This window comes from Rhizobium sp. KNZ14-9A (assembly GCF_056755015.1).
The window spans coordinates 1,062,831-1,171,702 of sequence record NZ_JBPGXB010000002.1 but is presented as its reverse complement, the minus strand read 5'-3'; the positions used below and the strand labels follow the sequence as shown (position 1 = coordinate 1,171,702).

The window sequence follows — 108,872 nt, the reverse complement described above, 5'->3', positions numbered from 1 at the left end:
GGCCAACGATAGCGCCACCAGCAGGCCAATGTGACGGAGGATGCGGCTCAGGTGAAAACCTCCGCCTTTGGTTCCGCAATCAGCGAATCCGGCCCGTATTTGTTCGGACCTTCCGTGCCCGGAAGCAAGCAGATCACGTTCACAGCAGGGCCGGCGAGGATCGCGAAACCTGGAATGACACAGAGAAGAGCCAGCGTGCCATATCGGGAGCTGGAAATACCGCAATCCTGGAAACGCCGCGCGTGAAGGGCCGTTTGCGGCGACAAGGTCACCAATACGAACAGGATCAGGATGGTCATCATGACGTCTGCGATCTGCGAAAGTCCGTCAGCCCCACCCGTCGCTTCGCTGACCGTAACAAGCAGCGGGACATACGCTGCCAGCAGCGCCCAGTAGAGCAGTTGGAACCACCAATATTCCGAGCGGGAGGCGCGACCGGAGAAGGTCGCGTACTTCTTCCACAGAACCGTTCGGACAGATTCATGAAACCCCATTTGAAATGTCCCCCCCCAGAACTCCACCTGCCTAGGCGAAAACCTGGGCTCTGACCTCTGGACGAAGCGGATCCGGCCCGAACTTGTTCGGACCTTCCGTGCCCTTGAGCACGGTAATAACGAGGCCCGCGAGGCCCGCAACAACATTGAGGTAGGGAATGAAGTTTGCGATAAAAATCACGAGATACCACCAGCCCGAGATGTTGCGGTCATGGAAACGGCGAACCGTAAGGGACATCTGCGGCAGCAGCATTGCGAGCGCAAACAGTCCGGCGATGACCCCGATGGCAATGAGCAGTGACGAAGGTCCATCCTGACCATCGGAACCGGCGGCCAAAGCAGCCAAAATTCCAAGTCCGATCAGCACCAGCCAATAGAACAGCTGAAACCACCAGCATTCCGAGCGGGAGGCCCGACCGGAGAAGGTTGCATATTTTTGCGTGAGAACCGTCCGAACAGATTCGGTAAACCCCATAAAATGCCCCATTTCTGCTTGTTGCAAGCGTGGTGACCCCTCACCATCGCCTCGGAATGACAGTTGTTTCGAATGAGAAACAGCTACGATTCAAACGCAGAAATTGCAATAAATCAGTCGTATCCGTCACTATTCAAAAATGATAACGCTTTTGCGTTCAATTTCTTCATCACATAGCTGGAATTAGGCGTTCGATTCCATCGGAAGCGGGCCGCCGCGCTGTCCGCCCTGTCCCGCCCCTGCACAAGGCAAAACAGGGTCAAGATGGCAATAGCGCAGCCAGCAAATCGACATTCCCGATGGCGATGCCTTAGGCAAAAACCTCGGCTCTCACTTCCGGACGCAACGGATCCGGGCCGAACTTGTTCGGGCCGACAGTGCCCGGAAGCACGCTGATCACGAAAATGGCGATGCTCGCAATCAAACCGACATAGGGAACCAGCCCCAGGATCACCAACGCGAGATACCACCAGCCGGAAATGTTGCGATCATGGAAGCGGCGAACCTGAACGGCCAATGCCGGCAGAATAGTTGCAAGCACAAACAGTCCAGCGATGACCATGACACCAATGGCGAGCGACGAAAATCCGTTCTCACCACCGGCAGCGGCCGCAATCCCGACGGCCACGATCCCAAAGGCGAACAGCACCAGGCAATAAAACAGATAATACCACCAATATTCCGACCGGGAGGCCCGGCCGGAAAAGGTTGCATATTTCTGCTTCAGGACGGTCCGAACAGCTTCACTAAACCCCATTGAAATGCCCCCATTTCAGCTTGCCACGAGCGCGGTGACGACTCACCATCGCCTTGGAACGACAGTCGTTACGAATGGGAAAGTGCTACAATTCAAACGCAGAAATTGCAATAAGTCAGGTGCGTCGGGCGCACGATTTGAAAAAGTAACGATTGCACGTTGAGTTTTCTCATCAGCGCGCCCCGCGTCAGGCATTCAATCCCTTAGCCGCCGAGGGCGACCGCGATTGCGACCAGAAACAGTCCAAGGCAGGTCATCGCCATACCTGCATAAAACGGCCGGCCACCTGAAAAACCTGCCCATGCATAACCCGTCACGAAGAGCAGAACGACCAGAAACAGGTTGCTTGCCCTGAGAGCCCGGTCAGCATTGTCGATCAGAAAGAAAGGGATGACGGCGGGAAGCGCGGTGGCCGAGACCAGCAGGAAGATTGCGACCGCAGCGCGCAGATCGGCCTTCGTCAGGGATAGTTTTACCGGCTCGGCACGACGCGTGAGCGCAAGCATCGAGCGATAAAGCGCGTCCGCATCGGCAGCCTCTGCAGAGAGCGGCGATCCTTCGACCGGAAACTCTTTTGCGATGACGGTGAGCGCGGTGGCTTCGTCCCTGGCCGCCCTGATCTGCCGAAACAGCCGAAGACGCCTGCTCCTGTAAAATGTCGTCCCCAGGATGAACAGGACGGCGTCTATGATGCCCCAGGCGACGTTGCATCCGATGGTCGCAACGACGAGGTCGCGGACATCCAATCCTTCCTCGCCAAGCACAAGCCTCGAACCGACCGTCCACGTCAGCGCCATGATCAGCCCGAAAAGCACCTCGCCGAGCGCATCGCCGGGATCGAGATCTGCGAAGATGGAACCCGGAGACATATTCATCGTCTGTGCCCTTGTCTCGTTCGCGGTTATTTCACTGCTCGCGAGCCCGCACGGCCCGAAACGTCCGATCCCTCACGACAGCGCGAAAATCCTCACTTCCCGCCCGATGCCCTGAAGTTCCTCCATGCGGGAAACCTGGCTGATGCCGCTGTCGCGCAACATCTCCGAAACCTGCTCATTGCCGACGACCGCCTCCGTCGTCAGGATCACCTGCGGTTCGGCAAGGCCCTGCACGCGGGAGGCGATGTTGACGGTCTGGCCGAAATAATCCTGACGGTCGTTCATGCTGACGGCAAGGCAGGGGCCCTCGTGGATGCCGATCTTCAGGAGAAGATCCTCGCTGCCGCGTTCGGCATTCAGCCGCAGCATCGCTTCGCGCATCCTGAGTGCTGCCGCCACCGCGCGGTCCGGGCTCGGGAAGGTCGCCATCACGGCATCGCCGATGGTCTTGACGACTGCGCCGGCCTCGGTAGCGACGATCTCGTGCAGAACACGGAAATGCGTGCGCACCAGATCGAAAGCGGCGAGATCGCCGACGCGCTCGTAAAGCGCGGTCGAGCCGCGCAAGTCGGTGAAGAGGAATGTCAGGCTGGTGATCTTCAAGCGCTGGTCGACATCGAGCGTGTCGGTGCGGTAGATGTCGCGAAAACTCTGATTGGTCAGCAGACGCTTGGCCGTCAGGAAGGGCCGCCTGTGGCCCAGTATGTCGTGCAGCTCATCGCCTGCGATGCAGACATTCGGCAGTACGCGGCGATCGGTGTGGTTCTCCAGCGTCAGCCGCAGCAGGCCGGGGCGCAGCGTCAGCGTTTCGTTCGGCGCATGCCCCTGGCTGATGACCATCGAGAGGGCCTGGCGTTCGCCGGTCGGATCGCCTTGCACGTCGATGAACTGCGCCGAATGCGTCACCGCATCGAAGATGATGATGAATTGCGCCGGCAGCTGCAGCGAGACGAAGGCCCGCTCGCCGGGGTCCAGTTCGACCATTTCCAGCAGGATGCGCGCAAACCTTTCTTCGAGGTCATCGGGCAGGTCGACCCCGGACGAGAAGAAGATCTGCCGGTAATATTCGAGCGGCGGCAACCGGTCGGGATCGTGGGCGGCTATCCTGCGCACGCGCGGACTGACCGTGAAGGTAACCTCGACCATCTCGTCGAGCGTCGGCTCGTAGCCGGCTGCACACAGCGCGCAATGATAGGCATCCCGGTCGACGGCTTTCAGGGTGGCACCCGTATCGAGCACGCCGCCGCATCCCGGGCAGAGCACATTCCAGGTCATCTCGAAGGCGCCGATGCGAGCTGCATGCAGAAACGCTGCGATCACCTTCTCTTCATCGAGATTGTGTGCTTTGGCGAAGGCCAGCGCATTGATGCGGTTGAGCTCGCGATCCGAGCCGTGCCTGACGACATGCTCGATGCACTCGACCGTCCGCGGGTCGGCCGCCTGTCGCAAAGCGGTAAAAAGAACGTCCACTTCGCTCATGGGACAGGTCTCCGTGCACGCAACGCCACGGCTGATAGTGCCGTCGGCAGAATAGAATTATATCACGGAATTGCCTGATAGAAATCCGAATGCCCCGGATGCCGCACAGCGCTGGATCGGCCGCCGATTTTTTTTGAAATGCAATTGATATTGGTTGCTCGCCGTACAATTGATACGGGAATAATCCGAGGCACTTTATTGGTTTACTTATTGGTCGGCCGGCGCCCGATCAGGGAGGGACAATGCGAAAATTCAAGCTTCCCCAAAATGTAAGCCTTGTGGTCTGGCTGGTCCTTGTTCCAGCTATGCTGTTTGGCCTCGGACTATGGCAGGCCGAGCGGGCTCGCGAGATCTTCGCACAATCGCAAGCGCAGTCAGAAGACCTCAAGGCAACGCTCGCTCAGGTCAGGAAAATCGCGGAAACAGAACCGGGAGCCATGCTGACGTTTCAGTCAGACGCGGGGCCGAGGTCGCTCTCTGCAATGGTCGCCGTACCGCAGATCGAGGCGGCACTGGACCAGGCAGAACAGGATCTCGAGATTTCATCGATCCGCCGGCCGCTCCCCTGGGGCACGATCGGTGGCGCGATCCTGGCATTCGTCAGCGGCATCCTCGGGCTTGCCACGGCGACCATCAGCGGCTTGAGAGCACGGCGATCTCAGGAGCAGTTGGTCAGGAGTTTCGGACGCTTACGCATCATTCTGCCTTTCGTCCTTGCGGCCCTAGTCATCGGATTTTGCATCGGTATCGTCGGTGCAGCCGTATTCGAAGCGATCAGCATGGGCCTATGGGCGGACTTCTCGTCCGGCAGCGCCAAGCTTTTCGTCCTGGCCCTTGGCCTGGCCGGGCTTGCCGCCTACAGCGCCTTCCTTGCATTGCGCGGTCTCAGGAACGTCTTTGCGCTGTTCGCTCCCCAGCCAATGGATGTTTCCGGGCGCAGGGTGGAAGAAGCCGATGCACCGGGGCTTTTCCGCTTCGTCCGCGATCTCGCCGACCGGCAGAAAGCCGTGCGGCCGGACACCGTTGTCGTCGGTCTCACCAACGGTTTCTTCGTCACCGAAAGCGAACTGCGGCTTTGGCCGGAAGATAAAGTCATCGGCGGGCGAACACTCTACCTGCCCGCTCCCTATCTCGACCTGCTCGACGAGCCGGAGGTCGCGGCGATCATCGGTCACGAATTGGCGCATTTTTCCGGCAAGGACACGCTGTACAGCCAAAGGTTCACGCCGATCTACGCCGGCCTCTGGCGATCGCTTTCAGCTCTGCAGCGTGGCGACGGCGGCAGCTTCGTCCTGTATCCGGCAGCCATGCTGGGCTTTCATGCCCTCCAGCAGTTCGACCATGCGGTAAACCATTGGAGCCGCATTCGCGAGTTCGATGCGGACCGAAGCGGCGCGCGATCCAGCTCCGTCGTCGGCGCGGCCTCTGCCCTCATCAGGACCGGGCTGATCCCTCCCGCCCTCGATCACGTCTTCAGCCTCGTCGCCAATCGAGTGCTGGCTGCGGAAAATTCGGAGCCTGAGCCTGACCTGGTTGCCAAGACCTCGGATCTCGTTCGTCTCCATGGCTGGTCCGATCCGGTCTCCCTGCTCGAAGATCGGCAGCCGCATCCGACCGATACGCATCCACCGACCGTCCAGCGCATTCAGGCAATGGGGCTCACGGTCGACAAACGGCTGCTTGACCTCGCCACGCGCGCTCCAAAACCAGCCGGCCTCACATTCGCCTTCGAGCTCTTTTCGGATTGGAAAGCGCTTTGCAGCCAGCTGAGCGGCGATTACCTGGACCAGGTGCGCGACCTGCGCACGGCTCGCCAGCAGGCGCTCGAAGAACTCGCCGCCGCGGCGCCGGGCGAAACGATCCTCTACGATAACGTCAAGCCGATGATCTGGACGATGGCGATCGTCGCAGCCATCTTTGCAGGGTTCGGAGTGATGGTTACGGTCTTTGCGGCGGAGCTCGGCTTTGCGCAGGATTATTTCGCCAGGACACTGCTATCCGGTATCGCCGCAGCCGGCGTCATCGGCTGCGGCCTTTACGCGCTCTATCTTCACAAATCGGCAGCTCAACCCCTCATGGTCCTGACGCCGGCGGAGTTGCGGGCCTCGATGCTCGACGGGCCGGTTGCCTGGACCGATGTCGCCGCCCATCAGGTATTTGCCTCGAGCCGGTTTGCGCTGCGCCTTTGGCTGGCCCCGTCTGCCTCGCTTCCCGCAAAGAAGTGGCGAGCGCTTTACAGCAAGATCGACCGCAAACAACGCGTCGTTACCATCGGGGCAATGGGCATTCGCGGTATGAAGGCCACGGAATTCAGCGCGCTCGTCGAACGTTACCATAACGCAGCTCACGCGCTGAAGGAGCTTTCCGAGTTCTCGTGAAGTCAGCAAAGTGCGCAGCGGTTTCGCGTGCGGAATTGTGTGAAAACAAGGAGATAGAGCATTTCCGTGATTTGAGGAAAAACGGAAATGCTCTAGACGTTGGACTGGGTCACTCCGGATCAGAGAAAAGAGATAACAAAGTTGCAGCAGCGAAACTCACTTAAGGTCGTAGCCACCCTGGCGGTCGTCGCATCTCTATGGTGCACTCTGCCTCTGCAAGCGCAGGAACCAGCCGGCGGCCTGACGTGGTCCAAGGATCCGGCCAGCCATTGCGAATTCGTGTCTCCTGTATCCCTGACGACGGGCCCAACATACTGGACCGGCGCATGCCTGGGAAATAAGGCTTCCGGATCGGGAATGCTGCGTCGCCGCGATGGCGATCGCGCCGGCCCCGCTTTCTACGGGGAAATGCAAGCCGGAGTGCCCGTCATCGGCGTGATCGACAATGAAGGCTATCGTGTCGGCGGCTTCAAGGACGGCGATATCGGCGGCGATGCGGAACTGGAACCTCAGGTCAGGCTGGACGCGTTCCGCGCAGCAGCAAAGGCCGCGCGGGAAGTTGCCGGGCTATACGCCAAACAGGGGAATGCAGCCTCGTCCCGCCACTACGAAACCATCGCGCAGCAGCTGGATATGCAGATCGAATGATGGTCCGACACGGCGGTTCTGCGGATTGCGATCCGCTTCGCGCCGCTTTCTCACATGTCTTCCGTAAACGTCTCCACCGTGATCCCGAACACGGTGATCTGGTGCCACTCGCTGCGGCTGTTAACCATGGTTTCCTCCGAGACCATGGAGATCAAAAAGTCACGGCCCATTGCATCACGGAACTGGCTGGCGGGAGAATCCCATAGGCAGCAGGAGCGTTTGAGGCGGTTCAAACCCACAGTCTTGATGAGATAGGCTTCGGTGGCAGCCGCATCCCGGCCGGATACGCGATATGTCGCCTCAAGCGGTTTGCCCTGCCGATCCGGGGCGTAGCTGCACCCGGCAAATTCCGCATGATCGGGCTTCTTCTGCATCTGCGCCAGAAAATCGCCGCAACCCTGCGCCGTCACCAGGATGGGAGCGGACGCTGCCATCAGCGGCGGCGCAAAGGCGTTGCACAACGACCATATGGCAAAAAGACAAGCGGCGAACTTCATATCCAACCTCGACTGCGCCGCCCGGACGCCCTTATGCGCAGCATGGATGCTTTATAGCGGATAATCAATTTCAGGACAGATGCCCCTGTCAGGGTGCGTATCGGCTGAACACGAAGTCGCGATCCTTGACGATCGAGTGGCAGGAAAAGCATGCTTCGGGCATTGCGGTGCTCGAGGGTTTACCGTCGTCAAATTCGACATATCCCCAGCCGCCGGTCGAAGCATACTTTTTTGCGTCCTTGATCATGAACTGCACACCGTTCTTGGGCGACCCCGAGACGAATGACTGGGGTGCGCCAAAGGCTTCCTTGCTTTCTTCAAGCGGGTGATAGTCCCAAGCCAGGCGGGCAATGATGGTGCCGTCAGGATAGGTAGCGGCCCCTTCCCGGAAGGCTTTGATCGCAATATCGTTGCCCAGGATGGCTCTGAGATCGTTGAGCTTACCCTCTTCGTGCGCCACGGCGATGAGCGGCCAGTCGCGGTAGCCGCCAGGCATTTCAGTCAGGACCGGGGTGCGCCCCTTATCGGTCTCTCCGGACGCACTGGCATTGTAACCGATCAAGCCGGTAACCAAACCAACCGTCAACGACATCACGATAATCTTCTTCATCGAAATACTCTCCGCCATCAGGTTCACGCGGCGATCCTGGCAGATATTCCGACGGGAGAAACCATACTTTGATATGGTAGAAACGGTTCCGCGACAGGCCGCCTACAGGCCCTGCCCCATTCTGTGTTGTTCTCGATACGTGTGCCCCACCCGACGGCCCTTGCCATCAAGAAATCGAAGTCGACCGGCTCCGTAAAATGTGCTCCGGCGTCTGCCCAGAGGCCTGACAGCATGGCTGAAAGACCGCGACACGGTTTAAAGGTTGGCTCTATGTCTCCGAATTGAAAGCTTGTAGGCAACAGCCTGTGCCTCGCCCCATTTTCCACGGGTCGCGTCAAATCTTGTCCTGAAAAGTATCCGCCGGGCGTCGAACCGGTAAGTCGCCATCATCAGCGGCGCTTGTTGCGATGAATGACATCCTCAGCCGACACCGCGACAAATTCGCTATCATCGGCGCGCATGGCTGGGCCAAGCTCTTTCTGCAGGCTTTCCCATGCATCCTTGCAGCTTTGCAGATCACGCCGGATCAGCGCGCGGATATATTCGCTCGCGTCTTCATAAAGTCCATCCTCGCCGATCTGCTGCTGAACGTGGTCTTGGAGTTGCCCGCTGACCTTCACGTGAATGCTGCCTGATGCCATGGCGTACCCTTTCGTTCCTCTTATATTGCGCATTGCGTAGCGGCTTTCGCAATTGGGAGAAAATAGACAGGCCATTTCCCGGGACGACCGGATGCACCAACACAGAAAGGCCGGGGCTGAAAGCAGTTCTCAGACCCGGGCCTCCCCTTGGGTTCTGACGCTTATTGCTGGATATCGGGCTCGACCAGACGGGCGAGATTGCGCAGCGATTCCTGCCAGCCGAGGTAGCAGGCCTCCGCCGGGATGAGATCCGGGATGCCAGCCTGCACCACATGGAGTTCGGTGCCGACCGAGACCTTCGTCAGGGTCACGGTCACGTCCATTTCGCCGGGCAGGTTGGCGTCGTCGAACGTGTCAGTATAGCGAAGCCTCTGGCCGGGAACGAGTTCCAGATATTCGCCGCCGAAGGAATGGCTGTGGCCGGTCGTGAAGTTGCGGAAAGACATCCTGTGCGTTCCGCCGACAATAGGCTCCAGATGATGGACCGTGCAGGTAAAGCCGTTTGGTGGAAGCCACTTGGCCACGGCGTCCGCTTCCAGGAAGGCGCGATAGACCTTGTCCGGGGTGGTCGCCAGGACGCGGTGAAGTTTGATTGTGCTCGGCATGTTGATCCTCCTTTGGATTGAACTTTGGCAATGCCTCGAGGACGGGCCTGATCTCGCCGATCCGACATTGCGATCGGAAATTCTCGCTTCCGCCCGGTGTCGGTCATTCCCCGCTCCCCGAAGCGGACCCAATACCGCCTGGTGCCCGACGCAGGATATAGCGGTCATTGCCCTGTCTCCAACCCGTCCTATCTCTTGCGCGGGATTATCAGCGAGAGAGGACGCGCATGCCGATAGACAATGCGAGATTGGCGCCGATGCAGCCGGGTGTATCTATGGAGGAGCTGAAGGCGGCTTTGGGGGCGAACTGGAAGGAGCCGGGCATCCAGGCGGAAGGCCGTCTGCATATCGAGGAATTCGGCACGCGCATCACCGCCGATGGCAGGCTCGGCGAGGTTTATTTCCGCGCCCCCTTCGATCTTCCGGGGCCAATCCATGGCGTCAGGATGGGAATGCCGGCGGGCGAACTGCATCGGCTCTATCCCGGCGCCGAGCGCATCTCCGACGAGAGAGAGAATATGGCTGGACCATTCTGAAGATGAACCTCTCGGATACGCTGGAGCTCGGCGTCGCCATCAAGGAGGATGTCGTCAGGATGATCAGCCTCACGGACCCGACGGCGATCTATCCGGAACGACCCTATAAATATGCCGATCCAGATCTCACCGAGGCCTACGACCTGACGCTCGCCGACCCCGTCAATCTCGCGAGGCGACCCGAGAACGGCTGGTGCTATGGCCGCCCGCCCGGCATCGATGCCGGGAGGTGGCCGATCAGCGCCACCAACGGTATGCCGCTTCGCCACGCCTTCACGGTAAGATTGCCGCCGCAATATCGCACGCTCGGCAATGACTATGTAGCGATCTCGCTCTTCGTCGACGAGCAATGGGAAACGCCGCCGGCAAGCAGGAATGCCGGAGCGGGCGCGCGGCGGGTCGATCCGCGCCGCTTCGACATGGAATTCATGGACAACAGCTACACTCTCTTCTGGCTGACGGATGAGGAATTTGCGGCCCCTCTCGGCGCCCCGCCTGCAATCGAGGGCGCCCCTGTTCCCGGCTGGCTCTCGAAATCGCCGCTCGATTATTTCGGCGAATTCAACCTGCCGAGGACGGTAGCCGAGCAGCAGGCAAAGAACGTCTTTTCGCCCGGCGGACTTGCCGTCAACGAGCTTCTGGCGGCAGCCCGGCCCCCGAGGGGCTGGAAGAACTTGCCGGGAACAGAAGCGCTCGATTACGGCTGGCCGATCGAGATCACCTTGCGCGAGGACGATCCGAATGTCGGCAAGCCGGCGCGCGAATTCAGGCACGAAAATGAGTTCAGCGGCTATATCGCCGCCTATTCGGAGGAAGGCCAGGAATTGGGGCTGGAGCGCTTTCAGGACTGGCACGCCCATCTCGGCGGCACGATGTTTCCCATGCAGGGCTATCCCGATTTCTCGCCCTTCTACATCGAGATCTCGGAGATTTTCGGCGGCTTCAATTTCGGCGACGGCATCGCCCAGATCGACCTCAAGGAGATGAAGCTCGAATGGGCCTGCTGATGCTGGAGAAATTTGGCGACGGCTGCCAGTTGCCGGGCGCAAGCCCGGCCGATATCGCCGCCTGCGAGGCGAAACTGAAGATTATCCTGCCGGCGGAGATCAAGGCCTTCCTCGCCTCCTCCAACGGCTTCAACGGCGAGGTCGGCCAGGGCTATCTGATCCTGTGGAGTGCGGCGGAACTCTCCGGGGCTGACGGCTACGAGATCTTCGAGTTTCGCGACGACCAGCTGCTGATCGGCTCGAATGGTGGGCCGACGGCCTATGGCTTCGTCAAGGGCGATTATGTCTCCATTCCCTTCGTCTTTGCCGGAGACTGGCGGAACGAAGTGCGCGTTCTCGGCCGTTCTTTCGAGGAATTCATCGAGGCAATCGAGCGCGGCGACGGCTGGTAATGGCCGGTTGCCTGCCGGTCCGGCTTGCGGCTAATCTTGCCTGATGGCGCGAAAGAGAAACCAAGACGTCACCTCCTGGTATGAGGCACCGAGGCCTGATATCTGCCCGCTCTGCGGCCGGGTCGTTCCGAAAGAACAGCGGGACGAGCACCATCTCGTACCCAAGAGCCGCGGCGGACGGGAGACGCAGGTTCTGCACCGCAAGCGTCTGATGACGGTGCCAGGAGTCGGGCCGGTTGTCTCGCCCGCTTATGTCTCGACCATCGACATTCCCAGCCGGTTTCGTCATTCACGAGCGGTGGGAGTTGTATTGGGGCTCACGCCGGTGCTCAACCAGTCCGGCGAAAGCAAGCGGATCGGTCATGTCTCCCTATGCGGCGATGCCATGATGCGCAGGCTTCTGTATGAGGCGGCGCAGACCATGCTGACGCGTGTGGTGAAATGGTGCTGGCTCAAGGCATGGGCCATGAACATCGCGAAACGGCATGGCAACCCCACGGTGGGAGGGCTGAGTGCCGATCCCGGAGAGAAGCGCGGGCCGCGAAAGACGTTGAACGCAGTACAAGTGAAAGGGAGGCGATGTCGGCTGGAATGCGCCACAAGCGGCCTCGGGGAAGACCGCTTTGGCAACAGTTCCGTGATTTGTTTTCCTATGCCGTCGGCGTCATCGGCGGCTGCTTCCACGTACCGTCGAGTGCCTCTTGCTTCGGCCAGTAGAGGCGCATCGCAATGAAGAAGGGTCCTTTGGGCGCAGGCAGCCAGTTGGCTTCCTTGTCCTTGCCGGGGGATTCGTTCTGGACGTAGAATGTCAACCCGCCATCGGCATCCTTGACAAACTGCGGCAGCATTGGCGAATTGAGCAGGTAACGGTTGATCGGGTTGGCGACGAGCAGGCTCTGCGGCAGGTTATACATGGTCAGCGACCAGAAGGCGTTGACCGGCGGCAGCATCTCAGGCGCGAAGTGCACGGTGTACTTGTTTGCCCCGTCAAGTTTCTTCCCATCGGAATCGACGGCATATATCGGATACATCGCCTCCTGCTTGGAGTTGCCGTAGATACCAAGCACAGCAGCCGCCATGCGGTAGAGGTAGTTGTTCTTCAGGTACTCGCGTGTGCCAAACATATCGCCGGAGGTCACTTCGCCAGCGTCAACGCGTTTGCGCAAAGCAGCGAGATCGGCCCAGGCGTCGGCCATTCCCTGCTCGATGGCGTTTTTCATTTCGGGTGAAAGCGTGTTCGCATCGAAGGTCTTGCCTGCGCCGACCCCGATCTTGGCAAAACGCGCCATCAGCTCGGTCTCGGACGGATCGGTCGGGCAGAACTGCAGGATGAAGTTCAGGATGTTGAAAAACTCGGGTGAGGTCTTCTCTTCGTCCGGTGTCAGCGGCTTGATGAAATCGATCACGGGAGCGGCTTCTGGCGCGGGCTGGCCGAGGAATTTGGAAAGCGGCTCAGCCTTGTATTCGGCCTGGATTTTCTTGACGTTGTCGAGATCCTCCGGGTTGAAAAGCTGCGTACGATAGGCTGCGATGATAAGCTCGGTTTCCGAGGTGAAGACCTTCTTGATGCCCTGTGGCGTCTCGCCCTTCCAGCCGGGTCCGGCGATGAGGAAGCTCCCGCCATCGTTGCCAGTCGCACGGCTGCCGATGTAGTCGAAGTTGAAGGTGTACGCGTCGATCAACTGAATGCTGAAATAGCGGTTTTTCTCGATTGGCGGCACCGTCAGCACCATCGGCTCGGCACGCAAGTCCATGCCGATCATCGAGTAGGGCGTATCCGAGTTGGGTGTCTGGATCGCCGTGTCGGCTGGCGTATAGACACGCGGGATATTGACGAGCTGGTTCCAGGGTCCCTTGTATTCGGGGTTCTTGGCGTCAACGAAATAAGCGTGCTGGACGCGGTAGTTGTCGACCATCGGGAAGCCGTAAATATAGGCCTCCTTGGCGATGGCACGCGCTTCAGCCTCAATGGCGTCCGCAGCTTGACTCGTCGCGGAGCCGAACCCCGCAAACCCCGCAGCCAGAATCATGCCCTTCGTGAAATCGCGTTTTGTTATGTTCATGGTATTTCCTCCCTCTCAATACTAATCGTGAGGGAGGATGGTGCGCCTGAATCGCGAATGCGCAAGTACGTTACAGTAATAAACAATGCCGAATTCGCTTATGACTTGTCGTCCTAGCGCCGGAGGGCGCATTTCCGGCCGACAACGAGACGATGGTTGGCCGCCGGATCAATGGGCGACGATTGGCCGCTATGGGTCGATTGCGGGCGACGAGCCATTTTTCGATTTCACTCCCCCGCCGGAACCGGCCCGCGAAGCTCGAAAAGAGCTTGACCTCGACACGCCGATTAGAGAAGGCGCCGCCCTGCGATTGCTTCCGGTGGCTGATATCCAGTTCACATCAAGGTGCACCGCCGGATAGCTCCTCAAGACCTCTGCGCGAGACGTAAACGGTGATGGTCGCCTCGGCAGATGGCGCGAGCTCTATGACTGCGGCGACCTTAAAGGTCGCCGTTCTTGGCGCAACACCAAACGCAGTCCGCGTGCCTTGAGGATCAATCAGAAGGAACTGATCACCGACCTTGACGGCAAGCGCATCGGCCACCTGCCGGCCGATAACAGCATGACGACCTGCGGCAAAATCGGCCGACGCCACACCAGTCCAAAGGTTAAGGCTGCGAAGATCATCGGCTTCGATGCCTCGAACCATGACTCCGGTACTCCGATCATTGGCAGTCGCCAAGGCATTGGAGGACTGAACGGCGATCTGCCCAAGGCCAGCGTTCGTGAAAACAAAAACAACTGTGATCGCGACTACAAAACTAAAAACATTCCTCCTGAGCGCCATCTGTTCAGTGTACTCCAAGCGAAACTTCCTCATCATGATGCGGTGAGCCCCTACCGCCATAGGTCGGTCACGGGATATTCATCCTTCTCCTCCCTTGCGCGCCCGACGGGCTTGAACTCTGCAAATGCTCCGCCAAATTTACCCGCGCCACGGGAAAAAATATCCATGAAATATGCCAGTCTTTTGCTTGCCGCTCTGTTCACCAGCGCGATCGTGGCGAAAGCTTCGGCGGCATCCGATCAAACGCAACCGGAGGCGCGCGATTTGCAGGCTCTGACGACCATGTCCACCGAATTCGTCATCGAGACGACCTTCCTGCCGCAAATCATGCGGGTGAAATATGATGACGACAAGGGGCCGATACTGGCCGATATCGGCAGGCTGGAGCCTGACGTGCGTAACCTCTTCTGGCTCTCATACCTGCATTATGTGGTGCCGGGCGGCGAGTTGCATCGCTTCTTCACCACGATTGCCGAGGCGCGCAAGATCCAGGAGGAGGCCAAAAAACTGCTGGTCGCCCAGGGCCAGTCCGTCAGCGACGACACGCTGCACGAGATGACCGAGATGAGCAAAAAATCAGACCCGGCACGCAACGCGGATGCGGTGCTGCAGGCGCTGACAGCGGCCGGCCTGACGCGGCAGGCGCAGGCCTTTGCCGCAGTGCGCGACCTCGCAGCCAAAAGTGAGGACGCCGATTTTGCCGCGCTCGATGCCGCCTTCGGCGAGATGACTGAGCTTCCGGGCGCCATCGGCAGTTATGTCGAGCGTACACCTGATCTCGTCGAATGGTCCGCCAAGGCGCGCGCTGAGATCGGTGACGAAGACCGGCTCAGCTACCTGACGGGAAAACTCAATGCGATGGAGGACGCCGAGATCGATCGCCTTCCAAAAGCGCTGAAGCAGATCTACGTCGTCGATTATTTCAACGCCGAGATGCTGAATGGCGGCGTCCATCAATTCTTCTTCAATTCGTCCGGCGGTTATGCCCCCGATGTCGCAGTCGCCTTGCGCGAACTCGGCTTGACCACACATGCCGATGTTATCGAGCGCGGCATCGACATGTTCAGCAAGCCCTATCCAACCGACATGCAGAAGCGGCGGGTGCTGAATTTTGGCGGCGAATGGGGCGCATGGGACGAGGCACTTTCTGCCCTCACCTATGAGGTCGACGACGGAGAGATAACGCCTGCCCTGATCGCGCTCGCCAAGCGTGAAAATCTGCTGCCGCGATAGAGCAGAACCACCCCACCCCTAAAGCAGCCGAACCATCAATGATCATCGGGCTGCCGGTCATGAAGCTCGATTGGTCCGACAGCAGGAAGAGCGCCGCATGCGCAATTTCTTGCGCCGCAGCCATCCGCTTCATCGGATACAGGCTCGAAATATAGTCGAGGAATTCAGGATTATTCTCGCCGCCGGCGGTTAGGGCCCTATCGCTTCAAATGAATCCATTTTGCGGTTGGGGTCACACAGGGCAACTCAGGCAAATACGGTAATACAGACGGCCATCCAGATTAACGCCGTTCCCAGTGCCATCGCTCGCCTGGCGACGACGACTTTGTCTGCCTCATCCTCCGCGACAGGTGTGGTCACAATCCAGGGCACGCAGCCAAGTGCCGCAAATCCGATGACAGCAACAATCATCACAAGATAATCGATTGCACGCCAAGTCCCCTGTTCATAGACCCCCCAGTAACCCAGAAAGGCCATCCCGACTGCAAACATGGTGGCGGACGCAGAGCAAAGCCCTGTAACGGACCCGGTAGGTGCGCGCATGGTGCTTTTTTCACGTGTCTGCGAGTTCATGACGCAATATCCACGACGGTTGGCTGTCTCCCTGCAAATATGTCAGGAATCGAGTGCGGCGTGAAGCGCCGGTGACCCTCTGGGACGTGACCCTCCGGGACGGCCGCGAAATTCCGCGCCTCGGGCGGCGCAACATCGCCCGAGGCCACTTCTGCTAAAGCAGCCGAACCGACATGCCGCCATCGACGATCATCGGGCTGCCGGTCATGAAGCTCGATTGGTCCGACAGCAGGAAGAGTGCCGCCTGCGCAATTTCCTGCGCCGCGGCCATCCGCTTCATCGGATGCAGGCTCGAGATATAGTCGAGGAATTCAGGGTTATTCTCGCCGCCCGCCGGCGTGATGGTTCCACCCGGCAACAGGCTGTTGATCCTGATGCCATCGGCCGCGTAATCGGCGGCGACCGATTTCACGAGGCCGATCAGGCCCGCCTTGGAGGCCGCATAAGCCCCCATGCCGGGCAGGCCGCCATTGCTGTATCCGACGAAGGATGAGGTGAAGACGATCGAGCCGCTGCGCTGCGCTTTCATCACGGGCAGCTGCGCCTTCAGCGCAAAGAACGCGCTCGTCAGGTTGGTGGAAATCACAGCCTCCCAATTGGCCACACTCATCTCGGCAAACGCGCCCATCTCGCCGACGATGCCGGCATTGTTGAAAGCGCCGTCCAGCCGGCCATAGGCATCGAGCGCCCGATCGACGAGCGCCTGCGCGTAAGCTCCTTCGCACACATCACCGGCCAGAGACACGGCCGTGCCGCCGCTTTCACTGATCTCGGAAACCAGCGCGTCGAGGTTTTGCGCCCGCCGCGCGCCGAGCACGAGCTTCGCGCCCCTGGCCGCAAACAGCCGGGCGGCGGCCGCTCCGATGCCGCTGCTTGCGCCGGAGATGACGATCACCTTGTCTTCCAGTTCCATGTCCAAACCTCCTGTTTCGTGGTCATGGAGGGGTAGGAAATATGAGAAGCGGCGGCCACCCGATTCCGGATCGGCAACCTGCCGGCCGGCCGGGAGGCCTGTTAACCATCTCCCGCTCTCTAGGACCATAGTCCGGCGGATGCCGGACCTCGGTCCGATGCACGCTCCGCATTTCGCACCTAACATCGTGATCGTGATGGCCGCCTTCCCGAGTTGGCTATCCCATGACTTTCGATGAAATATCCTGGGAGGGAGAGACGGATGCGTTTCGCAACTTTTGCGTCCATAGCTGCGCTTTCAATGATCATGGCTTCCAGCCCGCTGGCGATCACCAGCTTCGATAGTGCCGCCATGGCAAAGGGCGGAGGAAACGGTGGTGGCAACGGCGGCGGTAATGGCGGAGGCAATGGCGGCGGTAGCGGCAGCAGCAATGGTGGCGGTAATGGCGGCGGACAAAGCAGCAGTCACGAAAATCGCGGCCACCAGACCGGCAGTTCCCAGACCGGCAAATCATCGCGCGACGGTTCGAAATCCGGGAGCGGAGCGAAGGGCAAATCCGGTGAGGCGAAGGTGAAGTCACTATCCGCGAAAAACGCCGCAGCCGATATCAAGCAAAAGAACCTGGCCTCCGAGCTCAAGGGCCTGAACTCTCTCAACCGCAGCTACAAGGCCTATCTGCACACGTCCGATCCGAAGATGACCGCGATCGCTGCCTACGCGGTTGCCTATGCCCAGTTTGAACTCGACAACGGCATCGAGCCTTCCGTCGACGATCCGGTCCTCGGCGATGCGGCACTGGAGGATGCGCTGGCTTCCGCAACGCGCAGCGGCGAAGTGAGCCCGGAAGTCCTCGGCGAGGCCAAGACCATCCTCGGCGTCGGTGACGCCGACGGCAAAATCGACCAGATCCGTGAATCCCTGTCTTACTCCGCCCCGACCTCGACAGGGAATTAACGGCCGCTCGATCCGCCGGGCGGCATACCCGGCGGATCGATTGCACCTGTCATGGGTTTTCCCATGGGCAGAATAATCTCTTTCCCCCTGCATTGCGCCATTCGCCGCACCGACGCTCCAACTCTTTAAATCGACGCATCAGGCTTCCAAAGATCGATTCCGATTTTCGGGCCGATGCTGTGGCCCGGTTCCGAGCGACTTCTCAGCCGCCTGCAATAAGCATCAAGCCGAAACCGAAAAAACCGCGAAAAACCTCTTGAGCCGGACCCAGCGTCATAGCTTAGAAGGGTTCCGAGACATCGCGGGAGGCTTGATGGACGCCGAAACAGGAAAACAGAGCTGGCTGACGGCAGCGCAATGTGCCGAGCGGATCGGCATGACGGTGCGTGCGCTGAGGCTCTATGAAGAGGCCGGCCTCATCCGGCCGCCGCGCACGGGAAAGAACTGGCGGCTCTATGGCACCAGGGAAATTGCGCGGCTCACCGAGATCCTGGCTCTGAAGCGGCTGGGGCTCAGCCTGCAGGACATCGCCCGGCTGCTCGCCGGCCACGCGACCGATCTCGACCGCATGCTCGCCATGCAGAACCTCGCATTGCAGGACCAGCTGACCCGCACGCAACGCAGCCTCGCCGTCATCGACGCGCTGCGGGCGAAGATGGCCGCAGGCGACATTCTTTCGATCGATGAACTGCTGAAGCTCGCAAAGGACACGAACATGACCGACACCTCAGCCGATGCCATCGCCTGGCGCCGCTATGAGCAGGCACGGCCGCGCACCGAACAGAAGATCGACCCTGCCTTCTATGCCGATTATGCCGGCCACTATCATCTGGGCACGTCGGCCTATGTGGTGGGCCTGCGCGACGGGCGGCTCTTCACGCGGCTGACCGGCCAGCCGGAGCTCGAAATCTTCGCCGAAGATATCGACCGCTTCTTCTACAAGGCGGTTCAGGCGCAGATCACCTTTACCCGCGACGAAAGCGGCGCTGTCACCGGCCTCGTGCTGCACCAGAACGGCTATGAACTGGAAGCATCCCGCATGGACGAACGCGCCGCGACCGATCTGGAAGAGGCGCTTGCCGCGCGCATCCGCGACAAGCGACCGGTGGAAAACAGCAGGGCACTGCTGGAGCGGGTCATCGAAGAGCACCAACGCGGCGAACCCGACTATGAGCGGATGAGCCCGCCGCTCGCCGCCGCAGCTCGCGAACAATCCGCCATGATCAAGGCCGACCTCGATCGAATGGGGCCGCTCAGGGACATATCCTTCAAGGGCGTGACGGCGGAAGGCTGGGATGTCTACGACGTGACCTTCGACAACGGACACCTCGAATGGAGTTTCGCGCTGGCTGCAGACGGAAGATTCGGCGGGATGTTTATTCGGCCGGTGCTGTGACGGAGGTGTTTCGTGACGACCCCTCCCTGCAAGGGAGGACTAGCGGCACCGCCCTGCTCCTCCACCTCCCTCATCTCTGTGCCCTCGTGTCAGCACGAGGAAACAGGAATGAGGGAGGTTAGGGTTGGCGTCGATACCCAAAGCTACGCCAGCATTTTGGCGTTGCCGAGCGCAAGAAATCTCGCGTGCGGCAGCTACCCGATTTCAGATTCGCGCCATGGAGCGCATTTCGCCTTGCGCAGACGTCGGCTTTGCTGCAGCCATGTCAGGAAATTTGCTTTGTAAGGAGCGGAGTGGCTCTGTCCACATCGACGAGGAGCCATCCGAGCTTTTTGTAGAAGGCCACGGCATCCGGTGCGGCATGAACCTCCAGCCGCGTAAGGCCTTTCTCGGCGGCAAGTCGTTCAAGCGCGTGCATCATGGCCCTACCAATTCCTTGCCGCTGATACTGCGGAACGATCGCGACGAGCCGTACGGTTCCGGGGTCGGCGTGCACAGGCCCGATATCCAGCCGGACGGTGCCAACGGGGACATCGTCGCAGATGAACAGCAGGGGAAAGTGATTTTCTCGATGCTCGTCCGGATGCATCTCATCATAGTCAGACTGGCCGCGCAGTTCGAAGAGAACGTGACGCCTGATCGCGTGATAGTCCTGCCACTGGTTTCTGTCCTGCACCTGTAGGAGCTGCATCTCCATCGCCCGCTCGCCTCGTGTCTTGTTGCTGCAAGGTGTGTTTACCCTGGAGTACTTATCCTCGCAGCCCCGGCGATAAACTTTTTGGAGTCTTTGGTCCGCAGACGATCCCACCTCAAGCCTGCTCCTCGATCGCCGTCTGCGCCACCTGCGGAACCCCGCCATTGATCCGCGTCGCGATCAGATGCCCGAGTGCCACCGCCCCGATGCAGAGCACGACGGAAGCCGCGACATTGATGCAGGCCCTGACCGCCGCGCCCGAGCGCAGCAGGTCGAGTGTCTGCAGGCTGAAGGAGGAGAAGGTCGTGTAGCCGCCGCAGAGGCCGATCATCACGAAGAGGCGCATATTGTCCGACACCGGAAAGCGGCCATTGGCGAGCGTCAGCGTGCTGAACAGGCCGATGATCAGCGAGCCCGTGACATTGATGATAACAGTGCCCCAGGGCAGATCCCGGCTGATCGGCATGGCGATGATCGATACGGCATAGCGGGCGAAGGTGCCGAGCGCACCGCCGGCCATGACGATAAGGCAGGTATTGAAGGACATGCTCGCTCCAAAACTCTCGGACGGGCAATAAAAAACCCGCCTTGCGGCGGGCTCCGGACAGATTCCCACCGCGGTTAAACACGGTAGGAGTCATCAGCCTTTTGGCGGTTTCGGGGGCACTCCATCCCCATCGGCGGGATGTATAGCGTGGGCTGCGGCGGGCTGGCAAGGGTGAGTGTCAGCCTCTCCATCGTCGAGGGAGACACACCCGCACCTGAAAATTCATCCCCCTGAAGCCTCCGCCGCCAAATCCCCAACGACGATATCCCTCAGCCTCTGACGCAGCACCGCAATATTCGCAGCCCCGTTCAGCTCCTCAAATTCACGTTGCGCCGCTTCCCAGAGCGGCTCTGCCTTCTTGTGCAGCAGCCGGCCTTCGTCGGTGATTTCGACGATCCGCACCCGGCCGTCGGCGGGCGACTGGCTGATCGCGACAAAGCCGTCGCGTTCAAGGAAGCCCAGCATCTTGCCCATGGCCGTCCGTTCGATATCCAGCCGTTCGGCAAGCGTGTTCACGGTGGCACCGCCGGCTTCCTCCAGGGCAGCCAACATCAGGAACTGGGTAATGCGCAGGCCGACGGGTTCGAGGTGGCTGTCGTAAAGCCTGGTGATCTGGCGGCTTGCCTTTCTCATGGCAGAACAGGTGCACTGATCGATCCCAAGCGGCTGGTCGGCCAACAACATCGCATATTCCTTTCGATTCCCGCCTCATAGGTGCCATGGGCGCGGCCCTCAGAAAAGCTCCGCGCCGATAATGGTTCAATGGCATCGTCGCGATAGCCGGCGTCAGATGACGCCTTCAGGCGGTGTGATATAGCCAGGCACCTCGGCCGAAAGCGTGCTCTTCAGCACGGTCGTGCCGCGATCGGCCATGACTTCGCTCCTGCCGGCGGCAAGCGCGTCATAGGTCTGGCGCACCACATCCTGCGGACTTGCCTTCGGCACGTTGATACCATCGGTCAGATCCGTATCGACGAAGCCGACATGCAGGCCGAGCACCTGGATGCCTTTCTCGCGCAGGTGAAAGCGAAGCTGGTTCGTGTAGCTCCAGGCAGCAGCCTTCGATGCTGCGTAAGGGGTAAGGATAGGGCGCGGAAGCCAGACGATATCGGAGAGGACATTGATGATGGCCGCCTGTGGCTGCGCCGAAAGGATCGGCTCGAAGGCCCGGGTGACACGCACGACGCCATGATAGTTGACGTCGAAGAGACGCTGCGACTGTTCTTCGACATCACCAGACAGGGGGCCGTCGATCAGCTCTGCGATGCCGGCATTGTTGATCAGCAGCGTCGTATCGGCGGCGAGTCCGGCAGCGGCGGCGATCGATGCCTTGTCCGTGACGTCGATCCTGATCGGGATGATATCGGGCTCATTGAAGCCAGCGGTGTTGCGCATGCCAGCATAGATTTTGGCTGCCCCGCGGCGGCGGGCCTCACGTGCGAAGGCAAGGCCGAGGCCGCGATTGGCGCCGGTGATGAAGACTGTGCTGTTAGCGATATCCATGGCTCATATCCTTTGAAAAGGCGGGATCAGGCGGCATTCTGCACGCCCGGTCCGGCGGGTGACTGCGATTCAGAGAAATAAATGCTCCGGCAGTTTTGCCGAGAGCGCCTCTCGCAGGCCGGCGGCAAGCGACAGGACGGAGCCGAGCGGGCTCATGCGTACGCTGACGTGCGGCACGGATCCGTCCGGGTTGCGATCGACGATGACAGCCGCGGTCAATTTTTCACCGCTCACCAGAACGGCTTCATATTCGAGGAAGAGCCGAGAGCCGACGACCTCGAAGAAGGTCGGCGTCTGCAAGGCATAGAAGGTGCCGACGGTATTGACGGCGAGCGTGATCTCGTCGCGGCCGACAACGGGTCCGCGCAGCACGGAGCTGACGAGCTCGGCGTCGGCGGTCAGGTCGTCCAGAAAGGGATGACGGTCATGTTTATCGTGTGACATGGTTTCCTGCTTTTACGTGCTGATGCGGTTTTGCGGTCAAATAAGAGCATATGCTCCTATTAAGGTAAACGTAGGAGCATATGCTCTTTTCGTCAAGATTGAACGCTGACCTCTGAGATGATGGGGGATCGATGGAAGGAAAGAGGTAGAGAAAGGATTCGAAGATGTGTACGGCCTTCGGCTCACCTGACCGTTGTCGAGCCACGGGTCTCGATCCGTCCTTCAAACTCCCGCCGGGAGAAGGAGATCCAACACGACCTCGGCATTCTCAGGGATGTCCCCCTCGCCCCTGCAAGGACGCCCGAGATCAAAACAACAAAACACACGACGCAATAAAAACTGTCAGGTATCGTCCGGGTCCAAAGCGTCGACCATCAGCCCGGTCGTTCAAATAATTCTCCCGTCCCCCCATTCCCTCCCCAGCCTTACCCGAGGAGGGAACGAGGTGAGCGCCGGCCGCCGCCCCTCGCGTTGCGGCCGGCGTGGTAACTCATGCGCGGGCGGTCTGCCGAGCCGTCTGGGGTCCAAATTCCGAGGCGATCTCGCTCACCAGGTCTGCCGGGAAGCCGCCTTCCCGGGCGTGGCGGTAGACGGTTTCGGCGCTGTCGGCCTCATGCACGCAGTAGATCTTGTCGCCGGCGACATAGCTGGTGATCCATGTATAGGGCCGGTCGAGGCCGGCCACGACCTGGTTCGACTTTGCGGAAATGTTGCACAGGTCTTCCGAGGTGAGCTTGCTTGCACCGGGAATGTTGCGTTCGATAAGATATCTGGGCATGGCGACCTCCTGTTCGCATCCTTGTTGACGAGACCGACGCTAGGCCGATGCCGGGGTCGGCGCATCGGGATATCTCCCCATTTTCTGGCGCTCGCCGCCCTATTTTGGCACGTTCCTATTCCCAGCCGGCAACGATGCTGGCAATAATCCGCCATGCGACTAATCGAGCGCGCCCCCAATCTCGATCATCTTCAGTCGTTGTTGCGCGAGGCCGCCAACGGCAATGGCAGGGTCGTACTTCTCGAAGGGGAAGCAGGTGCGGGGAAATCCTCCCTCGCCGCAGCCTTCGCCGGCGCCGTGCCTGAAGGTACCCGCGTTCTCTCCGGCGCCTGCGAGAATTTCGGTACGGCCGAGCCGCTCGGGCCCTGGCGCGATATTGCCCGGCAAGCCCGCTGGACGCTGACAAGGGCTTCCAGCGGCAACTGGATCACCCTCTTCTCCGAAGTGCTCGATCTCCTGACCGAGGCGCTCCAGCCGACATTGCTCGTCATCGAGGATATTCACTGGGCCGACGACGCCACGCTGAACCTCATCCGCTATATCGGCCGCCGCATCCGCCACACATGCCTGCTGCTGGTCGCAACCGCGCGGAATGACGATACGCCGGGCCAGACGCGGCTCAGGCGGCTGCTCGCCGATATTCCCCCCGCCCACTGGCTGCGCATCACTGTCCCGCCGCTGTCGAAAGCCGCCGTGCTGGAGCTTGCGGACCGGAAGGGGCTCGATGGCGAGGCGATCTTCAGCGCCACCGGCGGCAATGCCTATTTCGTCAGCGAGCTCGTGGATTGCGCCGGCAGCGATTGCCTGCCGCCACTCAGCCGCGACCATCTGCCGACAACCATCCGCGATGCCGTGCTGGCGCGGGCCGATATCCTTGACGAGGCTGACAGGGAGGCGCTCTGGGCCGCCTCCACCTCGCCCGATGCCTTTGCGTCTGAATTGATCGAGGCGATCTGCGGCAGCGATGCCCGCGCCTCGCTTGAAGCCTGCACGGCCTGCGGACTTCTGATGCCCGCAAGTAATGGCCCGGGGGGCAATCTCTTCATGTTCCGCCATGAGATCGCCAGGCAGGCTGTCGAGCAATCGCTGCCGCCTTTGCGCCGTCGGGCGCTGCATGAAAAGGCGCTTGCCTATTTCCGCAACCGTGCCGAGGCCTCGGTCGCGCGCATGGTCCACCATGCCAATGAGGCGCAGGACATGAGCGCGATCTCGGAGCTCGCCCCGAAGGCCGCAGCCGAGGCCGGCAGGCTCGGCGCCCACCGGCAGGCGATGCGCCATTACGAGCTGGCGCTCGTCCATGCCGGCGAGTTAAGCGATGCGAAGCGCGCCTGCCTCTACGAGGGCTATGCCTTCGAATGCCACCTGACCGGCCAGATGGAACGGGCCATCGCCGCCCAGACCAGCGCGCTTGCGCTCTATCGGGCGCTCGGCGATATCAGGCATGTCGGCGACAACCTGCGCTGGCTGTCGCGGCTGAGCTATCTCGCCGGAGACCGCAAGGGCGCCGATGCCTTCGGCCGCGAGGCTGTTGAGGTGCTGGAGCAGGCAGCAAGCCCGGCCGAGCTCGCCATGGGCTATTCCAACCTCTCGCAGCTCGGCATGCTGGCGGGCGATGCCGAGACCGCAACCCTCTACGGCGAGCGCGCCATCGCGCTCATGACATCGGACGATATCGCCAGGCCCGAGGTCCTCTGTCATGCGCTGAACAATGTCGGCACCGCCATCTGCTGGCGGGAGCCGGAGCGCGCCCGGCAAACGCTCGATCAGGCGCTTGCAATCGCCCTCGACCATGGCTTCCAGGAGCATGCGGCCCGCGCCTTCACCAACCGCGCGTGGGTGGAAATCCAGCTCCACGCGGTCGATGCCGCCGAAAATGTGCTGGCGCGCGGCATTGCCTATTGCATCGAGCATGACCTCGATACCTGGCGCGACTATATGCGCGGCGAGCTCGCGGAACTACTGACCTTCCTCGGCCGCTGGGAGGAGGCAGCCGCAGCAGCGCAGGCCGTGGTCGACAACCAGAATGCCCCCGCGCTCTCCCGATACCCCTCGCTCGTGGCACTGGCGACGCTCAGAACGCGCCGAGGCGAGACATCAGGCGAACTGCTGCAGGAAATGGCGAAATTCCTCGAAAACACCTTCGAATTCCAACGCCTGTCCGCCCATGCCGCGCTGGTGGCCGAACGCGCCTGGCTCGGCCTCTGCGACCGGGAGGAAGCGCTCGCCGGCCTGCGGCAGGCCGCTTCCCTCTGCAGCGACGACGCCGCCGGCTCGATGATCGGCTTCTGGGCGCATATTCTGGGTGAAACCGGCCTTGCGCCTGAGGACTCCAGCGGCGACGCCGCCGTCATCGCCATGCTCAACGGCCGTTGGCAGGAGGCCGCCGATATCTGGACCGACCGCCGCGCGCCCTATCTCGCCGCCCTTGCCCTGCTCGACGGCGATAATGACGCGCTCTACCGCGCCCTGACGACGCTGGAAGCCCTCGGCGCCACTGCCGTTATCACCCACGTGAAGGACCTGATCCGCAGGCGCAGCGGCCGGCTTGCGACGCGCGGCCCACGGGCCAGCACCCAGGCCAACGCCGCCGGCCTCACGACACGGGAAATGGACGTGCTGCGCCTGATCGACGAGGGTCGCTCGAATGCCGAGATCGGCGCGCGCCTCTTCGTATCGGCCAAGACGGTGGATCATCATATTTCCTCGATCCTTGCCAAGCTGAGCGCAAAATCGAGGGGACAGGCCGCTGCCGAGGGGCGGAGGCTGGGGCTGCTGGGATAAGGTGAGTCACAGCGCGCGGGACACCCCCTCTGCTCTGCCGGGCATCTCCCCCACAAGGAGGGAGATTGGCTAGGAGCGCAGGTTTCCTCAAATTATCAGCGTTGCGGCCGGCGAAACGGTAGAGAGGGGCGAAGGTCAGGCCGCTTGTCGATCTCCACCCTTGTGGGGGAGATGTCCGGCAGGACAGAGGGGGTGTCACTCGGCACAGCTTCAGTTTTCAGCCCTGACCCGTTGCTGCCGGGACCCGAAAGAACAGGTGAAATCCATTAGAGAATAAAAGTATCGGATCCGCACATTCATAGACCATCAAAGCTGACTGACCGAAACATTCTGCAAAACAAATCCATGAAGATGAATTTTATTCCTGAAAAATAGACTACTATAAATTTATATAACCACGCAAAATGGACTACATATGATTTATTACTAAAATTATCTTGACGCGCACCTTCTGCAATAGTTTACTTGCATATTGCCACCTCACCGGGAGGTTGCGCATCGAGACGGGCGCTTGTCGCATGAGCAATAGCAGCCGCGTGATCCTCTTGGCCGTGTTCTCCTCACTCGTTGGTCCGCTGACAGCCAATGCCGCGCACCACGCGTACCGAGGCATTTGCGAGGCCTCGGCCGCAGCCTTGGTCGATAAGTCTCATGTGGCCGTCGCAAGCGACGATTTCTCCGCGATCATGATCTATCAGCGGGGAAAGCCGAAACCGGTGACAAAATTCGCTGTCGATGATGTAACTGACATCGAAGGCAGCGCCCGTGTCGGCGACACGATTTTCTGGCTCACATCCCATTCGCTCAACAGCAGTGGGGAAGACAAGAAAAAGCGCAAGGAACTGTTGGCAACCGCCGTATCCGCCGACGGGACATTGTCCAATTCCGGCGAAGTCTATCGCAATCTTCGTGCGGACATGGCCGCAGCACTCGGCAGCAGCGAAGACAGTTTGAAGACCCATCTCAACATCGAAGGTCTGGCAGCGACACCCGAAGGGCATCTCCTGATCGGCCTGCGGGGACCGTTATCCGATAATCGCGCCATTGTGCTCGAACTCGCCAATCCGATGCAACTGGTCAAACTGGGTACCGGCGACGTGGGATCTGCGCAAATTACCCCTCCCGTCATGATGGACCTCTCCGATGGACCGGGAACGACCGGCCGCGGCGTGCGTGACATCGCGCTGGTCGGCAACCGATATCTCGTCCTTGCAGGCTCCGAGCCAGATGGCGGCAACCCGCCACCAAAGCTTTTCTGGTGGGATGGAAATAAGGAAGGCCGGGTAACGCCCGGTCCGGAAGTTGATTTCAAGGGGATGACGCCGGAAGCAATCGTGGTCTGGAACGATCAGGAGGGCGAAATCCTCAGCGATAGCGGCGGCGCGCTGATCAAGGGCGTGGAATGCGCCGACAAGGATCCGCCGAAGGACGCCTTCTTTCCCACCGTCGACCTGAAATTCTGAGTTTCGGCAACGTTTGATCCGGCAAGGCAAATGCGTGCCGAGCGTGATCAACGCCGCCTTGGGCTAAGAACAGGTCCCCGTCGCCCGGTGAGGGTCTGGGACCGTAAACGCCATCACACCCGCCCCTCGACACCCGCGCCGGCTGCCACCTCGAACAACTGCGGCACAGCCGGGTTCTTCGCCGTGCGCGAGGCGCAGAGCACGACATCGAATTCCGGCGCATTGTCGAGCCGCCGGTACACCACGCCCTCCGCCAGATCGCTGCAAAGCGATTGCGGGATCAGCGCCACGCCCAGCCCCTCCTGCACCAGCCGGATGATCGTGTGCTGCAGGCGCGGCTCGAAGGCAAAATGCGGGATGACGCCGCCGGCAGCGCAATAGAGGCTGATCGCCGAGCGCAGTGTTGGCGCCACGGTTGCGGGCGCGGCGATCAGTTTTTCGCCCGCAAGCGACTCCGGCCCGATGGTTTCGGCCTCGGCCAGTGGGTGGCCTGACGGCACGATCAGGCACAGCCGGTCACGGGCAAGCAGCAGCGTGCGCAGATGCGGTGCGGGACCGCCGCCGAAGGTGACGGCGGCATCGAGTTTGCCTTCGGTGAGCATCTCCTCGATATCGGTGGGTATGCGCTCCTCCAGGATCAGCCGCACATCCGGACGCGCCTGCGAATAAAGCCGCACCAACGCCGGGATGACGCTATGGGCGGCATGCATCATGAAACCGAGCTTCAACTCACCCTTCATGCCGCTGGCGACCAGTTGCACATCGCGGCAGGCAGCATCGAAGCGTTCAAGCACGGTGCGGCAATCGGCCAGGAAATGCCGGCCGGCCGGCGTCAGCGCCACATTGCGCGAATTGCGTTCGACGAGCCGCACGCCGAGCGTATTTTCGATCCCTGATATCTGCCGGCTGAAGGGCGGCTGGCTCATGTTCATGCGCGCAGCCGCATGGCCGAAATGCAGCGTTTCGGCCAGCGCCACGAAATAGCGCATATGGCGTGTGTCCATTCGATACCCCAGAAGTATCAATCAGCATTGCAGATGACATTGGATTATCTCGATCTCAGGCGCTAGGCAATCATCGCCCTCAAGTGAGACTTGCCCATGCTGACGAACCTTTCGATTGTCCTGCCGATCTTCGCCCTCATCCTTGCCGGCTGGATCGCCCGCAAGACCGGGGCGCTCAGCGAAAATGCCACGCGCGAGGTCAACCGGCTGGTCGTCTATCTCGCTTTGCCCGCGCTCCTCTTCGATATTATGGCCAATGCCAAACCCGCCGAGATCTGGCAGCCGGGCTTCATCCTGGCGTTTACCGCCGGCTGCGCCGTCATCTTCGGGGCCACGCTCTTCTGGCGCGTCGCCAGGGGCCGGCATCTGGCGGATGCCGCGATAGACGGGCTGAATGCGAGCTATGCCAACACCGGTTTCATCGGCTTTCCGCTCGTCCTGTCACTGATCGGCGACACCGGCATGGCACCGACGCTGATCTCGACCATCCTCACCGTCTGCGTACTCTTCGCCGTCGCCATCATCCTGATCGAAGGCGGGCTGCAATCCGAAACCCGGCGGCGAGATATCGCGCTCAAGACGGCGCGTTCGCTGGCGAAAAATCCGCTGTTGGTCGCCCCCGTGCTCGGCGCGCTGGTCATGCTCTCGGGTGTGGCGCTCCCAGCCCCCATCCATGCCTTCCTGAAGCTCTTGGGCGGGGCAGCCTCCCCCTGCGCGCTAATCGCGCTCGGCCTGTTTCTGGCCGGCACCAAGGCTGGCGAAGCGGGCGCCCGGGCGACCACAGCCAGCATTCTCGTCGGCCTGAAGCTGATCGCCCAGCCCGCCGTCACCTGGCTGATCGCCGCACCGCTCCTCAACCTGCCGCCGGCTGCGACCCATACCGCCGTGCTGCTCGCAGCGCTGCCGACAGGCACAGGCCCCTTCATGCTGGCGGAATTCTACGGCCGCGAGGCAAGCCTCACGGGCCGCGTCGTGCTTACCTCGACAGTGCTTTCCGTGCTGACGATTTCGACCTATCTGGCGCTGGCGGGGCGGGTATAGGAACTGGCGGCACCATCCATCTCAGAGCCCAAGAAATCGGCGCAGCAGTTTATCCATATCCCGCCTCTTGAACCGGCGCGGCGTTGCAGCATGTCCCTGACTAATCACTTTTCGTTAGTCGCCATTTCAGAGCGTGGCGGTATCTTTGGTCAGGGAGGATGCAGCCATGGAACGCGTAGAGCCTGCAGATGTCGATCATGATGCCCTGACCAAGGTCTGGTCCGTTACTGAGTTCTGCACCCGACACCGGATCGACGGCAAGGAGGAGAAGCGGCTGCTGCAGCTCTTCGGCGCTTTCGCCACCGCCAGTGAACTTCTGCACAACGCCCGCCGCGAACCGCGTTTCCGGTAATCGCCCGGCAACATCAGGCATTCGGGAGCAGGCCTGACACTCCATTCAGCGCGCGCAGATTTCACCTGGCTAATGTGCGGTAGCCCACCTTTTTTCATCCACCGGCTGCACTAGCTTCTGTCGCGGAGATCCGATCCCTGGTGCATGAGGCGGCATGATCCGAAGACGCAATCTGCTGGTCGGCGCAACGGCCGCAACCATGCTTGGCACGGCGAAAACGACCCGCGCCGCCTTTTATCCCGAACCTTCGGGAGAGCCGGGCGCGCCCTTCGGCGATCCCAATCTCAAGCTCGTCGTCATGTCCGTGATGATGGACAAGGGCATTCTCAATCTCGGCACACGTGAGGAACTGGCAGGCCATGTGCTCGGCCGCGCCGTCGATCTCGACACTGAGGGCCATCATCCGCTCCTGCCGGTGCGCACCTATCTGGAGCGCTATCCGCTGACGCGGGAGATGCTGGACCAGGTGGACACGCTCTATTTCGACGGCGGCAACACCATCTATTCCTACATCTGGAAATTCTGGAGCGGCGAAGATGACAGCTTCGATGTCGCCAGCATGGCTGGTATCGCCAACTGCCCCAATATCACCGCGCTCGATCTCAACTCGATGGTCCGCTTCGTCGATCTCGAAACGCTGAAACCACCGCTGAAGCTGCAATATCTCACCCTCGGTGTCGATCTCGCCAACCTGCCCGCGCTGCTCGACATGCCCGCTCTGCGCGGCGTGAAGATCTATGATGACGATATCTATCGCGATGTGATGACGCCGGGCAGTCCGGCCCGGCATGTGATGGAGAGGCTGAAGGCACGCGGCGTGTCGGTCTGGGTTCACTGGATATCAAGCGATCAGGGAGAGCCGCCGGCCTATCAATGAGCTGGTTAGAACAGGCCGATCAGCCGGGCGGAGCTGATCGCAAGGCCGGCGATCGCCACCAAGATGAAGGCGCACATGATGACGAGAAAGATCGGGTTCTTCACTGTTTCTCCTTCGAGGCCGGGCGATGGTTGGAGGGTGACCTAGCAGCTGCCGACAATAGCGACAACCATTCCGCCGACGACTTGTTTGTCACAGACCCGTCTGCGGGCGGGCCGCATCATCGACACCGGCCAATTCGACACCTCAAAAGCCGGATATCGTAATTGCCCGCCACGCCGCAAAGATGCAGGATCAGCTGCCGTATTCATTCCAGCCGGCATTGAGGGAAGCAGGGCCGATCATGTCATCGATCACCACAGGCAATGAGCAACAATATAGCGACAGCAAAAAACTTGCCGCGCGCGGGCGCCTGAACCGGGAATATACAATTGCCGAAACCGGCTGGTTTCCCTGGGTGGCGCGGCAGCTTCCCCTCAAACCGGGCGATCGCGTGCTGGACATTGGCTGTGGTCCCGCCTGGTTCTGGGCTTCCGTGGCAAACGAACTGCCCGACGATCTCGACCTCACGCTTGCCGATCTCTCCCCCGGCATGCTGCAGGAAGCGCTCGAGCGCTGCCACCCGCTCTCCTTTGCCCGCGTCACCGGCCAGCAGGCCGACGCAACCGCCCTGCCCTTCGAGGACGGCTCCTTCGACACCGTCATCGCCATGCACATGCTCTACCATGTGGCCGATCAGGCGCAGGCGCTTGCCGAAATGCACCGCGTGCTGAAGCCGGGCGGTCACCTCGCGGTGACGACCAATGGCGCCGGCAACATGCGCGGCATGTATGCGCTGACCACAGTGTTCGGCAGCCCGCCATACGACCCTGCGGGTGCGGCCTTCGGCTACGAGACGGCGGAGCGGCTGATGCAGGCGCAGTTTGGCAATGTCATCATGAGCGAGCATCCGGCGCACATGCGAATAACCGAGCCGGAAGACGTGTTCCTGGCGCTGACCTCCTATCCGCCGGGCGATCGGGCTGATGAGGCGGAGCTTGCGGCGTTTCGGGCGGCGATATCAGAGGCTTTCCGTGCGGGCGGCGGCGTGCTTGAGGTGGGCAAGGAGACGGGCTTATTTATCGGCCGCAAGGTGGGGTAAAAGGCTGCACTGTCGAAGGCCCCCTTGTGGGGTTTGGGGCGGGGTCTTTTGTCCGCGTTCATCACGGCCAAACCGATGAAGGTATCGCCCCACTTCACCCTAACAACCATCCCCACGTTAGCCCTACCCCAACTGAAGAGGTTGGTTCATGGCTACCGTCGTCTCTATCTGCAATCTCGCCCTTTCCAATATCGGCAAGGACAATATCAACGATCTCACCGAAAAGAGCGCCGAGGCGCGCGCCTGCAATCAGTTCTATGCGCAGACCCGCGATGTACTGCTGCAATCCTTCCCTTGGGCTGTGGCGGGCAAGACCGTGGCGCTGGGCGCGTTCGACAATGACAAGCCGAGTGTGTGGCGCCACTCCTATGCACGGCCGGCCGATTGCCTGCAGATCCGCTGGATCAGGCCCCGTTATTCCGCCGATGCCGCCATACCGCCCGAAACACTGAAGCCCGATCTCGATGAGGCCGGGCGCGAGATGCAATATGCTTATGCGCTGGAGGGCGACCGGCTCTATTGCGATCTCTCGCCGGCGCTGCTGCGCTATACCTGCCGGCTCACCGACCCGACGAAATATTCGCCGCTCTTCATCGAGGCGCTCGCTTGGCATCTGGCCGTGCGCCTTGCCATGCCGCTGACGCGCGATCCGAAGATCCGCGCCGATGCGATGGCGCTAGCGCAGAGCAGCCAGCGGGCGGCCGAGCAGGCCGAGGCCAATCAGGTGAGGCACACGAGCGAGAGTTTCGTGAGCGAACTGATCGCGGTGCGCGCCCATGGCTGATTTCCGCGCCTACCAGCCTTCCTTCACCGCAGGCGAACTTTCGCCTGCGCTCGGCGCCCGCGTCGATCTCACGAAATATCAGAGCGGCTTGCGCACGGCGCTGAACGTCTTCGTGCATCCGCATGGCGGCGTGTCGAACCGGGCCGGGCTGCAATTCGTCCACGAGATCAAGGACAGCTCGAAGCAGGCCCGGCTGATCCGCTTCCAGTTCAATACCGAGCAGACCTATATCCTCGAATTCGGCGACAAATACATCCGCATCTTCCGCGATGGCGGGCTGGAGCTGACGGGCGCCGCCCCCTACGAGGTTGCGACCGCCTATACGGCAGCAGACGTGCAGGACCTCGTGTTCGTGCAGGAAGCCGACGTGCTCTACCTCTGCCACGTCAATCACCCTGTGCGCAAACTCGGGCGCCTGGCCGACAACAACTGGACGCTGACGACGGTCCAGTTCAAGCCGTTGATCAACCCGCCGGCGGGCACGCCCTCCATCACCAAGCCCGGCGATACATCAGGCAAGCCGGGTTATGTGGCAACCACATACCGCTACTGCGTTTCCGCTGTTGCAGACAGCGGCGAGGAAAGCCTGCCGTCCAATGCCGGCGCCACCGTCAACGACCTCGCCATCCAGGGCGGCATCAACCGTGTCACCTGGGCGGCGGTATCAGGTGCGGCACGCTACATCGTCTACCGCGACGACAACGGCATTTTCGGCTATGTCGGCGGCACGACGGGCCTGACCTTCGATGACGAGAACATCACGCCCGATCTCTCCGACACGCCGCAGGCCGGCCGCAACCCTTTCAATGCGGCGGGCAATTATCCGCGCTGCGTGACATTCATCGAGCAGCGGCTTGCCTTCGCCTCGACACAGAACGACCCGCAGGCCGTCTGGCTCAGCCAATCCGCCAATTACGAGAATTTCGGAGTCTCCTCACCCGCCAAGGCAAGTGACGCCGTGACCTTCCGCATCCGCGCCCGGCAGGTGAACGAGATCCGCTCGATGATCTCGGTACGCGGCCTGCTGCTCTTGACCTCCGGTTCCGAATGGATCGTCACCGGCGGCTCGACCTCGGATGCGATTTCCCCCTCCGCCATCAAGCTCGATAACCAGGGCTATCGCGGAGCCGCCAAGGTGCAGCCGATCGTCGTCGGCAATACGGTGCTTTTTGCCCAGCGCCTTGGCGGCGTGGTGCGCGATTTCTCCTATGACTATACGCAGGATAGTTATGTCGGGAAGGATCTGACCATCCTTGCCCGCCACCTCTTCAAGGGCCGCGAGATATCAGCCTGGGATTATGCCCAGGCGCCCGACTCCGTCGTCTGGGTGGTGCTCGATGACGGCGCTCTGGTCTCGCTCACCTACATGAAGGAGCAGGATGTCTGGGCCTGGACCCGCCATGAAAGCGGCCCCGGCAACGACGCCTTCTTCGAGGATGTGACCGTGATCGAGGAAGACGGCGAGGACGTGCCCTATTTCATCGTCCGTCGCACGATCAATGGCACACAGAAGCGCTATATCGAGCGGCTGCACAGCCGCGCCTTCGAGGATGTGCAGGACGCCTTCTTCGTCGATTGCGGGCTGACCTATTCCGGCCCGCCGGCGACGGTGCTGAACGGGCTAAACCATCTCGAAGGCCAGACGCTCGTGGCGCTCGCAGACGGCAATGTCGTGCGCAATCTCACCGTCACAGGCGGCAGCGTGCGGCTGCAGAACGCCGCCTCGAAAATCCATATCGGCCTGCCGGTGACGGCAGCGATCGAAACGCTCGATCTCGATATCGGCCAGGTGCAGGGCCTCGGCACCGTGCAGGGCCGCACAAAATCCGTCTCCGAAGTGACCCTCCGGGTGGAAAACACCCGCGGGATATTCACCGGACCTGAAGACGGCGAGCGCGATGGTGGCACGTTGGTGGAATACAAGCAGCGCCGCAACGAAAACTGGAACGAGGCGATCAGCCTCTATACCGGCGATCTTACCATCACCCCCTATTGGGACTGGAGCACCAGCGGCGCCATGTGGGTGAAGCAGTTCGACCCGCTGCCGATGACCATTCTCTCCATCATGCCGGATGTCACCCTTGGCCGCTGAGATCGCCATTATCGAGGCGCGGCCGAGCCATGTCAGGCAGATTGCCGCGCGCATGCGGGCAGCCGACCGCGACGAGGTTTTCGCCGCCTCCGGCCGCTCGCCGCTTTCGGCGCTCTCCTTTTCCTACCGCCACTCCTCTCAGGCGTGGACCGCCCTCTTCGATGGCCGGCCGGAGGTGATGTGGGGTGTCGGCGATATCAACATCCTGACCGGTATCGGTGCGCCCTGGCTGCTAGGCACGGACGCGGTGGAGAAGAATTTCCGCGGCTTTCTCAAGACCTCACGCAATTGGCCGGCTCAACTGTTAAGCCGCTACGGCTTGCTTCGAAACTTCGTGGATGCGCGCAATACGATCTCCCTACGCTGGCTCGAATGGCTGGGCTTCCAGCTGTTCGAACCCGTCGAGATCAACGGGCATCCATTCCGGCTATTCGAAATGGGAGAAGCGGATGTGTGATCTTGGTCTTGCGCTGACACTGGGGTCGACGCTTCTCGGCGCCGCCGGCCAGGTGCAGCAGGCAAAGGCGACGGCGGAGGCGAACAAATACAACGCCCAGGTCGCCGAAATGAATGCGCACATCGCCGACAAACAAGCGAAGGACGCGATCGAGCGCGGCAAGCAGGAAGAGCAGCAGAAGCGCCTGCAGACCTCCCAGCTCGAAGGCCGCCAGCGCGCCGCCATGGCCGCAAACGGCGTCGATCTCTCCTTCGGCTCGCCGCTGGATACGATCGTCGACACCGCCAAGATGGGCGAGATCGATGCGCTAAACGTGCGCACCAATGCCTATCGCGAGGCCTATGGCTACAAGGTGCAGGGCACCAATCAGCTCGCAAGCGCCAAGCTCGACCGCATGCGCGCTGAGGCGGCCGTCAAGGGCGGTTATCTCGATGCCGTCGGCACCATCCTCGGCGGCGCGGGCAAGGTTTATACCCAGGCCCATGGCTTGGGTAAGTAGAGCAATTCCAGCAAACTGTGCCGCGGTTTTGCGTCCGGAATTGCGGGAAACAAAAATTGAGGTTCTGAATGCCGACCGTTCCCACCTATCAGGACACCCAGCAGCATGTTGCGCTTCGCCCCGAATATACCGAGGGTTTGACGGCCAGTGCTGACGCCGATGCCTTCGGCACCGCGATCGGCCGTGGCATGCAGAATGCCGCAACCGGCCTCGGCACGCTGGCCGATGCCGTAGTGAAAGTCGAGCAGCCAACGCCGCCAAGGATCGCCAGACGAAATTCGGCGACTGGTCGCGCGAGGCGCTTCATGGCAAGGGCGGCTTCCTGACGCTGACGGACCGCGCCGCCGTCGAAGCCGCGCCGCCTTCGAAAAGCTTGCCGAGCAGAAACGCGCCGAATTCGGCAAGGGGCTGAGACCGGGTGCTGCGCGCGCCAATGACGAGGCCACCCGCACCAGCATGAACATCCTGCTGGACAGCACGATCAGCCACACATTCGACCAGCGCAAGGTCTGGTTTGCCGAGACCTCCTAAAAGAGCATCAAATCCTCGGCCGAGGATGCCGTCGCCGTCTATAACGATCCGGCCAAGGTTGCTGCCGCCATTCAGAACGGCGTCACCGAGATCGAGCATCAGGGCCGCATGCAGGGCTGGAGCAAGAGCGCACAATATGTCTCCGTCGACGACGCGAGCTACGATATTACCGTGCAGTATGAGGATATCCCGCGGGATCTCAGGATGGCGATCGAGGCGGATTTGACGAAGCAGGGAAAGCCGAAGCCAACGCGAAAACAGATTGAAGATGAATATGAATTATTTATCCTCGATCGCTGAATTGATGCATTAAGAAAAAAATGGCCAGTTCCGCGTCGTAAAAGACCTCGGTCAGCTCACTCCCTTCTGCAACGAACCACCACCAAAATGCATCTTCAGCCGCGCGGGTCCGCCACTGCGGCGCCGGCATCGATATAGTGCTGGGGCACACAGACATGGCGTAGCCCATCGGCGATGGTGGTGGCGATTGTCGCGTCGAAACCGAGCTGCAAGGCCGTGACGATCGGATACCGGCGGAAAAACGCAGCGATCGAGGCGCCTGCTGTCACGGCCGCGAACCGGGCCATCTGCCCGATGACGAAGCAAGACCGTCTCATCGCTCGAAGTGGTTTGGCTAGGTCAGGCCGACAACCTTCCTGAGCCTATGGTTCGGGAAACCAGAGGTACAATCACATGACCATTTCGAGCGAGATAAATCGATCCGGCCCCTATAATGGGGACGGCGTCGCCACGGCTTTCGAATACAAGTTCAAGATCCTGGAGCCCCGTCATCTGCAGGTGATCCGGACGGATGCATCGGGCACGGATTCAATCCTGGTGCTCGACGCCGATTACACTGTGACCGGCACTGGCAATGATGGAGGCGGAAGCGCGGTCATCGTCCCCGCCCCGGCGGCCGGCACCAAGATAACTTTGCTGCTGGACGTGCCCTTTACCCAGGAAACCGACCTGGAAAACCAGGGCGCCTATTATGCGGAGACCGTCGAGCAGGCGCTCGACCTCGTTGTGATGAGGCTCCAGCAGCTCAAGGAAAGAGCGGCCCGCGCAGTCACCATTCCGCCGTCATTCGATTCAGCAACGATCGACAAGCTGATTGCAGACGTTCTGACGCTCAGCAACAAAGGCGATGCGTTGGAGGCAGTTGCCGCCGTCTCGCAGTATCTGGAGACTGTGGCAGGTATTGCTGATGACATCCCTGATGTTGCCGGCCTCACACAGACCGCCCAGCAGAAAGCCGCGGAAGCCGCTCAGTCGGCAACGAACGCAAATGCCAGCGCCGGCCTCGCGACCGCCTACGCAACGAATCCGGAAGATGTCGCGATCCCCGGTTCGGGCGGGCTGTTTTCCGCCTTTCATTGGTATCGGAAGACTGTGGCGATCTACAATGACGTCGCCAATACCCTGGCCGGCTGGCTTCACGGCGCGGCGACAAAGACCGACATCGCGGATGGCGACGAGTTCGCCATCGCCGACAGCACGACAGGTTGGGGCCTGAGAAAGGTTCTGGCGGGCAGTATCGTCAAATATGTGGCGTCAGCGCTCGGGCTGGACTTCATGGTCGGCTTTGTGCCCGCCTACTCCACCGCTACAACCTTTACCGTAGGGGCCGGCTTCGGGTTCTTCGGAGGCGGGAAGCATGCCACGGCCGCGGATGCCACCTGTAGTCTCGCAGCTACCTTCGGGACGGGCCTGGGTTGCCTGGATACCGGCACGGTGCAGGCCGGTAAGACCTACTTCGTGTACGCCGTCAGAAGCCTGGATGGGAACACCAGGTTCGTCGCCTCGTTGTCGGCCATCGAAGGTGGTGTCGCGGTACCCTTGGGGTGGGAGCTGCTCTCTGGTAGCCGAATAGGCATCATCCTGACGAACAGTTCCGGAAACATCGTCATGTTCCAGCAGTCTGGCAACCGGGTACTTGTTGCGAATGCCTTGCTCTACTCCAACACAGCGGGCAATGCGACATGGACCCCCCTCACCCTTCCCAGTTGTCCGGTAGGTATCTCGGTGGATGCCTTGGTGTTTATCGACATAAGCACAGGGACGAACGGTGACGCCATCTCCGCTATGGGCCCGGTATCCTCTCTCTTCACTGGCCTGATGATTGCTCGCAGCCGCGCCACAGGTAACTCCGGAGGTGGTGGAACTGAATTTGGGGCTCTTACCCCAGTCAGGACGAATGCCTCGGCTCAGGTAATGCGCGAGGTGGACATAAGCGGTACAGCAAGTGTGGCAGCATACTTGACAGGTTGGGATGATTGGCAATGCAAGAGGTTTTGGGCATGACCACGGTTTATGTAAGGCAGGACAGTGAGGGAAAAATCCTCGAAATTCTGGGGGCTCCGCAACCAGGGATGCCGGATGCCACTGCTCACGATGACCAGGAGCCCCTGATCGCCAAATTCCTCCGCGACCCCCTCGGCCTCGAAGAGGCCTTCCCTTCCCTCAAGAAATGGCAGCTTTGGCTCGCCGCGCTCGAACTCGAACCGCCGGTTTTCAAGGCCGATGTCCTCTCCCTCGTCAACGGCATGGCTGACATGTCGGTGAAGGACAAGGAAACTGTGCGCATCATGATCGAGGACGCACAGGAATATTCCCGCAACGATCCCCGCATCGATCTGCTCGCGGTGGCCATGAGCATTCCGCCGAACCAGATGGATGATCTCTGGAAGTGGGCGGCCCAGATCGAGCCTGTATGATGTGAGCTGTCGTAAAATGGTCAGCGGGCCCAGCCATCCGGCCCGCCCTGCTCGCCAATCAACTCACAGCGGCAGCGGCTTGCCCGTCTGCTCGGCCATCATGTATTCCGCATACCAGTCCGGCCAGTTTTCGTCATGCTTGCCGCCATTGCGCTTCTCATGCTCGCCATGGGCTTCGGCTGCCCGGCGCAGCCCTGCAGCAAGGTCTTTCGCCGTGCCGAAGGCGGCAAGGTCAGCGGTGATGCGACCCGGCAGCCGGGCGGTGATTTCCTGGAAGAGCCAGCCGTTGCCGTCAGGGTCGTTGAAGGAAGCGAAGGAACGATAACTGCTGCGATCGGGATCGGGGCCGTTGACCCGGCGCCGGCCGAAGAGATAGGGCACGTCAGGCCCGCTATAGACCTCGCCTTCAGGATGAAAGGCCCCGCTGACCTCCACACCGCGCTCCCGCAATTCCTTGCGGGTCGCCTCGATATCGGAGACGACGAGATAGAGCCCCTGCGCGGAGCCTGGTGCCGCCGGTGTCACGTTTTTCCCGAAAATGACGGAGGCGTTCGAGCCCGGCGGGGTGAACTGGATCACCCGGTAATTGTCACCAGAGGAATAATCGGCATCGAGGCGCCAGCCGAGCCCGCCGTAAAATGCCTTGGCCCGGTCGACATCCGAAACGGGCACGACAATGATCTCCAGCTTCATCTCGCTCGTGCCGTTGCCGGTCATATTGCTTGCGCTGCTCATGATCTCCCCCTCCATCGTCACTACGATGGTGTTGTTGATGATGGCGATGCGGCGAATGCATCGCCCGCACCCACTCTACCACGTTGCGGGCCGATGATCTCTTCTCACGCCTCCCGCGGCATCGCCTTGACGAAATCGATGAAGGCGCGCAACGGCGCCGGCGCCAGCCGCCGTCCGGGATAATAAAGGAAAGGGCCGGAAAAGCTCTCCCACCAGGGCTCCAGCACCGGCTCCAGCGCGCCGCTTGCAAAATAGGGTTTCAGCCAATCCTCGAAGGTGAAGACGACGCCGGTTCCGGCAACGGCCGCATCGACGGCGAGATCCGTGCCGCCGCCATTCTGGACGATCAGTGGGCTCGGCGGATCGACCCTGATGATCTCACCATTGCGCTCGAACTCCCAGACCGGGATGGCGCGGCCGGCAAAACGCCCGCGGATGCAGGCATGTCGAAGCAGATCCCGCGGATGCTCCGGCCGCCCGTGTTCTGCGAGATAGGCGGATGAAGCACCGCCGGCATAACGCTGGACGCGCGGGCCGATCGGCACCGCGATCATGTCCTGTTCCAGCCGCTCGTCATAGCGGATGCCGGCATCGCAGCCTGCGGCAATGATATCGACGAAATTCTCCTCGGTGACGATTTCGAGGCGGATATCCGGATAAGCTCTCAGAAACGCGGGCACGATGCGCGGCAGCAGCAGTCGCGCCGCGCTGACGGGCACATTGAGCTTCAGCGTGCCGGCCGGCCGATCGCGAAAATCTTTGACGAAATCGAGCGCCGCATTGATCTCGCTGAAGGCGGGGCCGAGCCGCTCCATCAGCCCGCGGCCGGCCTCCGTCGGCACCACGCTGCGTGTCGTGCGATTGAGCAGCCGAACGCCAAGTTCCGCCTCCAGCCGCCGTACCGCATCGCTGAGCGCCGATGAGCTCATATGCCCTGCCCGCTCCGCCTCGCGGAAACCACCGGCCCTTGCCACAGCGAGAAAAGCGCTGACATCACTGATTTCTGGCGAACCTTGCTTCATAATCCTGATCTCACCGATTGTCCTCCATACAGGACAGCCCGTCCGGATTATAGCCAATTGTCACAGCAATGATACGGACCTATCTCCCTCGTGCCTTCAATCGGGGCCTGCCTTCAATCGGAGAAGAGATTTCATGTCCACTGTCGAAAAATCCGGAACCTTCAAGCTCGGTGACCGCACGGTAAAGCGGCTCGGCTATGGTGCCATGCAGCTCGCCGGCAAGGGTGTCTTCGGCCCGCCGCGGGATCGAAACGAGGCGATCGCCGTGCTGCGCGAAGCAGTCGAAAGCGGCATCGACCACATCGACACCAGCGATTTCTACGGCCCCTTCGTCACCAATGAGATCATTAGGGAAGCGCTGCAACCCTATAGAGACGATCTCGTCATCGTCACCAAGGTCGGCGCGCTGCGCGGCGCCGACGCCTCCTGGAATCCGGCCTTCTCGAAGGAAGAGCTGACCGAAGCAATCCACAGCAACCTGAAAAACCTCGGCCTCGACGTGATCGAGGTGGTGAACCTGCGCGCCATGTTCGATGTGCACGGCCCGGCCGAAGGCTCGCTCGAGGCACCGCTGACGGCTCTCGCCGAGCTGCAGCGGCAGGGCCTGATCAAGCATATCGGCCTGTCGAATGTCACCGCAAAGCAGGTGGATGACGGCCGCAAGATCACCGACATCGTCTGTGTCCAGAACCAGTATAACCTCGCCAACCGTGAGGATGACGCGCTGATTGACAAGCTCGCAGACGAAGGCACGGCTTACGTGCCCTTCTTTCCGCTCGGCGGCTTCTCGCCCCTGCAGTCCTCGACGCTCTCGGATGTCGCCACCCGCCTCAGCGCCACGCCGCTGCAGGTGGCGCTCGCCTGGCTCCTCAAGCGCGCGCCGAACATTCTGCTCATCCCGGGCACATCCTCGCGTGGTCACCTCAGGGAAAACCTCGCAGTTGCCGATATCGAGCTGCGTGATGATGTAATGGCCGAGCTCAACGGCATTGCTGCCGCGTAAGGCGCCTGACTCAACGCAAGGCAACAGATGGCGGCGGATCATCCGCCGCCATCCAGGAAGTCGCGTCACAGCACCTCCCCAGATTGACGAATCGCGCCGGCATCGACATCTTCTGGGTCAGGCGTGGCCTGCGCCCAACCTCCAACGATCCTCCCCGGCAGGGTCTTTCAAACGGAGGCAAAGGGACTTCCGTCTCGGGTTCGAAAACCTTGGTCCGATCGCTCGGGCGTGGTTGCCGGGGAACATGCGTCCGTGACGGAAAGGCCTGACAATGACCCGAAACGGAAACTTCAAACGCAGGATACGCGCCCGCGCCGCAAAGACCGGCGAATCCTATACTTCAGCCCTCAGCCACATCCGCGCACCGCAAACAACATCCCGAACAGAACCGCAAACGGATGAGCCCGCCGGCAAATCCCTGCGGCTGGCCGTCGCGCAGACGACGGTCCGCCTGGACCCCCGCGATGCCGACGCCTTCCGCGCCAACGGCGCCGAAATGCGCCGCCTCATGCGCCAGGCGCACGATGCCGGCGCCCGGCTTCTCCACTTCCCGGAGGGAGCGATCTGCTTTCCCCACAAGCGCATCCTCTCCGAGATCGGTCCCACCGAGATCGGCGCTGCCGACTGGAGCCGGTTTCAATGGGAGGTTCTGCGCGAGGAACTGGAGGAGACGAGAAAGTTTGCGGCCAAACTGAAACTCTGGACGGTCTTCGGCGCCGCCCACCAGCTGACCCCGCCGCACCGGCCGCATAACAGCCTCTACGTCATCTCCGACCGGGGCGAACTGGTGACGCGTTATGACGAGCGCCTGCTCTCCCGCACCAAGATTTCCTTCATGTATTCGCCGGGCAATATCCCCGTCACCTTCGAGGTGGACGGCATCCGCTTCGGCTGCGCCGCCGGCATGGAGGCGCATTATCCCGAGATCTTCATCGAATATGAAAGGCTCGATGTGGACTGCGTGCTCTTCTCGACATCGGGAGAAACACCCTCCGCAGCGCCGCCCTTTGCCGCCGAAGTGTTGGGCCTTGCCGCCAGCAACACCTATTGGGTCAGCTACGCCTCCCACGCCCCGCAGAGCGTGATCGCGCCTTCGGGCATCGCCGCCCCCAATGGCCAATGGGCAGCCCTCTGCCCAGCGGACGGCACGCCCGGCATCGCCTTTGCCGACATCACCACCAATCCGGAGAACCCCGCGCGGCCCTGGCGGCGCACCGCCCGCGGCGATCTCTACCGGCTGCACCAGATCGATGGGGATCCGAGAAGCGACAGCCGCGAGGCGTTCTGAAGTCCATCGAAACTGGCGGACCATCAGTCCGCCAGTTTTAAATTGCCTGAACTATTGGACTTGCACGCCTTTCCGCCATTGATCAGCGAGAGTCAGACCTGGTACCGGCACACCCTTTCCCCAGTGATTGTCGGAACAGATTGGCCCACGGCGGGCTCCAGATAGAGCGGTCCGCGGCAGCGGAGCGTCATCTTCCTCAGCGCCGGCCGAGCAGCGCGTCGAGGAGCCGGCGCCAGTGCGGTAGGCTTGCGAAGGCTGTCGGCAGGCGAGCGCCGGCTGCGAGGCCGGGCACGCCCGATTTCTCGAGCGCATTGTTGAGCGTGAAGCCAACGGTGAAGAGGCCGGAGCGGTTGAGGCCTTCGGTTGCCCAGATAGTGGGGTCTTCGGGCAAGGCTTGGCCGGCTTCCAGCGCGCTCAGCGCGTGCAGGAAGGCGCCGATCGTCGTCATGCCGGTGATGGCGCCGAGGAGGCGGGTCTGGTCTTCGGGCAAGCCGCGGAGCAGCACGCGCTGGTTGGAGGCGATGGCGAGCGATCGGAACCGCTGGAGGGTGCGGCCGAGGGGTGTTGCGGCGAAGAGCGGCGTGTCATCGTCGCCGCTTGCGGAGGTGAGGGAGCGGGTCTCCTTGTCGATTGCGGCGCGCAGCGCGCGGCTGATGGTGGCGGCAGCGGTGTCGTCGCCCCGGCTTTCCGCGTTGGCGAGCCTGATGCCGTCGAGGGTCTGGCCGTGGCTGGCGAAGAAACGGCCGAGGTCTTCGGCGCGCTCATTGCCGAAGCCGATTGCGTCCATGTAGGCGCGCTCGCCTGGCGGCAGGGAGGCGAAACCGTCTTGGGTGGCCTTTTCGGCATTGGCCAGGATGCGGTCCTCGATGAGGCGCGTGGCAAGCGTCTTCTGGAAATCGTCCCAATGCATGAGGCCTGTCAACAGCGGGCGGCCCTCGGCCATATTGGCGAGGAAGCGGCCGAAGACGGGGCCATCGGCATAGGGGTCGGTGATCTGGGCAAGCGCAGCCATGCGCGACGCCAGGATCTTTTGCCCGATGGCGCCGGCACGCCCCGCCTCCTCCATGCCGAGGCCGGCGGCGGTGACGCCGCGCAGCATCGGGTCGATCGCATCCTTCATAAAGCCGGTGAAGCCCTGCACCATCAGCGGGCGCACGGCATCGGCAAGCGCGCCGATCGATGCGCCGCCCATCGTCCTGATATAATCGAAGACGCCGGCGTCGGCCCGGATACGCGCCCAGCTCGTATCCTGAGCTTCGGGCCGGGCATTGCCGCGCAGCATGTCGCGCACGGCCTGCAGGTCTGCGATATCGGCGCGCTCGCGTTCATCGAGGCGCTGCAGCGCGGCCGGATCGCCGCCTGTCAGATTATCACCCGCCAGATTATTACCGGCCGGATTATTGCCGGTTTGCGCGCGCAGGTCGGCATAGTCATGCCGCACCCGCTCGAAGGCCTCCTCCATGCCGGGCGAGCCGAAGCGTTCGGCAAGCTCGATATCGGCGGCCATGGTGCGGGCGTAGCGGCGGCCGATGCGACCGGCGTCGTCATCCAGGAATTTTTCGACGAGCGCGTCGGGAATGTCGAAGCTGCGGCCCTTCAACGGGCCTTGGGCGGCAAGGGTGATGTCAGGCGGGAAGCCCCCCGTCGCCCGGCCCGTCAACCTGTCGTAGACGTCATCGACGATGCCATTCACATAATCGGCGCGGGCGGCAGGATCATGGAGTTCGGGCGCGGTGCGGGCGGCATGATCGTTTATCCGGCTTTCGAAATTGCTGCGCACGCGGGGGCCAGTCTTCGCAGGGCCAGTCTGCTCAGGGCCGGTCTGCTCAGGACCAGCCTTTTCGGGGCCAGCCTTTTCGGGACCGATCTCCCCAGGGCCAGTCCCGTCACCGCCACCGGCATCATCCGGCTCGATGCCGACGAGGCCGATGGCAAATTTATAGAGGCCCGTCTCGAGTTGCTCGGCCGCGAAATGGGGCAGATGCTTGAGAAAGTGGCCGGCACGATGGGAGAGGCCGGACTTGCCTCCGGCCGCAGCGCCGCTCTCGGCCGTTGCGGCTTGCGGATCGGCTTTGGCGCCCTCGGGGCCTGAAAGCGTCTTTTGCTTTTCAGCTGCCTCGCGCGCTGTTGCAGCCGAAGCCTGCCCGTCGAAATAGCCGTGCAGGATGCCCTTGAATTCCTGTTCGTTGGCTTCGATCGCCTCCCGGTTCCACAGGCGCGAGAAATAGGCGCTGGCGCCGGCGGCATCGACGTCTTTCGGCAGCAGCCCCGTTTCGATCGCCCTCTTGGTCAGGGGCTCGACGACATGAGAGCGCCAGGCGCCGGCGGCGCGCGCAACAGCTGGAATATCACTCTGGCCGCCGCGGCGCATGGCACGGCCGACGTCTTCGTGGAATTCCCGCTCCGTCATCGCCAGCCCGGCCTTGCGGGCATCGATATAGGCGGCGCGGTGGGCCTCGACGGCCTTGTCCAGGGCGCGGCGGGCAAATTCGGGAAGTGTCTCGGCGGCGGCAGCGCCTGCACCGGCGGCATTCCCGGCCAGTGTCTCCTTGAAGAGTGGCGTCTTCGACAGGTAGACGGGGTTTTCCATCATCTGCGCGCCGATATCACGCAGGGCGGCGGAAGGGCTGTTCTGCATGCGCAGCAGCGGGTTGAGCTCGGCCGTCGTCATTGCGCTAGTCGGGGCGGCCGTCGGGGCCGCTGGCGCGGCCTTGGCAGTATCCGGTACCGCATTGCCGGCAATGGAGGGATCGGCGGATGACACCGGCCGCAGATCGGCGTCACCGGCAGGCCGGGGAGCGGAAAAGCCCGTCATTTCAGCATGAAGCGCGTTGGTGGCCGCGTCGAAATCCGATGCCTTGGCGGCATCGAAGGCGCGCGCGGCGGCGGCGTGTTCCAGCTGCGTCAAGCGAGCGGCATGGCGCGTACCGAGCAGGCCCGCCGCAATAACCGAACCGCCAATGCCCACCAGCAACTCATCGACCGTGCGCAATTGCTGGCTGAAGTGCAGGCCTGCCTCCTGCACGCTGTTGGAGACGACAGCAGCGCGCCCCATGCTCAACGCCGACCGGGCGACGGAAAAGCCGCCTCTGCCGGCCCTCACCAGCCCGCCGCCGGGAATAAAGGTGGGCAGATCGGCCGTGCTCGCCACGATATTCATCACCGCGCCGATCATTCCGGCTCGATCCAGAATCTCGCGGTCCCTCCTCTCCTGATCGATATCCGCCTTCACCGCATCCATCGCGCGTTTGTTGAAGACATGGACGAAATGATCGAGATACTCCTCGTAGCCTTTCAGGTTCTCGCGATCGAAGGTGTTAAAATCAGGATCGATGTCGAAATAGTGTCCCGTCGCCATCTCATAGAGCTTGTGAGACGAGGCCACCGAGACGACGAGATTATTCTGCCGGAAGGCGGCGCCGGTCGTGGTGAGGATATCAGGTCTTGGGGCGGGAAGCTTCCTGCCGATCCTCTGCGACATGAGATAATCGGTTTCCAGCGGTGTTCCCGGGCTCGCCCGGCTTTCATCGAATGGCATGGATCACTTCTTTCTTACGAGATTCGGCGACGGGCGAGCGCGGCTTTCAAGCGGCGGCGCGGCTTTGGCGGGGGATCAAGGCGCGGGTTTGGGAAGCAGCCACGTCAGCGGATCCGTTATCGTGTGCATCAGGATGCGCGAGAACAGCTTATCTTGCAGCCGTTCCTGCTCCTCCTTCCGGTTCTCCGCCTCACCTTCAGCGATCTTTTTGTCCAACGCCGCATCCCCGGCGGCTTTGATTTCGTCCGCGGTCGGCGGGTTGGCGAAGAACGGCTTGCGGTAGTGCTCCAGCTCGCCCTTTTCATTGACGAACTGGACCTGATAGTGGGGCCGCTTGCCGGCAGCGATGTCGATCTCGGTGTCGCGGTCAGCGTAGAGGAAGATCTTGCCGTGCTTGATGCCATCGCGAGCAAACTCTTCGTTCAACTGCTTCCAGATATAGTCATGGGAACCAGTCCCATCGTCGGGGTAGAATTTTTCCGGGGGCAGATGCATCAGCACATCTTTCCCATCCGCGGAGAATTCCGACACGCCGTAAAGGCGCTGGAGGCGTTCATTGGCAAGCGTCAGGCCTGGCCCCACATCGCCGGCATCAAAGATGCTTTCCGTCAGAATCTGCTTGTAATCGCTGATGATCGCGGCTGCCTGTTTCTCATTGCCCAAGCTCGTCCAGGAGACGATACCCTTGCGGTAAAGCGGCTTGATCAATTCCTCCGTCGCCAGATAGTCGATCGTGCCCTTCATCCACGGGGTGTCCATCATCGCCTTGCGCTGGCGCACCTTTTCGGGATCCTTGAGGTCGATGATGCGCTGTACCGCCAGTCCCGGCTCCATGTCGATGTCGCTTCGGTAATACTCGTAGAGGACGGCAGCGTCGGCAAGTTCTGTCCCGCCCGGCATGCGCGCCAGCGCGCCGTGATCGGCGGACGAAATCCAGTTTGCGCGTTCGAGCGCTTTTTGCACGCTGGCCGGATCACCCCTTGTCAGATTGCGGCGCAGATCGGCAAAGACCGGCGTCGGCACCGCACCCGTCTGGCTGATCAGTTTCAGAAGCTCCTGATCCTGCTTCTCCGGCTCGACGACAGCCGCAACGATGGCGCTCCACACATTGTCGTTGGCCTTGCGGCCCTCTTCGCTATAGGCGTCGATGACGAGCTTTTCGGCCGCAAAGGCCTGCAGACGGAGGTTCGTCGCCAGCGCCTCCCGGCGCTTCTCGTCCAGCATGGCGAGCAAGTCGGGCTTTTCGGCGTGATCGATCACGGTATCAGCATGGATATCGCGTGCAGTCAGCGTCGTGTCGCCATTGGCGATGCGCAGGCGGGTGGCTTCGGCCTGCGCCGTCTGAGCGGCTCTGTCGCGCACCGTCTGCGCGGCTGCAGCGGTGCGGGCGGCATCCGCAGCACTCTCGCGGATCTCGTCGGCGTAGGCCGGCGGCAGGCTTTTCAACACGCTTTCCACGGCCGGCGAGAAGCGCGGCCCGGCAGGCTGCGGCGGCACTGCTTCGCTGCCGGGTGTCGCGGCGGGAGCCGCCGTCGCGACAGGCGATCCGGAAGGTAATCCAGACGCAGCCCCCGCCGCGGCAGAAACAGCCAGCGGCGCCGACCGCGCCGCCCCCATGCGCCTGGCGAACTCTTCGTCGGAAATCTTCTTCAGGCCTTCGCAGGTCGTCTCCAGCTCATGACGGATTTCGGTGTAATTGCCGTCCTGGATATCGCGCATCAGGTCGCGGCCGGTTTTGGTGCGGTAACTGGCCTGGGCCACCCACGCTGCGGCGCGATCCTGCGAGGCCGGCGAAAAATCCGTCAGGCCGAGCGCCTTGGCCGCCATATCCCAGGTGCCCTTGACCATCTGGTAGCGGCCGGTCGCCGTCGTCGTGCCGTCGGCGCCGATAAAGCCGGGATGGGCGGCATAGTCCGTGATGCGCTGGCCGCCGTTCATCAGGTCGTAGGAAGGCGATTCCGTGTCCGAGATGACGGAGAGCAGCGCATATTGATCATGGCTCAAGCCCGTCGCCGCAAACTGCCCCGGCGCGGGATTGGAGGCGTTGAAATGCGCAGCGTCGGCGCTCGCCGCCTTCTTGAGATCGGGCTTCAGCCTGTCGAGCAGGATCATGTGATCCTGTGGCGTGATGTCGGCAACGTGATCGGTGGCGTATTTCGCGGCCCTGATCGGGTCGTTCTCGGCGATGCGCAAGGCAGACTGCAGGCGAACGTTGCTGATATAGGTCGCGCTCAAGCTGCGTGCGCTGCTCGCCCCAGCCTTCCTTTGCGCCGCGCGCATCAAGCTCCTGCAGGCCGCGGCCGACGAAGCCATTCCAGCGCGTTTCATCATCGGGCGTCTGGATCGCCTGTCGCGAGTAGTTTTCGGCCGCCGCCGTGTGTTCCTGCAGCAGCCACTTCTTCGTCTCGTCGGCTTTCTTGATCATGCCGGAGCGCAGCGCGTCGGTTTCGTAGGCGGCAACCTGCTTGTTGAAGAGGCCCGTTTGCGCCGGCGACATCTTCGCGACGATATCGCGCTTCAGGCCCTGGACGCTCTTCTGGTAGGCGTCGAACCCTTCGACCGCCTGCCGTCCCTGCGTGTTCGCATAACCAGTATCGGGATCGTAAAGCAGCTTGTCTTTTGCCTGCAGCCACTGATTGGCGCCATCGCTGACGACGGCCTCATCCCGCATCTGCTGCACACGCTGCACCGCTTCGGCCGCGACATCCATGCCGCTCGCAACCGACTGCAGCCCTTTGCCGATCGCCGAGCCGAAGGCATCGGCCGTCGCGCCGCCGACAAGCGTTTCGGTATATTCGGGCCGCAGCGCAACGCGGTCCTGATTTTCTTGATAGAGGGGAACCTTGACCAAATCCGCGGCCTTTCTTCGTCGTATTGCTGATCACAGCGAACATCGGCAGGAAAGGTTGAGTCCGAGACAGACGACCGGAGAAAGCCAGGTCTCATCGAAGCCCGAGAACTCCTGGGCTGCATAGACTGAAGAATAGGCAGGAGGACTTCTCCACTCCTTCCGGAAAAGGTCAGATCTTCTGGATGTCAGGTAATTGCCCGCTGGTTGAATGCCGGCCCCGACCAATTCGGCCAGCACGCGCCGTCAACCGCGATTTTTTTTCGCTGTCAACCGTTCGCACCCTATCCATGACGCCAAACGAGGAATGGCATCATGGATGAGACCACCCGCAACGAGCTTGATAAACTCCACGGCAGGATCAACGATTTGAAGGAGCGCGTCGTCTCGCTGGAAGCGCAGCAGCCGCATATCAACGCTGCCCTGCTGCGCATCGAAGGCAGCGTCGAAAAGCTCGCAAACCGCATCGGCAAGGCGCTCTGGGCAGTCGTCGCCATCGTGCTGACACCGCTCGCAGGCCTGCTGATCAAGGCGATCGCCTCCGGCGCGCTCGCCCGCTTTCTCTAGAGCAATTCCAACAAAAGTGCCTAGTGGTTTTGTGTCCGGAATTGCGGAAAATAAAGAGAGCAATTCCAGCAAAAGTGCGCAGCGGTTTTGCGTCCGGAATTGCGGGAAAACAAAGAGATAGAGAATTTTCCTGATTCAAATTCTCTGAATTCAGCCTGACAACTCTTCCCAGGCCATCCTGCCGCCATTCATCACCATCAGGGCAGCAGACATGACCCTCGTCTTCATCCGCATTCTCCTGCGTTACCTCGCCGCCGTCCTCGTCACCCGCGGGCTGATCGCACCCGATCTCGGCGAGATGATCTCGCGCGATCCCGATATCGCAATGGCCCTTCAGGTCACCTCGGGCGCGCTCATCGCCGCGCTCGCGGAAGGCTGGTATTACCTCGCCCACAAGTTCGGATGGGCGAAATGAAGTGGCTGGCCGACCTGCTGCTCGGCGGCATCATCGAGAAATTCACCGGCCCGCTGCTCGCTGCCTATCAGGCGAAACTCTCGGCTGAGACCAATCAGCAGAAGCTTGCCGCCGATGAAGCGATCAAGGGCATCGAGGCAGCCCGCGACATCGCCGTTGCAGAAGCCGCCGACCGCTGGAGCGCCACCCGCCTCGGCCGCCTGCTCATCGTCATCCCCTTCGGGCTCTGGTGGGCGGCGATCTACATGGTGCAGATCCTCAATCCCTGGTTCGGCCTCCATCTCGTCGTCGTCGACGTGCCGCCGCGCATCAATGACATGGCGCTGGTGCTGATCCCGGCCATCGTCATCGGCGATGCCGGCGCGCTGCTCGCGCGGCGGCTCAAGAGATAGAACAATTCCAGCAAAAGTGTGCATCGGTTTTGCGTCCGGAATTGCGTGAAAAGAAAGGAGCAATTCCGTGTTTCGAAGAAAACGAAATTGCTCCGGCAGGACACCACCTCAACCATTCCCTGCGATCATCGCCCCATCAAGAGAGCGACGGGTTGGGGGCCGAATTCCTCCGGTGAGCTTGCGAAACGCGTTCGGCCGGCGCCAGGCGCTCTCTTGATACCCCCTTTCGGGAAAAGCTCGTAATCACGTGGCAAGTGCCGACAATGGCCGCCTTCGGCCCGAAGCGTTTGAAATTTCACGATGAACCTGAAAGGATACGGATAGCGCGGTCGAATATCTTCTGATCGACATGTCCTGCGCCAGGAATGATTTCCATTCTCCACGCAAGTTGTCCCCCGGATGAGGTCGCAAGTCCCTGGCAAAGCTTAAAATGCCACATGCCGCGTGCAAGGCGATGTGGGCCTTGCGCCATGGCTTTTTCGTCGCGTGGAAGATCAGAAGCTGTTCCATCGCAGTCGCACTCCCCAAGTAAGATGGTCAAGCGTGTGCCGAAATATCGGTTGAGTGCGACGGCATCCAGATCAAGACCACCCATTCCGCTCGGATACGCGACTTCCAGATCGGGCAGCATATAGATTCCACTGTTCGATGCGACCGCCTGGTCGACAAGGACGGCTCCGTTGAGTGCCAGATAACGGAGAACAAACTGGGAGCCTGCTGAGTTGCCGAATAACCCAAAGGTTTCTCGGCGCGATCCCAAGCTGTCTCTGACGTGTTTGAACAGCCTGTCTATAATGCCGAAGGTCCAATGTTCCCGCGGAAGGACCGCAGCGTCAGGGCCATCGGGCCTCACATTTCCATAGTTGTAGGCATATACATCTGGAAACGCCTCCATATCGAATTCAGGAACGAGAACGATCATTTGGTGGAGGTCTGCGGGTTGCGCGAGTACATCTCGAAAATCGGATGCTTTACGGTCAAGTCCGTGCATTCCAACAGCGATACGGGTGTCGGCGGTGATTTTGTCCGGTAGGAAATAGAAAACGCGCAGAGACTGCCGCTTCCCTGCTGCGTGGTCTTTGAACAAAAAAGAGCCAAAGCGATCGCTCGCAGAAAATGTGTCCAACATAACCATCGATCCGTCGTTTAGAACTTTGCTGAAATCACATGAAATTACGGATCAATTACCCTGTTTGCAACGTTCACTTGCGGCGCGAATCTGCCCTTGTGCCTTACCGGCATCTCCCGGCGAATTTCGCAAAAGCCTTCGTTCACCTATGCTTATTCTAGGCCCGCTTCGGTATCAGGAGAGAAGACGTCCACCATGCCTGCCAACCTGTACGAAACCGACAGCACGCTGACCCTGGTCTCTGCCGAGGAACGGCCGGATCTCATCCCCTCCTTCGCCGAGCTGGGTGCGGCCGTCTGGCCGAAATTCATCGGCGGCGACGCGGTCGTCGAAAGAGACTGGGACAACCTGTTTTCGGAGCGCCTGCGCCGTCACCAGTTTCTTATCCTCGACCGGGACGAGCAAGGAAACGAAAAGGTTCTGGCGATATCGAACAGCATTCCCTTTGTCTGGCCCGAGCCCGATGACGACACCTCCCTGCCCGACGAGGGATGGGATGCGGTTCTCACCAGTGGCGTTGAAGCCGCCAGATCCGGACAAAGAACCAACGCCCTCTCCGCGCTCGCCATTGTCGTGGCGCCCGACATGCGCGGCTCGGATCTCGCCGAACGCCTGATTGCCAACATGAAGACGAGCGCTAGGCAAAACGGCCTCGAAGCGCTCGTCGCACCCGTGCGGCCGACGAAGAAACCGGCCTATCCGCTGACTTCCTTCGCCGATTACATGGGATGGACGACAGCCAACGGCGCGCCCTTCGATCCCTGGCTGCGCAAACATTGGCAGCTCGGCGCCCGGATCGTGAAAATCGCGCCGTGCTCGATGCGGGTTGAGGCGCCGCTGGCGCAATGGACGGAATGGAGCGGGCTGCGCTTTCCGGTGTCAGGGCCGTATCATGTGGAAGGCGGGCTGGCGCCGTTGATGGCAGATTGCGGTGACGGCATCGGGCTGTACGAGGAGCCGAATGTCTGGATGCGGCATGGGCTGGAGGATTCCGGGCGGTGATGCGGGCCTGACTGTCAGGCATGTCTCCGAACACCTGTCAGGGCCTGAAGTAGAGCCGTTTTGCCGTGTGGCCCCCTCACCCTAACCCTCTCCCGTTGGGTAGAGGGGACGAAGCTCACGACGCCTTCGAGGAGGCGGAAACGGTGCGGCACATCCCTTCTCCCCATCGGGGGTCCGAAGGACGGGTCGAGACCCGTGGCTCGACCCCGGTCAGGTGGCCCGAAGGGTCGGATGAGGGGGCCGCGCGGCACAGCCTGTCCTCATCTCATCAGCGAATATCACCTGATACTCCTATATCATTTCAGGCATCGACGGAAAGGCATACCGAGTCCTCGCCACCATCCCATTCCCACCCTCACCCCAAAAACTTTCCACGATCGTCCCGCATAGCAGAAAGCTATTTCGCTAAAGCGCCATCGAAGCAAATGTCTTCCGGTTCAAACTTCATAAAGTTTATAGATTATATCGTTTTAACCCATCAGGAGGATTTCCATGCCCAAGACAGCGTCCAATCCCATCGAGCTCGGCACCCGCGCCGCGGACTTCATTCTGCCGGATGCCAAGGGCGTGTTGCACAAGCTCTCCGATTTCGATGGCACGCCGGCCTTGCTCGTGGCCTTCATTTCCAACCGTTGTCCCTTCGTGCAGCTGATCCGTAATGATCTCGCCGCCTTCGTCAGGGAATATGAGGCAAAGGGCCTGCGCGTCATCGCCATCAACAGCAATGATGCCGAGGCCCATCCGGAAGAAAGCCTTGCCGCCGTCGGCCAGGAAGCCGAGGCGATCGGCTACACCTTCCCCTATCTGAAGGACGAGGCGCAGGCTGTCGCGAAAGCCTACGGCGCGGCCTGCACGCCTGACCTTTTCCTCTTCGATGGCGCCCGCAAGCTCGCCTATCATGGCCAGTTCGACGATGCCCGCCCCGGCAATGGCAAGCCGGTCACCGGCAAGGATCTGCGCGCTGCGGCTGATGCCGTGCTCGCCGGCGCCAAGCCTGCACTCGAGCAGACCCCGTCGATCGGCTGCAATATCAAGTGGACCGCAGGCAATGAGCCCTCCTGGTTCTCCAACGCTGCCTGATGCGGTCCAGCGCGGCAGCCCTGCAGCTGCCGCGCTCTTTTATCGTGACTCTTGGGCGGCAGTCCCTCCGGCTGCCGCGCGCCTTTATCATCACCTAGAGATTTTCCAATGTCGTTGAAGCGTAAGGACCTGGCGGGCAACGGTCCGTTGCATCTGCAGACGGACGTGCTTGTCCTCGGCGGCGGGCCGGCTGGCGCCTGGGCTGCCCTTTCGGCTGCGCAGAATGGCGCCCGCGTCGTCCTCGCCGACAAGGGCTATCTCGGCACCAGCGGCGCAACCGCACCGTCCAACACCGGCACATGGCTGGTCCCGCCGGGTGAAAACCGCGCCCAGGTCGTCGAGCGCCGCTGGCAGCGCACCGGAAATATCGCCGACCAGCGCTGGATGCTGCGCACCGTCGACCAGGCCTATGAAAACCTCTTGAGGCTTGCCGAATGGGGCTACCCCTTCCCCGACGATGAAGACGGTAAGCTCTATATCGCCAATCTGCGCGGCCCCGATTACATGGCCTTCATGCGTCGTCGGGTGCTGAAAGCAGGCATCACCGTCCTCAATCACCACCCTGCCCTCGAACTCTATTTCGATGGCGAAGCCGTCACGGGTGCAGCCGGCATTGACCGCCAGCGCGATCGGGAATGGCACGTCGATGCCGGCGCCGTGGTGCTGGCAACCGGCGGCTGCGCCTTCCATGAGCGCATCCTCGGTGCCGCCGCTCTGACCGGCGACGGTCACCTGATGGCGGCGGAAGCCGGCGCCAGCCTGTCGGGCATGGAATTCACCGGCAAATATACGCTCGCCCCCTATGGCTCATCGCTCAACAAGGGCCTGCCCTTCCGCTGGGCCTCCTTCTTCCGCGAGGATGGCACGCCGATCCTCGATAGCGACGGCAACCACCTGCAGAACGGCATCGGCGAGCGCGAAAAGGAAATCGCGAAAGCCATGATCGAAGCGCCCGTCTATGCTGTGCTCGATCAGGCCGAACCTGCCCTGCAGGACTGGCTGCGCCGCGGCCAGCCCAACTGTTTCGTGCCTTATGACCGCACGCCGGTCGATCCTTTCGCTCAGATGTTCCGCGTCACCTTCCGCGCCGAAGGCACGGTACGCGGCACCGGCGGCATTCGCATTGCCACATCCGATTGCGGCACCGATGTGCAGGGCCTCTATGTCGCCGGCGATGCCGCAAGCCGCGAGCCACTCGCGGGCGCCACGTCAGGCGGCGGCGGCCCCAATTCCTCCTGGGCGATCGCCAGCGGCTGGTGGTCCGGCCAGGGTGCTGCCGGCCACGCCAAGCGCCGCGGTGACAAGGCCTTCCGCAGCAATTCCAGCCCGCTCGGCCAGGCGGGTCTCCGCCCTGGCGGCACTGTGAAGGACACGCTGACGCCAAAGGATGTCATCGACAGCGTGCGGGCCGAGGTCACACCCCTGGAGAAGAACTATTTCCGCGAGGGCAGCCGCCTGCAGGCCAGCCAGAACAAGCTCGACAACCTCTGGGTCGATGTCAGAAACCATCTCTCCGGCGCCGGCCTCGACAGGCTGAAGGCGCGCGAGGCAGCAGCGATTGCCGCCCACGGCCGCTGGTCGCTCGCCTCCGCACTCGCCCGCAAGGAAAGCCGCGGCATGCACCGCCGCTCGGATTTTAGGGGTAACGACCCGGCATTCGCCCATTCCATCACCGTGCGCGGCGTCGATGACATCGTGGTCTCTTCCGCACCCGAAGCCCGCCAGGAGATCGCATCATGATCGAAGTCGTCTCCGAAAGCCGCTGCGTGGAATGCGATATCTGCGTGAAGGTCTGCCCGGCCAATGTCTTCGACGCGACCGATGGCGTTCCGGTCATCGCCCGCCAGGATGACTGCCAGACCTGCTTCCTCTGCGAAATCTACTGTCCGACCGACGCGCTCTATGTCGCCGAGCGCGCCGACGGTCCCCTCGCCATCACCGAAGAGGAAGTGGAGGAGCGCAATCTCTTCGGCAGCTATTCCCGCGCGCTCGGCTGGAAGCGCGGCAAACCGGGCGGATCACAATTCGATCCCACCCATCGCATCCGCGTCGCGCAAGTATGAATTGGAGAAGCTCATGGACCGCATCACCGTCACCGATGTCCGCAAGACCTTCCAGCTGAAGCCCGGCCAGTCGGTGCTGATCGACGGTCGCCCCTCAGACCGCGTCACGGTCTTGAACGGCATCGATCTCACGATCCGTAAGGGCGAGTTCATCACGCTGGTCGGCCCGAGCGGCAGCGGTAAGTCCGTCCTGCTCGATATTATCGGCGGCCTCACCGAAGCCTCCGATGGCATCGTCCGGATCGATGGCAAGCACATCGTCAAGCCGGACCCGAAGACCGGCTATGTCTTCCAGCAATATGCGCTGTTTCCCTGGCGCACCGCTCTCGCCAATATCGAATATGCGCTCGAGGTCCACGGCGTTCCCAAGCGCGAGCGCACCGAAAAGGCCCGCTACTTCCTCTCCCTCTTCGGCCTCTCCGGCTTCGAGGATCGTTTTCCGAACCAGCTCTCGGGCGGCATGCAGCAGCGCGTGGCGATCGCCCGCGCGCTTGCGACCGATCCCGAAGTCCTGCTGATGGACGAGCCCTTCGCGGCCCTCGACGCTCAGACCCGCGAGATCCTGCAGACCGAGCTCCTGCGCATCTGGGAAAAGATCAACACGACCGTCGTCTTCGTCACCCATTCGATCGACGAGGCGATCTACCTCGCCGACCGTATCGTCGTCATGACGGCGCGACCCGGCACGGTGAAGGAAATCATCGATATCGACCTGCCGCGCCCGCGCGATGGCGATATCCGCGCCAGCGCCGAGTTCAACGCCCATCGCGGCCGCGTCTGGGAAGCCCTTAGGGACGAAGTGAACAAGGCGCAGAAAGACTGGGCGCTTTCGCCGGCTTACGCCCACTGAAACCGGGAGAACTCTTATGGCCTATGTAACCGACAAGACCGTCCTCGGCGCCGAGCTTTCTCCCGCCCGGTCGAAGCGCACCACCCCGCGCGCCAGGCGCCGCATCGAATTCGGCGCCGCCACCTATGGCCTGCCGCTGATGGTGGTCTTCTTCGGCCTCTGGGAAATCGCGCCGCGCCTCGGCTGGCTGAACCGCATTTTCTTCCCGCCGCTCAGCGAAGTGCTGGAAGCCTGGTACGCGATGCTGCTCGACGGCACGCTCTCTGCCAATATCGGCATCAGCCTGCAGCGCGCCGCCATCGGTTTCCTGCTCGCCGTCGTCGTCGCCGTGCCGCTTGGCTTCCTCATGGGGCGCTATACGCTGTTCGAAAAGGTCTCCGACCTGCTCGTCCAGACGCTGCGCAACACCTCGCAATTCGCCCTTCTGCCGGTCTTCATCCTGCTGCTTGGTATCGGCGAGGCCTCGAAGATCGCCATCTGCTTCTATTCGTCGGTCTTCTTCCTGCTGATCAACACGATCTCGGGTGTCAAATCCGTCGATCCGCTGCTCTTGAAAGCCGCCCGCTCCATGGGCACGTCCGATCTCGACATGTTCCGCAAGGTCATACTGCCGGCGAGCATTCCCTCGATCGTCTCGGGCATGCGTCTTGCCGTCAAATCCTCGATCTTCGCCGTCATCGGCGCCGAAATGCTCGCCGCCAAATCCGGCCTCGGATTCCTGATCCAGCAATCGCAGCTGATGATGGAAACGGCCGACATGTATGCCGGCATCATCACCATGACTGCTATCGGCCTGCTCGTGAACTACCTGCTCGTCTGGTTCGAGCGCTGGGCCACTGCCTGGAAGGGCAGCTCCGAAATCTCTCACAACTGAATTCAACGTTTCTCAAGGGACATCACATGACACGCTTCAACCCATCCATCCTGCGCCGCACGCTGCTATCAGGCCTTGCGGCCCTCGCGCTCGGCAGCGCCGCGCCCACCGGTCCGGCATCCGCGGAAGACAAGCCCGAAATCATCCGTATCGGCAGCACGGCCCCCGGCCACCTGAAATTCATCCTCGAGCGCCATAGCGGCTCGCTCGCCAAGGAATTCGAAAAGGATGGCATCAAGGTCGAGTTCATCGCCTTCACCAATGGCGGCTCGGAAGCCACCACCGCGCTTGCCACGGGTGCCGTCGAGTTCATCTATACCGGCAACAACCCGGCGCTGCGCGTCGCCGCTGCGGGCGCGGATGTGAAGGCAATCGGCCTGTCTAGCTATGTGAAGGCCAACGGCTCGGCGATCATCGTCAAGACGGATTCCCCGATCAAGTCACTCGCCGATCTCAAGGGCAAGAAGGTTGCCTATCTCGCCGGCACGGTGCGCCACTCCACCTTCGCCAAGGCCCTGAAGTCCGTTAGCCTGTCGTTGACCGATGTCGAATCCCTCAACCTCGCCTTCGATGCGTCCGGCCCGGCGCTGGTGCGCGGTGATGTCGATGCCGTCGTCGAAAGCGGCGATGTCGCCGCCAAGCTGGTCGAAACCGGCCAAGCCCGCGTCATCCTCGATGCCTCCTCGCATCCGGAATGGTCGGCCCCCTTCGTCATCTCCGCCAATGGCGATTTCGTCCGCAAATATCCTGACCTCGTCAAGCGCCTGCTCAAGGTCGACATCGAAACCGCCCGCTGGGCCGATGCCCATCCGGAAGACACGATCAAGATCTTCGTCGACGAAACCAAGTCCTCGGAAAAGTCGGTCCGCGAAACCTACAAGGACAACGTCTTCTACCAGGACCCGAAGATCACCCCGGAAGCACTCGCCTCGCTGAAGAGCGAGGAGCAGTTCATGGCCGACGCCAAGCTCTTGAAGGGCTCCGTCGACTACGACAAGTGGATCGACACCAGCTTCCTCGACGCCGCCTACAAGGAAGTCGACGCCAAGAAGTCGAACTGATCGGTAAGGCAGCTCGCCCCCTCACCCTCCGTCATGCCCGGGTCTGGCCCTGATATCTGCAACGGCAGACATCAGGGACAACCGCGAATTTTACTTCACACCAAAAAGATGCGGCTGAAAGCATACCTGGATGCAAGAACCTGAAATCAAGCGAATAAGTGAGATGACATATTTAAGCCGTTGCGGATCTCAGCGGATTGGCGTCTCTGGCGTCGCCTGCAACTGATCTGGCATGATGCGCCGGCTACCTTACGTTCTATGCAACGAGCAAAAAGGTGCATCATGAACAGCAAATCCCAACCCACGGCTTTAGTCACTGGCGCGTCATCCGGCATGGGAAAAACCATCGCCGGACGCGCAATCCTCGCTGCCCGATCAGGTGAAGATCCTGATCAAGCGCCGCATCGCCAGCGGCAAGCCCGATATTGCCTATGTGGCCCGCGAAATGGGGATGAGCGAACGGACCCTGCAGCAACGGATCACCGAACAGGGCACAAGCTATCGCGGCCTGCTGGACGATGCGCGGCGGGAGCCCAGTCGCCATTTGCTGTCCGACGGGCAGAACGGCATCGAGGAGATCGCATTTCTGCTGGGCTTTCAGGATACCAGTTCGTTCTATCGGGCCTTCCGCGCATGGGAGGGGCTTACCCCGGCAGAGTGGAGAGATCTTCCCTGAAATTGTTTATCCAGCGCCACTCCACGATCGCGATTCAGCATGGCGAAAACCCGGTTCTCATCTGCCGAATACCGATAGAGGTCGTCTCCGCTTCCTTATCCTTGTCACACTCCGCCTGCAGCCCCGAATTTACGTCCCCTAGTTACTGTTACGTACTTTCGTGTTGCGCACAAACAGCCTAGACTTCAGGCCATACTAAAATGCCGTCCGGGGGGAACATTGGCATGAGGAATCAAAGCAAGACGACAAGGCCGCAGAGCCGCCACTGGACCGCCATCGGCCTGACCGTTGCGGCAGCAGCAACTCTGGCCGCGCAATCCGCATCAGCAGCCGATGACGCCGCGACCCAAGCCTATCACACCGCCCTCACCAACCACGTTCCCGGCTTCATCACCGCGCCCGGCCAGACCGACTATCTCTTCGTCCTCGTCATCGTGCTGATCCTGGTGATGATCCTTGCCATCGGCAATTTCTACTTCCAGCTCCATGCCGTTCCCGAGCGCATAGCGCACCGGGCCAACAAGGCGCAGCTGGAGATCGTCGCCGTGCTGGCGCTTATCTCGCTCTTCACCCACAATCACCTTTACTGGATCATCGGCCTGCTCTTGGCGATGATCCGCATTCCCGATTTTTCGACGCCGCTCTATTCGATCGCCCGATCGATCGCGAGGCTCGCCAGCCGGGATCCCGAAGCCGCCATCACCGCTGCAGCTCCCAATCACGCGGCTACGAGTCATGCAAGCTCCACTGCAGCCGCCCCGCCTCCCGTGGCCAATCCTCCAGCCACCCACGCCCCTGTCGCCGGCGCACCGATCGCGCCGGTCCCGGCCGCCGCCCATCCGCAGCCCGTTCAGCCGGCCGTCAAGCCCGGCGCACAGGAAGAGGGTATCTGACCATGCTGGAACTCATGCTCTGCTCGATGCTGACCATCTTCCCGGACTATCTCTACCGCCGCTATGTGCAGGGCAAGCGCATTGGCCGCGAGATCACGCTCTATAGCATGTGGTACGAGCTGCGCTGGGGGATCTCGGCCTGCCTCATGCTGACCATCTCGCTGATCACCATGATCTTCTATTTCCACCCCTCGACGAAAACCGTTACCGCCGTCTTCCGCACCGTCACCATCCTGCCGGAGGCCTCCGGCCGCGTCGATGAAGTCTTTGTCGGCGTCAACCAGAAGGTCGCCGCCGGCGCACCGCTCTTCAAGCTGGACGATTCCGCCCAGAAGGCGGCACTCGACGTGGCGCAGAAGCAGATCGCCGAAGTGGAAGCCGAAACCCAGGTGGCGCAGTCAGAGCTTGCCAGCGCCGACGGCCAGATCAAGCAGGCCGAAGGCGCCCTGCAGGTCTCGATCGACGAATTGCAGATGAAAACGCAACTCCTGAAGAACGATGCGGTCGCCCGCCGCGAGGTGGACCGGCTCACCAATACGGTCGAAAGCCAGCGCGGCATGGTGAGTGCCACCTATGCCAACAAGGAGACGCTGCAGACCAAGCTCGCCATTCTCCTGCCGGCACAGAAGGCCAGTGCCGAGGCCGCGCTTGCCGCAGCACAGGTCGAGCTCGACAAGACGCTGGTCAAGGCCGGGGTCTCCGGCACCGTGCAGCAGTTCACGCTGCGCCGCGGCGATGTGCTGAACACCATGCTGCGCCCGGCCGGCATCCTGGTGCCTGAGGAGGCCGGCCGCGGCACGCTGATTGCCGGCTTCGGCCAGATCGAGGCGCAGGTCATCAAGCCCGGCATGGTGGCCGAAGCCACCTGCATCGGCAAACCCTTCTCCATCATCCCCCTCGTCGTCACCGAGGTGCAGGATGTCATCGCCGCCGGCCAGTTGCGCCCGACCGACCAGCTGATCGACGTCCAGCAGCTGGCAAGACCGGGCACGCTTACCGTCTTCCTGCAGCCGCTCTTCCCCGGCGGCCTCGATGACGTGCCGCCCGGCAGCAATTGCATCGCCAATGCCTATACGAACAACCACGATGCGCTGGCCGACCCCAATATCGGCACGCTGAAATGGATAGGCTTGCATGTCATCGATACGGTCGGCGTGGTGCACGCCATGATCCTGCGCATGCAGGCCCTGCTGCTGCCTGTTCAGACGCTGGTGCTGACGGGGCATTGAGGAAATCGTTGGAGTTTGCTCCGCCAACGCCTCTTCCGTCATGCTCGGGCCCCGATATCTGCCGTGCGCAATATCAAGCACAAGGCCGGACGCCCCGGCCTTGCTAACTACCGCCCGTCCAGCCACCTATGGGGCGAACTCGCGCCTCATCCGAGACACTCATGCACCCTGCAGCCCTCGACTTCACCCACGCGCTTGCACTTATTCCCGAGGGCTACAGCGAAGGCAGCTTCGAGGCTGGCCGCTGGGGCGCCACCGTCAAGCGCTCGCCGGATGGCAAGCGCATCTGGCTCTATGCCGAGGATCTTGCTGGAACCGATATCGTCAGCTTCAACCTCTATCTCTTGGAGGCAAGCGGCAGCACGCTGAAGCCCTGCGAAATGTCGTCCGAGAAGGTGATCGCCTTCGTGCTCGGCTACCAGCCCGACAAGCAGGATCAACCCAAGCTGCCGGCGAAACGCTCTGCAAGCCGCTGACGCTGAAAACCCTCGATGACGAAATCGATGAACACCCGCGTCTTGAGCGGCAGTAGCGTCCTGTTGGCGTAATAGATCGAGATCGACCCGATATCGACATACCAGGAAGGCACGAGCCGGATCAATTCGCCGCTGTCGAGATGGGCAAGCGCATCGGGCTTGGAAAGCAGCGTCACCCCGAGCCCGAGAAGGGCCGCACTGCGCATGGCGGCAGGGTCGTTGACGACGATCTTTGGCGTGAGATCGACAGGCTGCTCCTCTCCCGCAGCGTTACGCATCTGCCGTTGCGGAATGCGCCCGGTATTGATGGATTTCATGACAATGCCGTCGAGCCCCGCAAGCCCGGCCGGATCGACAGGCGGCACGCGGCCCTGCATATAGGCGGGTGACGCCACCGCCACGAGATGGGCGGGCGCCAGCGGCCGCGCCACCACGCCCGAGGCAAGCTCGAAGCCGCCGCCGATTGCCGCATCGTAACCCTCCCCGATCAGATCCACCTGCCGGTTCTCGAACATCCATTCCGGCCGCACCAGCGGATAGCGTTTCATGAATTCAGGCAGCATGGGCAGCACGTAATCGATGCCGAAGGCCGGGCTGAGGCTGACTTTCAGGATGCCGGCCGGCTCCGCCTGCTCGTTGGAAATCTCGGCAATCGCCCCCTGCAAGCCCTCGAGCGGATCGCGCACCGACAGCAGGAAACGCTCGCCCGCCTCCGTCAGCGTCAGGCTGCGGGTGCTGCGGTGAAAAAGCCGGAGTTTCAGATTGGCCTCGAGCGCTGCGACATTGCGGCTCACCGCCGCCGGCGTTAGCCCGAGGCGTCGTGCAGCCCCCGAAAAGCTGCCGAGCTCGGCGCTACGCACGAAGGATTCCAGGCTAGCCAGACTTTCCATTGCTCATCACCTTCAAGGAACACTTGAAACTGATAGCGCACATTACCGGCTAATCAAAGGGGAATGGCAGTGCGATATTGGCTCCATCGAAACGAAATCGAAGGACCACCGAAATGACAGTCAACACGCTGAAAGAAAAGACCGCCCTCGTCACCGGCGGCTCCCGCTCCATCGGCGCGGCCATCGCCAGGCGGCTTGCCGCAGACGGCGCATCCGTGGCGCTGACCTACAGCGCCTCGCCGGAAAAGGCCGCCGCCGTGGTGCGCGAGATCGAGGCATCAGGCGGTCGCGCCATCGCCATCCAGGCCGACGCCGGCAATCCCGAAGCCGTGCGCGCCGCCGTCGCCAGGACGCAAGAGGCCTTCGGCTCGCTCGATATCCTCGTCAACAATGCCGGCATCGCCATCAACGGCCCGATCGAGGACATCAAGTTCGAGGATTACGAGCGCATGATCGCCGTCAATGTAACAGGCGTCTTCGTCGCCACTCAGGAGGCCGCCCGCCGCATGAAATCCGGCGGCCGCATCATCCATATCGGCTCATCCATGGTGCAATACGCCGCCTTCCCGACCGCCTCGCTGTATACGCTGACAAAGGGCGCCATCTCCGGTTTCAACCGCAGCCTCGCCCGCGATCTCGGGCCGAAGGGCATCACCGTCAACACCGTCCATCCCGGCCCCACCGATACCGACATGAACCCGGATGGCGGCCCGATCTCCGAGATCGTCGGTCCCGGTATCGCGGTTGGCCGCTACGGCAAGGACTACGAGATCGCCGGCCTCGTAGCCTATCTCGCCAGCCCCGAGGCAGCCTTCGTCACCGGCGCAGACATCCTCGCCGACGGCGGCTTCACAGCCTGATTTCAACACCAAACGAAAGGATCACTGTCATGTCCATCGGTATCATCGGCGCAGGCAATATCGGCGCCGCCTTCGCCCGGGCGCTGGCCCGCAACGGCATCTCCGCCACCATCGCCAACAGCCGCGGCCCGCAGACGCTGAGCGAACTCACCGCCGAGCTTGCCCCGCACATCACCGCCGGAACGATCGAACAGGCCGCCAAGGCCGATATCGTCCTGATCGCCGTACCCTGGTCGAAGCTACCGGCAGCGCTATCAGGCCTGCCGGATTGGGCCGGCCGCATCGTCATCGACGCCAATAACCCGATCGAGGCGCCGCTCTTCAAGCCGGCCGAACTGAATGGAAGGCTGTCGAGCCAGATCGTCGCCGATCTCGTGCCGGGTGCGCGCCTCGTCAAGGCTTTCAACCACCTCTATGCAAACCTCGTCTCCGGCGATCCCAAGGCCGAAGGCGGCAGCCGCGTGCTCTTCTATTCGGGAGACGATGCGCAGGCCAAGGCAGAGGTGGCTGACATCATCACCCGCCTCGGCTTTGCCGGCGTCGATCTCGGCCCGCTCAAGGTGGGCGGCGCCCTGACGCAATTCCCCGGCGGCCCGCTGCCGGCGCTGAACCTCGTCAAGTTCGGCTGAAGGAGGCCCGCCATGTCACCTCTCGAAACCGCGCAAACCTTCTTCGCCCACTGGAGCGCCAACCGCATCGACGAAGCCGTCGCCATGCTGAGCGATGATGTGCTCTACGACAACGTGCCTCTGCCCGATATCGTGGGTCGCGAAAACGTCCGGAAGTTCCAGGCCGATTTCGGCATCGGCACCGTCTTCAAGGTGGATTGGCAGGTCACCGAAATCGCCGTCTCCGGCAATGTCGTGCTGAACGAGCGCATCGATGTCTTCACCCACGAAAGCGGCGGCCACATTACTTTGCCGGTCATGGGAACGCTGACGGTGGAGGATGGCAAGATCACCGTCTGGCGCGACTATTTCGATCTTACGAGCTTCGAGCGGCAGTTGGCCGCAATCAAGCGGTAGCAACTCTAACCCCAGCTATGTCAGTGGCTGGGGCACCGCTCACTGTTGCTGAAACGCCAGCCGCACGCCAAGCGCCATATAGATCGAGCCGATGACCTTACCCTGCCAGCGGCCGATCGTCCGGTTCCTATTGAGCCAGCCGCGCACCAAGCCGGCGCCGATCGCGAGCGCCGAGGTTACACAAATGCTGAATGCCACGAAGATGATGCCGAGCAGCGCGAATTGCCCGATCACCGAACCGCTTTCGGGATGGATGAACTGCGGCAGGAAGGCAAGGAAGAACAGCGCCGTCTTCGGGTTCAGGATTTCCGTGAATATCCCCTGCCGGAAAGCCTTGCCGGGGCTGATCTCTGGGGCCGCCGCCATATCGAGATTGCCGGACTTTTCGATAAAGGCGCGGTATCCGAGGTAGATGAGATAGGCTACGCCGATATATTTGACCACCTCGAAGGCGAGCGCCGAAGTCGCAAGCAGGGCCGAAAGACCAAAGGTCGCCATGGTGGAATGGATGAGATCGCCGGCAGCAATGCCAAGCCCCGTTGCGATGCCGGCCCGCCGACCGCCGCTCACCGATCGAGCGAGAACCAGCAGTGTCGCCGGCCCGGGAATCACCATCAGCCCGAGCACGACAAGAACGTAAGTCGTCAAAACAGCGATACTCATCTTCGATTTCCGTTGATTGAAATACCCGCGTTCAAATTAACGGCTTCGGCCGCCGGTGCAATATTCGAAAAGTTTACGCCGCGACAGCTGCCGGGATCCCTATCCCGCGAAAAACGCCTTGCGCCGCGCAGCGAATAAGCGCAGGATTCCAATTGCTGGCAGCCACTTCAAGGGCGCTGCCGGTTCGGGCGTTAGCCCTGGCCCCAACGAAAGGAGGACACGATGTCTTCCGACTTTTATCCGTCAAGCCTGTCGCGCAATCTCATCCGAACGGGCGCGTTCGCCTACCGCGAGAATGTGGCGCTCGGCATTCTTAATCGTGCCGAAGATGCCGCCGGCGAACAGCAGGACGATCGCTTCGAATCCGCCAGCAGTTTCGTGGCTTTTCCCGATTTCAGCCGTGGGCCGCAGGCCGGCCGGGGGATGAATGCGCTGCGCATTCATTCATCTCGGCATTCCCCAAGGCAACCCCAAGGGCAATCGCGTCTTTCCACATCGGCAGCCTCTGACGAGCGTCCCGGCATCGGGCCCCTGCCCCTTTGATGCTGCAGCGACCGCGCCGCCAGCCGGCGGCTGGCCGCAATACCTGATCTGTCCCGCATCACCACACAAGGAGGAAACCATGGCGAAAGGCCAAGTCCGCAGCAACCGCGAAGTCCGAAAACCGAAGAAAGACCGCTCTGCCACGCCTGCACCTGCTGCCGCACCCGGCACGCAGGTCAAGATGGCAAGCAGCACCACGGGCAGCGACAAGAAGAAATAACGCCCGCTCCGGCGCGACGGCCGCTCGGCTGTCCCGCCCATCGTCAAGGATAGCAATATGACCACCGACAAACGCGCAGCGGAAAATCTCTTCCGTCCGCCGCAACCCGAAAAAGCCTCCGACGCCGGAAAGCTCCAGGATGTACGCAAGCGACTGCAGCAGAGACAGCGCGAACAACGGCAGGATGAACGCCGCCAACGCGCGATAACGCGGTCGACCCTACCCGCCGTTTCATCCTGAAATCGTCGACCCAGGAAGACTCTGATACCCGGATGGCTCGGCCATATCAGGAACGAGCAAGGACCATGAAGTGGCAGAATTCGACTATATGATCGAAGCCGGGCTTTACACCGGCAAGACATTGCGCAGCTCCCGCGGCCCCCGCTATAAGCGCTTCGAAACGGCCGCGGAAGCGGTGCGTTTTGCCATGGAAGACCTGCCCGGTCCGCAATTGCGCGGCTGTGTGCTGGAAGTGAATGAAGCCCGCTTCGACGAAAAGCAGATCCGCATGCTTTACGATGCGCCCGCCTATCCGCTTTCGCGCAGAGAGAAGTGACGGGCGCCCGCGGATATTTTCACCGCGGTCATGTTTCCCCATGGTCAGTGCCGCGTCATGAAAATAGGGAGGCAGGATGACGATTTTCTCCGTCCGCCACATCACGTCCTACCACTACAAAAGGCCGGTGCATTTCGGACAGCACCGGCTGATGTTCCGCCCCCGCGACAGCTTCGACCAAACGCTTCTGAGCTGCAGCCTCGATGTCTCTCCGGGGCCGGCATCCGTGCGCTGGATCCACGATGTCTTCGGCAATTGCATCGCACTCGTCGATATCACAGCCGCCTCCGCCGAACTGCGCTTCGAAACCGTCATCCGTCTCGAGCATACGGCGCAGGTTCCGCTCGATCTGGAGATCGACCGCAAGGCGTTGAGCTTTCCCTTCGCCTATGACGAGGACGAGGCGATCGATCTCGAACGCACCATCGTCAGGCACTATCCCGATCCCGATGACGAAGTCGGCAGATGGGCGCGGCAATTCGTGCCCTTGAGCCATCAGGCGCGCACCGGCCACATCCTGATGACGCTCTGCTACGCGATCCATGAGAGCTTCACCTATGTCAGGCGCTTCGAGCACGGCACGCAGGCGCCGCGCGACACGCTTCGGCTGCGCAGCGGCACCTGCCGCGATTTTGCGCTGCTGATGATGGAGGCGACCCGCTCCCTCGGTTTCGCCGCCCGCTTCGTCACCGGCTATGTCTATGTCGCCGATCGCGATGGCTCCATCACACTTGGCGGCGGCTCGACGCATGCCTGGTGCCAGGTCTATCTGCCTGGTGCTGGCTGGGTGGAATTCGATCCCACCAACGGCATCGTCGGAAACCGCGACCTGATCCGCGTCGGCGTGGCCCGCGACCCGCGCCAGGCCGTGCCGCTGTCGGGCAGCTATGACGGCGGATCGCGCGATTTCGACAGCATGAAGGTGCAGGTCAACGTCACCACGGAACAGGAATTCGATACCGCAAAGGCCAGGTGACGGAACGCCTGGCCCGCTGATGCATTCGCCTGCAGGACAAACCCTGTTTCAAAGGACCACAACTCATGAAGATACGTGCAGGCTTCCACATCGGCTATGAATGCGAGCATGAAACGCCCATGCTGCTGGTCCTCAACATCCACCCGTCCCGCCGGGTGGATCTCCTGACGGAACAGGTGCTGAGCTTCGACCGACCGATCGAAGCCTGGGGCTACACCGATACGTTCGGCAATGCCTGCACCCGTATCGTAGCACCTCCGGGCCTGACGACCATTTCCACCGAATTCGAAATCTATGACAGTGGCCTGCCCGATCCTGTTCCCGAAGGTGCGGTCCAGCACAACATCAATGATCTGCCTGATGATGTGCTCGTCTACCTGCTCGGCAGCCGCTATTGCGATACCGACCGTCTCGCCGATTTCGCCTGGAAGACCTTTTTCAAAACACCGCTCGGCTGGCCGCGCGTCCAGGCGATCCTCGATTTCACCCACAAGCGCATCGCCTTCGACTATCAGAAGGCCGACCCGCTGCGCACCGCCTTCGGCGGCTTCACGGATCGCACGGGCGTCTGCCGTGACTTCGCCCATCTCGCCGTCACGCTCTGCCGCTGCATGAACATCCCGGCGCGCTACTGCACCGGCTATCTCGGCGATATCGGCGTCCCCAAAGACCCGAACCCGATGGATTTCAGCGCCTGGTTCGAGGTCTATCTCAGCGGCCGCTGGTACACGGTCGACGCCCGCCATAATGCGCCGCGCATCGGCCGTATCCTGATGGCCACCGGCCGTGACGCCACCGACGTCGCCATGTCGACGGCCTTCGGCCCCGCGATCCTCAAGCGCTTCGAGGTGATTACGGATGAGATGCCGGTTTGAGGTGGCTTGCTCCCCTCACTCCTCAAAAGGCGCCTGCGCAACGAGATCAACCGAGGACGTCGCAACAGCATAACCGGGCACGAGACGTTCGCCGAAATCCCGCACGAAATTGTCATAGGTCGTTTCCGGCCGCGTCCTGGCGATATGGCAGAAACAGCCTGTCATCTTCTTTTTCATGCCGAGCCGGGGAAATTCCGCGACGATCACCTTCATCTCGGCCGCCGGAATGAGGCTGTACTGGAAGCCGACGACATCGAGGCAGATGCCGGTCGTGCAGAGCGCAATCTCGGCCTCCTTGTAGAGACCGATTGATGGCGTCGAGTTCAGCGCGACGGCATCCCAGATCATCTGGGCGCGGCGCCGGTCGAGCCCGGCATCCACGGCAAAGCCGCGCGCCAGATCCGCCGCTTCCACCTCGAACCGGCGCGGCCCCGCAAAGCGCTCGTTGAGGGTGATGTCATGCAACAGCGTGCCGAGTGCGACGACTTCGCCATCGTGCTCGATGCCCCGCAACTGCCCAATCCGGACAGCAAACAGCCAGGACCGCATGACGTGATTGAAGAGATAGGGTTCGCAGTCCGTGCGCGCATATTCCATCGCCCGATCGATGATGGCAGTACTCGGAACCGAGACGCCCGCAAGCATCCGTGTCTCTGTCGTGTTCATGATGCCAAAGCCTTCTTCTGATGCTGGAAGCGATCAGAGGAATAGATCGGCGCGCACCGCCCCGCTATCCAACGAAGGTTTGCCTATGGCGATAGGCACGCCTCACGCGACTGCCACCTCATCCGGCAGCGTGAAGATGAACCTCGTCCCGCGCGGCTCGTTCTGTTCCGCCCACAGCTGACCGCCATGCGCCTCGACGATCGAGCGGCAGATCGCAAGCCCCATGCCCATGCCCTGCTCTTTCGTCGAAAAGAAAGGCTCGAATATCTTGTCGGGAAATTCGATACCCGCGCCTCGGTCGCTGACTTCGATGCGCATCATGCCGTCCGCCCTGTGCACGCTCACTTCAAGCACCCTGTCATCGGCAACATCGGCCATCGCATCCATGCCGTTGCGCATGAGGTTGATGACAACCTGCTGGATCTGCACTCGGTCGAACGCAATGCCGAGCACAACATCCTCGCCGTCGATATCGACGCGGACGCCGCGCCTGATGGCCTCTTCGGCCAGCAGATCGCCCGCCTCGGTGATGACACGGCCGAGTGTGACGCAATCCCTCTTGTCCTCGGCGCGTTTGAACAGGGCGCGCACGCGCGTGACGACATCGCTTGCCGAATGCGCGCTGATGATGATGCGCTCCAGCGTTTTCTGCGCCCGCTCGATATTCGGCGGTTCCGCCATCAGCCAGCGCCGGCAGGCGTCTGAAGAACTCATCACCGCCGAGAGCGGCTGATTGACCTCATGCGCGATAGAGGCCGAGAGCTCCGCGAGGCTGGCCGCTTGGCTCGCCCGCGCCAGGCTCTCCTGCGCCGAAAGCAGCTTTTCCTGCGCCCGCACCTCGCCGTCGATATCGAGGCAGACGACGTTCCACTGCACGATGGCGCCTTCGGCATCGCGCATCGGTGCTGCGCGCGTTTCCACCCAGCGATATTCGCCATCGAAACGTCTGAGGCGATGCCTGCGGGCATAGGGCTCGCCCGTTGCCAGCGAATGGGCATATTTCTCCTTCACCCCGGCCAGATCATCGGGATGGATGCCGGCATCCAGCGTGCCGGCAAGCCGGGATTTGCCAGTCCCGTCCAGCTGTTCGAGATCGTAGCCGAGAAATTCGCGCAGCCGCTGGCTGCGGAAGACCGGCTCTCCATCAGGGTCGGCGCAGTCGATCATTGCCGGCAGGGTTTCCACCAGCTGCCGCAGGAAGCGCTCGCTCTCGCGCAAGGCTTCCTGGGTGGTGACGAGGTCGTGGATGTCGGAGCTGACGCCGTACCATCGCAGGATGACCCCGGCCTCGTCCCTCAGCGGTTCCGCCCGCGTCTCGGTCCAGCGATAGCCACCATCGGCGCGGGCCTGACGGTATCGCACGAAATAGGATTCCCCGGTGGTGAAGGAATGCAGTATCGCCCGGCGCGCCGCCTCCCGGTCATCTGCATGGATGACGCTGAGCGAGGGCAGTCCGTCAGGCCCGATCATCTCTTCCAGGGTGGCACCCGTCACCTCGGTGAAAGGCTTGTTGACATAGATCGGCCGTCCCTCCGCCGTCGCGCTCCAGATCAGAGCCGGCACGGTATCGATGAGCTGTTGCAGCTGTCGCTCGCGTTCGCGAAGTGCTGCCTCCGTGCGCTTGTAGGCGTCGATATCGACAGTCACGCCATACCATCCGGTGATGCGCCCCTGCCCGTCGCGTGTCGGCCGCGCGGCCGCCCGGTGCCAGACATAGGCGCCATTGGCGCGCAGAACCCGGTATTCGAAATTCCAGTGCTCGCCGGTCCGCAGCGCATGGCGCAGCGTCTCGCCTGCCTCTTCGCTGTCATCGGGATGCACGCCGCGCTGCCAGCCCTGCCGTCCGCCCTCGATGAAGGGCTTGTCGTCGAGAAGCAGGTTCAGGTCTTCGAGCACCATGGCGATCGAAGTCTGCGCCGTCGGCGTCGCATAGGTGAACTGCCCTGATGCATCCATTGCCCAGGCGCCGCCATAGAGGTTCTCGATGGCAAGTGCGGCGCGCACCGCTTCGCCGGTCTCGCCAAGAGAACTCGCCGTCGTCCACCGCTCGTCCTGCCGCGCGACCGCCGGATCGACATCGACACTGGTGCCGTATTTCGGCTCCACTCGAAACTCCACCCACCGGTAGCTGCCGTCGGGCTGAAGCTTCCGGTAGCTGCTGACCTGGGGAATGCCATGGAAGAAAGCCCGCGCACGCGCCTGCTCCACCGTCGCCCTGTCATGCGGATGAACCTCCGCCATATCGGCCGGAGAACCACCAGCCGCCATCCCGCCGGCAAGGGGCGCGCTCTCGGCATCGATGACGGTGCCGTACCATCCGGTGATGACGCCATTGCCGTCGCGCAGCGGCTGTCCCGTGCTCCGCGTCCAGCCGTAGCCGCCCGTCGGGCGCAGCATGCGGCTATCCACGCTGTAATGCTCGCCCGTCTGCAGGCAGCGCCGCCACAGGGCCGCGGCAACCTCATAATCGTCAGGGTGGATCGCCCGCTTCCAGCCGAATTCCTTGTCGTCGTCAGGTGCATTGAAGTCTTCAAGGCCGAGACCGAGAGAGGCAAGCACACTGGGGGTCACGTAGAGGAAAGCGCCCGAGGCATCAGTGGCCCAGGCAACGCCGGTGAGCCGCTCGACCGATTTGGCCGCCCGCACGGCATCGGCATCGGCCGTTTCAGGCGCGTTGACCGAAACGAGCGGGCCGAGAGACAACGAAAGCGCAAAGAAAGCCGCCCATGACAAAGCAGGTTCGCGCATTCCGGCATCGAGCAGCGCCGCCAGCAGCGCGCCGAGCATGGCCACCGCCAGAGCGGCATAAATGAGCCTCGCAGCACCGCCGCGCGCACAAAGAAAAGCAGCGGCAACGGGACCGAGCAGGCCGAAAGGCGTCATCGTCAGCCAGGACACGGCTATGCCGACGAGGCAGGCGACGACGGCAAGTGCCAGGCGCCGGCGGGAGAGATCCGGCATCAGCATGCGCGCATCCCGCCATCGGGCGCGGGTTGAAAACGATTGGCGACGTGGCCGCTATCGGCCATTGGCGTCCGGCCGCATGAAAGCATGGTTCGACCTGATCCCATATGTGGACGGCCCCCAACTCGCAAGATATTTCGAGATAATCTGATCGTATCGCTTGCGTCCATATGTCCGGCCTGTTGTTGCGTTCGCACATGAACGCTGGCCAAGATGGTTTCCGCAACACAGGTCCCAAGCATCAAGACGGCCTCTAGCTGCCAATGGGATCACCGGGGTATCCTGTGTTCCGGATCGATCGATCACACCATCTGCTCCTTATCCTGCAAGTGTTGACCTCGACAAAGGAGTAAGGATCACGGCCTCTTCGGTTCTTGCTCGCCGATCATCATGCCGCGCAGCCCTGTGGAGCAGACGCCGGTCTTGCGCTGTATGTCTCGCCGGAGACCATCAGCTTCCAGGCCATACGCGCCATCTTGTTGGCGAGTGCTACTGCTGCCACTTTAGGTGGCTTGCGCTTAAGCAATGCCGTAAGCCACCGAGAGGCATTACCAGATCGCCGTGCATGCTGAATGACAGCGGTTGCTCCAACCACCAAGGCTGCCCGCAGCGCTTCATCGCCGGCCCGCGTGATGCAACCAAGACGCAGCTTGCCGCCGGTCGAGTGATCCTTTGGCGTTAACCCTATCCAAGCTGCGAACTGGCGGCCAGATTTGAAGAGCTCTGGAGCAGGTGTCTTCATTATCAAAAGAGCCGAACTGATCGGGCCAATACCGGGAATGGTGTTGAGACGTATGCTGCGTTCGTCGTTACGCTGCCATGCCTTTAACTTCGCCTCCACGTCAGCAATGTTCTTTTCAAGTTGAGCGTATTCCTCGGCCTGGCTCATGAACAATTCCTGCGCGAGCTCTGGCACAGTTTTCTCAGCTTGCACCCTTTCGAGCAGCATCGGAATATGTGCCAGCCCCTTGGCTGCGGAGACACCAAACTCATTGGCGTAACCCCGTATAGCGTTGGCGAGTTGGGTGCGGTTGGCTATCAGGCGGGTACGGACGCTGATCAGCATGAGTGCCGCTTGTTCATCAACTGTCTTAACCGGAACGAACCGCATCGTTGGGCGGCTCATCGCCTCGCAGAGCCCTTCGGCATCGGCAGCGTCATTCTTGTTCCGCTTGACGTAGGGCTTGGCGAGTTGTGGCGCGATCATTTTTACCTCATGTCCAAATGAGGTGAGTAAGCGCGCCCAATGATGCGAACCACCACAGGCCTCGATCGCGACCAAAGTTGGCGGGCAGGTCGTGAAGAAGTCGATCATCTCCTTACGTCGCATTTTCTTACGCAAGACCGGTTTCTCTCCGGCATTCACGCCATGCAACTGAAAGACATGCTTTGACGTATCCATGCCAATACGAATAATCTTGTCCATGGGCGGCCCCTTCGATTGAGATCTTAACAGCTCATTCTGGCACATTTCGATGCCGTTCAGGGGCCGTCCACTCCAACATCATGTCAGAAGATTGCAACATTCCGTCTGTGTCGAGGATAATCTCGCCGAGGACAATTGGAAGGGCGCAGGCGGTCGCAGGCATCGCCTGTCCGTTCAGGCCCGCTTCAGCGCCGCGAGATCGCCGCTCTCCAGCGCCGGCAGATTGGCTTCGATCTTGTCGATCGGCCAGTCCCACCAGGCAAGGTCGAGGATCTCGCTGATGACCTCGACAGGATAGCGCATGCGGATGATATGTGCCGGATTGCCGCCGACCACAGCATAGGGCGGCACATCGCGGGTGACGACCGAGGCGGCGGCGACAATCGCGCCCGCGCCGATCGTGACACCCGGCATGATGACGGCGTCGTGGCCGATCCAGACATCGTGCTCGACCACCGTATCCTTCACCGGCAGATCCTTGTAACCGAAGGTCTCCGGCTTGAAGATGCGGAAGGGATAGGTGGTGATGCCGCCCATCGGATGATTGGCCGAACTGGTGATGAAATAGCTGCCGCGGGCAATCTGCACGAACTTGCCGATCACCAGCCGCTCCCGGCAACCCCGCCCCAGATAGGGCGCGAGGATCTCGGCCGTCTCCTCCAGCTTTCCGTAATGCGTGAAATAGCTGTAATCGCCGATCTCCATACGCGGATGATCGATGACATTCTTCAGGTACATCGTCGTCTTCGAAACCCTGCCATCGGGATGGGTGACGGGAAAGGCTGAATTCGCATCGAGAAGCGGCATGAAAAGACCTTTGCGCAGGGTTTGGCGGCAGCGAGCACGGCCGCCGGGCGGAATCCGGAAGCAGCACCCCCTATAGCCGATCCGCCCGCAGGATCCAAAACCTCTCGAACGACCTGTCGAATTCCGCTCCGCCCATTCGTCTGTAGAATGAAGCCAGGCCAGCCGGCCAGCCTGACATCAAAGGAGAAGCAGATGCCCCAATATCTCGTCGCCATCCACCTCCCCGACGATTACGCCCCTTGCAAGGAAGACGATGCGACGATGCGCGATATCGACGTGTTGAACGAAGAGATGGTGGCCGCCGGCGTCAGGCTCTTCGTCGGCGGCCTCAACCCGGTCAGCAAGGCAATGTCGGTGCGGGCACAGCCCGACGGCAAGCTGCTCGTCACCGACGGGCCATACCTCGAAACCAAGGAACATATCGGCGGCTTCTGGGTGCTGGAAGCGGCCGATATGGACGAGGCGCTCGCCTGGGGCCGCAAGGCGGCAATCGCCTGCCGCGCGCCGGTCGAGGTGCGCGGCTTCAACTGACGCCCGCCGGCGATCCCCTTCATCGCCCTCTCACATGCGAGTGGTAGAGCAATTCCAGCAAAAGTGTGCAGCGGTTTTGCGCCCGGAATTGCCTAAGCAAAAAGCCCTAGCAAATGCCGGCCGCCTTATGGACAGAGCGCCGCCGGCGCCTATCTGCCGCATCTGTGGTCCAACAGGAGGGAAAGCCATGTCAGAACTCGTGGTGCTTGGTTTCGATACCGCCGACAAGGCGGATGCCGTGCTCAACCGGCTCGTCCAGCTTGAGAAGGAATATCTCGTCGATCTCGAGGATGCCGTCATCGCCGTGCGCGACCCCGCCGGCAAGGTGCGCCTCAAGCAGGGCGTCAATCTCACGGCCGCCGGTGCTGCAAGCGGCGGCCTCTCCGGCGCGCTCTGGGGTTCGCTCGTCGGCCTGCTCTTCCTCAATCCGCTGGCCGGCATGGTCCTCGGCGGCGCCTTCGGCGCAGGCTCCGGCGCGCTTGCGGGCTCGATGACCGATTACGGCATCGACGACGACCTCATCAAGAAACTCGCCGACACCATCCCGGTCAACAGCTCCGCCCTCTTCCTGCTGCTGCGCAAGGTGCAGCCCGAAAAGGTGCTGGCCGAATTCAAGGGCGAACACGCCACCATCCTGCGCTCCTCGCTCTCGCCGGAGCAGGAAGAGCAGCTACGCAAGGCGCTGGCGTCGGAGCCTGCGGTCGCGACGCCTGCGGCCTGAGCAGGATCGGATCGAGCGAGGATGTCGGGCGCAACCGCCGTGCCCGACATTGTTATCGATCAATGCAGCTAGGCACTGGTCGCAGCCCGCTAATCCGACAGTGGGAAGGATTACATCTAACGACGCCTAGTCGAGGGATCGACGCCTCTCCCATGCAGGAACCCACAACCTTGCGGAGAATCGATTATTTACTCACACTAAAGCAAAGAAGGTATCAGAGCACAACGCGATGGGTGGCCACGGGTTGCAGCAGCAGTCTTTTGCGCCAACCGTATAAGGGCTACAATGTTCGAAAAGGCCGGCATTCCCAAGGTGCAGAATTTATACAATGGCCCCCTCGGCGTAAGGGGTAACTGGATTGTAGCCTGTGTTCGTTCGCAAATGGCTTGGCCATGCGTAACAACGGAAGTGGCCTTCCGTCAGCGCACCATCTTGCTCATACCGTGGGCCGAAGCTGGAGGGGATGCCGGGGTAATGTATCCGGCCGCCGCAGTTTGTTTAGGCCCTGGCGAAGATGCAGACGTTGGGCAGTTGTTGATCAGCCATTTCCTCAGCTCGTTGGCTTGGGCACACGGGCAGTCTATCGAGATCGAACAGTGGAGCGGAGGGAACATCCCGAGATCCATGGGCGGGTTCAATGGACCGTATATTGCCGCCCGCGACTTCCTGCATCCTTATGTACCTGATCCCGCCGATGCCAAGGCCCGTCTGGCACTCGGATTTTATCGTGAGGGGCTCGGTTTAAACAATCCTGCCTACGCATGTCTAAGCTTCTTCAAAATCCTCAACATCTTTATGCAACATGGCGGGGATCAAGTGGCTTGGATCGACGAAACCATCCATAAAATCAAAGATAACCGTAGAGCTAAGACTTAAATCTCATTCCTCCAAAACGCGGGCGAAAAGCTGGGCGCATACCTGTACGGGTCCAACCGCTGCGCTGTGGCCCACGCCTTCAGCAACACCGCGAATCCTGAAAATCCGGCTGACATGCGACGTATGCGGCAAGATTTGCCCGTCGCACAGGCGTTAGCGGAGTACGCGATCGAGCACCATTTCGGCGTCAAGAGCAGCCAAACAATTTGGGAAGAACATCTTTACGAACTGGAAGGTTTCAAAACGATTTTTGGTGAAAACGCTGTCGCTACCATAAAGACAGACGGCTCACTTCCGCGGGCTCTTTGGCCGTCACTCCCGAGGCTTACAGTAACTTTGGCGGGCAGCGAAGGGTTCGCGACACTCAGCAAACTTCGCGCAGAAATAGTGGCGACTGCCGATGGCTGCACCGACGTTCAGTGCACCTCGGATGACAATCTCACAGCGATGATGCTGCGGTTAAATTTCACAGAGGAGCGACTACAGATCGACGTTACCCACGGGCTAATGGCAGCCGACGATGGATCAGAAAGGGCGGCGAGAGGCTGCGCAATAATTATGCGCTTTATCCGAGACTACATACTCAACGGTGTTCTTGAGGTGTGGAATTGGGATCGGCAAAAATTGCTTGGAAGATGCGATGCCTTTATTCCGATGAATATCGATCTCGGCGCCACCAAACGATCCTATGACGAGCTCATTCGCAACTACGAAACTGAAGCTGAACAGCGCTCAACGTCAGCCAACAATGATTGAACTGAGGTTATTCGAAACCTGCAAAAAAGATCCCTCACCGCCTAACCTTAATCACCTCCCCCAACGGCGCCTCCAACAGAAACTCAAACCCCGCCGCCTCATAACTCAGCTCCGCCTTCCCCTGAAACGAAGCCGGCAGCAACCGCCCTATCATCCGCGTCCCGAACCCCTCGCGTTTGGGCGCACTGATCTCCGGCCCGCCGCTCTCCCGCCATTCCAGCGTGAACTGCCCTTCGCCGCCGGCATCCTTCTTCACGCCCCACGTCAGCTCCACCAACCCCGTCTCAAGGCTCAGCGCCCCGTATTTCAAGCTGTTCGTCGCAAGCTCGTGCAGCGTCAGCGTCAGCATCAGGGCCTGTTGTGGCGCAAGGTCGAGATCGGGGCCGGAGATGCGGATGCGCTCGCTGAAATCGCCGACAGAGATCAGCCCGGCCTGGGCGAGGCTGTGCAGGCTCGCATCCGCCCAGGCGGTCTCCGTCAGGATATCGGTCGCGCGCCCGAGCGAGACGAGGCGCGAGCTGTAGGTCTCGGCAGCTTCCGCGAGATTGTCGGCCTGGCGAAAGGTCTGGTTGGCGATCGATTGCACGAGGCTCAGAACATTCTTCAGCCGGTGGCCGAGCTCGTGGTTCAGCATCTGCTGGCGCTGGCGGGCGTGCACCCGCTCGGTCACGTCGGCGGCCATGCCGAACCATTCGGCAATCTCGCCCCTGGCATCGAAGACCGGAATGGCGCGCGAGAAGGTCCAGCCCACTTCGCCATCGGCCCGGCGCACGCGGTGTTCCAGCTCGAAGGGCCGCCGCTCGCGGATGGCGTGGGCAATCGCCATGCGGATCTGGGGCAGATCCTCGGGAAAAAGATGATCGTCCATCCAGCGCACCGTCGGCCCCTCGACATCGGAGAGGGAGCCGCGGCCATCGAGCTGGCGCATCTCCTGCCAGTCCGGGCTCATGCGGAAGACGACATCGGAGCTGGCATTGACGAGCGCGCGTGAACGCTCCTCGCTGCGCCGAAGCGCCTCCTCCGCCCGCTTGCGCTTGGTGATATCCTGCATCACGGCAAGCACCCGCGGTGGTTTCTCGCTGATGCGCGAGACGAACATTTCCAGCACCATCTCCTGCGGCTCGGATTCCCGCACGAAGCGGACGGGCTCGCCCGTCGTCAGCACCCGGTCGTAATCGTCGTACCAGTCCTCCACCTCGTCGGGGAAGAATTCGCGGATCGTGCGGCCGCTGAGATCGGCGATGCCGAACATCGCCTGCATCGCCTTGTTCATGGCGATATAGCGATAGTCGCGCAGCCCATCGGCGCCGACAGGCAGCCGCTCGATGATGCAGGCGCCCTCGTCGATGGAATCGAACAGCGCTCGATATTGCACCTCGCTTTCGCGCAGCGCCGCTTCCGCCTGCTTCTTGTCCCTGATATCGCGGAAGATGATGGCGACCTGCCGCTCTTCGACCACGCCGATGCGGAAAGCATGGACCTCGTACCAGCGCCCGCCGAGCGCATCGGCCTGATGCGCAAAACGAACGGGCTCGCCCGTCAGCGCAACCTGGCCGTAAATGTCGAACCACAATTCCTCGTGATCGGGCGCAAGCTCCCGCATCGTCCGTCCGTCGGCCTGGATCAGCCCCGTCTGCCGCTCGAAGGCAGGGTTGGTGAGCAGGAAACGATAGTCCCGCACGCCGCCCTCGTCATCGAACAGCACCTTTATGGTGCAGAAACCGTCATCGATGGAATCGAAGAGAGCCCGGTAGGGATGTTCACTATCACGCTCCGCCATTCCCGCCCGAACGGAGCCATTTGACTCAATGTCCATCCAACCCGCCTTCAACGCCGCTCCTATCCCCATCAGCCGCCAGAAAATGGCTGAACCCAGATGCATCGATAGCTGATCGCCTGAGGCTGATGACCGGCCATTCTGCACCATAAATTAGCGCTGGGCGGATTATTTCCAAGGGAGGTCATTGAGCGCGGAATGCGTCAGCGGCAGTTCAGAGGAAGCATGGCCGAGACGACATCGCTGTAAGCGAGACATGCACCTCCAGCGGCGGGGGCCGTCCACCATCATGCCCCCTACGGTATCATCACCAGCACCGGCGTCGCCGTCGTGAGCACCGCCTCCCCGATCCCGCCATCAGGCGAAACCACCCTCGCCTCGCCGGTCTTGCGGGCGCGGTCGAGCTTGGCGAGGATCTGCTTGCCGCCGGAAAGGCAGCAGATCGAAAGCGCGCCGATCGCGCCGGGCTCGATGCCATCGGTCGGCGCAAAGAGCAGCACGGCATCGTCCCAGATCGACAGCGCGCCGGTGGAGGCCCGCACCTGGGCAGCGATGATCCGCCGGTTGCGGCCGGCGCCGATCGAGAGCTGCGCCTTGTCGAGCACGGCCTGCGGCAGCGGCTGCGGCTCGGGAAGCGAACGGACTTCGCCATCCTCGCCGATCACGGCCGAGAGCAGGATCTTCGGCCCCAGCCCCTCGCCTTCACGCGTGATTCCCGCATGGTGCATGACCTCGGTCACGGATACGCCGAGGAAGGACGCGATCTCGGCGGCCTCCTCCATCGTCATCTTGCGTTTGCCCGAGAAGGTGCGGGAGACGGCGGAGGCATCCTTGCCGAGATGACGGGCGAGCGCGCGCAGCGATTGCCCCCTGTCATCAAGCTGGTTGTGAAACCAGTTGCCATCGATCTCAGCCATCAGCGTCCCCATGCACATATGCAGCGTTGCTTATTTGTTGCAAAAAACGCAACGAGGCGCAAGCAACTGCACCGGGCTTTTTACCGTCAACCTTTGACATGGTTGATCTGCTCAAGTTGCAACACGACCCGCCTTTCCGCCGAAAAACGTTCGTTCAAAGGCAGGGACGCAAAAGATAGGTATTTTTTCCTATTTGAGATTGACGTTGCGATTTCGACAACATAATCTCAACTCCAACAACAAGAGCCGCATGACAGGAGGGAAGATCAGCATGGCAAAGGCCCCGACGCCCTGGCAGAAGGTTGCCGCCAAATTGGCGCTGACGCCGAGCGAGCTCGCAGCCGAGCTCAAGCGCCACCGCTCCAAGATTTCGCGGGCGTTGCGCGATGAGCGCGGCCTCATCAACGGTCGCGACCAGCTGATGCTTCTGCAGGCGGCAAGACGCCATGGTGTTTCGCTCACCCTCTCCGATCTGATGCCGGAGGAGGAGGATGCGTAAAGAGCCGCTTTCCATGCTGGCGCAATCGGAGCTGATCGATGCGCTGATCGGGCGCTGCGTCATGCATGGCGGGGCGGCCGCCGGCGAGGCGTTGCTGCTCATCGATGACGAAGCGGTCGACGACCTCGTGCATCTCGCCAACCGGCTGCGCCGCCTTGCCCTCTTCGAAGACCGCATCCGCGCGATGGTGATGGCCCAGCCGTAGGCATCCGAAATCAGTTCGCAACGTCACGACATCGCGGCCCGCCCGGTGAGGCGGCTCGCACTAGAAAACCAGTGAGGATGAACATGCAGACCATCACGACACGACCGGCCGGGAAAGCCGCCACCCCGCCTGCCGCTACCCCTCAGACGGCTGGCCCGCTCACCATCACCAAGCCGCTGCTCTGCCCCTGCTGCAAGCAGCCGGTCACCATTCCCGCCCCCGAGATCGTCATCGATCACTATGGCATCACGCCGATGGAAGGGCGCATCTTCGAGGCGGTCTGGAAGGGCAAGGGCCTGCCCGTCATCACCGAGCGCATCTTCACCGCCATGTATATCGACGATCCCGATGGCGGCCCCTCGCCGGACAGGATGTACCTCGCCTTCAAGGTGGCCCTTTGCCACCTGCGCCAGAAGCTCGAAGGCTCCGGCATCGGCATTGCCAATGTCGGCTATCGCCGCGGCTACCGGCTGGTGCTGGAAGGCAAATTCCCGAGCACTGCCTCCCGTTAATCCCCGAAAACGCACGAAATGACCATGGCCGTCGCCCGTTCTGCACCGGCCATGTTGCGATACTGACAACACCCATTGCAAGAGCCGCAACATGCCTGCAGATCTCGAACGGCTTCGCCGCGATGTGTCGCTGTCCGAGACAGCAGCGCGCTATGGCTGCAGGCTGCAGAGGAACGGGCATGAGCATGTCGCCTGCTGCCCCTTCCACGCCGAGGAGACGCCCTCCTTCACCATCTTCAGGGGGCAGGATGGCATTGAGCGCTTCCATTGTTTCGGCTGTGGCGCCGGCGGCGATGTCCTGGATTTCGTGCGGCAGATCAAGGGCGTCGATCTCGCGGAAGCCATTCGGATCCTCGATGGCGTCAGCCATATCAGGCCGAACATCACGCCACGCGCACCGCAGATGGGCGACCCCTACGAGGGCATCACGCCCCTTCCGCCTCCATCCGAGCCTGTCAGATCAGGCGCCCGCATCCGCCTCTACAATCCCAAGCGCAAGGGCGACCGCTCCGAATGGGGCTCATTTTCTCCCTCCATGGTCTTTCCCTATCGGCAGGCCGATGGCGCGCTGATCGGCTATGTGCTGCGGCATGACCTGCCCGATGGGGCCAAGGAAACGCCGATGGTCATGTTCGCCCGTCTGCCCGACGGAAAAGAGACCTGGTGCCGCTACCCCTTTCCCAAGCCGCGCCCGCTCTATGGGCTGGATAATCTCGGCAAGACGAAGCAGGTCATCGTCGTCGAGGGCGAGAAATGCCGCGACCGGCTGGCACAGAAATCCGGCCGCACCGTACTTTCCTGGGCCGGTGGCACGCAGGGCGTCAAACACACAGACTGGTCGCCGCTCGGAGGCCGCGATGTGGTGATCTGGCCGGATTTCGATGCGCCCGGCCTTTCGACGGCAGACGAGATCGCCGCCATTCTCTCCGCCCTAGGCGCGCGCGTCCGGCTGGCAGGTTTTACCGATGCTGGAGCCGCCTCTGATCTCAGGTATTTCACCTATTCCGACTGGCAGGCGGGTCACCTTCCCTGCCGCGGCTGGGATAGTGCCGATGCCGTCGATGCCGGTTGGACGCGCCTTGAGCTCGATGCCTTCATGCGCGCCACCATCCGCCGCCATGCGCCGGCCCCGGCCGAGCCGCCGACATCGGCAGAAGAGCAGGACCAGCACGTACCGAAAGCGCCGCCGCCGGGCGCCGATGGCATAGACAGCATGCCGGAATGGTTTCCGAGCCAGCCTTTCGGCTCGGAAGTCTGGCTGGCGCGCATCTTCAACGAGCATCTGGCAAAGGCCTGCGGCGGACGGATCGTCCGTGCCGATGGCAAATTCTGGGCCTATGGCCCCTCCGCCTGGCGCCCCATTCCCGAACAGAAGATCCGCCTTGCCATGCATGCCTTCGATGCTATTGGCATAGGCCCGAAGGAAAAGCCGCTGAAGCTCGGCAGGCACATGATTGACGGCATCGTCAACGAGTTCGGCACGCGCACTGCCGAGGCCGGCTTTTTCGGCAATCCCGCCATCGGCGTCAACGCACTGAACTGCACCATCACGCTGGATGAGACCGGCAAGGTGATCTGCCGCGCCCATGACCCGGATGACCGCTTCCGCTTCACGATCGCCGCGGACTATAACCTGTACACCGAAAGCCATCCGCCCGAGGGCTCGCTGCTGCACAAGCTGCTCTACGGCGCCTTTCAGGGTGACCCTGATGCCGCCGACAAGATCAGCCTCGTAGCCGAAATGCTGGGTGCTGCCGCCTTCGGCCTTGCCACCCGCATCCGCCAGCCGAAGGCCTTCATCCTGCTCGGCGAGACCGCCAGCAACGGCAAATCCACCATCGCCGCGCTCTTCCGCGCGCTGCTGCCTGAAGGCGCCGTCTCCTCCATCTCGCCCGCCTTCTTCAATGATGAGAAGCGCATCATCAATCTCGCCGGCAAGGCGGCGAACGTCGCCGACGAGCTGAGTGCGGCGGCCATTTCAGGCGAGGAATTCAAGGCGGCCGTGACCGGCAACCCGATCGAGGGCCGCAGCCTCTACAAGGATGTCCAGAGCTTCATTCCCCGCGCGCTGCACTGCTTCACCACCAACACCCTGCCGCGCTTCAATGGCGGTATCGACCGGGGGCTCCGCCGCCGCCTCGTCGTCATCCAGTTCAACCGCAGCATTCCCGAGCATGAGGTCATCCCCGATATTGCCGAGCGCATCGCAAGGGAAGAATTGGAACTGCTGCTCGGTTTCGCCGTGTCAGGCGGCCAACGGCTGAAGCGCAACGGCGGCTACACCATGCCCGAAAGCTCGAAGGAAGCGCTGAACGCCTGGCTGCTGCTCGACCCGCTCAACGAATGGTTCGATATCCGTGTCGAGCCGGCGCAGACCGAGCCCGCCGGCGGCTGGCTGCGCACCGCAAAACTCTTCGAGGATTTCCGCAAATGGGCGATCGACCAGGGCTACCGCGAAAGCTTCCTGCCGCCCGTCAACACCTTCTCCCAGCGCCTGAAATCCATGCCCGATGTGCGCCTGGTGCGGTTTGCGACCGGCACGGTGGCGCATGGCGTGATATTGAAGGAAAGCACGCTGATGGGATCGACCAGTTACGCCGACGTCTTCTGAGGCGAGGAGCGGCCGGATTTTCGATCAACGGCCATAACAGTCTCGCGTAAAAATTGACTCGCCTTCCGCTAGGAGATGTGACCATGTGCATAGGTGGTCGGCTCTTCTATCCAGCCCGCGAAGCTGTGCTTTCTGAAGCCCGCCCACCCCCTACGGCAGGCTCGTTCCGAACCGCGAGCGCCCGGTACCCAACCGAGAACCACATCACGTGGTGGGCTTTGCCGTCAGTGTCGCGCTTGCTGAGCCTCGGCCGCTGTTTTTTGGCTGATCGCCTGCAGTCCGCTCTTGCCGCGGCGTCAGCGTCAAAGCCGGCAAGAAGACATGGCCAATGAGAAGATATGGCCAATAAGAAGATATGGAATGGAAGAGAAATAGCATGTCACGCCAGGATCTCGACCGCATATTGTTTGACCGCATCTGGGATCTCGGCGCCCAGGCGGTGAAGGATGATCACGTGTCGGCGCTCGCCTATGTGACCGTCACCAAGCCGACCCTGGAAGAATATCAGGAAAGTCACGGCCCCCTGCAGGCCGATCTCATAAAGGTCATCCAGCTCGGCATCCTGAAGCTTCGCGAAAGAGGCGAATTGCAGGAGCCGTAAGGCCTGTAGCTTCGAGGCTCGGCTGTTGCTGAGCGAAACGCTGCACTTTTCCGCCCCCGGTCGCAAAAGGCAACGGTGATCGTCTGTCGACCGTCATGGAAGAACTTGCCTGCCTTGCACAGGCTTTCCCGGCGCGACATTCCAGTCCTGCGAACCGTCCCATAGCCCTATTTGATTAGGCTTTTTTTTGGAACGATCTTTCAGGCTCGTGGTTCTGCTACAGGCCCTCAAAAGCCGGCCGCCGCGCCCCACTCTGTTCTCCTGTAACGGAGGCGGCGGTCACTCGTCCGTGGGGAAATCAGGGCACTCGCCGACGTTTCGATCCGAAACCCGCCTGCAGAAAATCCCGGGAGCGCTCCGGTTAAACCCGGCTGTCATCCTCTCTCAAATGGCGATGGGAGCCATCCCGATCGCCCCGGAGAGAGTGCGTGAGTAAGCCTGATTGCCAGGCGTCCCCCAGATATCGTCATGCAACAGGCACAACTGTTGCCATCAGAAACTTGTCGCGATCCACCCAAAAAGGAACGCGGCATGACCAGCGCGAATTTCCCGGACTGCCTCTCGATCACCCTGCACTCCGAAGGCGGCCTCTCCATAGAACGCACCGATCCCGGCAACTGGACCGGCGGCAAGATCGGCCAGGGCACGCTGAAAGGCACCAAATACGGCATCTCGGCCGCCGCCTTCCCCAATCTCGACATCCGCAACCTGACGCTCAATGACGTCAAACTCATCTACAAGGCCAAATACTGGGACAAGATCGGCGGCGACACCCTGCCCCCAGGCTTCGACCTCGCCACCTTCGACTACGCCGTCAACTCCGGCCCCGCCCGCGCGCTGCGCGACGCCCAAACGGTGATCGGCGCTCCAGCGGACGGCAAATTCGGCCCCATCACCCGCGCCAAGGCCGCAACCGCCGGCACCAAGGAAATCAAGGCCCTCTGCGCCCGACGACTGAGCTTCATGCAAAGCCTCGCTATCTGGAAAACCTACGGCAAGGGCTGGTCCGCGCGCGTGGCGAAGATCGAGGCGAAGGCCGTGGCGATGTATCTCCGCGGGCAGCCGGGCGTGGATGTGAAGGCAGCGCTGGCGGATGAGGCAAGCAAGGCGGAGAAGACGGCCGTTACGCTGCGGAAGGCGGGTGCCGCGATTGCGGTGTCGGCGTCAGGTGGTGCGGGAACTGGCGCGGCGCTGCCCGCGGAGCCGAATTTGCTGGTGCTTGGTGGGGTGATGTTGGCTGGGCTGGTCGTGGCGGGTGTGCTGGTTGTGAAGGCGGTGCGGGCGAAGGAGCGTGCGAGAGCCTATCAACAAACGGCAGAGGCACCATGAACTGCTGAAAAACTGCCGGCTGCCTCGCCGACAGCTCGACCGACTTCAAACCAGTGATAGAAAAAACACGGAAGCAATCAAAGTATATTTCCCGCGTAACGAGAATCAAAATAAGGATACGGCGCTTGTGGCACTATATTAAGGGATAATCATGCGCGCCTATATTGCAATGACACTGATCGCCACCGGATTGCTCACCGGCTGCGTGCCGACCGAGAAGCAATATGATGCAGCCGTCAGAGTGTTGCGAGGCAGCGAGCGTGAGAGAAACGGGCTTTTGGACGAGTGCATAAGGCGCCTCGGCTTTTCCGACAAGAAGGCCCGCCATAACGCCGCTGTCGTGATGAGCGTGGCAGAAAAGGACGCTCCGAAAGTTGCCTGCAGCCGATACACGAAAGCGATCGTTTCCGGCAGCATAACCTATCAGGATACGCTCGACATCAAAAATGGCCGCTACACCCCGAAGCTGATCAAGATCTTCCAGGGCCGATAGGCTGACCGCCTGTCACCCCTGCCCTTCACGCCTCCTATTCTGACGACAAAGCGGGCGTGATTGCCGGCGTCAACAATTCCGGCAAAACTGCGCAGCGGTTTTGCGTCAGGAACTGCGTAAAACAAAGAGATAGAACATCTTCATGATTCGAATAAAAACGGAAATGCTCTAGATTACCCTAATGGCCTGTTCGGCGACCGCGTCGCCATCTGGATGCGCCACCTTTCGAAGGAGAGCGCATGAAAAAACCGAAGCGTATTGAAGAGATGAGTACGGAGGAGCGCGCCGATACGCTGCGGCGGCTGAGCCAGACGCTGCATTTTTCGGCGATCGTCGCCAGGCAGGCAGGCGACATGCTCTGCAAGCCGCTGGAGGAACTGGCCGACAGGCTGCTGCGCGATGGTGCTGCAATATCGACCGATCGCTCCGAGGTCGCCATTGATGTCATTGCCGAAGCCATGAACCTGCTCGGGCGCTTTGAGCTGAGCCATTCGGGCAACAAGTCGACATTGCATTGACCCCGAGGTCGCTTGCGATCCTCCAGTCGACCCCGATCGCCCGAGGTCGCTTGCTTTCCCCCAACAGTCGACCTGAGGGAAGCGCCGAGCCGCATCCGGAGGGGGTGCGGCGGCCCTTGTAAAAGCCCGCCGAAAGCCTAGTTTGGATAGGATAAAGTTTGTCCTAGCGCGCGTCGGCGCCGAGCCAAATCCCCTCTCTCGACAAGCCCGTTGCGGGCCTGTCCACCGGCGTTAGGAAACCCCATGGCCGCCACCAAAGAGCGCTTTTTCAAACAACAGGGCCGCCCGCCCGCCCGCAAGGCCGAGGAACCGCCTCACGCGGCCTATGCAATCATGGCGACCGAAGCGCGCCAGCGCGATGCAAAGACGGCGAAGCTGCGCGCCTTGCGGCTGGAGCGTGAGGCAAGCAGCCTTCAGGAAGTGGGCGAGCCTGTCGCAGCAAAACCCAAACCCAAGCCTGCCGTCCGCCGCTCGCGGTATCAGTAAGCCGGTGTCATCTCCCATGACCCCGCAAGCACGGCTTTTACGGCCATGACCACCCAGCCTCCGATAAACGATATGTCGCTCGAAGAACGCCTGGAGACCCTCAAGCTTCTGAGCGACGCGCTGCAATTCTCAGCCGTGATTGCCCGCCAGCAGGGCGACGAGGCGTACAAGGCCATGGATTGTCTGGCCGAGCGCCTGCGCGCCGATGCGCAGATACTGGCGCATGATCCTTCGCCGACGACCAACGCTGTCGTCATGGAGGCGATCACGCTCCTTGGCAATTTCCAGATGGCCCATCCGGCTCGCAACAACAGCAAGCATTGAGCCGCTGCTGTCGGCGGGGATGGACTGGCCTGCGGTTGACGCGCCGGTCGACCGGCTGCAAAGCCGGTGTCCTTTAATCTTGATAGTCCGAATTTTTGGATATTGAGGCGCGGCCGCGGATTTTTTATGAGAAGCTGTAGACCCAGTGCGGCGGCAATAAAAAAGCGCTCAGCCACCTCGTATGGCTGAGCGCTTTTTTTGACCTGGCGGGTGGCCCGCCGGGCTTATCTTCCGCGCTGTGGCTTGCGGCTTTTATCGTTCTTGTCTTTGGCTGACGACGTCTTGGCGTCCAGCGCCTGACCGAAATTCGTGCCTCCAAGGTGCCCGCCGCCGCTGGTGTTGGCCAGCTGGCGCTCGGCACGTCGAAGCAGCTGTGCTGCGTCTGTCTTGCTCATTGTTCTCTCCCGGAAAGTTGCTCGCAAATAAAAAGGCCGGGGCTGGCCCGACCTTTCCAGGGTTCGCAAGTCCGCAGTGCCAGTACATCCGTGGTCAAAGCGGGGGTGCGAGCCGATTGTTTATTCAGAGGCGAGGTTCTGCGCGGCGTTCTTGCCGCTGCGGGGGTCCTGCACCAGATCGAAGCTCACGGACTGGCCTTCACGCAGGAAGGACATGCCGGACTGTTCGACAGCAGAAATATGAACGAACACGTCAGGCGAGCCATCCTTAGGCGAGATGAAGCCGAAGCCCTTTGCCGTGTTAAAAAACTTTACAATACCTGTATTCATAACGATTTTCCTTTCAATCGCATAGAATTACTGCGCCCGCTGGATGCGGGCCGTAAATGGTCGAGCTTGAGAGGAAAGATTAGCCAATGCGCCTTTGCGCAAAAACGAAGCTAACGAAGCAAATTCGATTTTGAAGAGATAGGCTATGTTTGTGTTCATAACAAGGTTACATTTATTTTTATTTGGTTTTCGCCCGTTGCCGCGCTAGTAAAACAGGCGCATGTTGGCTGGTCAGCAGCCATCTTTCCGGGCGCTGTTGGTTAAGGGCATCCACACCCTGGCCCCGACCGAAAGGAGGACGCGATGTCTTCCTCCATCCATCAGACCTTTCTCGACGGCGACGATATCAACCTGCTTTCACGCGTGCTCAAAAGCGCCGGATATGATGAAACCGCAGCGCCGGAACTGTTCGCACAGGCTGCCAGCAAGGCACTTGCTCTCTTCAGACGCGGCATGCGCCGCGAAGACGCATTGCTGACAGCGATAAGGATCATGCAGGACAGGCAGCAAATCCTGCGGCAAACCGGGAATACCGAATTTGAAAGCCGTTTCGCCATTCAGGGCCTGCCGCCGTCCAGCATCGTCATCGATGAGGCAGGAGCCGGCATCATCATTGATGCGACCGGAGAAAGCGTTGCACGCAAATAACCGGCATCTGCATCCGGTAGGAACCGCGCAACTCATGGCGGCGGCCGATACCGAATGCGCGGTATCGGCATCGTTTGATAGCCGTCCTTGCCCAACCGCTTTTATATTCAGCATGGCCGGGCGACCGGACCAGCGACGCCTATTCCTTAGATGCGATAATAATCCTCGCCCAGTCGCCCCTCTGAGCCTCGCGCAGGCATCCGCAAGGACGGCCCGATAACTCAGCTATTCAGCTTCAGCGCCAGCTGCTGCCCGCCAAACACCTTCAGCACATGCTTGTTGATCGGCCGCATCGCCTCGATGCGGCGTTGTTCTTCCCGCCGGCGCGCTTCGTGGCGCTCGCGGTCTGCGCGCAGCTGCGCGGCAAAGGCCATGGCCTTGTCTGCTGCTCCTGAATAACTCGGGCTTGTTGCCATCGAACTCTCCATCAGAACATAGATGAGAACGTTTATTTGTTCTCATTTTGTTCTCATTTTCAGAGAAGTCAAGACTATCGTTTCAGGTCAGTACAAAAGATGGGATTCCGGCGCGGGAAGAGCGATGCCGGCAAAAAGACAGGAAAGCGCCAAGTCTTTGACGCAGAAAACTATTCTCTCGTCTGGAGCCAGACCATGGCGAAAGACATGAGGCCGCAAAGGGTGGCGATCAGAAGCAGGTTGTCCATCGAAATCCTCCTATATATGGCGAAAACGCGGCAGAAGGGTTTTGGTTCAATTGCCTCTCTAATTCAGGCGATCTTCTCGCCCCTGTTCTCGTTTCGCCTTCCCTTTCTCTCTCAGGCTTTCCAATAAAAAAGCCCGCAGCATTCCTGCTCGGACCTCTCTCTGTTCCGCTAATGCCTGTCTATGCCGGCCTGATCACGGTCATGATGACAATATTTCCAGCTTCGTCTCGGGCGCTGTCTGTCATCGCAATAACCTTGCCGCCAAATTCCGCCTCGGCCTCAGCGAACGCCTCCCGCACCAGGCGAAGCGTTTCCAGATAGGCGCTGTTGTCTCGCCTGGGCATTGCAAGCAATGCCTTGATCCCTGCGCTATCGTCCGTCATGAGGCTGATGCACTCCTTCGCTGCGGCTGCGTGGCGACCATCGATCCGCTTTGCAAGGTCGGTTGGATGGATGCGTCTGCGGCCTTCTGGCTTTGCTCGATCCTGAGATCAGAATATCAGCATCGTCCTCCGTTGCCTTCCCGGAAAACGGCACCTGGGTCAAGTGCGGGAGACAGCCTTCAGGAGGATGACAACCGCCCCCCACACCCCATCTCGCTTTATCGCCACGCCTCATGTATAAGCCCTCGTCCCATTGCCGCCCCTGCCCCGGCGTTTCGCCAACGAGGGCTTGCAGCATCGGGCCTCTGCCACGACATGAGGCCACGGGACCCACGACCGGACGAAAGAAGACTTGAGATCATGACCACGGCAAAGACGGCTGTTTCAGAAGCAAACCAGCGCTATTTCAAGGCGCCGGTCTTCGCCGTTGCGCCCATGATCGACTGGACCGATCGTCACTGCCGCTATTTCCACCGCCAGATCAGCCGCAACGCCCTGCTCTATACGGAAATGGTCGTCGCCGACGCCATCATCCATGGCCCGCGCGAGCGCCTGCTCTCCTTTGATGGCACCGAACATCCAGTCGCCCTGCAGCTCGGTGGCTCCGATCCGGCAAAGCTCACTGAGGCCGTGCGCATTGCCGAGCCCTATGGTTATGACGAGATCAATCTCAATGTCGGCTGCCCGTCGGATCGTGTCCAGTCCGGCACCTTCGGCGCCTGCCTGATGCTGACGCCCGAAACGGTTGCCGAATGCATCGCCGCCATGAAGAAGGTCGCCAAGGTCCCGGTCACCGTCAAATGCCGCATCGGCGTCGACGAGCAGGAGCCGGAAGAGGCCCTGCCCACGCTGATGACCCGCGTGCTCGATGCCGGCGCCGACGCGATCTGGATCCATGCCCGCAAGGCCTGGCTGAAGGGCCTGAGCCCCAAGGAAAACCGCGAGATCCCGCCGCTCGACTACGACATCGTCTACCGCATGAAGGCCCGCTTCCCCGATGTCTTCATCGGCATTAATGGCGGCATCCACACGCTGGATGAGGCGCAGGCCCACCTCGCCCATGTCGATGGCGTCATGCTCGGCCGCGCCGCCTACCAGAATGCCGCCATCCTTTCCGAGGTCGATCAGCGCTTCTACGGCGCCCCGGCAATTGAGCCGGACTGGAATGATCTGCGCGACCGCATGATGGCCTATGCCGAGCGCCATATCGCGTCGGGCGGCCGCCTGCAGCATATAGCCCGCCACATGGTCGGCCTCTTCACCGGCCTGCCCGGCGCCCGCCGCTACCGCCAGATCCTGTCGACCGATGCCGCAAAGCCGAATGCCGGCCCGGAAGTGATCGCCGCAGCCTTTGCCGCGGTCGATTTTTCCGGCTCGACGGAAGCCGTCAGCGCCTGAGCGGCATCAGGCATCGATCCGAACCATTAGAGCAACCATTTGCCGACAGATCGGGCTTGCAGCCCGGTCCGTTTCCTTTCGACGTTTGAACGATGTGGGAGTGAACGCGTTTATCACGGTCCCCCAAAAGAGTATGGAAGGAAACACTCATGAAGAATCTCCTCATCCTGGCAGCTGCCGCTTCCCTCGGTTTCGTACCCGTGGCCGAGGCCGCGAGCCAGCACAAGCAACCGAAACATGCCGCCCAGCAGGTCGTAAATGAGCCGAGGCAACGTCTCGGCACCCTTTCCTGCGAAGTCGCCGGCGGCGTCGGCATGATCGTCGGCTCGAGCAAGGCGATCGACTGCAGCTTCAAGCAGAACACCGGCAAGGTGGAGCACTATACAGGCACGATCGGCAAGCTCGGTCTCGATGTCGGTGTCACCGGCAAATCCTATCTCAGCTGGATCGTCGTCAACACCGCGCCCACGCGCGTCGGCGATGGCGCTCTCGCAGGCACCTATGTCGGCGCATCGGCCAGCGCGTCCGTTGGCGTCGGCCTCGGGGCAAATGCCCTGGTGGGCGGAAATTCGAAGAATTTCGCATTGCAGCCGCTTAGCGGCGAAACCGGAACCGGCGTAAATCTGGCCGCAGGCGTCTCTCGCCTCCAGCTGAAGGCAACACGCTAGACCGGACAGGCGGCGGCCAACCGGTCGCCGCCGCTTGCCGCGAAGTCGCTCGCGTGCCATGTGCGAGAAACGATTGGCGTTTTCCCGCTATCGGCTGAGCGTGTCGGCATGGTGCTGGCCTTTTGATGAAGCAGGCCGAAATAACGGCAATGGCAGTCCATCCAGTCGATCATTGGCAGAACAGCTGCTGCCCCCTGGTCTTCACAATGGCCCGGTGGCACCGTATCTTACGCTGCCCCCAGATATACCGCAGCCCAAATGCGCGCTGACTACTCGCGCCTGAAAACAGCCATCGTATGGGAGGCTCGCCAGTGAAAGATGTCATCGCGTTGGTAACGGGCGCAAGCCGCGGTGTCGGCCGCGGGACTGCGCTTGCCCTGCTCGCCGAGGGAGCCACTGTGCATGTGACCGGCAGGACGCGTTCCGAGGCGAGCCTTGAAGGCATACGCGCGGGATCGCTGGAAGGGCTCGAGCTCGAGGCTGCGGACCTGCCCGGGCGTGTTGTTATTCATCAGTGCGACCACAGCAAGGACACTGAGACCGAGCGCGTGGCCGAAGAGATCAGGGCCGGCAACAGGCTGGATATTCTGGTGAACAATGCATGGCCCGGCTATGAAAACATGGTTGAGGATGGCGATTTTACTTGGCCCCGCGCCTTCTGGGAGCAGCCCCTCTGGCGGTGGGACGCGATGATGGGCACCGCGCTGAGGGCGGCCTTCCTGATGTCGCGTGCAGTGGCACCTCTCATGATCTCGGCGCAGCGCGGCCTGATCGTCAATATCTCATTCTGGGCAGGGCAATTCTACGATGGCAACGCGATCTATGGGATGGCCAAGGCCGCTGCCGACAAGATGGCTGCAGACTTCGCGCATGATCTGCGCCCGCACCATGTCGCCGCTGTCGCCCTCTATCCCGGCCTGGTGCGCACCGAAGCCGTCATGCAGAACGCCGAATATTTCGACCTGTCCAATTCCGAGTCACCGCAATTCATCGGCCACGTCATATCAGGACTTTGGCGAGACCCGGCGCTGGTGTCGAAATCCGGAAAAATCCTGGTCGCGGCCGAGCTCGGCCAGGAATACGATATCGCCGACATCAACGGCTATAAGCCTGTTCCCCTCACCGCGGCGGACTTTGCCAAAAGCTGAAGTCATGCCGGCAGCGACGGCAAACCGGACCTTGGACTCAGGCTGCCACCAGCAACAACACATAAGCCACGACCGTCACCATCAGCCCCCGAAAGGCAATCGTCACGAACCGGTATTTGCTGCGGGCGATGTGCGAGAGAATGTCGGCATTTTCCACATACTGGTCGAAGAGATAGCGCTCGTCGCGCCGGATCGCCGCCTCGAAGAAGGCGTCGCGATGTCTGGGCCATGCACCCCAGAACATCGATGTGGATTTGTCGAGCCGCCGCGGCAGCACCACGAGAATGGCCGACAGAATCGAAAAGACCGAGGCTGCGGCCAAGAGCCCGGAAAAGAGAATGGCCTGCGGGGTGCCCTGCGCATAGCGCGCCCAGGTGAAGACTGCCCTTACTTCGACGGAGCTCACAAGAAAGGCGAGCATGAAAGTAAAGATATAAGCGGCCTTCTGATCCGATATTTTGATCTGATCATAGAATATGTCGTTGATTTTCTTGATATGGTCGAAATATTCCGAGCCAATATCTTCTGTCGACGGAGAGCTGGAGGGCAGCTCCGCAAAATTTTCAAACTCGCTCAAAGGAAATCCCACCCCGCAATAGTGTTTCCCTAATAATACACTTGCTTACGAAAGCAAGAACACGTGTGCAGCCAGCTTGACTTTTACACCGCGCTTGGCCAAAGGGGGAAAAGGTGCGGGGGTATCTGAAATGTCGCGGCTGAGGTCTTTTCTGTGCGCAAGTACATCTCTTGCGCTCATGTCAACATTACTTTCATTTCCGGTTGCGGCCGAGCCGCTGCAACGCCCCACCCCGGTTGCAGGCTCGGTCATCGCCCGCAAGACCGGCGAGGAAGTGCGCTTCGTCGATGTCAGCAACTGGCGCGTCGTCGACCTCAACCAGGACCTCCTGGATGGAGACGTGCTGCGCACCAATGCCACCGGCCAGCTCGCCATTCTCTTTTCCGATCACACACAGATCCGCCTCGGCCGCAATTCCGCGCTGCAGGTCAAGAAGATGTCGCAGACCGGCGACACGATCCTCAACCTGCAGTCCGGCACGATCTGGGCCCGCGCCCAGCGCGGCGGCCAGGGTCTGACGGTCGAAACCCCCGCCGCCGCAGCCGCTATCCGCGGCACGGACTGGACCATGACCGTCGAGGGCGCCAAGACTTCGATGATCGTGCTCGAAGGCCGCGTCTCGCTCAGCAACCCGCAGGGCAGCGTCGATGTCAACGAAGGCGAAGGCGCTGTCGCCACTATCGGCCAGGCGCCGCACAAGCTCATCAGCGTCAATCCTGACGACCGCGAGCAGATGCTCTTCTATTTGGACCTGCGCGACGGCTTCGGCCTGATGCCGACCTCGCCGCTGCGGGCCGACCGCATGGCGACCGAGCGCCGCCGCCTGCTGGCCCTGCGGCCCGAGCGCCGCACGATCGAAGACTGGCTGGAGCTTGCCGAAGTACAGAGCGCCTTCGACGGTCGCCAGGCCGCAGCTGCTACGTTGCGGAACATCCGCGGCCGCAAGCTGACGGTGGCCCAGCAGGCCCGCGTCGACCTGCTCGACGCCACCATCGCTGGTTCGGAAAAGCGCTATGGCGATGCCGCAAAGCTCTTCCAGAAGGCCCTGCCGCATCTCGACCCGACACGCCGCAACATGGCCCAATATGGCGGCTATTTCGCCCGATCGCTCGCTGACCCCGCCCATGCCGAACCACCCCCGGCCAACACAACCGGTCCTTATGGCGCGATCATGGAGGCTTACACGGCAGGCTTCCTGGAAAACCCGCGCGCAGCCCTCGAGATCATCAGGAAAGCGGAACAGCACTATCCCGATGACCCGACCCTGCCGGCGGTCCGCGCACAGCTGGCGCAGCTCATCGACGACCGTAACCAGATGAAGGAAGCGTTTGAACGCTCGCTGGCACTCGACCCCGATCATCCGATGGCGCTCGCCGCCCGCGCCGGCTACAAAGCAGCCTACGAGAGCGATATCAACGGCGCGCTTGCGGACCTGAACCGCGCCATCAAACTGGCGCCCGGCGCCTCGGGCACGCTGAATTCGCTCGGCCTGCTGCAGAGTTCGCGTGATGCCAATGGCGAGGCCGAAGAAGCCTTCAAGAAAGCGATCGAGCTCGACCCGCAGGACCCGCTGCTACACGCAAACCTCTCGATCCTCTACCTCGACCAGGGGCGCATGAAGGAGGCCAAGCGCGAAATCGATACGGCAATCGCCCTCGATCCGTCCTTCGATCTCGCCCTGCTCGCCCGCGGCCGCTACTATCTGCAAACCGGCGAGCGCGACAAGGCGCTGGAGGATCTGCTCGCCGCCAGCACCGCCAATCCGGCTCATTCGCAATCACAGCTGATGCTCGCCGCCGCACACTACGAAAAGGGCGACCGGCCTCCGTCAGAGCAGGCACTCGACAACGCCAACCGTATCGATGATGACGATCCGGCCATCTCCGCCTTCCGCACGGCTGTCGATATCGACGATTACAATGCCGATGGCGCAATCGCCAACGCGCAGGAATTCCTGCGCCGCTCGCGCGCTCGCGGCGGCGATTTCAGTGGGCTCGGTGCCAATCAAAGCGCCGGCTCGACCCTGAACAACGCCTTCCGGCTGCAGGGGCTGGATGCCTGGGGTCGCTATTATGGCGATGCCGTCTTCGATCCCTTCAAAGGCAGCGGTTATATCGATCAGTCGATCAAGGGTAGCATCTTCCCGTTCGTCAATGCGACGAGCTTCAGCGACGACAATATCATCCTGAACCGGACCAATGCGTCGAGCTATTCCTCCTTCATTCAGGGCCTGCTGCTCTCTCCGCATATGCTGTCCGGCCGTTCGCGCGCGGCAACGCTGTTCGACGTGCCTTTCATCGAAGGCTCGGTCGGCGGGGGCGTCAACAGCGTCGACGGCCATACGCGTCGCACCGGCGAGGCGGATATCCAGGGATATTCGAACGCGACCATCCCGATCAGCTTCTACGGCAACCTGACCTGGGAAGAACTGGCGCTCGACGGCACCTACAGCAGCTTCGGCGGCTATGCGACCGACAACAAACTGCTCGGCGGCAACGGCTATGTAACGGCAACGGTAACGCCCGACGATCGGGTGGTGGCCTATGTCAACCATGCCAAGAATGACGGAACGCTGAACGCGCTGTCACAGGGCACGGCGCTGACGGATTTCCTCAATCTCTTTGGCGCCGGCCTTCCAGCGATCGTGACCTCGCAATATTCCGACCGGCTCATCGACGCCGAGATAACCAATGCCGGTATCGGCTGGAGCCATACGTTCAGCTATGAAAACGTCGTGAACGGCGCCTTCCTCTATTCTGAAACCAAGTCGAAGACAGACAATTTCCTGAGAGTGGATGATGCGCCGCTGTTCGGCCTGCCGGATCCCGAGATCATCCCCTTCCTGGACGGTACGGAGGAATCCTCCTCGAAAACCTATATCGGCGCCCTCAGCCATTCCATCGGCAACGGTCCTCTAACCTGGCGATATGGCATCGAAGGCGGCTGGATCGATGGCAGCACGACCACATCCTCTCGCCTGCATGAGCTCTTTCCCGGGGTTCCGGTTTTCCCCGAAACCACCGACGGCCCAAACACCGTCAGCAACACCGTCAATATCGGCCGAGCCTATATCGACGTGCTGCACGACATTACGCCCGATCTCAAAGGCGAATACGCTCTCTTTGGCACCCGCATGGAAGGCGCCGGCGTCGATATAAGCCGCCTGGAACCGCGCTTCGGCCTTGCCTGGGCGCCGAGCCAGAACCAGTGGCTGCGTGCCGCCTTCATGCGCCAGAGCCTCGATCTCGGCGTTCCCACCCTTGCCCCCATCGGCATCCTCGGCCTGCAGGCAAATCAGTTTTCGGTCAGCGCTGAAGGCTACGCCGATACAGCAGCCTTCCAGTGGGACGCCGAATGGACCGACAAGTTCTTCACTTCGGTCGAATACCAGCATCAGGAATTGCATGACTTCTCGATCGACCTGCCACTGATCGCACTTCCAGCCGTCGAGAGCCTGCCGCTCTCGCGCGGCAGCGTCGACCGCGCTGCCGTCACAGCCAACGTGGCGCTCGGCGCGGGTTTCGGTCTATCGGCCACCTACGCCTATATGGATTCCGAGAACAAGGATCCGGGAACCCTGAATTACGGCGGCAACCTGCCCTATATTCCGACGAATTCCGGCCAGATCGCACTCACTTGGGTCAACGAGGCCAAGGTCAAGGCCACCGTCGCCGCAAACTACATCGGCGAACGCGATGGCGATGATCTCGGCACCAAGCTCGACGATTACTGGAGCCTCGACGCGCACCTGATCTGGGAACCCTTCGACAAGCGCATCGCGCTCGAAGCCGCTGCCTATAATCTCCTCGACGAGGACTTCGAGATAACGCCCGGCGTGCCCGGCTGGGGCCGCGCCTTCAAGGGCACCTTGAAGATCCGCTTCTGATGATGGCGCGCCCGGCCGCCCTGCAACGGCTTCAGGCAGAGCGCCCGATCGAGACGCGCAGCCCGTCGCAGCACCCGCCAGGCTGGCCCTTCTCGAGCCGCAGCATCCGCCTTCTCGTGTTGGCGCTGGTCACGCTGATCACCATTTCGCTGATCTCCCGCCTGCCCGCCTGGACGCTGACGGAACTGCGCACCTTCGACTATCTCTCCACCGTCGACGATCCGACGCCGCCGGCCGATGGCCCGATCATCGTGGCGATCGACGAACCGGCGCTTGCCGATATCAACGCCCAGTGGCCTTGGCCGCGCAGCCTGCATGCCGAGCTCGTCAAACAGCTGCGCGCCGCCGGCGCAAGAGCCATCGCGCTCGATATCATCATGGCCGAGCCTTCGACGGCTGAAAACGATCAGGCCATCACCGCCGCCGTCGGCCCCGATGTCGTGCTTGCCGGCGATGAAACGCTGATTAAGACGCCCCAGGCCGACCAGCTGCTGCGCACCACGCCACTGCCGCAGATGACGGATGCCGGCGCACGCACCGGCATTGCCTCCATCACCCTGAATGGCGATGGCATCTTCCGCAGTATTCCATCCTATGAGGATGGCTTTGCCATGGAGCTCGCCAAGGCTGCGGGCATCAAAGCGCTGCATCTGCCGGCAGGCTCTCTCATCCAGTCCTTCGGCCCGGCCCGCTCCTATCCCACAGTCTCCTATTATCAGGCGCTGGACCCGAAGAATTTCCTGCCGCCCGATATCTTCAAAGGTCGGGTCGTGCTTGTCGGCCTCAGCCTGCAGAACGCGCCCGAAATCGATCAGGGCGGCGCCGATGCCTATGCCACGCCCTATACCGTCCACACCGGCAAGCTGATCTCGGGCGTCGAGGTGCAGGCCACCATCTACGATAATATCGTCCATGGCCTGGCGATCACGGAAGCCGGCCTGCTGCCGGTCGCAATCTGCATCCTCATATCAGTCATTCTGGCTGCGGTAACGGTCTGGAAGGCCACGAGCTGGCGCACGCTGGTCGCGACCGCCGCCGCCGTGCTCGCCTTTGCGGCAGCAAGCTATGCCGGCATCCGCTTCGGCCATGTCTTCGTCTCGCCGCTAGGGCCGACCGTCGCCTTCGTAGCCGTCGCCTTCGGCCAGGCCGCCTTCGATTATACCGAGGAGCGCCGCCAGAAGCGCCAGATCACGCTGGCCTTCGCCCAATATATCTCGCCCGATCTCGTCAAGCGCCTGTCGAACGATCCCTCACAGCTGAAGCTTGGCGGCGAGCGGCGCACGCTCTCGGTCCTGTTTTCGGATGTGCGCGGCTTCACCACCATTGCCGAAACCATGAAGGACGATCCCGAGCAGCTGACGGCGCTGATCAACCGGCTGCTGACGCCGCTATCGGATGTCGTCATGGATCACGGCGGCACGATCGACAAATATATGGGCGATTGCATCATGGCCTTCTGGAACGCGCCGCTCGATGACCCCGATCATGCCCTGCATGCGGTCAAGGCCTCGATTGCCATGCAGGATGCGATCGCGACGCTGAACCGCGAACTGGAGCGCGAGGCCGTCGCGTCAGGCCGGCCGCTGCATATCCTCAAAATGGGCGTCGGCATTAATACCGGCGAATGCATCGTCGGCAATATGGGTTCCACCCGCCGCTTCGACTATTCCTGCCTCGGCGACAGCGTCAACCTCGCGTCTCGTCTGGAAGGTGCTTCAAAGAATTACGGCGTCGCCCTGCTGCTCGGTGAAGAAACCGCCCGCCTCGTCAGCGACCGCTACACCGTGGTCGAGCTAGACCGCATCATCGTCAAGGGCCGCACCGTCCCCTCGCCGGTCTTCACCGTGCTCTACGGCTCGCACCGCGCGGCACTCCCGGATCATAGCGCCTTCCTCGAAGCCAAATATGCGGGCCGGCTCACCGTCTCCGACCCGGCCTTCGAAACCCTGCCGAAGGCCATTCCAGAGCTTTCGGCCTATTACGCATTGATGCGCAGCAACCTCGCGCAGGAGGACGCGGCCCCGTAACGCAATTCCAGCAAAAGTGTGGAGCGGTTTTGCGCGACATGCTTTACGATGTCGCCAGACTCGCCAGATCAATCAGCCAAGAAGTCCCGCCATGTCCCTTCCCGCCACCGTCATCCCCCTGCCGCAACCGGTTCTCCTGCCCGTCGAAGGCAGCGCCGAGACCTTCCCGGTCCGCCGCGTCTACTGCGTCGGTCGCAACTATGCCGATCACGCCATCGAAATGGGCCATGATCCGAACCGCGAGCCGCCCTTCTTCTTCCAGAAGAACGCCGACAATCTCTTCGCCGGCAAGGATTTCCCCTATCCGCCGCTGTCGAATGACGTGCATTTCGAGGTCGAATGCGTGCTGGCCCTGAAGGCCGGCGGCGCCGATATACCCGCCGAAAAGGCGCTCGACTGCATCTATGGCTACGGCGTCGGCATCGATTTCACCCGCCGCGACCTGCAGGCCGAAGCCAAGAAGCTCGGCCGCCCGTGGGAGCTCGCCAAGGCCTTCGAACATTCCGCACCGGTCTCGCCCCTCGTCCCGGCAAGCCGCCTCGGCCATCCCGCCAGCGGCCGTGTCTGGCTGGAGGTGAATGGCGTCAAAAAGCAGGATGGCGACTTAAACCAGATGATCTGGAAAGTCCCGGAAATCATTGCAGAGCTTTCGAAACTCTTCGTTCTCGCCCCCGGCGATGTCATCATGACCGGCACGCCGGCGGGCGTCGCCGCCATCAACAGGGGCGACAGCATCTCCTGCGGCGTCGACGGCATCGCGACGCTCTCGCTGAAAGTGGTCTGAGGAGACGGAAATGGCGATCTATGCGCTTGGAGGCCTGAAACCGAAACTGCCGCCCCACGGCACCTTCTGGATCGCCCCCGACGCGCATGTGATCGGCCATGTGGAACTCGCCGAAGAGGTCGGCATCTGGTTCGGCGCGGTGCTGCGCGGCGACAACGAACCCATCGTGATCGGCAAAGGCACCAACCTGCAGGAAGGCGTCATGGTCCACACAGACCCCGGCTTCCCAACCACGATTGGCGATCACTGCACCATCGGCCACCACGCCATCATCCACGGCTGCACGATCGGCAACAACTCGCTTGTCGGCATGGGCGCCACGATCCTGAACGGCGCCAGGATCGGCAACAACTGTCTCGTCGGCGCCAATGCGCTCATCACCGAAGGCAAGGAATTCCCCGACAATTCGCTGATCGTCGGCTCGCCCGCCAAGGCGATCCGCACGCTGGACGATGAGGCGGTCGCCAAGATCACCCAATCCGCGAAGAAATATGTCGGCAACTGGCAGCGCTTCGCACGGGATCTTGAGCGGATCGATTGAAAATCGACCGCGGGAGGATCAGGCAGTGAGCCGGTTTTCAGTCGGTCGTTGCGGCGAGGATCCTGCCGCCTTTCGGCTCCTGGACGATGATGGCGCTCTTCAGGTCGCCAGCTGCGGCCGGGATCGGCAGCTTCAACATTTTGCCGTCCCAGGTGCCGAGACGCGTCAACTCGTGCACGACATGGGCGTGCGGCAATGTCTCGCCGGCATTCTCGCCTCTGGCGACCGGAACCTGCACGGTGCCCGGAGCATAGCGGACGAGCCACACGTCGGCAGCGGCGGTCCGGCCCTTCGCAGCGTCGATGACAGCCACGTTCCGGGCTAGCGCGATCCCGGGGCCGGACAGCGCGGGCTCGGACGCGATCACGCGCCGGATCTCGTTCAGATCATAGCCGACGGTCGACTGGTGGCCGTTGACCACCATCTGCGGCGTGAAAGGGCCGGATTGGCCGAGTGCGGGCTCATAGGTCACCTGCCGGTCGGTGAATTCCTTCTTCCCGAAAATGTCCTTCCATCCAAGATAGTCCCAATAAGTCACCGAGAAGCTCAAGGCGAGCACGTTCGGATCGTTGCTGAGCTTGACGAGATTGGCATTGGCCGGAGGGCATGAGGAGCAGCCCTGGCTGGTGAACAGTTCGACGACTGCAGGCGACTGCCCAGCGGAGGCCTGAGCGGTGGAACCAAGAGCAAAGATTGCTGCGATGATCGCAAGATTGAACGCGGCTGAATGTTTCATGGCGGTGCTCCCTGATGATCTGCATCTCGTTCTCCTTCGCAGGTGGAACGCCATTCGTTACAGCTTCACGCACTTGTGACGGCGTCGGCCGGATGTCCGGAAAGCCGCGCCGCCAGCCTTTCCCGGCGAAAGGTTCCCGGCTGCAAAGAAAAAACTTCGGGACGCCTGTAACAAATCCCGCTTCGCCTACGTACATGCTCTAGGGGCGTGACGGTACCGGACATCGAAACGATCATGGCAACACTCGACGATCACAGCCAGGCCACTCCAACAGGCCCGATGACAACAGTCATCCGCCGGCACTCGCTGGCAACCCGCGTGACACACTGGATCAACGTTCTCTGTCTCAGCCTGCTTTTGATGAGCGGGCTGCAGATTTTCAATGCCCACCCGGCGCTTTACTGGGGCCAGTACGGTGCGGATGCAGATCCGTCCTGGCTGTCGATAAGTGCCGTCGATGAGGATGGCGGCACGCGCGGCGTGCTTCGCATCGGCAATCTGCAGATCACGACAACGGGCATTCTCGGCGTTTCGGGAACGGGCGATGACGCGACCGAGCGTGGCTTCCCTTCCTGGATCACCATTCCGAGCTATCAGGATCTCGCAACCGGCCGCCGCTGGCATCTCTTCTTTGCCTGGCTCTTCGTCATCAACGGATCGATCTATGCGCTCATCGGCTTTCTGTCAGGCCATTTCCGCCGCGATCTGGCGCCGAGCGGCGAAGAGATCTCGCCGCACCATCTGGGGCAGGAGATCGCCGACCACGCGCGCCTGCGCTTCCCCAGAGGTGAAAAGGCAAAGCATTACAATGTGCTGCAGAAGCTCGCCTACCTGATCGTCATCTTCATCCTGCTGCCGCTGATGTTTGCAACGGGGTTGACCATGTCACCCGGCATGGATGCCGGCTATCCCTTCCTGCTCGACTTCTTCGGCGGCAGGCAATCGGCCCGGTCGATCCACTTTATCTGCGCCTGGTCGATCGTCCTCTTCGTTTTCGTGCATATCGCCATGGTGATCCTGTCCGGCCTCTGGAACAACATGCGCTCGATGATAACGGGCCGCTACGTGATCGAAACCGAAAGGGACGATCGATGACCTTCTCCATTACACGCCGCGGCCTGCTAATCGGATCGGCTGCCGGACTCGGTGCATTCGGCCTGACCGGCTGCGACGATGTCGTTCAGAACCCCAACGTCCAGTCCGTTCTCGACATGGCCGAGACGCTGACGATGAAAAGCCAGCGGCTGCTCGTTCCCAAGGACAAGCTGGCGCCCGAATATACCGAAGCCGATATCTCGCCGACATTCCGGCCGAACGGCACCAGCCAGCCCGACAGCGAAGCCTATGCGCAGATGATGGCAACCGGCTTCGCCGACTGGCGACTGAAGATTGACGGGTTGGTAGAGCGTCCCGTCGAGCTTTCGCTCGCAGATCTGAAGAAGCTGCCCTCGCGCACCCAGATCACCCGCCACGACTGCGTCGAGGGCTGGAGCGCGATCGGCAAGTGGACGGGCGCGCAGCTCGGACCGCTCCTGCAGAGCGTGGGGCTGAAACCGCAAGCCCGCTATGCCGTCTTCTACTGCGCAGACCAGCTCGAGCAGACGCTGGACGGCAGCGGAACCTATTACGAAAGCATCGATCTCATCGACGCCTTCCACCCGCAGACCATCCTCGCCTACCAGATGAACGGCAAGGACCTGGAGGTCGCCCACGGCGCCCCGCTTCGCCTGCGCGTCGAGCGCCAGCTTGGCTACAAGCATGCCAAATACCTGATGCGGATCGAGATCAAGGACAGCTTCGCCGGCCTGTGGGGCGGCAAGGGCGGCTTCTGGGAAGACCGGGGCTACGAGTGGTACGCCGGAATCTAGAGCAATTCCAGCAAAAGTGCGTAGCGGTTTTGCGTCCGGAATTGCGTGAAAACAAAGAGATAGAGTGTTTCCGTGATTCGAAGAAAAACGGAAACACTCTAGGCACCCGTGCCTGCGGACAGTCTTGCCGCGGGACAGTCTTGCAAAGGGCTGCCCGAGACGCTGGGGAAGCTCCTCAGTATGCGCAGAACATCTGGCATCCACACGCCGACGCTGGCATAAATGAGCTTCATCGAGGGAGGCATCATGATGCAGAAGAACGCGCCGGACTTCAGCCTTGCGGGCAAGGTGACTTTGGTGACGGGAGCGAGCCGTGGCATCGGTCGGGCTTGCGCACTTGCCTGTGCCGCAGCAGGCTCCGATATTGTTTTGGGTGTCCGTGATGTCGCAGCCTCGGCGGACCTGGTTGCCGAAATCGAGGGCGCGGGACGAAAAGTTCTCCCTGTCGAACTGGACATTCCCAATAAGGCCCATATCGCACAAGCCGTCGACGCGGCGCTTGCTACGTTCGGTCGGATCGACGTTCTCGTCAACAACGTCGGCGTGGCTCCGGGCAATCTCGCGGAACTCGTGGAGGAGAAGGACCTTGACGAGATACTCGATGTCAACATCAAGGGCACCTTTCTGATGACGCAGGCAGTTGGCCGTCACATGATCGAGCGCAATGGGGGCCGGATCATCAACATCAGCTCACAGGCCGGTACCGTGGCGCTGCGTGGCGAGGCAATCTATTGCATGAGCAAGGCGGCAATCAATCACCTCACGCGCTGCCTTGCAGCCGAATGGGCACGCTACGATGTCACCGTAAATACCGTATCGCCGACGTTCATTCACACCGACGGTACAGCACCTTTTCTATCCGATGCCGACAATCGCAAAGCGACGCTCGGTCACATTCCACTCGGTCGGATCGGTGAAACCGATGATGTGGTGGGTGCCGTAGTCTTCCTTGCATCACCGGCTGCGAGCCTGATCACCGGCGCGAACCTGCTGGTGGACGGTGGATGGTCCGTCGCCTGAGGCCGAAGCGGCTCCTGCGGCAAAAGTCTTATGCAAACGAGAACAACTACTCGTGCTGCCTCCCCTCCTGGGTTTGGCGGCCTATCGCTGCAGTTTTGGGCGCACGGTGATTTCCACGCCGGCCGCATTCGTCACGCTCGCTTGCGCGGTCACCCGATCGAGAAAGTCCTGGCGGAAAGGCGGGGGATCGCCTGGATTGACGAACAGCTTGCCGAAATTGACCGCGATGTGCTTTCGGTCGATTTCCCCCACGATCCGCTTGCACTGCTTGATATCAGCCACATAGGCGGCATCCATGACCAGCTCGACCGCCATGACGCTGAGGTCTTCGGTCTGGTCGTAGCCGCGGCGAGCCCAGTCCTCCTCAGTCGGCGAAGCGCCGGGCGGCGTCAGCGGCGGATCGCCCACGAAGGCGAAGACGGCGCGCACCTTGCCGAAGTAAACCCCGTTGCCGTCCTCGTTCCACACCTCCAGCACCGGACCGGCAGAACGATATTTCAGCGTTCCGTTGCCGCCGGTGTAGAAGCTCGAAAGCTGGTCCTGCGGCGGACCGACATAGGCATCCACCGCCTCGAACATGACAGTGACGCTGCCGTCGTCGTCCTTGAGCAATTGGCCGTCGATGAACCAGCGCACCTCCGAGATCGGTCCGCCCTTCAGCAGGTGAAGGTCGTAACGTGTCGTCGTCTTCAGCCGGTAGGCCAGCGCGCTATATTGTTTCTCAGGGAACCAGCAGACCCGCAACTTGACGCGGCTGCCACCATTCACGACCTAGCTTGCATCCCCCGATATCAAAGCGAACGATCCTGTCGCCCTCCATACGGAAGATGTGCGTCACAGTCTTGTCCTTCAGGCCATGACTTTGCCCCTCCAGCGGCCGGCCATTCAGATCGAATATCTTCTGGATCACCTCGACTGACTGCCGACTACCGGATCAGCTTGCGCCGATCGGGGGGCGACCATTGCCGATAAGGCGAGCGGCGAACTATGGCATGCATCTCCTCTGCCAGCGCCTTTGAAGGATCCGGAAAAGGCCGGCATCGGCCGGCCTCTTCCTGCCACAGCCAGCGCCCTCAGGTGTTCAAGCCGCCATCCACATTGAGGATGGCGCCTGTGATGTTCCTTGCAGCCGGGCTTGCGAGGAAGGCGACGGCAGCCGCCACATCCTGCGGCTCGCCATAGCGACCGAGCGGTATCAGGGCGCGCTGGAAGTCAGCAAATTCCCCGTCTGCCGGGTTCATCTCCGTATTGGTTGATCCCGGCTGGATCAGGTTGACGGTAACATCCCGAGGCCCGAGTTCGCGGGCAAGGCCGCGCGTGAAGGACTGCAGCGCGGATTTCGTCATGAAATACACCGTGCCGGTGTCGCCAACGATGCGTTCGGCGCCGGCCGAGCCGATATTGATGACGCGGCCTCCCGCTTGCAGATGGGGAATGGCGGCCTGCGCGGCGAGCACCGGCGAGCGCACGTTGACGTCAAGCAGCGCATCGATCTGCGCGACGCTGAAGCCTGCGATCGTATCGTAAAGCGCGATGGCGGCATTGTTGACGAGAATGTCGAGACCACCAAGCGCGCGAGCCGCCTCTTCCACCGAGCGCTTCACGGCCGCCGGATCGGCACTGTCGGCCTGGATTGCAAATCCCCGCCTGCCCTTGCCTTCGATAGCGCGAACGACCTCGGCGGCGCGATCGGCCGAGCGCTCATAGGTGATGGCGACATCGGCGCCCTTTTCGGCTAGCGCCACCGCAATAGCAGCGCCGATCCCACGCGATGCGCCCGTCACGAGAGCACGTTTTCCAGCGAGTTCAGTCATCAATCGTCCCTTTCTGTATTGATCGACACAGAATTAGCTAGGGACGCCGAACGTGCCCGTCAAGAATATTGTACCGATCGACACAAAATATATGGAGCCATTGTCGAGGCGAGCCGGCGGGTTTATATAGTGACCGATGCAGAAATCCGACCAGACGCCGCAACCCCAGGATATGACAGCTAACGAGACGACAGCCACCCGCACCCGCGGGCGACCGCGCGCCTTCGATCGGGAAGCTGCGCTCGCCAAGGCGACCCGCCTGTTCTGGGAAAAGGGTTTCGAGGCGACGTCGATCAGCGACCTTACCGAGGCGATGGGCATCGGATCGCCAAGCCTCTACGCGGCCTTCGGCTCGAAGGAGGCGCTTTATGCCGAGGCATTGGACTACTACCACGAGACCAACGAGGCGCTTATCTGGGCAGGCTTTCGCGCCGCCCGCACGGCGCGCGAAGCCGTCAAGGCGCTTCTCATGGACTCGGCGGCGGTCCTGACCGGCTCCGTCGTCGATATTCCCCTCGGCTGCATGGTGTCCCTCTCCTCGGTCGGCAGCGAAGGCCATGCCGAACTCGGCGAACTGGTGCGAACCGCCCGCGCCGTCACGCTCGACCTTCTGAAACGGCGCCTGGCCCAGGCAGTATCGGCAGGCGAAATTCCAGCCTCGACCGACATTCACGGCCTCGCCCGTTTCGTGCAGACCGTCCAGAACGGCATGTCGATCCTCGCCCGCGATGGAGCAAGCCGCAGCGAACTGGAATCCGTGGCCGAGGTCTCGATGCTCGGATGGGACGCCCGCACGGGAGGACGATCATAGCGCGGCGACCGGCATGAGCCGGAAGTGGTCATGGGGGCGGCAGACATGGCGTAAGCCGACGCGAGATGACCGCCCTTCCCAGCTTAATCCGCCTCGCCGATGTCGAAGCGGATAATCCTGTCGCCCTCCATGCGGAAGATATGCGTCACGGTCTTGTCCTTCAGGCCATGATCTTGCCCCTCCAGCGGCCGGCCATCGAGATCGAAGACCCTCTGGATCACCTCGACCTCTAAGGCGCCATCGTCCGCCTGCCGAAATGCGACCGGCTCGACATGCGGGCTGACGATCGCCCATTGGCGCGTCCAATAATCCCGAACCGCCTCACGCCCATGAACATGGCCGCCCTCCATGCCGTTCGCCCAGGCGACATCATGTGCCAACGCCGCAAGCACTCCGTCGATATCCCGCGCATTGAAGCGCTCATAGATATGCTTGATCAGCTGCGTCTGTTTTTCCGACATGCTGTTTCCTCTCTATAACCTAGCGGGGTTCGGCCGACATTGACCAACACGGCCAGCGCAGTTACATACGTGCATATGTAGTTTATAGTCAACGGCAGGCAAGGAGCAAATGGAATGAGTGAAGACGTGCTTTTCACGCCGGGGCATCTCATCAGCCTCGCGGCGCGAGGCTTCGCCCGCCTCAGCGAGTCACGTCTGAAACCGCTCGGCTTCGGCATCGGGCAATTGCCGGTTCTGGTGGCGCTGAAAAACGGCAAGGCAAGCACGCAGCGCGACCTCGCCCGCTTCGCCAAAGTGGAACAGCCGCCAATGGCGCAAATGCTCGCCCGCATGGAGCGGGATGGCTTGATCGAGCGCACACCGGACCCGGCGGACGGCCGAAGCAGCCGCATAGTGTTGACGCAGGCCGCACAGACACGCATGCCCGAGGCAATCGCGACCTTGTTTCAGGGGAATCGTGAGGCGCTGGATGGTTTCACACAAGCGGAGACGGAACAACTCGTCGCCTTGCTGACGCGACTGATCGCAAATCTGGATAAAATTGCGAGTGCTGATTTGCCGTGACACGGCCTGCGGTTTTTCATCCCATCACCCCGCCGGCGCCGCCACCTTCCTCGCAAACGGCACCCACAGCAGCGCACAGGCCGTCAGCACCGCAACCACCATCCACGCCTCGTTGAGCGCCTGAACGGTTGCGGCCGTCTGCACCAGCGGATCGAGCATGGATGTCGTATCGGGATCGAACTCTCCCTGATGCCCCGCAATCGCCTGCAATGGCGCACCGACGAATGCCGCAGCGCCCACATCCCCCGCTTTCAGCCGGTCCCACAGACCATCACCGAGTGGTTCCGAGCGGGTGTAGACAACAGTGTCGATCAGCGCGATGCCGATTGCGCCGCCGAGATTGCGCATCAGGTTGAACAAGCC

General features: G+C 61.5%; 115 protein-coding genes, 4 pseudogenes and 1 riboswitch (2 of these 120 cut by a window edge). Of the genes and pseudogenes, 71 read left to right on the top strand and 48 right to left on the bottom strand.

The window, feature by feature from the left end:
* The 6 genes from ACR9ZQ_RS12045 to ACR9ZQ_RS12020 form a co-directional block, all read right to left on the bottom strand.
* Positions 1-6, bottom strand: the start of a protein-coding gene (locus tag ACR9ZQ_RS12045; RefSeq protein WP_481427892.1) for a hypothetical protein. The gene continues 705 nt to the left of window position 1, outside the view; 6 of the gene's 711 nt are visible here — the first part of the coding sequence; its start codon is at positions 4-6; the stop codon falls past the left edge of the window.
* Positions 7-47: 41 nt separating this feature from the next.
* On the bottom strand, positions 48-494 hold the full coding sequence (locus tag ACR9ZQ_RS12040; RefSeq protein ID WP_481427891.1) for a DUF805 domain-containing protein: 447 nt from the start codon (positions 492-494) through the stop codon (positions 48-50).
* A gap of 31 nt (positions 495-525) precedes the next feature.
* The gene (locus ACR9ZQ_RS12035; protein WP_481429300.1) at positions 526-969 is read right to left on the bottom strand and encodes a DUF805 domain-containing protein; all 444 of its coding nucleotides are present in this window, start codon (positions 967-969) and stop codon (positions 526-528) included.
* 310 nt (positions 970-1,279) lie between these two features.
* A complete protein-coding gene (locus ACR9ZQ_RS12030) occupies positions 1,280-1,726 on the bottom strand; it encodes a DUF805 domain-containing protein (protein WP_310386465.1) in 447 nt (148 codons plus the stop codon).
* Between the two features lie 203 nt (positions 1,727-1,929).
* Entirely contained in the window at positions 1,930-2,601 is a 672-nt protein-coding gene (locus tag ACR9ZQ_RS12025) for a VIT1/CCC1 transporter family protein (RefSeq protein WP_481427890.1), read from the bottom strand.
* A 72-nt stretch (positions 2,602-2,673) separates the two neighbouring features.
* On the bottom strand, positions 2,674-4,080 hold the full coding sequence (locus ACR9ZQ_RS12020) for an adenylate/guanylate cyclase domain-containing protein (protein ID WP_442205424.1): 1,407 nt from the start codon (positions 4,078-4,080) through the stop codon (positions 2,674-2,676).
* A gap of 242 nt (positions 4,081-4,322) precedes the next feature.
* Here ACR9ZQ_RS12020 and ACR9ZQ_RS12015 point away from each other — a divergent pair, with 242 nt between their 5' ends.
* Positions 4,323-6,458 (top strand): M48 family metallopeptidase, encoded by a 2,136-nt coding sequence (locus ACR9ZQ_RS12015; protein WP_481427889.1) that lies wholly within the window; start codon positions 4,323-4,325, stop codon positions 6,456-6,458.
* 141 nt (positions 6,459-6,599) lie between these two features.
* On the top strand, positions 6,600-7,106 hold the full coding sequence (locus ACR9ZQ_RS12010; protein ID WP_481427888.1) for a hypothetical protein: 507 nt from the start codon (positions 6,600-6,602) through the stop codon (positions 7,104-7,106).
* 50 nt (positions 7,107-7,156) lie between these two features.
* Here the strand turns inward: ACR9ZQ_RS12010 and ACR9ZQ_RS12005 are convergent, their stop codons facing one another.
* The 4 genes from ACR9ZQ_RS12005 to ACR9ZQ_RS11990 form a co-directional block, all read right to left on the bottom strand.
* Positions 7,157-7,603 carry a DUF4952 domain-containing protein gene (locus tag ACR9ZQ_RS12005; RefSeq protein WP_481427887.1) on the bottom strand — a complete coding sequence of 149 codons (447 nt, stop codon included), beginning with the start codon at positions 7,601-7,603 and terminating at the stop codon, positions 7,157-7,159.
* An 88-nt stretch (positions 7,604-7,691) separates the two neighbouring features.
* Positions 7,692-8,213 carry a cytochrome P460 family protein gene (locus ACR9ZQ_RS12000; protein ID WP_481427886.1) on the bottom strand — a complete coding sequence of 174 codons (522 nt, stop codon included), beginning with the start codon at positions 8,211-8,213 and terminating at the stop codon, positions 7,692-7,694.
* 389 nt (positions 8,214-8,602) lie between these two features.
* Positions 8,603-8,854: a ribbon-helix-helix domain-containing protein gene (locus ACR9ZQ_RS11995; RefSeq protein ID WP_481427885.1), complete on the bottom strand. Its 252-nt coding sequence runs from the start codon at positions 8,852-8,854 to the stop codon at positions 8,603-8,605.
* A gap of 161 nt (positions 8,855-9,015) precedes the next feature.
* Entirely contained in the window at positions 9,016-9,459 is a 444-nt protein-coding gene (locus ACR9ZQ_RS11990) for an SRPBCC family protein (RefSeq protein WP_481427884.1), read from the bottom strand.
* A gap of 227 nt (positions 9,460-9,686) precedes the next feature.
* Here ACR9ZQ_RS11990 and ACR9ZQ_RS11985 point away from each other — a divergent pair, with 227 nt between their 5' ends.
* The 4 genes and pseudogenes from ACR9ZQ_RS11985 to ACR9ZQ_RS11970 all read left to right on the top strand — a co-directional run.
* On the top strand, positions 9,687-9,995 hold the full coding sequence (locus tag ACR9ZQ_RS11985) for a DUF7256 domain-containing protein (protein WP_481427883.1): 309 nt from the start codon (positions 9,687-9,689) through the stop codon (positions 9,993-9,995).
* 2 nt (positions 9,996-9,997) lie between these two features.
* A complete protein-coding gene (locus ACR9ZQ_RS11980) occupies positions 9,998-11,002 on the top strand; it encodes a DUF7256 domain-containing protein (RefSeq protein ID WP_481427882.1) in 1,005 nt (334 codons plus the stop codon).
* The gene (locus ACR9ZQ_RS11975; RefSeq protein WP_481427881.1) at positions 10,990-11,394 is read left to right on the top strand and encodes an SMI1/KNR4 family protein; all 405 of its coding nucleotides are present in this window, start codon (positions 10,990-10,992) and stop codon (positions 11,392-11,394) included. The genes ACR9ZQ_RS11980 and ACR9ZQ_RS11975 overlap by 13 nt, the downstream gene beginning before the upstream one ends.
* Before the next feature lie 202 nt (positions 11,395-11,596).
* Positions 11,597-11,884, top strand: a pseudogene (locus tag ACR9ZQ_RS11970) (transposase); the annotation flags it as partial.
* 160 nt (positions 11,885-12,044) lie between these two features.
* On the opposite strand, the gene ACR9ZQ_RS11965 reads toward ACR9ZQ_RS11970, so the two are convergent.
* Positions 12,045-13,457: a DUF1254 domain-containing protein gene (locus ACR9ZQ_RS11965; protein ID WP_481427880.1), complete on the bottom strand. Its 1,413-nt coding sequence runs from the start codon at positions 13,455-13,457 to the stop codon at positions 12,045-12,047.
* A gap of 562 nt (positions 13,458-14,019) precedes the next feature.
* Here ACR9ZQ_RS11965 and ACR9ZQ_RS11960 point away from each other — a divergent pair.
* Positions 14,020-15,477: a DMP19 family protein gene (locus ACR9ZQ_RS11960; protein ID WP_481427879.1), complete on the top strand. Its 1,458-nt coding sequence runs from the start codon at positions 14,020-14,022 to the stop codon at positions 15,475-15,477.
* Here ACR9ZQ_RS11960 and ACR9ZQ_RS11955 read toward each other — a convergent pair.
* From ACR9ZQ_RS11955 to ACR9ZQ_RS11945, 3 genes and pseudogenes are all read right to left on the bottom strand, one after another.
* A pseudogene (locus tag ACR9ZQ_RS11955) lies at positions 15,398-15,655 on the bottom strand (SDR family oxidoreductase); the annotation flags it as partial. The gene ACR9ZQ_RS11960 and the pseudogene ACR9ZQ_RS11955 sit on opposite strands and share 80 nt — an antisense overlap.
* Before the next feature lie 68 nt (positions 15,656-15,723).
* Positions 15,724-16,050 carry a hypothetical protein gene (locus tag ACR9ZQ_RS11950; RefSeq protein ID WP_113324786.1) on the bottom strand — a complete coding sequence of 109 codons (327 nt, stop codon included), beginning with the start codon at positions 16,048-16,050 and terminating at the stop codon, positions 15,724-15,726.
* Positions 16,051-16,204: 154 nt separating this feature from the next.
* The gene (locus ACR9ZQ_RS11945; RefSeq protein WP_481427878.1) at positions 16,205-16,963 is read right to left on the bottom strand and encodes an SDR family oxidoreductase; all 759 of its coding nucleotides are present in this window, start codon (positions 16,961-16,963) and stop codon (positions 16,205-16,207) included.
* A 261-nt stretch (positions 16,964-17,224) separates the two neighbouring features.
* Between ACR9ZQ_RS11945 and ACR9ZQ_RS11940 the strand changes: the two genes are divergently transcribed.
* Together ACR9ZQ_RS11940 and ACR9ZQ_RS11935 are read left to right on the top strand one after the other, a co-directional pair.
* On the top strand, positions 17,225-17,917 hold the full coding sequence (locus ACR9ZQ_RS11940) for a hypothetical protein (RefSeq protein ID WP_481427877.1): 693 nt from the start codon (positions 17,225-17,227) through the stop codon (positions 17,915-17,917).
* 313 nt (positions 17,918-18,230) lie between these two features.
* Entirely contained in the window at positions 18,231-19,313 is a 1,083-nt protein-coding gene (locus ACR9ZQ_RS11935; protein WP_481427876.1) for a MerR family transcriptional regulator, read from the top strand.
* Positions 19,314-19,578: 265 nt separating this feature from the next.
* On the opposite strand, the gene ACR9ZQ_RS11930 is transcribed toward ACR9ZQ_RS11935, so the two are convergent.
* The 6 genes from ACR9ZQ_RS11930 to ACR9ZQ_RS11905 all read right to left on the bottom strand — a co-directional run bounded on the left by ACR9ZQ_RS11930 (position 19,579) and on the right by ACR9ZQ_RS11905 (position 23,279).
* Positions 19,579-20,010, bottom strand: a complete 432-nt coding sequence (locus ACR9ZQ_RS11930; RefSeq protein ID WP_481427875.1) for a GNAT family N-acetyltransferase — start codon at positions 20,008-20,010, stop codon at positions 19,579-19,581.
* 112 nt (positions 20,011-20,122) lie between these two features.
* Positions 20,123-20,554: a fluoride efflux transporter CrcB gene (gene crcB, locus ACR9ZQ_RS11925; protein WP_481427874.1), complete on the bottom strand. Its 432-nt coding sequence runs from the start codon at positions 20,552-20,554 to the stop codon at positions 20,123-20,125.
* A gap of 77 nt (positions 20,555-20,631) precedes the next feature.
* A riboswitch (Fluoride riboswitch) is annotated at positions 20,632-20,692 on the bottom strand.
* An 84-nt stretch (positions 20,693-20,776) separates the two neighbouring features.
* Complete coding sequence (locus tag ACR9ZQ_RS11920; RefSeq protein ID WP_481427873.1) at positions 20,777-21,238, bottom strand: MarR family winged helix-turn-helix transcriptional regulator; 462 nt, start codon at positions 21,236-21,238, stop codon at positions 20,777-20,779.
* 102 nt (positions 21,239-21,340) lie between these two features.
* Positions 21,341-22,057, bottom strand: a complete 717-nt coding sequence (locus ACR9ZQ_RS11915; RefSeq protein ID WP_481427872.1) for an SDR family oxidoreductase — start codon at positions 22,055-22,057, stop codon at positions 21,341-21,343.
* Positions 22,058-22,126: 69 nt separating this feature from the next.
* The gene (locus ACR9ZQ_RS11910) at positions 22,127-22,501 is read right to left on the bottom strand and encodes a hypothetical protein (protein ID WP_113324795.1); all 375 of its coding nucleotides are present in this window, start codon (positions 22,499-22,501) and stop codon (positions 22,127-22,129) included.
* Positions 22,502-22,991: 490 nt separating this feature from the next.
* The gene (locus tag ACR9ZQ_RS11905; RefSeq protein ID WP_310386499.1) at positions 22,992-23,279 is read right to left on the bottom strand and encodes a DUF4242 domain-containing protein; all 288 of its coding nucleotides are present in this window, start codon (positions 23,277-23,279) and stop codon (positions 22,992-22,994) included.
* Positions 23,280-23,432: 153 nt separating this feature from the next.
* Here ACR9ZQ_RS11905 and ACR9ZQ_RS11900 point away from each other — a divergent pair, with 153 nt between their 5' ends.
* Positions 23,433-26,060 (top strand): ATP-binding protein, encoded by a 2,628-nt coding sequence (locus ACR9ZQ_RS11900; protein WP_481427871.1) that lies wholly within the window; start codon positions 23,433-23,435, stop codon positions 26,058-26,060.
* Positions 26,061-26,578: 518 nt separating this feature from the next.
* The gene (locus tag ACR9ZQ_RS11895; RefSeq protein ID WP_310386504.1) at positions 26,579-27,523 is read left to right on the top strand and encodes a DUF3616 domain-containing protein; all 945 of its coding nucleotides are present in this window, start codon (positions 26,579-26,581) and stop codon (positions 27,521-27,523) included.
* Positions 27,524-27,636: 113 nt separating this feature from the next.
* On the opposite strand, the gene ACR9ZQ_RS11890 is transcribed toward ACR9ZQ_RS11895, so the two are convergent.
* On the bottom strand, positions 27,637-28,527 hold the full coding sequence (locus ACR9ZQ_RS11890) for a LysR family transcriptional regulator (protein WP_481427870.1): 891 nt from the start codon (positions 28,525-28,527) through the stop codon (positions 27,637-27,639).
* A 96-nt stretch (positions 28,528-28,623) separates the two neighbouring features.
* Between ACR9ZQ_RS11890 and ACR9ZQ_RS11885 the strand changes: the two genes are divergently transcribed.
* The 9 genes from ACR9ZQ_RS11885 to ACR9ZQ_RS11845 all read left to right on the top strand — a co-directional run bounded on the left by ACR9ZQ_RS11885 (position 28,624) and on the right by ACR9ZQ_RS11845 (position 36,096).
* On the top strand, positions 28,624-29,568 hold the full coding sequence (locus tag ACR9ZQ_RS11885) for an AEC family transporter (RefSeq protein WP_310386508.1): 945 nt from the start codon (positions 28,624-28,626) through the stop codon (positions 29,566-29,568).
* 166 nt (positions 29,569-29,734) lie between these two features.
* Complete coding sequence (locus ACR9ZQ_RS11880; RefSeq protein ID WP_310386510.1) at positions 29,735-29,920, top strand: hypothetical protein; 186 nt, start codon at positions 29,735-29,737, stop codon at positions 29,918-29,920.
* 154 nt (positions 29,921-30,074) lie between these two features.
* Positions 30,075-30,797 (top strand): DUF6892 domain-containing protein, encoded by a 723-nt coding sequence (locus tag ACR9ZQ_RS11875; RefSeq protein WP_481427869.1) that lies wholly within the window; start codon positions 30,075-30,077, stop codon positions 30,795-30,797.
* Between the two features lie 343 nt (positions 30,798-31,140).
* Positions 31,141-31,938 carry a class I SAM-dependent methyltransferase gene (locus ACR9ZQ_RS11870; protein WP_310386513.1) on the top strand — a complete coding sequence of 266 codons (798 nt, stop codon included), beginning with the start codon at positions 31,141-31,143 and terminating at the stop codon, positions 31,936-31,938.
* 148 nt (positions 31,939-32,086) lie between these two features.
* Positions 32,087-32,722, top strand: coding sequence for a phage connector family protein (locus ACR9ZQ_RS11865; protein ID WP_310386515.1), 636 nt, complete (start codon positions 32,087-32,089; stop codon positions 32,720-32,722).
* Positions 32,715-34,814: a phage tail protein gene (locus ACR9ZQ_RS11860; RefSeq protein WP_481427868.1), complete on the top strand. Its 2,100-nt coding sequence runs from the start codon at positions 32,715-32,717 to the stop codon at positions 34,812-34,814. Before ACR9ZQ_RS11865 ends, ACR9ZQ_RS11860 begins: the two co-directional genes overlap by 8 nt.
* A complete protein-coding gene (locus ACR9ZQ_RS11855; RefSeq protein WP_481427867.1) occupies positions 34,795-35,271 on the top strand; it encodes a hypothetical protein in 477 nt (158 codons plus the stop codon). Before ACR9ZQ_RS11860 ends, ACR9ZQ_RS11855 begins: the two co-directional genes overlap by 20 nt.
* Positions 35,264-35,770 (top strand): virion core protein, T7 gp14 family, encoded by a 507-nt coding sequence (locus ACR9ZQ_RS11850; RefSeq protein ID WP_481427866.1) that lies wholly within the window; start codon positions 35,264-35,266, stop codon positions 35,768-35,770. The genes ACR9ZQ_RS11855 and ACR9ZQ_RS11850 overlap by 8 nt, the downstream gene beginning before the upstream one ends.
* A gap of 68 nt (positions 35,771-35,838) precedes the next feature.
* Positions 35,839-36,096, top strand: a complete 258-nt coding sequence (locus tag ACR9ZQ_RS11845; protein WP_310386523.1) for a hypothetical protein — start codon at positions 35,839-35,841, stop codon at positions 36,094-36,096.
* Here ACR9ZQ_RS11845 and ACR9ZQ_RS11840 read toward each other — a convergent pair.
* Both ACR9ZQ_RS11840 and ACR9ZQ_RS11835 read right to left on the bottom strand, forming a co-directional pair.
* A complete protein-coding gene (locus tag ACR9ZQ_RS11840) occupies positions 36,074-36,436 on the bottom strand; it encodes a hypothetical protein (protein WP_481427865.1) in 363 nt (120 codons plus the stop codon). The two genes, ACR9ZQ_RS11845 and ACR9ZQ_RS11840, sit on opposite strands and share 23 nt — an antisense overlap.
* Positions 36,437-36,696: 260 nt before the next feature.
* Positions 36,697-36,918 (bottom strand): hypothetical protein, encoded by a 222-nt coding sequence (locus tag ACR9ZQ_RS11835; protein ID WP_481427864.1) that lies wholly within the window; start codon positions 36,916-36,918, stop codon positions 36,697-36,699.
* A 76-nt stretch (positions 36,919-36,994) separates the two neighbouring features.
* Here ACR9ZQ_RS11835 and ACR9ZQ_RS11830 point away from each other — a divergent pair, with 76 nt between their 5' ends.
* Together ACR9ZQ_RS11830 and ACR9ZQ_RS11825 are read left to right on the top strand one after the other, a co-directional pair.
* The gene (locus ACR9ZQ_RS11830; protein WP_481427863.1) at positions 36,995-38,605 is read left to right on the top strand and encodes a hypothetical protein; all 1,611 of its coding nucleotides are present in this window, start codon (positions 36,995-36,997) and stop codon (positions 38,603-38,605) included.
* A complete protein-coding gene (locus ACR9ZQ_RS11825; RefSeq protein WP_481427862.1) occupies positions 38,602-39,018 on the top strand; it encodes a hypothetical protein in 417 nt (138 codons plus the stop codon). The genes ACR9ZQ_RS11830 and ACR9ZQ_RS11825 overlap by 4 nt, the downstream gene beginning before the upstream one ends.
* A gap of 63 nt (positions 39,019-39,081) precedes the next feature.
* Here ACR9ZQ_RS11825 and ACR9ZQ_RS11820 read toward each other — a convergent pair whose 3' ends face one another.
* Positions 39,082-39,753, bottom strand: a complete 672-nt coding sequence (locus ACR9ZQ_RS11820) for a VOC family protein (protein ID WP_481427861.1) — start codon at positions 39,751-39,753, stop codon at positions 39,082-39,084.
* A 104-nt stretch (positions 39,754-39,857) separates the two neighbouring features.
* On the bottom strand, positions 39,858-40,775 hold the full coding sequence (locus tag ACR9ZQ_RS11815; RefSeq protein WP_481427860.1) for a LysR family transcriptional regulator: 918 nt from the start codon (positions 40,773-40,775) through the stop codon (positions 39,858-39,860).
* Between the two features lie 133 nt (positions 40,776-40,908).
* On the opposite strand from ACR9ZQ_RS11815, the gene ACR9ZQ_RS11810 reads away from it, so the two are divergent.
* A complete protein-coding gene (locus ACR9ZQ_RS11810) occupies positions 40,909-41,778 on the top strand; it encodes an aldo/keto reductase family oxidoreductase (RefSeq protein WP_481427859.1) in 870 nt (289 codons plus the stop codon).
* A 271-nt stretch (positions 41,779-42,049) separates the two neighbouring features.
* Positions 42,050-43,066 (top strand): carbon-nitrogen hydrolase family protein, encoded by a 1,017-nt coding sequence (locus ACR9ZQ_RS11805; RefSeq protein ID WP_310386539.1) that lies wholly within the window; start codon positions 42,050-42,052, stop codon positions 43,064-43,066.
* A 196-nt stretch (positions 43,067-43,262) separates the two neighbouring features.
* Here the strand turns inward: ACR9ZQ_RS11805 and ACR9ZQ_RS11800 are convergent, their stop codons facing one another.
* Both ACR9ZQ_RS11800 and ACR9ZQ_RS11795 read right to left on the bottom strand, forming a co-directional pair.
* A complete protein-coding gene (locus ACR9ZQ_RS11800) occupies positions 43,263-46,604 on the bottom strand; it encodes a hypothetical protein (RefSeq protein ID WP_481427858.1) in 3,342 nt (1,113 codons plus the stop codon).
* Positions 46,605-46,679: 75 nt separating this feature from the next.
* On the bottom strand, positions 46,680-48,797 hold the full coding sequence (locus ACR9ZQ_RS11795; protein WP_481427857.1) for a lysozyme family protein: 2,118 nt from the start codon (positions 48,795-48,797) through the stop codon (positions 46,680-46,682).
* Between the two features lie 970 nt (positions 48,798-49,767).
* Between ACR9ZQ_RS11795 and ACR9ZQ_RS11790 the strand changes: the two genes are divergently transcribed.
* From ACR9ZQ_RS11790 to ACR9ZQ_RS11780, 3 genes are all read left to right on the top strand, one after another.
* Entirely contained in the window at positions 49,768-50,019 is a 252-nt protein-coding gene (locus ACR9ZQ_RS11790; RefSeq protein WP_025669550.1) for a hypothetical protein, read from the top strand.
* Between the two features lie 211 nt (positions 50,020-50,230).
* Positions 50,231-50,434, top strand: a complete 204-nt coding sequence (locus tag ACR9ZQ_RS11785) for a hypothetical protein (protein WP_007816197.1) — start codon at positions 50,231-50,233, stop codon at positions 50,432-50,434.
* Positions 50,431-50,826, top strand: coding sequence for a hypothetical protein (locus ACR9ZQ_RS11780; protein WP_481427856.1), 396 nt, complete (start codon positions 50,431-50,433; stop codon positions 50,824-50,826). The genes ACR9ZQ_RS11785 and ACR9ZQ_RS11780 overlap by 4 nt, the downstream gene beginning before the upstream one ends.
* A 295-nt stretch (positions 50,827-51,121) precedes the next feature.
* Here ACR9ZQ_RS11780 and ACR9ZQ_RS11775 read toward each other — a convergent pair whose 3' ends face one another.
* A complete protein-coding gene (locus ACR9ZQ_RS11775) occupies positions 51,122-51,955 on the bottom strand; it encodes a hypothetical protein (RefSeq protein ID WP_310386547.1) in 834 nt (277 codons plus the stop codon).
* A 195-nt stretch (positions 51,956-52,150) separates the two neighbouring features.
* Between ACR9ZQ_RS11775 and ACR9ZQ_RS11770 the strand changes: the two genes are divergently transcribed.
* The 11 genes from ACR9ZQ_RS11770 (at position 52,151) to ACR9ZQ_RS11720 (ending at position 62,159) form a co-directional block, all read left to right on the top strand.
* Positions 52,151-52,957, top strand: coding sequence for a hypothetical protein (locus tag ACR9ZQ_RS11770; protein WP_481427855.1), 807 nt, complete (start codon positions 52,151-52,153; stop codon positions 52,955-52,957).
* 492 nt (positions 52,958-53,449) lie between these two features.
* Positions 53,450-54,037: a thioredoxin family protein gene (locus ACR9ZQ_RS11765; protein WP_481427854.1), complete on the top strand. Its 588-nt coding sequence runs from the start codon at positions 53,450-53,452 to the stop codon at positions 54,035-54,037.
* Positions 54,038-54,145: 108 nt separating this feature from the next.
* On the top strand, positions 54,146-55,777 hold the full coding sequence (locus ACR9ZQ_RS11760; protein ID WP_481427853.1) for an FAD-dependent oxidoreductase: 1,632 nt from the start codon (positions 54,146-54,148) through the stop codon (positions 55,775-55,777).
* Positions 55,774-56,100 carry a 4Fe-4S binding protein gene (locus ACR9ZQ_RS11755; protein ID WP_310386558.1) on the top strand — a complete coding sequence of 109 codons (327 nt, stop codon included), beginning with the start codon at positions 55,774-55,776 and terminating at the stop codon, positions 56,098-56,100. Before ACR9ZQ_RS11760 ends, ACR9ZQ_RS11755 begins: the two co-directional genes overlap by 4 nt.
* Before the next feature lie 13 nt (positions 56,101-56,113).
* A complete protein-coding gene (locus ACR9ZQ_RS11750; protein ID WP_310386559.1) occupies positions 56,114-56,950 on the top strand; it encodes an ABC transporter ATP-binding protein in 837 nt (278 codons plus the stop codon).
* Between the two features lie 16 nt (positions 56,951-56,966).
* Positions 56,967-57,824, top strand: coding sequence for an ABC transporter permease (locus tag ACR9ZQ_RS11745; protein ID WP_310386561.1), 858 nt, complete (start codon positions 56,967-56,969; stop codon positions 57,822-57,824).
* Between the two features lie 26 nt (positions 57,825-57,850).
* Positions 57,851-58,885, top strand: a complete 1,035-nt coding sequence (locus tag ACR9ZQ_RS11740; RefSeq protein ID WP_310386563.1) for an aliphatic sulfonate ABC transporter substrate-binding protein — start codon at positions 57,851-57,853, stop codon at positions 58,883-58,885.
* Positions 58,886-59,264: 379 nt separating this feature from the next.
* Positions 59,265-59,561, top strand: a complete 297-nt coding sequence (locus ACR9ZQ_RS11735) for a helix-turn-helix transcriptional regulator (protein WP_481427852.1) — start codon at positions 59,265-59,267, stop codon at positions 59,559-59,561.
* A gap of 305 nt (positions 59,562-59,866) precedes the next feature.
* Complete coding sequence (locus ACR9ZQ_RS11730; protein ID WP_481429299.1) at positions 59,867-60,454, top strand: hypothetical protein; 588 nt, start codon at positions 59,867-59,869, stop codon at positions 60,452-60,454.
* 2 nt (positions 60,455-60,456) lie between these two features.
* Positions 60,457-61,683 (top strand): HlyD family secretion protein, encoded by a 1,227-nt coding sequence (locus ACR9ZQ_RS11725; protein ID WP_310386565.1) that lies wholly within the window; start codon positions 60,457-60,459, stop codon positions 61,681-61,683.
* Positions 61,684-61,844: 161 nt separating this feature from the next.
* Positions 61,845-62,159, top strand: a complete 315-nt coding sequence (locus ACR9ZQ_RS11720) for a hypothetical protein (protein ID WP_310386567.1) — start codon at positions 61,845-61,847, stop codon at positions 62,157-62,159.
* On the opposite strand, the gene ACR9ZQ_RS11715 is transcribed toward ACR9ZQ_RS11720, so the two are convergent.
* On the bottom strand, positions 62,120-63,049 hold the full coding sequence (locus ACR9ZQ_RS11715) for a LysR substrate-binding domain-containing protein (RefSeq protein WP_481427851.1): 930 nt from the start codon (positions 63,047-63,049) through the stop codon (positions 62,120-62,122). The genes ACR9ZQ_RS11720 and ACR9ZQ_RS11715 overlap by 40 nt on opposite strands.
* Before the next feature lie 113 nt (positions 63,050-63,162).
* Here ACR9ZQ_RS11715 and ACR9ZQ_RS11710 point away from each other — a divergent pair, with 113 nt between their 5' ends.
* Genes ACR9ZQ_RS11710 through ACR9ZQ_RS11700 form a run of 3 tightly spaced genes read left to right on the top strand, consistent with a single transcriptional unit; the run spans position 63,163 to position 64,934 of the window.
* On the top strand, positions 63,163-63,909 hold the full coding sequence (locus ACR9ZQ_RS11710) for a 3-oxoacyl-ACP reductase family protein (RefSeq protein ID WP_310386571.1): 747 nt from the start codon (positions 63,163-63,165) through the stop codon (positions 63,907-63,909).
* A gap of 29 nt (positions 63,910-63,938) precedes the next feature.
* The gene (locus tag ACR9ZQ_RS11705) at positions 63,939-64,538 is read left to right on the top strand and encodes an NADPH-dependent F420 reductase (protein WP_405049755.1); all 600 of its coding nucleotides are present in this window, start codon (positions 63,939-63,941) and stop codon (positions 64,536-64,538) included.
* A gap of 12 nt (positions 64,539-64,550) precedes the next feature.
* The gene (locus tag ACR9ZQ_RS11700) at positions 64,551-64,934 is read left to right on the top strand and encodes a limonene-1,2-epoxide hydrolase family protein (RefSeq protein ID WP_310386573.1); all 384 of its coding nucleotides are present in this window, start codon (positions 64,551-64,553) and stop codon (positions 64,932-64,934) included.
* Positions 64,935-64,973: 39 nt separating this feature from the next.
* Here ACR9ZQ_RS11700 and ACR9ZQ_RS11695 read toward each other — a convergent pair whose 3' ends face one another.
* Together ACR9ZQ_RS11695 and ACR9ZQ_RS11690 are read right to left on the bottom strand one after the other, a co-directional pair.
* On the bottom strand, positions 64,974-65,597 hold the full coding sequence (locus tag ACR9ZQ_RS11695) for a LysE family translocator (protein WP_310386575.1): 624 nt from the start codon (positions 65,595-65,597) through the stop codon (positions 64,974-64,976).
* A 243-nt stretch (positions 65,598-65,840) separates the two neighbouring features.
* A complete protein-coding gene (locus ACR9ZQ_RS11690) occupies positions 65,841-66,041 on the bottom strand; it encodes a hypothetical protein (protein ID WP_310386577.1) in 201 nt (66 codons plus the stop codon).
* Positions 66,042-66,219: 178 nt separating this feature from the next.
* Here ACR9ZQ_RS11690 and ACR9ZQ_RS11685 point away from each other — a divergent pair, with 178 nt between their 5' ends.
* From ACR9ZQ_RS11685 to ACR9ZQ_RS11670, 4 genes are all read left to right on the top strand, one after another.
* Positions 66,220-66,360, top strand: a complete 141-nt coding sequence (locus ACR9ZQ_RS11685; RefSeq protein WP_310386579.1) for a hypothetical protein — start codon at positions 66,220-66,222, stop codon at positions 66,358-66,360.
* Positions 66,361-66,670: 310 nt separating this feature from the next.
* Positions 66,671-66,916, top strand: a complete 246-nt coding sequence (locus tag ACR9ZQ_RS11680; RefSeq protein WP_007826392.1) for a hypothetical protein — start codon at positions 66,671-66,673, stop codon at positions 66,914-66,916.
* Between the two features lie 76 nt (positions 66,917-66,992).
* The gene (locus ACR9ZQ_RS11675) at positions 66,993-67,892 is read left to right on the top strand and encodes a transglutaminase family protein (RefSeq protein WP_113325356.1); all 900 of its coding nucleotides are present in this window, start codon (positions 66,993-66,995) and stop codon (positions 67,890-67,892) included.
* Positions 67,893-67,957: 65 nt separating this feature from the next.
* Positions 67,958-68,767, top strand: a complete 810-nt coding sequence (locus ACR9ZQ_RS11670) for a transglutaminase-like domain-containing protein (RefSeq protein WP_310386581.1) — start codon at positions 67,958-67,960, stop codon at positions 68,765-68,767.
* Positions 68,768-68,782: 15 nt separating this feature from the next.
* On the opposite strand, the gene ACR9ZQ_RS11665 is transcribed toward ACR9ZQ_RS11670, so the two are convergent.
* From ACR9ZQ_RS11665 to ACR9ZQ_RS11650, 4 genes are all read right to left on the bottom strand, one after another.
* Positions 68,783-69,433 (bottom strand): HD domain-containing protein, encoded by a 651-nt coding sequence (locus ACR9ZQ_RS11665; protein WP_310386583.1) that lies wholly within the window; start codon positions 69,431-69,433, stop codon positions 68,783-68,785.
* 102 nt (positions 69,434-69,535) lie between these two features.
* On the bottom strand, positions 69,536-72,400 hold the full coding sequence (locus ACR9ZQ_RS11660) for a PAS domain-containing protein (RefSeq protein ID WP_481427850.1): 2,865 nt from the start codon (positions 72,398-72,400) through the stop codon (positions 69,536-69,538).
* A gap of 385 nt (positions 72,401-72,785) precedes the next feature.
* Entirely contained in the window at positions 72,786-73,823 is a 1,038-nt protein-coding gene (locus tag ACR9ZQ_RS11655; RefSeq protein ID WP_481427849.1) for an IS110 family RNA-guided transposase, read from the bottom strand.
* Between the two features lie 174 nt (positions 73,824-73,997).
* Entirely contained in the window at positions 73,998-74,630 is a 633-nt protein-coding gene (locus ACR9ZQ_RS11650; protein ID WP_037107667.1) for a CatB-related O-acetyltransferase, read from the bottom strand.
* Positions 74,631-74,822: 192 nt separating this feature from the next.
* On the opposite strand from ACR9ZQ_RS11650, the gene ACR9ZQ_RS11645 reads away from it, so the two are divergent.
* From ACR9ZQ_RS11645 to mauJ, 3 genes and pseudogenes are all read left to right on the top strand, one after another.
* Complete coding sequence (locus tag ACR9ZQ_RS11645) at positions 74,823-75,161, top strand: YciI family protein (protein ID WP_113325353.1); 339 nt, start codon at positions 74,823-74,825, stop codon at positions 75,159-75,161.
* 187 nt (positions 75,162-75,348) lie between these two features.
* A complete protein-coding gene (locus tag ACR9ZQ_RS11640) occupies positions 75,349-75,882 on the top strand; it encodes a DUF1269 domain-containing protein (RefSeq protein WP_481427848.1) in 534 nt (177 codons plus the stop codon).
* 285 nt (positions 75,883-76,167) lie between these two features.
* A pseudogene (gene mauJ, locus ACR9ZQ_RS11635) lies at positions 76,168-77,514 on the top strand (methylamine utilization protein MauJ).
* A gap of 34 nt (positions 77,515-77,548) precedes the next feature.
* On the opposite strand, the gene ACR9ZQ_RS11630 reads toward mauJ, so the two are convergent.
* Both ACR9ZQ_RS11630 and ACR9ZQ_RS11625 read right to left on the bottom strand, forming a co-directional pair.
* Positions 77,549-79,330: a PAS domain S-box protein gene (locus ACR9ZQ_RS11630; protein WP_481427847.1), complete on the bottom strand. Its 1,782-nt coding sequence runs from the start codon at positions 79,328-79,330 to the stop codon at positions 77,549-77,551.
* 257 nt (positions 79,331-79,587) lie between these two features.
* Positions 79,588-80,208, bottom strand: a complete 621-nt coding sequence (locus ACR9ZQ_RS11625; protein ID WP_310386596.1) for a helix-turn-helix domain-containing protein — start codon at positions 80,206-80,208, stop codon at positions 79,588-79,590.
* Between the two features lie 271 nt (positions 80,209-80,479).
* Here ACR9ZQ_RS11625 and ACR9ZQ_RS11620 point away from each other — a divergent pair, with 271 nt between their 5' ends.
* The 10 genes from ACR9ZQ_RS11620 (at position 80,480) to ACR9ZQ_RS11575 (ending at position 87,786) form a co-directional block, all read left to right on the top strand.
* The gene (locus tag ACR9ZQ_RS11620; protein WP_310386597.1) at positions 80,480-80,707 is read left to right on the top strand and encodes a hypothetical protein; all 228 of its coding nucleotides are present in this window, start codon (positions 80,480-80,482) and stop codon (positions 80,705-80,707) included.
* On the top strand, positions 80,700-80,912 hold the full coding sequence (locus ACR9ZQ_RS11615) for a hypothetical protein (RefSeq protein ID WP_310386599.1): 213 nt from the start codon (positions 80,700-80,702) through the stop codon (positions 80,910-80,912). Before ACR9ZQ_RS11620 ends, ACR9ZQ_RS11615 begins: the two co-directional genes overlap by 8 nt.
* Before the next feature lie 83 nt (positions 80,913-80,995).
* Entirely contained in the window at positions 80,996-81,424 is a 429-nt protein-coding gene (locus tag ACR9ZQ_RS11610) for a hypothetical protein (RefSeq protein ID WP_481427846.1), read from the top strand.
* Between the two features lie 91 nt (positions 81,425-81,515).
* Positions 81,516-84,035, top strand: a complete 2,520-nt coding sequence (locus tag ACR9ZQ_RS11605) for a CHC2 zinc finger domain-containing protein (RefSeq protein WP_481427845.1) — start codon at positions 81,516-81,518, stop codon at positions 84,033-84,035.
* A 376-nt stretch (positions 84,036-84,411) separates the two neighbouring features.
* Positions 84,412-84,636: a hypothetical protein gene (locus ACR9ZQ_RS11600; RefSeq protein ID WP_113325344.1), complete on the top strand. Its 225-nt coding sequence runs from the start codon at positions 84,412-84,414 to the stop codon at positions 84,634-84,636.
* 531 nt (positions 84,637-85,167) lie between these two features.
* Positions 85,168-85,965 carry a glycoside hydrolase family 108 protein gene (locus tag ACR9ZQ_RS11595; protein ID WP_481427844.1) on the top strand — a complete coding sequence of 266 codons (798 nt, stop codon included), beginning with the start codon at positions 85,168-85,170 and terminating at the stop codon, positions 85,963-85,965.
* A gap of 151 nt (positions 85,966-86,116) precedes the next feature.
* Positions 86,117-86,458: a hypothetical protein gene (locus tag ACR9ZQ_RS11590; RefSeq protein WP_310386609.1), complete on the top strand. Its 342-nt coding sequence runs from the start codon at positions 86,117-86,119 to the stop codon at positions 86,456-86,458.
* A 239-nt stretch (positions 86,459-86,697) separates the two neighbouring features.
* A complete protein-coding gene (locus tag ACR9ZQ_RS11585; RefSeq protein ID WP_025669006.1) occupies positions 86,698-86,976 on the top strand; it encodes a hypothetical protein in 279 nt (92 codons plus the stop codon).
* 243 nt (positions 86,977-87,219) lie between these two features.
* Complete coding sequence (locus ACR9ZQ_RS11580; RefSeq protein WP_310386611.1) at positions 87,220-87,462, top strand: hypothetical protein; 243 nt, start codon at positions 87,220-87,222, stop codon at positions 87,460-87,462.
* Between the two features lie 45 nt (positions 87,463-87,507).
* Positions 87,508-87,786, top strand: a complete 279-nt coding sequence (locus ACR9ZQ_RS11575; protein WP_481427843.1) for a hypothetical protein — start codon at positions 87,508-87,510, stop codon at positions 87,784-87,786.
* 224 nt (positions 87,787-88,010) lie between these two features.
* Here ACR9ZQ_RS11575 and ACR9ZQ_RS11570 read toward each other — a convergent pair whose 3' ends face one another.
* Together ACR9ZQ_RS11570 and ACR9ZQ_RS11565 are read right to left on the bottom strand one after the other, a co-directional pair.
* On the bottom strand, positions 88,011-88,181 hold the full coding sequence (locus ACR9ZQ_RS11570) for a hypothetical protein (protein ID WP_310386614.1): 171 nt from the start codon (positions 88,179-88,181) through the stop codon (positions 88,011-88,013).
* Positions 88,182-88,301: 120 nt separating this feature from the next.
* Entirely contained in the window at positions 88,302-88,511 is a 210-nt protein-coding gene (locus ACR9ZQ_RS11565) for a cold-shock protein (protein WP_007826441.1), read from the bottom strand.
* Positions 88,512-88,814: 303 nt separating this feature from the next.
* On the opposite strand from ACR9ZQ_RS11565, the gene ACR9ZQ_RS11560 reads away from it, so the two are divergent.
* Entirely contained in the window at positions 88,815-89,159 is a 345-nt protein-coding gene (locus tag ACR9ZQ_RS11560; RefSeq protein ID WP_481427842.1) for a hypothetical protein, read from the top strand.
* A gap of 221 nt (positions 89,160-89,380) precedes the next feature.
* On the opposite strand, the gene ACR9ZQ_RS11555 is transcribed toward ACR9ZQ_RS11560, so the two are convergent.
* Together ACR9ZQ_RS11555 and ACR9ZQ_RS11550 are read right to left on the bottom strand one after the other, a co-directional pair.
* A complete protein-coding gene (locus ACR9ZQ_RS11555) occupies positions 89,381-89,575 on the bottom strand; it encodes a hypothetical protein (protein ID WP_481427841.1) in 195 nt (64 codons plus the stop codon).
* Positions 89,576-90,002: 427 nt separating this feature from the next.
* The gene (locus ACR9ZQ_RS11550) at positions 90,003-90,206 is read right to left on the bottom strand and encodes a hypothetical protein (protein WP_113325332.1); all 204 of its coding nucleotides are present in this window, start codon (positions 90,204-90,206) and stop codon (positions 90,003-90,005) included.
* A gap of 360 nt (positions 90,207-90,566) precedes the next feature.
* On the opposite strand from ACR9ZQ_RS11550, the gene dusA reads away from it, so the two are divergent.
* The 3 genes from dusA (at position 90,567) to ACR9ZQ_RS11535 (ending at position 93,420) form a co-directional block, all read left to right on the top strand.
* A complete protein-coding gene (gene dusA / locus ACR9ZQ_RS11545) occupies positions 90,567-91,604 on the top strand; it encodes a tRNA dihydrouridine(20/20a) synthase DusA (RefSeq protein ID WP_481427840.1) in 1,038 nt (345 codons plus the stop codon).
* 149 nt (positions 91,605-91,753) lie between these two features.
* On the top strand, positions 91,754-92,272 hold the full coding sequence (locus tag ACR9ZQ_RS11540) for a DUF992 domain-containing protein (protein WP_481427839.1): 519 nt from the start codon (positions 91,754-91,756) through the stop codon (positions 92,270-92,272).
* 311 nt (positions 92,273-92,583) lie between these two features.
* Entirely contained in the window at positions 92,584-93,420 is an 837-nt protein-coding gene (locus tag ACR9ZQ_RS11535; RefSeq protein ID WP_481427838.1) for an SDR family NAD(P)-dependent oxidoreductase, read from the top strand.
* Positions 93,421-93,457: 37 nt separating this feature from the next.
* Here the strand turns inward: ACR9ZQ_RS11535 and ACR9ZQ_RS11530 are convergent, their stop codons facing one another.
* Entirely contained in the window at positions 93,458-93,997 is a 540-nt protein-coding gene (locus ACR9ZQ_RS11530; RefSeq protein ID WP_481427837.1) for a Pycsar system effector family protein, read from the bottom strand.
* Between the two features lie 178 nt (positions 93,998-94,175).
* Between ACR9ZQ_RS11530 and ACR9ZQ_RS11525 the strand changes: the two genes are divergently transcribed.
* From ACR9ZQ_RS11525 to ACR9ZQ_RS11510, 4 genes are all read left to right on the top strand, one after another.
* Complete coding sequence (locus tag ACR9ZQ_RS11525) at positions 94,176-97,883, top strand: FecR domain-containing protein (protein WP_481427836.1); 3,708 nt, start codon at positions 94,176-94,178, stop codon at positions 97,881-97,883.
* Positions 97,883-99,910, top strand: coding sequence for a CHASE2 domain-containing protein (locus tag ACR9ZQ_RS11520; RefSeq protein WP_481427835.1), 2,028 nt, complete (start codon positions 97,883-97,885; stop codon positions 99,908-99,910). The genes ACR9ZQ_RS11525 and ACR9ZQ_RS11520 overlap by 1 nt, the downstream gene beginning before the upstream one ends.
* 91 nt (positions 99,911-100,001) lie before the next feature.
* A complete protein-coding gene (locus ACR9ZQ_RS11515) occupies positions 100,002-100,694 on the top strand; it encodes a fumarylacetoacetate hydrolase family protein (protein ID WP_310386628.1) in 693 nt (230 codons plus the stop codon).
* A gap of 10 nt (positions 100,695-100,704) precedes the next feature.
* Positions 100,705-101,235, top strand: coding sequence for a gamma carbonic anhydrase family protein (locus tag ACR9ZQ_RS11510; RefSeq protein ID WP_310386630.1), 531 nt, complete (start codon positions 100,705-100,707; stop codon positions 101,233-101,235).
* A 37-nt stretch (positions 101,236-101,272) separates the two neighbouring features.
* Here ACR9ZQ_RS11510 and ACR9ZQ_RS11505 read toward each other — a convergent pair whose 3' ends face one another.
* The gene (locus ACR9ZQ_RS11505; RefSeq protein WP_481427834.1) at positions 101,273-101,971 is read right to left on the bottom strand and encodes a DUF1223 domain-containing protein; all 699 of its coding nucleotides are present in this window, start codon (positions 101,969-101,971) and stop codon (positions 101,273-101,275) included.
* Between the two features lie 234 nt (positions 101,972-102,205).
* Between ACR9ZQ_RS11505 and ACR9ZQ_RS11500 the strand changes: the two genes are divergently transcribed.
* From ACR9ZQ_RS11500 to ACR9ZQ_RS11490, 3 genes are all read left to right on the top strand, one after another.
* The gene (locus tag ACR9ZQ_RS11500) at positions 102,206-103,066 is read left to right on the top strand and encodes a cytochrome b/b6 domain-containing protein (protein WP_481427833.1); all 861 of its coding nucleotides are present in this window, start codon (positions 102,206-102,208) and stop codon (positions 103,064-103,066) included.
* Positions 103,063-103,839, top strand: coding sequence for a molybdopterin-binding protein (locus ACR9ZQ_RS11495; RefSeq protein ID WP_481427832.1), 777 nt, complete (start codon positions 103,063-103,065; stop codon positions 103,837-103,839). Before ACR9ZQ_RS11500 ends, ACR9ZQ_RS11495 begins: the two co-directional genes overlap by 4 nt.
* A 249-nt stretch (positions 103,840-104,088) precedes the next feature.
* A complete protein-coding gene (locus ACR9ZQ_RS11490) occupies positions 104,089-104,859 on the top strand; it encodes an SDR family NAD(P)-dependent oxidoreductase (RefSeq protein ID WP_481429298.1) in 771 nt (256 codons plus the stop codon).
* Positions 104,860-104,940: 81 nt separating this feature from the next.
* Here the strand turns inward: ACR9ZQ_RS11490 and ACR9ZQ_RS11485 are convergent, their stop codons facing one another.
* The 3 genes and pseudogenes from ACR9ZQ_RS11485 to ACR9ZQ_RS11475 all read right to left on the bottom strand — a co-directional run bounded on the left by ACR9ZQ_RS11485 (position 104,941) and on the right by ACR9ZQ_RS11475 (position 106,673).
* Entirely contained in the window at positions 104,941-105,627 is a 687-nt protein-coding gene (locus ACR9ZQ_RS11485; protein WP_481427831.1) for a hypothetical protein, read from the bottom strand.
* Positions 105,581-105,778: pseudogene (locus tag ACR9ZQ_RS11480) on the bottom strand (hypothetical protein); the annotation flags it as partial. The gene ACR9ZQ_RS11485 and the pseudogene ACR9ZQ_RS11480, both read right to left, overlap by 47 nt.
* Positions 105,779-105,932: 154 nt before the next feature.
* On the bottom strand, positions 105,933-106,673 hold the full coding sequence (locus ACR9ZQ_RS11475; RefSeq protein ID WP_310386640.1) for an SDR family NAD(P)-dependent oxidoreductase: 741 nt from the start codon (positions 106,671-106,673) through the stop codon (positions 105,933-105,935).
* Positions 106,674-106,809: 136 nt separating this feature from the next.
* On the opposite strand from ACR9ZQ_RS11475, the gene ACR9ZQ_RS11470 reads away from it, so the two are divergent.
* Positions 106,810-107,484: a TetR/AcrR family transcriptional regulator gene (locus ACR9ZQ_RS11470; protein WP_481427830.1), complete on the top strand. Its 675-nt coding sequence runs from the start codon at positions 106,810-106,812 to the stop codon at positions 107,482-107,484.
* An 83-nt stretch (positions 107,485-107,567) separates the two neighbouring features.
* On the opposite strand, the gene ACR9ZQ_RS11465 is transcribed toward ACR9ZQ_RS11470, so the two are convergent.
* On the bottom strand, positions 107,568-107,945 hold the full coding sequence (locus ACR9ZQ_RS11465) for a nuclear transport factor 2 family protein (RefSeq protein ID WP_481427829.1): 378 nt from the start codon (positions 107,943-107,945) through the stop codon (positions 107,568-107,570).
* Positions 107,946-108,059: 114 nt separating this feature from the next.
* Here ACR9ZQ_RS11465 and ACR9ZQ_RS11460 point away from each other — a divergent pair, with 114 nt between their 5' ends.
* Positions 108,060-108,509, top strand: a complete 450-nt coding sequence (locus ACR9ZQ_RS11460; protein WP_481427828.1) for a MarR family winged helix-turn-helix transcriptional regulator — start codon at positions 108,060-108,062, stop codon at positions 108,507-108,509.
* A gap of 24 nt (positions 108,510-108,533) precedes the next feature.
* Here ACR9ZQ_RS11460 and ACR9ZQ_RS11455 read toward each other — a convergent pair whose 3' ends face one another.
* Positions 108,534-108,872 carry the final stretch of a DHA2 family efflux MFS transporter permease subunit gene (locus ACR9ZQ_RS11455; RefSeq protein WP_481427827.1) on the bottom strand. It continues 1,209 nt past the right edge of the window, so the window shows 339 of its 1,548 coding nt (coding positions 1,210-1,548); its start codon lies beyond the right edge, outside the window; the stop codon is at positions 108,534-108,536.

What these genes read in the sequence shown, in the direction of transcription:
- ACR9ZQ_RS11630 (WP_481427847.1), bottom strand. Translation starts at nt 79,330, where the DNA reads ATGGACATTGAGTCAAATGGCTCCGTTCGGGCGGGAATGGCGGAGCGT.
- ACR9ZQ_RS11605 (WP_481427845.1), top strand. Translation starts at nt 81,516, where the DNA reads ATGCCTGCAGATCTCGAACGGCTTCGCCGCGATGTGTCGCTGTCCGAG.
- ACR9ZQ_RS11550 (WP_113325332.1), bottom strand. Translation starts at nt 90,206, where the DNA reads ATGACGGACGATAGCGCAGGGATCAAGGCATTGCTTGCAATGCCCAGG.
- ACR9ZQ_RS11760 (WP_481427853.1), top strand. Translation starts at nt 54,146, where the DNA reads ATGTCGTTGAAGCGTAAGGACCTGGCGGGCAACGGTCCGTTGCATCTG.
- ACR9ZQ_RS11835 (WP_481427864.1), bottom strand. Translation starts at nt 36,918, where the DNA reads ATGAGACGGTCTTGCTTCGTCATCGGGCAGATGGCCCGGTTCGCGGCC.
- ACR9ZQ_RS11505 (WP_481427834.1), bottom strand. Translation starts at nt 101,971, where the DNA reads ATGAAACATTCAGCCGCGTTCAATCTTGCGATCATCGCAGCAATCTTT.
- ACR9ZQ_RS11845 (WP_310386523.1), top strand. Translation starts at nt 35,839, where the DNA reads ATGCCGACCGTTCCCACCTATCAGGACACCCAGCAGCATGTTGCGCTT.
- ACR9ZQ_RS11610 (WP_481427846.1), top strand. Translation starts at nt 80,996, where the DNA reads ATGCAGACCATCACGACACGACCGGCCGGGAAAGCCGCCACCCCGCCT.
- ACR9ZQ_RS11790 (WP_025669550.1), top strand. Translation starts at nt 49,768, where the DNA reads ATGGATGAGACCACCCGCAACGAGCTTGATAAACTCCACGGCAGGATC.
- ACR9ZQ_RS11865 (WP_310386515.1), top strand. Translation starts at nt 32,087, where the DNA reads ATGGCTACCGTCGTCTCTATCTGCAATCTCGCCCTTTCCAATATCGGC.
- ACR9ZQ_RS11885 (WP_310386508.1), top strand. Translation starts at nt 28,624, where the DNA reads ATGCTGACGAACCTTTCGATTGTCCTGCCGATCTTCGCCCTCATCCTT.
- ACR9ZQ_RS11500 (WP_481427833.1), top strand. Translation starts at nt 102,206, where the DNA reads ATGGCAACACTCGACGATCACAGCCAGGCCACTCCAACAGGCCCGATG.
- ACR9ZQ_RS11765 (WP_481427854.1), top strand. Translation starts at nt 53,450, where the DNA reads ATGCCCAAGACAGCGTCCAATCCCATCGAGCTCGGCACCCGCGCCGCG.
- ACR9ZQ_RS11965 (WP_481427880.1), bottom strand. Translation starts at nt 13,457, where the DNA reads ATGAACATAACAAAACGCGATTTCACGAAGGGCATGATTCTGGCTGCG.
- ACR9ZQ_RS11940 (WP_481427877.1), top strand. Translation starts at nt 17,225, where the DNA reads ATGCGTTTCGCAACTTTTGCGTCCATAGCTGCGCTTTCAATGATCATG.
- ACR9ZQ_RS11620 (WP_310386597.1), top strand. Translation starts at nt 80,480, where the DNA reads ATGGCAAAGGCCCCGACGCCCTGGCAGAAGGTTGCCGCCAAATTGGCG.
- ACR9ZQ_RS11785 (WP_007816197.1), top strand. Translation starts at nt 50,231, where the DNA reads ATGACCCTCGTCTTCATCCGCATTCTCCTGCGTTACCTCGCCGCCGTC.
- ACR9ZQ_RS11565 (WP_007826441.1), bottom strand. Translation starts at nt 88,511, where the DNA reads ATGAATACAGGTATTGTAAAGTTTTTTAACACGGCAAAGGGCTTCGGC.
- ACR9ZQ_RS11540 (WP_481427839.1), top strand. Translation starts at nt 91,754, where the DNA reads ATGAAGAATCTCCTCATCCTGGCAGCTGCCGCTTCCCTCGGTTTCGTA.
- ACR9ZQ_RS11990 (WP_481427884.1), bottom strand. Translation starts at nt 9,459, where the DNA reads ATGCCGAGCACAATCAAACTTCACCGCGTCCTGGCGACCACCCCGGAC.
- ACR9ZQ_RS11570 (WP_310386614.1), bottom strand. Translation starts at nt 88,181, where the DNA reads ATGAGCAAGACAGACGCAGCACAGCTGCTTCGACGTGCCGAGCGCCAG.
- ACR9ZQ_RS11715 (WP_481427851.1), bottom strand. Translation starts at nt 63,049, where the DNA reads ATGGAAAGTCTGGCTAGCCTGGAATCCTTCGTGCGTAGCGCCGAGCTC.
- ACR9ZQ_RS11805 (WP_310386539.1), top strand. Translation starts at nt 42,050, where the DNA reads ATGACCCGAAACGGAAACTTCAAACGCAGGATACGCGCCCGCGCCGCA.
- ACR9ZQ_RS11720 (WP_310386567.1), top strand. Translation starts at nt 61,845, where the DNA reads ATGCACCCTGCAGCCCTCGACTTCACCCACGCGCTTGCACTTATTCCC.
- ACR9ZQ_RS11660 (WP_481427850.1), bottom strand. Translation starts at nt 72,400, where the DNA reads ATGCTGATGCCGGATCTCTCCCGCCGGCGCCTGGCACTTGCCGTCGTC.
- ACR9ZQ_RS11935 (WP_481427876.1), top strand. Translation starts at nt 18,231, where the DNA reads ATGGACGCCGAAACAGGAAAACAGAGCTGGCTGACGGCAGCGCAATGT.
- ACR9ZQ_RS11915 (WP_481427872.1), bottom strand. Translation starts at nt 22,057, where the DNA reads ATGGATATCGCTAACAGCACAGTCTTCATCACCGGCGCCAATCGCGGC.
- ACR9ZQ_RS12040 (WP_481427891.1), bottom strand. Translation starts at nt 494, where the DNA reads ATGGGGTTTCATGAATCTGTCCGAACGGTTCTGTGGAAGAAGTACGCG.
- ACR9ZQ_RS11640 (WP_481427848.1), top strand. Translation starts at nt 75,349, where the DNA reads ATGTCAGAACTCGTGGTGCTTGGTTTCGATACCGCCGACAAGGCGGAT.
- ACR9ZQ_RS11825 (WP_481427862.1), top strand. Translation starts at nt 38,602, where the DNA reads ATGACCACGGTTTATGTAAGGCAGGACAGTGAGGGAAAAATCCTCGAA.
- ACR9ZQ_RS11880 (WP_310386510.1), top strand. Translation starts at nt 29,735, where the DNA reads ATGGAACGCGTAGAGCCTGCAGATGTCGATCATGATGCCCTGACCAAG.
- ACR9ZQ_RS11815 (WP_481427860.1), bottom strand. Translation starts at nt 40,775, where the DNA reads ATGAAGCAAGGTTCGCCAGAAATCAGTGATGTCAGCGCTTTTCTCGCT.
- ACR9ZQ_RS11985 (WP_481427883.1), top strand. Translation starts at nt 9,687, where the DNA reads ATGCCGATAGACAATGCGAGATTGGCGCCGATGCAGCCGGGTGTATCT.
- ACR9ZQ_RS12015 (WP_481427889.1), top strand. Translation starts at nt 4,323, where the DNA reads ATGCGAAAATTCAAGCTTCCCCAAAATGTAAGCCTTGTGGTCTGGCTG.
- ACR9ZQ_RS11670 (WP_310386581.1), top strand. Translation starts at nt 67,958, where the DNA reads ATGAAGATACGTGCAGGCTTCCACATCGGCTATGAATGCGAGCATGAA.
- ACR9ZQ_RS11950 (WP_113324786.1), bottom strand. Translation starts at nt 16,050, where the DNA reads ATGAACTCGCAGACACGTGAAAAAAGCACCATGCGCGCACCTACCGGG.
- ACR9ZQ_RS11860 (WP_481427868.1), top strand. Translation starts at nt 32,715, where the DNA reads ATGGCTGATTTCCGCGCCTACCAGCCTTCCTTCACCGCAGGCGAACTT.
- ACR9ZQ_RS11560 (WP_481427842.1), top strand. Translation starts at nt 88,815, where the DNA reads ATGTCTTCCTCCATCCATCAGACCTTTCTCGACGGCGACGATATCAAC.
- ACR9ZQ_RS11945 (WP_481427878.1), bottom strand. Translation starts at nt 16,963, where the DNA reads ATGGAACTGGAAGACAAGGTGATCGTCATCTCCGGCGCAAGCAGCGGC.
- ACR9ZQ_RS12000 (WP_481427886.1), bottom strand. Translation starts at nt 8,213, where the DNA reads ATGAAGAAGATTATCGTGATGTCGTTGACGGTTGGTTTGGTTACCGGC.
- ACR9ZQ_RS11675 (WP_113325356.1), top strand. Translation starts at nt 66,993, where the DNA reads ATGACGATTTTCTCCGTCCGCCACATCACGTCCTACCACTACAAAAGG.
- ACR9ZQ_RS11655 (WP_481427849.1), bottom strand. Translation starts at nt 73,823, where the DNA reads ATGGACAAGATTATTCGTATTGGCATGGATACGTCAAAGCATGTCTTT.
- ACR9ZQ_RS11595 (WP_481427844.1), top strand. Translation starts at nt 85,168, where the DNA reads ATGACCAGCGCGAATTTCCCGGACTGCCTCTCGATCACCCTGCACTCC.
- ACR9ZQ_RS11690 (WP_310386577.1), bottom strand. Translation starts at nt 66,041, where the DNA reads ATGAATGCGCAGCGCATTCATCCCCCGGCCGGCCTGCGGCCCACGGCT.
- ACR9ZQ_RS11800 (WP_481427858.1), bottom strand. Translation starts at nt 46,604, where the DNA reads ATGCCATTCGATGAAAGCCGGGCGAGCCCGGGAACACCGCTGGAAACC.
- ACR9ZQ_RS11490 (WP_481429298.1), top strand. Translation starts at nt 104,089, where the DNA reads ATGCAGAAGAACGCGCCGGACTTCAGCCTTGCGGGCAAGGTGACTTTG.
- ACR9ZQ_RS11905 (WP_310386499.1), bottom strand. Translation starts at nt 23,279, where the DNA reads ATGCCCAGATATCTTATCGAACGCAACATTCCCGGTGCAAGCAAGCTC.
- ACR9ZQ_RS11850 (WP_481427866.1), top strand. Translation starts at nt 35,264, where the DNA reads ATGTGTGATCTTGGTCTTGCGCTGACACTGGGGTCGACGCTTCTCGGC.
- ACR9ZQ_RS12020 (WP_442205424.1), bottom strand. Translation starts at nt 4,080, where the DNA reads ATGAGCGAAGTGGACGTTCTTTTTACCGCTTTGCGACAGGCGGCCGAC.
- ACR9ZQ_RS11855 (WP_481427867.1), top strand. Translation starts at nt 34,795, where the DNA reads ATGTCACCCTTGGCCGCTGAGATCGCCATTATCGAGGCGCGGCCGAGC.
- ACR9ZQ_RS11875 (WP_481427869.1), top strand. Translation starts at nt 30,075, where the DNA reads ATGATCCGAAGACGCAATCTGCTGGTCGGCGCAACGGCCGCAACCATG.
- ACR9ZQ_RS11775 (WP_310386547.1), bottom strand. Translation starts at nt 51,955, where the DNA reads ATGTTGGACACATTTTCTGCGAGCGATCGCTTTGGCTCTTTTTTGTTC.
- ACR9ZQ_RS11895 (WP_310386504.1), top strand. Translation starts at nt 26,579, where the DNA reads ATGAGCAATAGCAGCCGCGTGATCCTCTTGGCCGTGTTCTCCTCACTC.
- ACR9ZQ_RS12035 (WP_481429300.1), bottom strand. Translation starts at nt 969, where the DNA reads ATGGGGTTTACCGAATCTGTTCGGACGGTTCTCACGCAAAAATATGCA.
- ACR9ZQ_RS11745 (WP_310386561.1), top strand. Translation starts at nt 56,967, where the DNA reads ATGGCCTATGTAACCGACAAGACCGTCCTCGGCGCCGAGCTTTCTCCC.
- ACR9ZQ_RS11930 (WP_481427875.1), bottom strand. Translation starts at nt 20,010, where the DNA reads ATGGAGATGCAGCTCCTACAGGTGCAGGACAGAAACCAGTGGCAGGAC.
- ACR9ZQ_RS11555 (WP_481427841.1), bottom strand. Translation starts at nt 89,575, where the DNA reads ATGGCAACAAGCCCGAGTTATTCAGGAGCAGCAGACAAGGCCATGGCC.
- ACR9ZQ_RS11980 (WP_481427882.1), top strand. Translation starts at nt 9,998, where the DNA reads ATGAACCTCTCGGATACGCTGGAGCTCGGCGTCGCCATCAAGGAGGAT.
- ACR9ZQ_RS11770 (WP_481427855.1), top strand. Translation starts at nt 52,151, where the DNA reads ATGCCTGCCAACCTGTACGAAACCGACAGCACGCTGACCCTGGTCTCT.
- ACR9ZQ_RS11700 (WP_310386573.1), top strand. Translation starts at nt 64,551, where the DNA reads ATGTCACCTCTCGAAACCGCGCAAACCTTCTTCGCCCACTGGAGCGCC.
- ACR9ZQ_RS11625 (WP_310386596.1), bottom strand. Translation starts at nt 80,208, where the DNA reads ATGGCTGAGATCGATGGCAACTGGTTTCACAACCAGCTTGATGACAGG.
- ACR9ZQ_RS11725 (WP_310386565.1), top strand. Translation starts at nt 60,457, where the DNA reads ATGCTGGAACTCATGCTCTGCTCGATGCTGACCATCTTCCCGGACTAT.
- ACR9ZQ_RS11590 (WP_310386609.1), top strand. Translation starts at nt 86,117, where the DNA reads ATGCGCGCCTATATTGCAATGACACTGATCGCCACCGGATTGCTCACC.
- ACR9ZQ_RS12030 (WP_310386465.1), bottom strand. Translation starts at nt 1,726, where the DNA reads ATGGGGTTTAGTGAAGCTGTTCGGACCGTCCTGAAGCAGAAATATGCA.
- ACR9ZQ_RS11960 (WP_481427879.1), top strand. Translation starts at nt 14,020, where the DNA reads ATGACGACCTGCGGCAAAATCGGCCGACGCCACACCAGTCCAAAGGTT.
- ACR9ZQ_RS11575 (WP_481427843.1), top strand. Translation starts at nt 87,508, where the DNA reads ATGACCACCCAGCCTCCGATAAACGATATGTCGCTCGAAGAACGCCTG.
- ACR9ZQ_RS11750 (WP_310386559.1), top strand. Translation starts at nt 56,114, where the DNA reads ATGGACCGCATCACCGTCACCGATGTCCGCAAGACCTTCCAGCTGAAG.
- ACR9ZQ_RS11580 (WP_310386611.1), top strand. Translation starts at nt 87,220, where the DNA reads ATGGCCGCCACCAAAGAGCGCTTTTTCAAACAACAGGGCCGCCCGCCC.
- ACR9ZQ_RS11710 (WP_310386571.1), top strand. Translation starts at nt 63,163, where the DNA reads ATGACAGTCAACACGCTGAAAGAAAAGACCGCCCTCGTCACCGGCGGC.
- ACR9ZQ_RS11890 (WP_481427870.1), bottom strand. Translation starts at nt 28,527, where the DNA reads ATGGACACACGCCATATGCGCTATTTCGTGGCGCTGGCCGAAACGCTG.
- ACR9ZQ_RS11920 (WP_481427873.1), bottom strand. Translation starts at nt 21,238, where the DNA reads ATGTTGTTGGCCGACCAGCCGCTTGGGATCGATCAGTGCACCTGTTCT.
- ACR9ZQ_RS11600 (WP_113325344.1), top strand. Translation starts at nt 84,412, where the DNA reads ATGTCACGCCAGGATCTCGACCGCATATTGTTTGACCGCATCTGGGAT.
- ACR9ZQ_RS11995 (WP_481427885.1), bottom strand. Translation starts at nt 8,854, where the DNA reads ATGGCATCAGGCAGCATTCACGTGAAGGTCAGCGGGCAACTCCAAGAC.
- ACR9ZQ_RS12005 (WP_481427887.1), bottom strand. Translation starts at nt 7,603, where the DNA reads ATGAAGTTCGCCGCTTGTCTTTTTGCCATATGGTCGTTGTGCAACGCC.
- ACR9ZQ_RS11810 (WP_481427859.1), top strand. Translation starts at nt 40,909, where the DNA reads ATGTCCACTGTCGAAAAATCCGGAACCTTCAAGCTCGGTGACCGCACG.
- ACR9ZQ_RS11780 (WP_481427856.1), top strand. Translation starts at nt 50,431, where the DNA reads ATGAAGTGGCTGGCCGACCTGCTGCTCGGCGGCATCATCGAGAAATTC.
- ACR9ZQ_RS11975 (WP_481427881.1), top strand. Translation starts at nt 10,990, where the DNA reads ATGGGCCTGCTGATGCTGGAGAAATTTGGCGACGGCTGCCAGTTGCCG.
- ACR9ZQ_RS11475 (WP_310386640.1), bottom strand. Translation starts at nt 106,673, where the DNA reads ATGACTGAACTCGCTGGAAAACGTGCTCTCGTGACGGGCGCATCGCGT.
- ACR9ZQ_RS11665 (WP_310386583.1), bottom strand. Translation starts at nt 69,433, where the DNA reads ATGAACACGACAGAGACACGGATGCTTGCGGGCGTCTCGGTTCCGAGT.
- ACR9ZQ_RS11830 (WP_481427863.1), top strand. Translation starts at nt 36,995, where the DNA reads ATGACCATTTCGAGCGAGATAAATCGATCCGGCCCCTATAATGGGGAC.
- crcB (WP_481427874.1), bottom strand. Translation starts at nt 20,554, where the DNA reads ATGTCCTTCAATACCTGCCTTATCGTCATGGCCGGCGGTGCGCTCGGC.
- ACR9ZQ_RS11820 (WP_481427861.1), bottom strand. Translation starts at nt 39,753, where the DNA reads ATGAGCAGCGCAAGCAATATGACCGGCAACGGCACGAGCGAGATGAAG.
- ACR9ZQ_RS11650 (WP_037107667.1), bottom strand. Translation starts at nt 74,630, where the DNA reads ATGCCGCTTCTCGATGCGAATTCAGCCTTTCCCGTCACCCATCCCGAT.
- ACR9ZQ_RS11910 (WP_113324795.1), bottom strand. Translation starts at nt 22,501, where the DNA reads ATGTCACACGATAAACATGACCGTCATCCCTTTCTGGACGACCTGACC.
- ACR9ZQ_RS11645 (WP_113325353.1), top strand. Translation starts at nt 74,823, where the DNA reads ATGCCCCAATATCTCGTCGCCATCCACCTCCCCGACGATTACGCCCCT.
- ACR9ZQ_RS11900 (WP_481427871.1), top strand. Translation starts at nt 23,433, where the DNA reads ATGCGACTAATCGAGCGCGCCCCCAATCTCGATCATCTTCAGTCGTTG.
- ACR9ZQ_RS11585 (WP_025669006.1), top strand. Translation starts at nt 86,698, where the DNA reads ATGAAAAAACCGAAGCGTATTGAAGAGATGAGTACGGAGGAGCGCGCC.
- ACR9ZQ_RS11685 (WP_310386579.1), top strand. Translation starts at nt 66,220, where the DNA reads ATGGCGAAAGGCCAAGTCCGCAGCAACCGCGAAGTCCGAAAACCGAAG.
- ACR9ZQ_RS11870 (WP_310386513.1), top strand. Translation starts at nt 31,141, where the DNA reads ATGTCATCGATCACCACAGGCAATGAGCAACAATATAGCGACAGCAAA.
- ACR9ZQ_RS11755 (WP_310386558.1), top strand. Translation starts at nt 55,774, where the DNA reads ATGATCGAAGTCGTCTCCGAAAGCCGCTGCGTGGAATGCGATATCTGC.
- ACR9ZQ_RS11695 (WP_310386575.1), bottom strand. Translation starts at nt 65,597, where the DNA reads ATGAGTATCGCTGTTTTGACGACTTACGTTCTTGTCGTGCTCGGGCTG.
- ACR9ZQ_RS11510 (WP_310386630.1), top strand. Translation starts at nt 100,705, where the DNA reads ATGGCGATCTATGCGCTTGGAGGCCTGAAACCGAAACTGCCGCCCCAC.
- ACR9ZQ_RS11465 (WP_481427829.1), bottom strand. Translation starts at nt 107,945, where the DNA reads ATGTCGGAAAAACAGACGCAGCTGATCAAGCATATCTATGAGCGCTTC.
- ACR9ZQ_RS11525 (WP_481427836.1), top strand. Translation starts at nt 94,176, where the DNA reads ATGTCAACATTACTTTCATTTCCGGTTGCGGCCGAGCCGCTGCAACGC.
- ACR9ZQ_RS11740 (WP_310386563.1), top strand. Translation starts at nt 57,851, where the DNA reads ATGACACGCTTCAACCCATCCATCCTGCGCCGCACGCTGCTATCAGGC.
- ACR9ZQ_RS11460 (WP_481427828.1), top strand. Translation starts at nt 108,060, where the DNA reads ATGAGTGAAGACGTGCTTTTCACGCCGGGGCATCTCATCAGCCTCGCG.
- ACR9ZQ_RS11515 (WP_310386628.1), top strand. Translation starts at nt 100,002, where the DNA reads ATGTCCCTTCCCGCCACCGTCATCCCCCTGCCGCAACCGGTTCTCCTG.
- ACR9ZQ_RS11615 (WP_310386599.1), top strand. Translation starts at nt 80,700, where the DNA reads ATGCGTAAAGAGCCGCTTTCCATGCTGGCGCAATCGGAGCTGATCGAT.
- ACR9ZQ_RS11495 (WP_481427832.1), top strand. Translation starts at nt 103,063, where the DNA reads ATGACCTTCTCCATTACACGCCGCGGCCTGCTAATCGGATCGGCTGCC.
- ACR9ZQ_RS12025 (WP_481427890.1), bottom strand. Translation starts at nt 2,601, where the DNA reads ATGAATATGTCTCCGGGTTCCATCTTCGCAGATCTCGATCCCGGCGAT.
- dusA (WP_481427840.1), top strand. Translation starts at nt 90,567, where the DNA reads ATGACCACGGCAAAGACGGCTGTTTCAGAAGCAAACCAGCGCTATTTC.
- ACR9ZQ_RS11705 (WP_405049755.1), top strand. Translation starts at nt 63,939, where the DNA reads ATGTCCATCGGTATCATCGGCGCAGGCAATATCGGCGCCGCCTTCGCC.
- ACR9ZQ_RS11520 (WP_481427835.1), top strand. Translation starts at nt 97,883, where the DNA reads ATGATGGCGCGCCCGGCCGCCCTGCAACGGCTTCAGGCAGAGCGCCCG.
- ACR9ZQ_RS11470 (WP_481427830.1), top strand. Translation starts at nt 106,810, where the DNA reads ATGCAGAAATCCGACCAGACGCCGCAACCCCAGGATATGACAGCTAAC.